Below are 115,343 nucleotides of genomic sequence, written 5' to 3' on the forward strand. Positions count from 1 at the left end.
CGGACCGGTTCAGCATCTGCGTGGAGGCGCAGGTGCAAAGCCATGTTCTGTCCTGCAAGCATGCCGGACTGCTCGGCCTTGTGATCCTTCTGGGGGCGGTATTCGGTGGCCTGGCCTGGTATGCGCTCAACCACAGAATCACCCAATCCAGGTCATTGCCGGTGCGCTTGAAAAAGGCGATTCGACATTCGCGCATCGATCTTGTCTATCAGCCGATTGTCCAGGCTGGCAGCGGCCGGATCTGTGGCATGGAGGTGCTGTCCAGGTGGCACGACCCGGAGCTTGGCTGGGTGGCGCCCGACAGCTTTTTCAGCGTGGCGGCGGAGTTGGGGCTGGCCTTTGATCTCAATAAAATCGTCCTGCGAAAATGCCTGGCCGAGCTGTCCACGGTGTTGCAGGCCAATCCACCGTTGTATGCCAGCATCAACCTGGCGGCCAGGGATCTGCTGGACCCCAGGACCCTGGTTTTCTTGAAGGCCGAGGCCGCGCGGGCGAACGTCCGACTGGCACAACTGGCGATCGAGGTGCTGGAGAGCTCCACGGCGAACATGGCGATGGTCGCGCAGAAAATCGATGAATTCCGCGCCCTGGGCGGCCAGGTGTTTGTCGACGACTTCGGGGCCGGCTACTCGAGTTTGTCCTACCTCGCCAATCTGCGGGTCGACAAGATAAAGATCGACCGATCCTTTACCAGTGCGGTGGGCGATTGCTCGCCGGCGGCGTTCGCCCTGCTCAAGGTCAACGAGATCGCCGAGGCCATGGATGCCCAGGTGATCTTCGAGGGCGTTGAGACCGAACAGCAGCGGCAAGCGGTCCTGAACCTCTGCCCCCAGGCCTTTGCCCAGGGCTGGCTGTTCAGCAAGGCGCTGCCGATCGACGAACTGCTGTCCAGGATCGATCTGGCCAGCCTGACACTCAAGCCCTGAACTCGAAGCGGGCTTCCCGTGACGGCGGCGAGTCGTCTGTCACCCTGGCTCGCAAACTCAGGGCGTCGATCAGACCGCAGGCAATGGCCATCCCCACGAGCGAGGGCAGGCTCTGCGCTTGCATTCGCTTCATCACCCGACTCCGATACAGGTCGATGGTCTTGATGCTCACGTCCAGGTGTTCGGCGATCTCTCGGTTGCTCAACCCCTGGACGAGGGGAATGAAGACATCCCGTTCCCGCGGCGTGAGGCTGTCGATTCGCTCCTGAACCTGGGCCAGTTCCGTCGTGCCGGCGAGCGAACTGCCTGCACGATGCAGTGCTGCCTGAACGCTGTCGAGCAACAGCTGATCGTTGTAGGGCTTTTCGATGAAGTCGCAGGCGCCGGCCTTGAAGGCGCGAACGACGATGGGCACATCGGCATGGGCGCTGACAAAAATCACCGGGATCTTGAGGCCGCGCTTGTGGAGCGTCTCCTGGACAGCCAGACCGCCCATGGCCGGCATGCGAACGTCGAGCAGCACGCAGGCCGGCCCGGCAGGATCGACGGCGTCAAGGAAGGCCTGGCCGCTGGTAAACGGAACGGCCTCCAGGCCCACCGACTCCAGCAGCCAGACGGTTGAGTCGAGCATGCCCTGGTCATCGTCGATCACATACACCGTTGCCTTCATCAGCGTTCCTCTTTCCATCCGTTATTGACCGGCAGCCTGCAGCACAGCACCAAACCACCCGTGTTGCCGGCCCGTGCCTGCAAGCTCCCACCGAAGCCTTCGACGATGCTGCGGCTCATCGACAGGCCAAGCCCCAGCCCCTCAGGCTTGCTGGTGGTGAAGGGGGTGAAAATCTCATCGAGACGCTCGGCGGGCACGCCGCCCCCCTGATCCGTCACCTCGATCTGCAACCAATCACCCTGGCGCTCGGCGCCGAGCAGAATACGCGACGGTTGGCCGCCATGCTGCTCCCGATTGGCATCAATCGCGTTACGCAGCAGATTGAGCAGGACCTGTTCGAGCAGCACAGGGTCGGCGTACACGCCTGGCAGGTCATCGGCCATGCGCAACTCTATGCTGACCTGATCCCGCAACGCTTCCCAGGCACACAGGCGTACCGCTTCGCTGGCCACCTGGGCCGGGACCAGTTCCTGCAGTCGGCGGGGCTCTTTGCGCAGGAAGGCGCGAAGCCGCCGAATCACCTGCGCGGCGTGAGTGGCCTGTTCACTGATGCGTTGCAGGCCTTGGCTGATCCGGTCGCGGGCCTTCGGGTCGTGGTCGAGACTTTGCAGGTAGCGCTGACTGGCACTGGCGTAATTGACCACCGCTGCCAGGGGCTGATTGATTTCGTGGGCGATGCCGGAGGCCAGCTCGCCGAGGGTCATCAGGCGTGCGGTGTGAGCCAGCTCATCCTGATGCCGTCGCGACTGCTGTTCCCGCAGTTCGCGTTCCGTCATGTCGCGGGCCACGAGAGAGTAGTAGCGTTCTGCGCCAATGGCGCGATGGGCCAGCAGCACCAGGGAGACCGGAAAGGGGCCGCCTTCGCGCCACGGCTGAAGCCGTGCCTCTGTCTGCCACACCCCCTGTCGCTCAGCGTTCTCCCACCCTTCGGTGTCCAGCCTCTGGCGCGTCTGATCATCCAGCAGCGCGGCGAGGGGGGCAGCGCCTGCAGGCCATCGAGTGCCAAGGCCCGACGTGCGGAGGCATTCAGGTAGCTGATGTGCCCCTGGCGATCGATGAACAGCACCAGGTCGGTATTGGCCTCAACGACCTCGGCCAGACGACGGCGGTTTTCCTGGGCCTCCACGCGAACGCTGACATCGCGCGAAATGCTGACGATCTCTGCCACCGCACCCGTGTAGGTCTCGCGGATGGCATGGCTGGCAATCTCGAACCAGCGGTAGCCCCCATCGGTGTGGCGTATCCGGCAGGTCATGGTGTGGTAGCCGTCCTGCACCAACGCCGCGGCGGCCACGGCTAGCACCTCCCGGCATTCACGCGGGTGCAGCAATGCTTGCACCGGCCTGTCACGCAGTTGCTCGGGCCACAGGCCGAGCAAGCGGTACGCGGCCGGCGAGGCATCGAGACACACCCCATCGGGACTATGGCGAGAGATCAGGTCGGTGGTGTTTTCCGTGATCAGGCGGTAGAGCCGACGCGCGCGGCTGGCCTCTCGAATGCTATGGCGCTCCTCACTGGCATCCCGGCAGCGCACCAGGACTTGCCCGTTCGTCTCATCGGGCACATAGGTCCAGAGGAAGGTTCGCTCATCCCGTACGACCTCCACGTCAATGATCGAACGGTTTTGTCGCAGACAGGCCTGGACCAGCGCGGGGTGATTGGCCGCCAGCACGTTCCCCAACTCGCCAGACTCGGCAATCAAGGCCTGCAGGGCAGGGTTCAGGCTCAGTGGCTGGGCGTCGGCACCTGCGAGCAGCGTGGGCTGTGGATCTTTTTCCAGCAGGGGGAATGATCTCATTTTTATCGGTTTCAGCTTGTTTTATAGTATTTGTACCATATTGCTATGGTAAATAATCCAACTAATATAGTGGTTCGCGTAAAAAGCGACGGTGGGAGTCTGAGGCCTTGCTCAGCTCCCGACCCCTGATCAGAGCTAACAATCAGCCACCGGGGATCATGCGCACTGGCTGCGCCTGGCTCCCACACAGGATGACCGCATGTCGATCTTCTCCCAGGGCTTGCAGCCCACCCCTGTCAATCACGTCGCCTTGACCCCCTTGAGTTTCATTGAGCGAACCGCCGCCATCTACGGTGAATATCCGGCCGTGATCCACGGTGCTATCCGGCGTAACTGGAGCCAGACCTATGAGCGCTGTCGGCGGCTGGCAAGCGCCCTGGCGGGGCGCGGTGTCGGCCCTGGCGATACCGTGGCGGTGATGCTGCCGAACATTCCCGAGATGCTGGAAGCGCACTTTGGTGTGCCCATGACCGGGGCGGTGCTCAACACCCTCAATGTGCGCCTGGATGCCGAAGCGATTGCCTTCATGCTCCGGCACGGTGAGGCCAAGGTGCTGATCGGCGATCGTGAGTTTCACCGTGTGATCAGCGATGCACTGGGTAGGCTGGAGCATCCGCCGTTGGTCATCGACGTGGACGATCCGGAGTTTGGCGAGGGCCAGGCTGTCAGCGAGCTGGGGTATGAGGCGTTTCTGGCCGAGGGCGATCCGGCATTTGCCTGGCAATGGCCGGATGATGAGTGGGCGGCGATTTCGCTGAACTACACCTCCGGCACCACCGGCAACCCCAAGGGCGTGGTCTACCATCATCGCGGTGCCTACCTCAATGCCATCGGCAACCAGATGACCTGGACCATGGGCCATCGCCCGGTTTACCTGTGGACCCTGCCGATGTTCCATTGCAACGGCTGGTGCTATCCCTGGACCATCACTGCCCTGGCGGGTACCCATGTGTTCCTGCGTCGGGTCGACCCGCAGAAGATCCTCATCCTGATCCGCGAGCACCGGGTGACCCACCTGTGTAGCGCACCGATCGTGTTGAACGCCCTGGTCAACATGCCCGATACCGCCAAGGCGGCGATCGAGCACAGGGTGCAGGCCATGGTCGCCGGTGCGGCGCCGCCGGCCAAGGTCATCGGTGCCATCGAGGAGATGGGCATTCAAGTCACCCATACCTACGGTTTGACCGAGGTGTATGGACCGGTGACGGTCTGCGCCTGGCACGACGAGTGGGACGCGCTGTCGTTGCAAGAACGTGCGCGGATCAAGTCACGCCAGGGGGTGCGCTACCCGACACTGGACGGCCTGATGGTCGCCGACGCGCAGACCCTTCAACCGGTGCCGCGTGACGGTAATACCCTGGGCGAGATCTTCATGCGGGGTAACACCGTCATGAAAGGCTACCTGAAAAACCCGGAGGCCACGGCCGAGGCCTTCCGGGGAGGCTGGTTTCACACCGGTGACCTGGCGGTCTGGCATCCCGATGGCTATGTTGAAATCAAGGACCGGCTCAAGGACATCATCATCTCCGGCGGCGAGAACATCTCGACCATCGAGGTCGAGGACACCCTGTACAGGCACCCGGCAGTCCTTGAGGCTGCCGTGGTGGCCCGTCCGGACGAGAAGTGGGGGGAGACACCGTGCGCCTTCGTCGCCCTCAAGCCCGGGTACGGTGCGACACAAGCGTCGGACATCATCACCTGGTGTCGCGAGCACCTGGCCGGCTTCAAGGTGCCCAAAACCGTGGTGTTTGGTGAACTGCCCAAGACCTCGACCGGCAAGATCCAGAAATTTCTCCTGCGCGACTGGGCCAAGGCCCTTTGAACGGTGAACTCACAGATGACTGATTACACTGCACCGCTGCGTGACATGCGTTTTGTCCTTCATGAAGTGTTTCAGGGCCCGGCGATGTGGGCCCGTTTACCGGCGCTGGCCGAGCGTGTCGACACGGACACCGCCGATGCCATCCTCGAGGAGGCGGCGAAGATCACCGGGCAACTGATTGCACCGTTGAGCCGCAACGGAGATGAACAGGGTGTTCGCTTCGACGCTGGCGAGGTGACCACCCCGGAAGGTTTCCAGGCGGCCTGGCAGACGTATCGCGAGGGCGGATGGGTGGGCCTGGGGGGCAACCCTGAATACGGCGGCATGGGCATGCCCAAGATGCTCTCGGTGCTGTTTGAGGAAATGATGTATGCCGCCGACAGCAGCTTCAGTCTGTACTCGGCGCTGAGTGCGGGGAGCTGCCTGGCCATCGATGCCCACGCCAGTGAGGTTCTCAAGCAAACCTTCCTTGCCCCGATCTACGAAGGCCGCTGGTCGGGCACCATGTGCCTGACCGAGCCGCATGCCGGGACCGATCTGGGGTTGATCAGGACGCGGGCTGAACCGCAGGCAAACGGCAGCTACCGGATCACGGGCAGCAAGATCTTCATCACCGGCGGCGAGCAGGACCTGACCGAGAACATCATTCACCTGGTGCTGGCCAAGTTGCCCGATGCACCGGCGGGCCCCAAAGGTATCTCTCTGTTCCTGGTGCCCAAGTACCTGATCGGTGCCGATGGTGGCCTGGGCGAGCGTAATGGCGTCCACTGCGGGTCGATCGAGCACAAGATGGGCATCAAGGCATCGGCCACCTGCGTCATGAACTTCGACGGTGCGGTGGGTTACCTGGTGGGCGAGCCGAACAAGGGGCTGGCGGCGATGTTCACCATGATGAACTACGAGCGTTTGTCCATTGGCATCCAGGGCATCGGCTGTGCCGAGGCCTCGTACCAGAACGCTGCCCGCTACGCCAATGAGCGCCTGCAAAGCCGCTCTGCAATGGGCCCGCAGGCCAAGGACAAGATGGCCGACCCCATCATCCACCATGGTGATGTCCGCCGCATGTTGCTGACCATGCGGGCCCTGACAGAAGGCGGGCGCGCGTTTGCCACCTATGTCGGCCAGCAACTCGATCTGGCCCGTTATGCCGAGGCTGCGGGGGAACGCGAGAACGCACAGCGCCTGGTCTCGCTGCTGACGCCCGTGGCCAAGGCCTTCTTCACCGACAATGGACTGGAGAGTTGTGTGCTGGGCCAGCAAGTGTATGGCGGCCACGGCTACATCCGCGAATGGGGCCAGGAGCAATTGGTACGGGACGTACGCATCGCGCAGATCTACGAGGGCACCAATGGCATTCAGGCTCTGGATTTGCTGGGGCGCAAGGTGCTGGCCGACGGCGGTCAGGCTCTGGCTGTGTTCACCGACGAGATCCGCCTGTTCTGCGCCGATGCTCCACTGCATCGCGATGCGGTGCTCCAGGCCATTGAGCGGCTGAGTGACACCTCCCACTGGCTGATGCGCCATGCGGTGGATGACGCGAACCTGATCAGCGCCTCCGCAGTGGAGTACCTGCAGTTGTTCGGCCTGACAGCCTACGCCTACATGTGGGCACGAATGGCGGCCGCGGCTCAACCAGCCATGGCAGACGATCCGGCGTTCTACGGAGCCAAGCTGGCCAGCGCCGAGTTCTTCTTCCAGCGCCTGTTGCCCCGTTCGTTGGCCTTGGAGGCCAGCATCAAGGCCGGCAGCCACAGCCTGTACCAGCTGCGGCCCGAGCAGTTCTGATCAGCACTCAGGATAGAGTGGCAGCAAAAATGCCCGCCTTGCTCGGGGTGTGAGGCGGGCATTTTTATTCCTGGCGAGGCCTGGCAGAGCAGGTTCGAGTCAGGCGCTAATCCTGAAAGCCGTGTTTTTAACATCGTCTGTTGCGATGCGGGTTGCGCGTGATAATACTGACCCGATGTACATCTTTTATGCCAAGGGAGTCTTGGTTCAGAGGCGCCTGAAGAGAACGTTCCAGCCGCCGATACCCTCAGGTCCATGCCCTCCGAGCTGCTGCCTTTCGCATGCGTTTGAGTATCGGTCCTCTGTAGTCTTATGAAGCAAGGAGTGCCGTCATAGCTCTTTCGAAGTGTCTAAGGCAGGAACTGAATGTCCATCAAGCAGTGCCTCCACGACAGCTCGTGACAGCGTGATCGAGCGCGCCATTCCCATCAGCAGATCCCGTTCGAAACCAACCAGGCGAGGGCAGATTTCATCGGCGCTCAGCTCGGCAGTTCTGAGCAATTCCGATACTTGGGTCAGTGCATCCTGAGCGGTGACGCCTGGTTGAACAGAGAACAGCGGCGGCGAGGTTGCTGTACCGGCCTCTACTGCTTTGAAGGCGGTCGTGGCGAGTGTGTCGAGAGGAATTGGCTCTTGGGTACAAGGCGGCGCCGATTTTATCTGTGCCAGTGATTCCTGCATGATCTTGCGCAGGTAGGCGGCTTTCTCCTCAGGGCTGGAGGTGCTGCAGGGTGGCGGGTCGGGAGTAATTTTTTTGACCATGGTGAATCCTCTGTGTATTGGAGAAGTTCACCACTTTCGTGTCCAAGCGAAGGGTGGCGAACTGTACGCAGGTTGGACAACCGGGACACAGATAACCCGGCACACTCGAAAGTGTCCCGCGCACAGCCCGCCATAATGCGAGCACAAAAAAACCGCTATCGCGGTGCTGTACGCACTGTGAGATCCCGGGTGTCCAAGCCCGATCGCTGAATTGGCAGCGACCTCTGGACTCTAGCCACCAGGGCAGGCGTCGACAATATTCTCCCATGCCTATAGTGCGTAGGAAACAGGCTCATTTTCGGAAAGCTGCTTCGTACGTTTCCAGGTGTTGCTGAGTGATCACTCTGGGTCCTTGGGATGAGAATGGAAGAGTGCTGTGGCAGGCTTCTCGCTAATGGGCGTGTGGTGCAATGGCCCTACAAGTTCTCGATGGGACCAAAACCATGATTCGCAAGCTGGGCCATCGACTGTGCGATCGATGTGGGCACGACTCCCATAAAGAGGAGGCTGTAGAAAAGCGCCTCGCAAAAGGTGGCGCTGCGCGCCTGATCAACTCTTAGTTCGCTCAGTGCCTTAATTCTGAGCGTGAGGTGCGCGGCTGACCGGGGCCCAACTTGATTGCTACTTCAATCAATGCGAGCCTCGTATGCTGCCTGTACGGCTCTCAATCCTTGACGGTACCCACCAGCGAGTCGATCAACATCGCCGAAGCGGTATCGCCATTCTCCAGCATCAGTTGGCGCAGCGATTTACCAAACACGGGCACCGGTGTGTCGAAGGAGAAGCTGGCCTTGCCCTGGTAGCTGGCAACCACGCGAATCCGATCCTCGGACCAGCGGATCGTGTGGCCGCTTGCTCTTTCGCGATAGTCCTTGAGAAAGGCCGCCGCCAGCGGGGTTGTGCCGTTGAGGTCCGCGGCATCGAGGTCGGCACCCGCAGCAGCAAGGGCCTGCGCGAAGCTGAGATCGCGCTCGGCCATGCAGGCATGCAATGGCGTCTCACCCCCGTAAGCCTTGGCGTTTATGTCACTGCCTTTGAGCAGGGCCTGAAACAGCTCCTGTATCTGATCGCCGGTGTTGCGGCGCCTCAGCAGCTTCTCGGTCCGCCTGCAGAACAGTGACAGGGCCGTGTCGCCGTAGGCGTTGTGCGCCTTCAGGTCTTCCTTGCCAGCCAGTGTGATCATGTGTCTCAGGCTGCAGTTGAGAAAGTGCAGGGGGCCCAGGCAGCTCATCAACCGGGTGTTGCCCTCGCCATCGCGGCCCATCGGATCGGCACCTTCGGCCACCAGGTAGTCGTAGGCGCTTTCTGCGGCCGAGGTGATCACTGGGCGGTCCTTATCGGTCAGCCGTTGATTGATATCGATGCCGGAGCTTTTCAGCAGATAGGCGAAGCCGTCCAGATCCTTGAGGACCATGCTCCCATCCGGGGCCAGGTGTTCGCCGCCGGCTGCTCTCCACACACGTTCAGCCATGGGCGTTCTGTTCGGCGGATTGTCGTAGTCGCGCACCGTGGCTTCGCCGAATTGGTAGCGGGTCCACACACCCACTGGCTGATCATCCTGGTAATGGCCTTTCTCGGCCACGGTGCCGGCGGGCCAGCCGCTGATGAAGTAGGTTTCGGACGGGCCGTTCTTTCTGCCTGCGCGGTAGCTGATTTTCGAGCCCGGCACCCTTGTACCTTCGGCGTCTACCCAGGTCTCCAGCACACCGTTGAGCACGCCATTCTGGTACGTGGCGCGGTCCTTGAGGTCGCCTTTGTAGTCGTAATGTTCCACCCGGCCATCGAGCTTGCCGGAACCGTCGCTGGCGAAGGTCTCCAGCAAGGTCAGCTTCTGTTCCCCCTCGATCACCCGCCATTTGCGCTGCGCACCGACGCGCACCTCACTGCCCGCCAGGGAGGTGCTGTCACCGACCTGCAGGCCGGTGGCGCAATCATAGGTTTGCACGGCGCTACGTCCGCCTTCCTCCCTCAACAACTCGTGCAGTTGCCGGGAGAAGGTGCCCGTGCACCAGGTCTTGCGTGTCCCGACGAACACGCCGGCTTTCAACTGGCCTTCGACCAACAGTGCGCCGCTCGGGTCGAACTGTTTCCATTCTCCCACGGCCCGGCCATTTTCCACCTTGAAGGACAGCAGCACCTGGTCACCGACCTTATGCGTCACGGTGCCATTGAGGGGCTGACCGGACTGGGGCTCGATGTACAGCGCATGGGGAGAGCCGAGCCTGCCGGCTTTGGCGGAGATTTCATCGAAGGTGTACTCGGCATTGCAGCCGGCCAGGGCCAAAGCCAGGGCACAGAGCGAGAAACGTTTTTTCATCACTGATCCTTGTAATAAAACCTGGGGGGGCGACAGTTACGGGGGCAGCGGCCTTGCTCAGGGACGTGGCGGCCGCCCCCCATTGCCCTTGACCTCCTTCTCCAGGGACTCCAGCCGATTGGCATCCGGATCCCCTCGAAGATCGTGCGTGAGTTGTCCTTGCGCTGCTGGTGCCGCGCGATAATTGCCGAAGGTGAATTGCTGGTCAGGGAACGGCGCATTTCCAGGTCGGTGAGCAGGTTGGCGATTTCCTGCTGCAGGGCCTCGCGCTCGACGTCGATGGTCTTGGCGGCGAGGCCGCTGGCGGACACATTGGGCTCCTTCTGGCCGGCGAGCAGGGCGCGTTGCAGCAGCAGGGCTTTCTCCAGAATGCTGGTGACGGCAATTTCCGAGACCAGGCGCTGGGCCAGCAGCTCCTGGTCGGGCTCATCACGCAGGGCGGTGATGACGCCCCGGGTGATCGGCATCGAGTTGCTGCCTGCGTCGGCGAGATTTTCCGGCGTGGTGGTCTGGCTGCCGTCGATCAACGCCTTGAGTGCCTTGAGCTTGGCTTCGTACTCTTCCTGAATCAGCGGTGTCAGGCCCACGCCAGCGGTGGCGGTGCTCTTGGTGCAGTCTTCACACGTTTGCTGTTCGTCTTCCCCCAGCACGCGGTTGGCAAACCCGGCCGCTTCATCCGGTGATTTCCAGGTCTTGCACAGCAGGCCGCTGTTGCAGGCCTTGGGATCGATGCTGCTGTTGTCCGTGGCACCGCGGCCATTGAGCAGGTTGTAGCCGGCCTTGGTCACATCCTTGACCACCTTGATCGGTGCCTGTTGTTTGCCTCCGGCTTTTTCCCCTCCGACCCAGGGCACACCGGTGTTGCCGTTGTCCTTCTCGGCCTGGGCGGTGACCGCAACGGCGTCAGTGTTCTGGACCATGGCCTCCTTGAGTGCCTGGCCCTCGGCGAGCGCACCCCAACGGTTCTGGTTGCCGGCGACCTTCATCATGCGCTCGGCCATCTCGCGGCAACTGGCCTTGGAGCGGTCGAAGTCCAGCCGTGCCTGCAGGATGCCGTTGGTGAGCAGGTTGTAAAGGCCCGGGTCCGCCCGCTGAATGATCAGCGCCGGCAGCGAGGCCACAGCCCCCGTGGCGCCCTGGATCAGGTCGCCCATGATGTTCTGGAAACCCTCGGTGAGGCCGTTGAGCTGGTTGTGCAGGGTGGTGTTCAAATCCATCTTCCCGCACATCAGGTCGGTGTTCCACCCCACGCCGACCTGGAGGCTTTGCATGTCGCCGGCCCGGCCCATGTTCACGGCGCTGCCACCGCCAATCCGGTACAGCACGTCGTCACTTATGGCACTGCCGCTGCTACCGAACTCCGCCGCCGTGGCTGTCGGCGGAACGCTCCCCAGGGCCATGAGCAGAAGCAGCCAGCGACTGGGGCTGGGGCTGGGGCGGCGAAACGATGACATCCGAATCATGAGAGGCTCCATTACGAGAGAGGCGATCGTTCGGCGTCGCGAGGTCACTGGCCGCCGGTGCTGCCCAGGAAAGTCTGTCCTTCCTGCTTGCAGCAGCTGTAGGGGCGCCAGAGCGACCAGGCATAGGCGCCATCCGGGGCCTGCTGGTGAATGCCCGTTTCAGGGAAGGTGGCACAGGAGGCGCTGGCCGTCGGCGTCAGTTGCTGCCACTTGCCCGTCAGCGCATCGGATTCACGCAACTCGCCGGCGGGCCAGTAACCGGGCTTGGCGAGTGCCAGCAGAGGGCGATAGACATGCACCTGCCCAGGGCGGGTCACGATGTCGCCGGCGCGCTGGGCCATCACCGCTGACGCCTTGTAGTCATCCGGCTGGTGCAGGAAACCACTGCGCGGATAGACGTTGCCCCACAGGTTCATCGACAGCCGACTGCCGACTTCGCGCATGCCAGGGACCAGCGACTGGGGGAACACACTCTCAGGAATGCCGTGGCGCCAGCCAATCGGGTCCAGAGTGCTGAGAAAATGGGGCATGTAAGGTGTTCCGGCACCCTCGCAGGTGTAGCCCGAACCGCTGGCGAAGGCGTTGAAGGCGGCGATGCCGGGATGACCGATCACGTCGACGTTCTTGAATACCGAGAGGCTGTTTTCGCGGGAGCTGTTGGTGGTGCCACTGCCGCCCCCTGGGCACCGGAGGTTGGGGCGCTCAAGGCCCTGACCTCTGTCCAGGGGTTGTCGCCCGTGCTGGAATAGCTGGAAACCACCGCATCCGGCACGTAGTGCCGCACCTTGGCGGAGGTTTTGACACTGCAGCCGAAGTTAGTGCAACGCAGCCAGTAGCACACCCCCACGACCTGGTACTCCAGGCAATCGGGCGAGGATACCGTCGGGATGATGCTGGCGGTGTTCAAGGCAAAACTCAGGGTGCAGTAGGGCAGGGTCAGGAGGGCGGGCAACAAGCACCTGGCACCTCGATGAGAAACGCGTTGCATGACGTAGATCCGACTGGAAGAAAGGTGGATCTTCTGAAAAGCGCTGCACGTCTACCGCCTGAAAACAGGTTTATGGCTGACTGTATTTGGAGGGGAGCCTGGTGCCCCATGCGGGCCTGGGACACGGCAGGTGTGCAAGACTGGGCATATCGGACCCCGGCAGACTCGAAGGTCTGCCGCTCCATGTCATCCATTGGGATGACACGGCCAAGACGATCGGCGGCGTATGGCTCAAACACGCGGTCGGTGCTCGTCCAGCACCTACCGTCAATCGAATCAACCACCGTCAGTTGCGAAATGACTGTGCCAGAAACTCGGTGATCAACGAGGCGATCTGTGACTGGATCAGTGCCCGTGGTCGAGCGTTATCGCCATCCCGGCAAATGATGCCATCGCCGGGTTCGTCTGCTTCGAGCAACGCCATTGCGCCAGGTTTGCACAACGACAGGAAGCTGAAGTGGCTGGCGTCCCGGATCTCGACATAACGACGGGTCGCCGATGGCAATCGCTTGGCCAGGTCGGCGGACTCCAACCGTGCAGGGAGATCTTCGGAGGGCGCACCCGCCGCGATCACCAGTGCCGGTACCGACAACGCCGCCAGGCTTTCATTGGTGATGCCCCGTGACAGGCCCAGGTCCAGGGTGACGATGGCGGTGACGCGTTTGTCCCTCAGATCACCTTCCAGTCGAGCTTTCGATACCGGATCGCTGTCAGGGTTGATCTGTTTGTAGACGCTGCAACTGGACAGTTGCGGATGGGTGACGCATTCCTGGATAAACCGCTTGGAGTCGAACCGGGCGCCGGCACTTTCCAGCGCGGTCCAGCCACCCAGTGAATGTCCCACCACCGCAATTTGACCTTTCGCCACCCCTCCATACTGACTCGGCTGAGCCATGACCGCATCGATGGCCCGTTGCAGGTCGATGGGCCGCTGCCACAGCTGTGCCGCAGCCTTCGGGTTTCGATCGCGGGTCGTGGTGCCGGGGTGGTTGACCGCGGCCACGATGTAACCCTGGTGAGCCAGGGTGCTGGCCAACCAGGACTGGTTCCCCCAGTTACCGCGAAAACCATGGGAAAGCACCACCAACGGGTGCGCGCCTGCGTCCGGAAGCGCATCGCGTACAGCCAGGTCACCGACGAATACCGCGGTATCAGCGATCAATTGCGGTGTGGCGGTGGTGGTGCTCGGGTACCAGACGACCAGTTCCAGCGGGCGATCATTGTCCTCGTCCGGCAGCGTCCTGGTCTGAAAACCGATGGTCTGGTAGCTTGCGAAGGCCGGTATGTTCAGGCAGATCAGCAGCACGAGGCCGAGTACTTTTTTCATTGTTTTTTCTTCCTTGATGGGATCTGCGTCGATGGGATGCGGCCCGAGGCGCGAGCAACATATCAGTCTTCGTGACGGCTTACTCAAGCATTTCCCGTTGCCAGTGACCACTTCTGGCTGGTGGCAGCCGGGCGTGAGTGGTCGCTTTGGACCCGGAACAGACTGTCGTTCCTGAAGAGCGGGCGACAAACCTCATGTGCTCCAACTTGAACAGCGGGCGGTATCCCGTTAGTGCCTTGGCACCGGCTGCCCATGAAAACATCGGTACGACGGACTATCCGACGGCTGATAACCTCATGGGAGAGAACGATGAGTTGCAGGGAACCAGGCAGCAACGCCTATGCGCGGGGTATCGATGTGTCGCGCTGGCAGGGTGAGATCGATTGGGCGAGGGTGGCGGCGGCCGGCGTCACCCATGGGATCGCGAAAATGAGCGAGGGCGCTACCTACGCCGACGCCAGGTTCGTCGAGAATTTTCGCGGCATGCGCGCCAACGGCTTGCAGGCGGGGGCCTATCACTACTTCAGGGCCTTGAACTGCACCCCAGGCGAGCAACTGGCCAATATCCGCGATCGGCTCGCCGCGGTGGATTTCGAGGTGGGGCGGGACCTCTTCGCCATTGATGTCGAGGCCCGGTACAACGAACAGGCGACCCCGGAGCAGATGGCCGACGGCCTGTTCCAGCTGGTCACGCTGGTCAGGGAACTGCACGGTGGCGCTCATCCGGTCATCTACACCGCTGCCGGCTTCTGGGACCGCCAGGTGGCGTGGCAGTCCTACGATTTCAGCGAGTGCCCGCTGTGGGTCGCCCATTGGCAGGTCGACGAGCCGGTCCTGCCGCAAAGCTGGCGCTGTCGAGGCCTGGGCTGGCGTTGGTGGCAGCACAGCAGCAAGGGCCTGGTGGACGGTATCCAGGGCGAAGTGGACCTTGACTGGGTCACGGTCTGACGGACCGGTCCGGATTTTGGAGGTTTTCTTGGGCAGGCCGATAGCTCGGGTGTAAGGTAACGCAAAAATACCCGTCGAGGCCTCCATGTCCGATCAACCCCTGTCTGGCAGCGTGACCGATGGCGACCGTTTCCGTTTGTTGGTCGATGCCTTGACCGATCACGCGATCTACATGCTTGATCCGCAGGGGCATGTCAGCAGTTGGAACCAGGGCGCACAGCGTATCAAGGGCTACACGGCGGCGGAGGTCGTGGGCAAGCATTTCGCCATGTTCTATACCGCCGAGGACCGGGCCAAAGGTGAACCGCAGCGGGCGCTGTCGGTTGCCGCGACCGAAGGGCGCTTCGAGAGGCAGGCCTGGCGGCTGCGCAAGGACGGCACGCGGTTCATGGCCCATGTGATACTGGACCCGATCCGCGCCGACAACGGCGAGATTCTCGGCTTCGCCAAGATCACCCGTGATATCACCGAGTCGGTCCAGGCGCAGAAGGAGCTGGATCTGGCCCGCGAAGCCCTGTTCCAGTCGCAGAAACTCCAGGCCATCGGCCAGCTCAGTGGCGGTATCGCCCATGACTTCAACAACCTGCTGACGGTGATCCGCGGCAACCTCGAACTGCTGAGCAAGCGGGTCGACGGTGATGTGCGGCTCTCCCGGCTGGTGGACAATGCCTTGCAGGGGACCGCGCGCGGCGTCTCGCTGACCCAGCGCATGCTGGCCTTCGCCCGGCGCCAGGAGTTGCGCACCGAGGCGGTCCGCCTGCCACTCCTGCTGGACAACCTCATCGAGCTGTTGCGCAGTTCGGCAGGCGGCCAGGTGACGGTCCTGACCCAGCTGGACGAGGCGCTGCCGCCGGTGCATGCCGATATCAACCAGTTGGAACTGGCCCTGCTCAACCTGGTGAGCAATGCCCGCGACGCCATGCCGACAGGTGGCAGCATCCGCATCGCCGCCGAAGTTCACGGCAAGGTCGACAGGCTGCCTCACGATGAGTACGTGTGCCTGTCGGTCAGCGACGACGGCGAGGGCATGGACGAGCGCACCCTGGCCTACGCCGCCGACCCGTTCTTCACCACCAAGGGGGTGGGCAAGGGCACCGGTCTGGGTTTGTCGATGGTCCACGGTCTGGCCGAGCAACTGGGGGGGCGCCTGGTCCTCAAGAGCACCAGGGGCCAGGGCACCACCGCCGAACTCTGGCTGCCGGTGGACAAGGAGGCCGACCCGGGAGCCCGCCCATTGGTCGAGGGCCGGCAACAGCCGTTGTTCAAGCCGCTGACGGTGCTGCTGGTCGATGATGACAGCCTGGTGCTCAACAGCACCGTGCTGCTGCTCGAGGACCTGGGGCATCGGGTGCTCTGCGCGACTTCCGGCGCCCAGGCGCTGCTGTGTCTGGAGCAGCATTCGGGCATCGACCTGATGATCACCGACATGATCATGCCGGAAATGGACGGGGCCCAACTGGCCAAGGTGGTGCGCCAGTTGCAGCCGGAACTGCCGATCGTACTGGCCACCGGTTACTCCGGGCACCTGGATGACATGGCCGTCCAGCTGCCGCGGATTCTCAAGCCCTACAGCCAGTCGCAACTGGCGGAGATCCTGGCGCAGGTGTTGTCCCGCGGCACTCGCCCGGCGGCGGACTGACCGCAGGGCGGGTGACCGGTTGCGCCCGTCAATGCCCGGCGCTTTGCCCGCCATCCACATGCAGGATCTCGCCGGTGACGAATCCGGCCGACTCCAGGTAGACGATCGCCTGGGCAATGTCGCCGACTTCGCCCATGCGCCCGACCGGGTGCAGCCGGCCCAGCGCGGCATGGGTCTGCTCGCCGTGCATCGGCGTCTTGATGATGCCGGGGCTGACCGCGTTCACCCGGATCCCGCGCTTGGCGTATTCGATCGCCAGTGACTTGGTCGCCGAGTTGAGCCCGCCCTTGGTCAGCGAGGCCAGTACCGAGGGCACGCCGTCGACGGCGTGATCCACCAGGCTGGTGGTGACGTTGACGATATGACCACCGCCCTGTTTCTCCATCTGTGCGATCGCCAGTTGGGTGATGTAGAAGAAACCGTTGAGGTTCACCGACAGCACATTGGCGTAGTCGGCCGGGGTATAGGCGGTGAAGGGCTTGGCGATGAAGATCCCGGCGTTGTTGATCAGGCTGTCGATGCGGCCGAAGCGCGCCAGGCCTTCGCTGATCACCCGTTCGGCGGTGGCCGGCTCGCCGATGTCACCGGCGATGGTGAGGATGTCCGGATCGTCGGACGGCTGGATCGAGCGGGAGGTGGCGACCACCCGGTAGTCGAGGGCGCGGAAGGCCTTGACCACCTCGGCGCCGATCCCCTGGGAAGCGCCGGTAATCACGACGACTTTGCTGGAATTGCTCATGATGAAACCTCTGTAGTCGGTAAAGGAGGGGGCAGTCGGTGGCGCGCGGTGGTCACGACGAGGTCCGGGCCAACTGCTCGCGGTAGGCGGTAGTGGTGATGCCGGCGTAGCCCCAGTTATCGGTGTCGACTTCCTCGATCACGATATGGGTCAGGTCCGGACGTTTGCCGAGCACCCGTTGCAGGGTTTCGGTGATTTCGGCGATGACCTGGGCCTTCTGCTCCCGGGTGACGCCGTCGCGGGTGATGCGCACGTTGACGAAAGGCATGACAACTCTCCAGTGACCGGCCGATCGGGATGACCGGCAGGCAGTGGGGTCAATCTATTGAGTTGCCTGGATGAGATAAATCGGCTTTCAAGAACATCATTAGTGATGTCATGTAATGAATGGCCAGGGCGCCCGCATCGACCGGGTGCTGGAATGAAAAACGCCCCGGACCGCAACGGCCGGGGCGTTTTTCGTTCACGCGGGCCTCGGCGAGGCCCGGCAGGGCAGCGATCAGGCGATAGCGTCCCAGGCGCGATCACCGCGCTCGTCCTTGATGCGGGTCGGCAGGCCCATCACGTCCAGCGCCTTGAGGAACGGCTCTGCTGGCAGTTCCTCGACGTTGGCCATGCGCTGCACGTCCCACTCGCCACGGGCGACCAGCAGGGCGGCGGCCACTGGCGGTACGCCGGCGGTGTAGGAAATGCCCTGGCTGTCGGTTTCGGCGTAGGCGTCCTCATGGTCGGCCACGTTGTAGATGAACAGCTCGCGTGGCTGGCCATCCCTGGTGCCCTTGACCAGGTCGCCGATGCAGGTCTTGCCGGTGTAGCCCGGTGCCAGCGAGGCAGGGTCGGGCAGCACGGCCTTGACCACTTTCAGCGGCACCACTTCCAGGCCTTCGGCGGTCTTGACCGGCTTCTCGGAGAGCAGGCCGAGGTTCTTCAGCACGGTGAACACGTTGATGTAGTGTTCGCCGAAGCTCATCCAGAAGCGCACGTTGGGCACGTCGAGGTTCTTCGACAGCGAGTGCACTTCATCGTGGCCGGTCAGGTACAGGTTCTGCGAGCCCACGACCGGCAGGTCGTCGGTGCGCTTGACTTCGAACATGGTGTTGCTGGTCCACTGGCTGTTCTGCCAGCTCCACACCTGTCCGGTGAATTCGCGGAAATTGATCTCGGGATCGAAATTGGTGGCGAAATATTTGCCATGGGAACCGGCGTTGACATCGAGAATGTCGATCGAGTCAATGCGGTCGAAATACTGTTGCTGCGCCAGGGCCGCATAGGCGTTGACCACACCCGGGTCGAAGCCTACGCCGAGAATGGCGGTGATGTTCTTCTGTTGGCATTCCTCGAGGTGCTTCCACTCGTAGTTGCCATACCATGGCGGGGTCTCGCAGACCTTGCCCGGTTCTTCGTGGATGGCGGTGTCGAGGTAGGCCACGCCGGTATCGATGCAGGCACGCAGTACCGACATGTTGAGGAACGCGGAGCCGACGTTGATGACGATCTGCGATTCGGTCTCGCGGATCAGCGCCTTGGTCGCTTCGACGTCCAGGGCGTTCAGTGCAAAAGCCTTGATGTCGGCGGGCTGCTTGAGGCTGCCCTTGGCTTTGACGCTGTCGATGATGGCCTGGCATTTGGAGATGTTGCGCGACGCGATAGCAATACGACCGAGTTCATCGTTGTGCTGCGCGCACTTGTGGGCCACCACCTTGGCGACACCTCCTGCACCAATGATAAGTACGTTCTTCTTCAATTTGCTCATTTCTCCTTGGGACGGCCAGCTTACGAGAGGCTGGACAGGTAATCGTCGTAGCTGAACTCACGAACCGTCTCGACGCTACCGTCGAGTTGTTTCACTACGATGGACGGCATTTTCAGGCCGTTGAACCAGTTTTTCTTGACCATTGTGTAGCCTGCCGCATCGATGAACGACAGTCGATCGCCGATGGCCAGCGGCCGATCGAAGGTGTATTCGCCGAAGATGTCACCCGCCAGGCAGGACTTGCCGCAGACCATGTAGGTGTGGCTGCCGTCGTTCGGCTCCATCTTGGCGTTGAGGCGGTAGATCAGCAGGTCGAGCATGTGCGCTTCGATCGAGCTGTCGACCACCGCCAGGTTCTTGCCGTTGTAGAGGGTGTCGAGCACGGTGACTTCCAGCGAGGCGCTCTGGGTGATCGCCGCTTCGCCCGGCTCCAGGTAGACCTGCACGCCGTACTTCTGCGAGAACGCCTTGAGCCGTGCGCAGAACGCATCCAGGGCGTAGCCTTCACCGGTGAAATGGATACCGCCGCCCAGGCTGACCCATTCGACCTTGTGCAGCAGGTGGCCGAAGCGTTCCTCGATGGTGCCCAGCATCTGGTCGAACAGGCCGAAGTCGCCGTTCTCGCAGTTGTTGTGGAACATGAAGCCGGAGATCTGCCCGATGACCTGCTCGATCTTCGCCGGGTCCCATTCGCCCAGGCGGCTGAACGGCCGGGCCGGGTCGGCCAGCAGGTAGTCGGAGCTGCTCACTTGCGGGTTGACCCGCAGACCGCGGGTCTTGCCCGCCGAGGCTTGGGCAAAGCGCTGCAACTGGCCGATGGAGTTGAAGATGATCTTGTCGCAGTTCTCCAGCATTTCGCCGATTTCGTCATCGGCCCAGGCCACGCTGTAGGCATGGGTTTCGCCGGCGAACTTCTGGCGGCCGAGCTTGAGCTCGTAGAGCGACGAGGACGTCGTGCCATCCATGTATTGCTGCATGAGGTCGAACACCGACCAGGTGGCGAAACACTTGAGCGCCAGGAGCGCCTTGGCCCCGGACTGTTCGCGCACGTAGGCGATCTTCTGCAGGTTGACCAGCAGTTTCTGCTTGTCGATGAGGTAGTACGGCGTCTTGATCATTTCGAGGCCTCCGGCAGGGCTAGCCAAAAAAAGGACGCGCATTGTGCCCTTAGTTGGTTCATATCGAAAGGTTATCGGGTGTATTTCGCCCATTGAGTGACTCGCACGGCTCTGCGGGCAGCCTGGACGCAGCGTGACGCGGGCCTGCCGCACCCTGGTTTTCGTTGGTGCGCACGGCCCTTGACGGACAGGACGCCGGGCTGCGGCCCGAGGCATCCGTGTTCCGGGTGCATGAAAAGCGAAAAGCCCGCCTGGTTCAGGAGCGGGCTTTCGGCAGATGGGTCAAATCCCTTTGACTGCGATCATTGTGTCTGGGGATTGTGACGATATCATGATTGACGGATGGCACCGTGGCAGCTCGCCAGGCGGCGGGTCGGGTGGTTCAGGACTCGGGGCGTTCCTGAGGGTCGCTCCTTCGCTGCGGCGCAGTGCCGACGTGCACCAGGTTGGCCTCGGCGAAGAAGCCCTGCACGGTACGGTGCTTGGCCTGGTACTCGCAGTGCACCAGGGTGCTGTCCGGCAACTGGCCGGCCTGGGCGGGTTGCTTGACCACCATCCGGATCCCTCCCGAACGCAGTCTTACGTGTTGGCCCGGCTCGAACTTGCTCATGGTTGTCGCTCCAGTAAGGACCCGCCTGCACGAGTGCGCAGAGCGGCGGCAGGGTAAACGCAAGGGTGACTGTCAGGCCTGCATGGGCACCGGGGTACCGACCATCCATTTGGCCAGCCCATGCCGGCCACTGACCCCCAGCTTGGCGGCAGCGCGCTTGAGATAGGTTTCGATGGAGCTGTTCTTGACGCACAGCTTTTCGGCCATCTCCGGCACGGTGCCGCCGTTGAGCAGGCCCAGGCAGACCTCCTGCTCGCGGACCGACAGGGTGATGTCGCACAGCGCCAGGCGTTCCTTGAAGTCACGCTGCAGAGACGTCAGTTCGTTTTCCGCGGCCGGGTTGGGCAGCCAGGTCCCGAGCTTCTGGAGCGACTGGCGGGTGATCTGGGCATGGCGCTCGATCAGCGGCAGGAGCGTTTCCGAGAGGCTCTTGAGGAACGACAGTTCCGTCAGGGAAAAGGTCTTCTGGTGCAGCGGGCGATACAACGAGATCAGGCTGCGGCGGTTGCTCTTGAGCGACACCAGGCAGCACTGGTGGTACTCGGCATGGCTGCGCGGTTTGCCGGCCACGGCAGGCCTGGCGTTCACCTGGATCAGCAAGGGGTGATCCATCTCGAGGATGTCCTTGCTCAGCGGGTGTTCGCTCGGGTGCCTGACGTTGCTCGGCGGCGGAATGTCTTCCGGCTCGCCGGCCCCGCCCATCAGGCGGATGTCGACGACACGGCCCTGGCGGTCGTCGACGGTCCATTCGCTCAACTCCACCGCATTGACCGGCACCAGTTGCGTGACCAGGCGATAGAGACCCTCGGCGAAGTGTTGCTGACCTACATTGAGGACCAGTTCGCCCAGTTCGTGATAGAAGCGGGCACTTTCCAAATTCAGGATACTGCTGGTTCGGTTCATTCCTGTTTACCTGTTCAGGTGCAGCACCCTGGCAACCTTCCAAAGACCGTTGCCATACGGTGCAAGCCCTACGTTCCTACGACTTCACGAAGCGATTCAGCAATTGGAATGAATTTGAATCCATATGGGAATCGAGTGTCTGTAGCGGAATTCTGGGACAGAAAAGACGCGGAATCGACGCCAAAAACCTGGCTCTTTATATGATGAATATATTCAAAAGGGTGGAAACGCTCCCTGGGAAGACCTTTTGGGAATATCAATGTATTGATTTGAAAGAATATTTCTGGGCGGAGGGGCTGGACTAAGAGATGACATTTTTGTTACAGGGTTATTGTTGTAAGTCATCGCTTACATGAAGAACTGTTATTTTTCCGTCTATATGTATGAATATGCCTACAACCTCTGCGCAAGGAAAATGGCCCGAAACCCCGCCATCCATGACGTTCGCGTACGAAGTTGAACGCTGTTGGATGTTGCCGCGCCGGGCGGCGGCGGCAAGGCGGGGATCCGGGCCGGATCGTAGGGGCTGGAGACCGGGGGTCAGGCGATCTCGCCGAGCACGTGCCGGCGTTTGTCGCAGGTCTTGCGTACCGCCTGTTCGAAGCGCTCGAGCACCTGGCCAATATCGGCCTCGGTGATGTTCAGCGGCGGCAGCAAGCGCAGCACCGCACCGTGGCGGCCACCGGTTTCGATCACCAGACCGTTCTCGAAGCAGTTGAGCTTGATCTCCCGTGCGCGCTGACCATCACCCGGGCCGGCACGCCCGCCGACGCCGGGGCGGGTGATTTCGACGCCGAGCATCAGGCCACGCCCGCGCACGTCGCCAATGAAGTCATGGCGCTGGGCAATCTGTTTCAGGCCATTCTCGAGTATCTGGCCCATCGCCGAGGCGTTGGCCTCCAGTCGGTTTTCGCGGATATGGCGCATGGTCGCGGCGCCGGCGACCATCGCCAATTGGTTGCCGCGGAAGGTTCCGGCGTGGGTGCCCGGGCCCCAGGTGTCGAGGTGCTCGGCATAGACGATAACCGACAGTGGGTAGCCGCCACCGATGGCCTTGGACAACACCAGGATATCCGGGACGATGCCCGCCTGTTCCAGGGCGAAGGTGGTGCCGGTTCGGCCGAGACCGGTCTGGACTTCATCGATGATCAGCAGGATTTCCTGTTCGAGGGTGATTGCCCGCAGTTCCCGCAGCCAGTTGGCCGACGCCGGGATGCAGCCACCTTCGCCCTGGACGACTTCCACGATCACCGCCGCCGGCTTGGTCACACCGCCCTCGGGGTCGCAGAGCACATTGCGGATGTAGTCGATGGACAACTGCTCGGTGTGTTCGCCGCTGGTGCCGAAAGGGCAACGGAAGCGGTAGGGGAAGGGCAGGAAGTGGGTGTCCTGGGCGACGATGCCATGGTTGCTCTTGGGGCGCAGATTGCCCATGGCCGACAAGGCACCGGCGGTCATGCCATGGTAGCCGCCCTGGAACGCCATCAGGGCCGAACGCCGGGTGTAGTGGCGGGCGAGCTTGATGGCGGCTTCGACGGCATCCGAGCCGGTGGGCCCGCAGAACAGTATCTTGCTGGTGTTGCGCATGGTGTCGGGCAGCAGTGAAAACAGTTCCTGGACAAACGCGTACTTGGCCGGTGTCGCCAGATCCAGGCCTTGCTGCAGGTGATCGCCGGCGAGGAACTCCATGACTGCGGCCTTGACCGGCGGCGGGTTGTGACCCAAGGCCAGGGTTCCGGCGTTGGACAGGCAATCGAGGTATTCCTTGCCATGGGCGTCCCTGATCCGCATGCCCTTGCCGCTGACGAACAGTTGCTGGAATGTCGCTGCATAAGTGCGCGCATTCGACTCGACTTTCCTGAGGTAGCTGAGTTCTTCCATTACTTGATCACCCTATGACGGTTGGTGAAACAACAGGTTGCCAACAGATAGCGCTGCTCGCGCATAACAAATCCCGAATGAAGGTTCAGTCGAGTGATGTAACGCTCATGTATTCCTGCAACTGTCGAGCGACAGCCGGGTCGCCGCCGGTATCGATAAGGCCGGTTTGATTCAAGCCGGGCGGGCTTCGATGAACAGATGGCGATTCATGATCTTGCGATGCTGTAGAGGGGCGTGCAAATGTTTCATCGGGAAGTTGTCCCGGTATTGGATGGCAGTCGCCCGGTTATTTCATGCCAGCTGACGGGAGGGATTTAGACTGGCTGTCCGGTGTGCCCGCCAGGGGGCTCTCGGGTATAGACGGGAAAGACTTGGGATGTCATCAGCGAAGTGGAACTTTCCAGGCCTGGAAAAGTCCCGCAAGGCTGATGGGGAGAAAAATCGTTCAGCAGAAATTCATTTGCAAAGTTGTAGCGAAAGGGTTCTTTCAGACTCTAGGCTCTGTCTGAAAAAAGCCGTCGCATACACCGCAAGACACAAGCCAGCGAGACCATCGCTGCATAACTTTTTGCGAGCTTGTCGAAGCGCGTGACGATTCGGCGGTTCTCTTTCAGCCAGCCAAACATGCGTTCGATGATGTTGCGCTGTCGGTATTTGGGCCGGTCGAACAGTCTGGGTAAGCCAGGCTTGGGCTTGCGCTTCATCGAACGCAGTGGGATGACGGGTTGCATTCGATATTGGTCGCAGTAGCGGCGTAGCGCTTCGGCGTCGTAGCCCTTATCGGCAAGCAGCCATTTACAGCGCTTGCGCGGGCGCCCACGTTGGCTCGATGGAATGCTGACTCCGTCCAACAGTGGTTGTGCGTAGCTGGTGTCACTGGCTTGACCGCCAGAGAGGAGAAAGCGCAACGGTATCCCGTTGGCGTCGCAGAGCATGTGGATTTTGGTTGTCAGGCCGCCACGACTGCGGCCTAGAGCGTGATCGGTAGGCTCGTCAGCCCCCCTTTTTTCCGCGCTCCAGATGAAGCACGGGTTGCTCTAACAGCGGTCGAATCGATCATCCAGGTGCGGGGGTCGATCAAGCCTTTGTCATTAAGTCTGAGGTGCAATCGTCTGAGCATCTGATCGAATGTTCCGCGGTTTCGCCAGACTCGGAAGCGGTGATAGACCGTCGCCCAAGACCCGAAACGCTCGGGCATATCTCGCCAGGCTGCTCCTGAACAAAGTACCCAGAGCACACCATCGAGCATCAAGCGATCACTGCTGCGGGGCCGGCCCCTGACGTGAGCTGCCGTAAAGAGATCGGCGACCACCGCCCACGCTTCATCCGAGAGCTCATAACGCTTTGCCATCACAGAATTCCTTTCCGTAGATGGTCGGCGACTGTACAGAGCCCAGGCTGTTCTGAGGCCACATTTCAGTTTCTTGGGATTTCAGACAGAGCCTAGGGGCAGCATCGATACAGCGACTTCGAGCGTTCTGCGGGTACTGCGCAAGGCGCCCGCGGGATGGCCCGCCGGGTGGCCTGCGTGAGTCACCCGGCGGTGCGTTCGCAGGCGTGCATCCAGCGGATCAGCGAATGGCGCCCGCTTATTCCCATCTTGATGGCGGCCCGTTTGAGGTAGCTTTCCACCGTATTGACCCCCAGGCCCAGGTGTTTTGCCAGCTCTGGCCCGGTCAGGCCGGCGAGCAGGCCGACGCAGATTTCGGTTTCCCGCGATGACAGTTTCAAGCCGGACTGGGACAGACGCAGGTCGAAGCGCTGGCGCAGGCTTTCGATACCACGGTGGTACTGGCCATCCAGATCAAAGACCGGTTCCTCGCGGCGACGGGCGGGTTGGCGAATGGTGCTGATATGTTTTTCCACCAGGGGCAGCAGCAAGTGGGAGAAGTTATGCAGGGAGGAGCGTTCCTGTGCTGAAAAGTGCTGCGAAGGATTGCAGCGATACAGCGAGATAACGTAGCGGTAGTCTTTCTTGTTGCTGCTCAAGTGCAGTTCAGCGGAATTGTCTGAAGAGAAATCATGCTCCTGGGGGATGCTCTGTCGGCAAGTAGCGAAGCTGGCCAGGCGTTGTGTCGAGTTGTATCCGGCGAGTAAGTCGTCAGTCAATGAGATCGGCGGGGAGGTGTCTGCAGAGGTCCAGTTTGTGTCACGATTTTTATTGTCGAAAGATACTTTCGAGAGGTTGTCTGAAAGATTGCCGATCGGTTCTGCAGGGAACTGGGTAATATGCGTGGCGTCCACTGGAAGGTGGGTCAGAATCAGATCGTGAAGCAGGCGTGGAAAGTGGCTGCTGCCGGTACTTGCAATAACTTTTCCAATGTGTGGGAACAACTTCTGTGCGTTCATCGACTTTACCCGTGTGTCGCCATTTTTCTGTTTAAGGCATAAAAACTCATTACCGATAGAGGGGTCATGAACAGCGAATGCCCCTTGCCACGGCACAATGAATTGTTCACGCCGCCAGTGATTTCAGGCTGTCGTCCGGCACCCCGTGGTCCGGGTCCGTCGTCTTCATGAAGGTGTTACCAGCGTCAGCCGTGGCTTGTGCTTGCGAGCTGGCGTGGTGTGCTCGGTGGACATGACGAAGGTTCTTTGAATCCAGCGATCGCGCCCATCGAGTTGCGCGGAGAAGGCGCTGCGGGCGTGTGCGGTTTTGCGGTTATCGATCACCAGCAGGTCGCCGGCTTGGAGGGCCACCGGCTGGGCCACTTCCCAGGCCACGCGGCGCAGGTGCTGCATCTTGTCTTGCGCCCGGCCGCTGGCGGCGACCATGAAGTGCGGGTCGAAACGGAAGGAGGGCCATTGCGGATTGCCGTACAGCACGGTCTGCTTCCTGTTTATATCGATTCGACAGTTCTTTTCTTTCACGCCGTAATCAGAAAGGAAGTTATATTTTTCGGTTTGAAAGAATTCGATATCCGCGGCACTCAGACGATCGAGAATGTTATCGACCGAACTGATATAGGTGATGGCTTGTGCCGCAGGATCCTGACGCAGGCAGAGGAGAATCAGATAGTCCGGCGACTGGTCGTGGAAGGCATTCTCGGTGTGCAGGTCGAGTTCGGTGTCATAGCTGTCGGAAGTTGCTTGTGCGGAGAACTTCTTTTGCGGGAAAAAATTGTTTACGAGAGCTCCGTCAGACTCTTGAATATAGCCTATTGGCTCCCCTAGTATGCTTGTTGCTGATAGAATTGTTTGTTCGCTGATGTTGCACTTCTTATCTAGCGCGGAACGATCCGTAGGAGTTGGGGGGATGTCGCCGATGGGCTGATTTTTCAGGACTATATAACCGCTTTTGTTACTGTTCAGGCGGAAATCCAGCAGCGTGGATTGGGTTTCCGGGCTCAGCTTTTCAGCCAGGGTAGTAGCGGGCAGTAGAAGGGTGGAATTGCGCATGTCGAGTGTTCTTCTGTGTGGAGTTCGTGGGTCGTTTCAGGCTGGTAAAAGGGATCGCGGCAGGCATCTCTTTGTGCGCAATTTGTATTTTTGGGATTGGTCTGTGCGCCGATTCTTATAGTTAGTTGGCTCTCTTATGAATGTTCGAAATTATCCAGCAGTTCTTTATCTTGAAAAAACAGAAAATAGGGATGGGTAAGGATGAGTATTTATCATGATCCGTACGGTGAAGTTCTCAACCGCTTGCCGCCGCTGTACGCCTTGCGCGCTTTTGAACTGGCGGCTCGTTTCAGTTCCTTTACCACTGCGGCGGATCATCTGTGTATTACCCAGAGTGCCGTGAGTCGGCACGTTCGAACTTTGGAAGAACACTTCGGTTGTTCTTTGTTCGAGCGCAAGGGACCGAAGATCTTTCTGACTGACGCGGGTCGACTATTGGCCCAGGAACTGAAAATAGGTTTCAGGATCATCGAACATGCCTGTCTCTCCACCGCGCGCAAGGAACAGGCACTGCGACTCAAGGCGCCTTCCACATTGACCATGCGCTGGCTGTTGAATGTGCTGGACGGATTCAATGAGTTGCATCCCGACGATCAGGTGCAATTGACCAGCGAATGGATGGATGTCGATTTCGTCGACTTCGACTCAGAGCCTTTCGACTGTGCGGTGTTATTGGGCTCGGGTGTGTTTCCGGGAGACTGGAACTACATCAAGCTGTTTGACGAGTGGCTGGTCCCCGTCTGTTCTCCGCAACTGATCGAGCGCCTGGAACTACAGGGCGGTCATATTTTCTCCGCCGGACTGATTCATCCTTCCCGGGACCGTCGCGACTGGCAGCGCTGGCTGGAAAGTACCGGGCTGATCGGGGCCGTGTCCTGGCAGAAGGGCAAGATCTTCGACACCCTGGAACTGGGCATTTCCGCCGCTATCCAGGGGCATGGCATTTCCATCGGTGACCTCGCGCTGGTCGGCGACGAATTGCTCAAGGGCGCCCTGATGCTGCCATCGAAAAAAGCCGTGCGTACCGGCGACAGCTACTATCTGGTCTGGCCCGACCGGGCTCGTGACAACAAGATGCTGGGGATGCTGAAAAACCATCTTTGCGAAAACGTCCCCAAGATCGATCGGGTGGACATGGAATTTCTGGACTGAAAGAGGGCGGCAGCGTGAGCGGGGCCGCCCCCCGGATTCAGAGCCGTGCATCGGACAGTGCCAGGTTGTTGGCCGGCTGTGCCCAGGGCCCACCCAGTGCAGTGTACAGGTTGACCTGGGCCACCAGTTGCGCCAACCGGTCGTTGATCAGTCCCTGCTGGGCGGTGAACAGCGAACGCTGGGCGTCGAGGAATACCAGGCTGCTGTCGACTCCGGTGCGATAGCGGCGTTGAGCCAGGTCGTAGTAGTTTTGCGTCGCCTCCACCAGGTCGCGTTGGGCACTGAGCTGTTCGTGGTAGGTCTGGCGAGCCGCCAGTCCATCGGCGACTTCCTGGAAGGCGGTCTGGATCGATTTCTCGTACTGCGCCACCAGCATGTCTTTCTGCAACTTGGCGTAATCCAGGCTGGCCCGCAGGGCGCCGGCGTTGAAGATCGGCAGGTTGATCTGCGGTTGGAAGGTCCAGCCGCCGGAGCCGGCCTCGAACAGCCCGGACAGTTCCTTGCTCGAAGTGCCGGTGCTGGCGGTCAGCGTCACGCTGGGGAAGAACGCCGCCCGGGCCGCGCCGATATTGGCGTTGGCCGCCTTGAGCTTGTATTCCGCCTGGAGGATATCCGGGCGCCGCTGCAACAGATCCGATGGCAGGCCCGCCGGGACCTGCGCGACCAGGTCATTGGCCAGCGGCAGGCCGGGCAGGGTATCGGGCACCGGTCCGCCGACCAGCAGGGTCAGGTTGTTCAGGTCCTGGGCCACCAGGCGCTGGTAGCGGGCCACGCTGGCGCGGGCGCTTTCGACGCTGGTCTGGGCCTGGAGCGTATCGAGGGTCGACATCTTGCCAGCGTCGCGGTTGTGTCGGGTCAGGCTCAGGCTTTCCTCGTCGGCCTGCAGGGTCTTGCGGCTCAGCGCCAGCAGTTCCTGGTCGGCGCGCCAGGTCAGGTAGGCGTTGGCAACGTTCGCCACCAGGCTGAGGTGGGTGCTGCGGCGGGCCTCCTCGGTGGCCAGGTAGTTGGCCATCGCCTGGTCGGTGAGGCTGCGTACCCGGCCGAACAGGTCCAGTTCATAGGCGCTGATGCCCAGGTTCGCCGAATAGGTCGAGGTGATCGCCGACTTGTTGGTGCCGGTCAGGCTGCCGGGTACGCGCTGGCGGGTACCGCTGCCATTGGCGGACACCGCCGGGAACAGGTCGGCCCGCTGGATCCGGTACTGTGCCTGGAAGGCTTCCACGTTCAGCGCGGCCACGCGCAGGTCGCGGTTGTTGTCCAGGGCCTGGGCGATCAGCTGGCGCATCGACGGGTCCTGGAACACCCGTTGCCAGTCGGCGCCCGCCGCGACCTGGGCGTCGGCCGCGGATGGCGCTGCGTAGGCCGGCCCCGACGGAAACTGTGCGGCACTGGGTGAGGCAGGTTGCCGATACTCCGGTATCAGCGAGCAGCCGCCGAGCAGCAGTGCCATGAGCAGCAGGGGGATCGGCGACTTGTTCATTTTCACGCTCGGGCCATCCATCGTGCGAGTCCGTGTCGGCCGCTGACACCCAGTTTGCTGGCGGCACGCTTGAGGTAGGTTTCGATCGAACTGTTCTTCACGCAAAGCTGTTCGGCCAGGCGCGGAATGGTGCCGCCGCTGAGCAGCCCGAGACAGACCTCCTTTTCCCTGGCCGAGAGCACGACCTGCTCCAGCGCCAGACGCTCGTCGAAGGCCTGCTCCAGTGGCTTGTGTTCCAGCTCGACGTCAGCCGCGGGCGGGGTATTCATCACGGCTCTCGCGGCCGTCTGCCGGCTGATCCAGGCGTGCCGTTCGGTCAGCGGCAGCAAGGTATCGGAGAGGTTCTTGAGGAACGACAGTTCGCTCAGGGAAAACACCGGCCGCACCTGCGGGCGGCAGAACGAGATGACCCAGCGCCGATTGGCGGTGCGCGAGACCAGGTTGCACTGGTGGTTGTTGTCCCGGGTGCCTCGGCTACCGGCATTCATCTGGATCAGCAGCGAGTCGTCCATCCCGGTCATCCTTTCCAGCAGCGGACTGTTATCGTGATGGTGCAGTACGGCGGCGGGCGCAGGGTCCTGTTCGAGGGCGGCGCAACCCAGAGGCTTGATATCGAGCACGCTGGCCTGGCGCTCGTCGAGTGTCCACTCGCTGAGTTCGACCAGGTCCACCGGCACCAGCTTGTCCACCAGCCGCAGCATGTTGGCGGCGAAGTGATCGTTGCCGGTACTGGAAATCAGCTCCCCCAGTTCACAGTAGAAGTGGGAGTTTTCAAGGTTCGTCATGCTACTGCCAAGACTCATATCGTCATCATCCTTGAGCCGGACCCGGGCGGGAGTGCTCTGGCATCCGTGTTTGCAAGCAAGCCTCTTCTCCCTGAAGAGGATTACGGACCGGATTTAATCTTATACATCAGTCTGGCGTCTGTAATGGAAAACCGGGACACAAAATGACATGGAAAAACCCTGGGCTGCGCGGGCATTGCTGGAGATGAAAGCCCCGGCGTCTAGGCCGCCACTGTTTGAGTCTGAAAAATAACTCTTTGATTTTTAAAGGCTATTTTGATCGGCTTGGTTGCTGCGCCGAATTGTCTTACCCAGGTTTGTAGCTGATTTCCTACAGCGACTTGGGCTGATGTACTCGGGGGATTCGAGCAAGCCGTGGCCGGCGAATCCGTCCACACTGGCCCGGATGAGTACGCCAGCGATCAGCGCCTGCTCATCGTGTCGTCTTCGCCGACAGCGCGTGGTGATCGAGGGATCACCGCCTGGATTTTCCCTGCCAATACAACGAGAAGGATCTATGGAAAGGTTTTTTTCACCGGCCGCCGCCGAGGCTGCCCGTCCGGCTTCCGTGCCTTACCCGCTCACCGCCGCTCAACAGGATATCTGGCTGGACCAGTCGAGTCGGGGTGATTCGCCGTTGTACAACATTGGCGGTTATGTCGAGTTGCGTGGCGCGGTGGATCCGTCGCTGCTGCGAAGCGCGATCGAGTCCCTGGTACAGCGTCACGATGCCCTGCGCACGGTGCTGCAGCCCGGCACCGACGGCCTGCCGCAGCAGCGGTTTGTCGAGCGGCTGGAGGTACGGGTCCCCCTGTATTGCTTCGCCGACCATGCCGAGCCGCTGGCCGCCGCGCTGGAGCGGGTCGAGCAAGAGATGGCCCAGGTCTATCCGCTGGATGGTTCACCGCTGTTCCGGTTTTTCCTGATGCGCCTGAGTGACGACCACTACCTGCTGGGCACCCAGGCGCACCACCTGATTCTCGACGGCTGGGGTTTTGGCCAGATGCTCGCGGACCTGGGGCGGATCTACAGCGCCCTGGTGCGGGGCGAGGAGGTCGCCGACGCGGCGGCCTCCTATGTCGACTTCATCGAGGAGGACCGGCTCTACCAGGCCTCGCCGCGTTACCTGCGCGATCGCGACTATTGGCTCGACAAGTACCGCACGCTCCCCGAGCCCATGCTGCTGCCCCGTCATCGCGAGCGTCCGCTCGCGGGTACGCCACCCGGCGACAGCGTGGTGCAGGCATTCCCCACGGCGTTGCACGAGCGCATGCAGAACCTGGCGAAGGTCTGCCAGGCCTCGACCTTTCATGTCTGGCTGGCTGCGCTGTATCTGTGCTTTACCCGCAGCCACCAGCGCGACGAGTGGGTGGTCGGGTTGCCGATCCTCAATCGCAGCCATGCCCGCTTCAAGGCGACCGTGGGGCTGTTCGCCCAGGTCAGCCCGACGCGGCTGGCATTCCCTGACGACACGCCGTTCGGCGAACTGGTGCGGGGTATCGGCCAGGTGCTGCGACAGGACCTGCGTCACCAGCGCTTTCCCTTGAGCGAACTCAATCGCGGCCTGGGCCTGCTGCGTGAGGACCGCGCGCAACTGTTCGAGGTGTCGGTGTCCTATGAACAGGATGACCATGACTACCGTTATGGGCAGGTGCCGGCACACACGGTCAAGGTTTCCAACCGTCATGAATCGATGCCGCTGGCGATTCACCTGCGCAGCAATCGCTTCAACGACCGGGTCTGGATGCATTGCGTCTACGACGCGGCGTACTTCGAGGCGGGGGAGGTCGAGGCGCTGGCCGCGCGGGTCATCCATGTGCTCGAACAGGGCCTGGCGAATGCCAGGCTGCCGTTGGCCGCCTTCTCCCTGCTCGCACCACAGGAAGCTGGGCGGCTGGCGCAGTGGAACGACAGCGTGGCCGACTACCGCCACGACGTGACCCTTCACCGGCGTATCGAGGAGCAGGCCGCCGCCCGCCCCGAGGCCGTGGCGGCGGTGCACCAGGGCCGTTCGCTGAGCTATGCCGAGCTGAACCGGCGCGCCAACGCCCTGGCCGCCCACCTGCAGGAGCTGGGTGTGCGCCCTGACGACCGGGTGGCGATCGTCGCCCGGCGCGGGCTGGAGACGCTGGTGGCGCTGCTGGCCATCCTCAAGTCCGGGGCGGCCTATGTCCCGGTCGACCCGAGCCATCCCGACGAGCGTCTGCGCTACCTGCTCGATGACAGCGCGCCGGTGGCGGTACTGGCCCAGCGCGAACTGCTGGCGCGCCTGTCGCCTTCACCGGTGCCCCTGATCGAACTGGACAGCCAGCGCTGGCACGCCGGCAGCGATGCCAATCCGCAGGTTGCCGGGCTCGGTGCGCAGCACCTGGCCTATGTGATCTATACCTCCGGCTCCACCGGCCTGCCCAAGGGAGTGATGGTCGAACACCGGACGCTGTCCAACCTGGTGGACTGGCACAACCGTGCCTTCGACCTCGGTCGGCACAGCCACGTCTCCAGCCTGGCCGGGTTCGGCTTCGACGCCATGGCCTGGGAGATCTGGCCGACGCTTTGCGCCGGGGCGACCCTGCACCTGGCGCCGGTGTCCGCGGGGGCCGAGGACCTCGACGCGCTACTGGCCTGGTGGTGCGCGCAGCCGCTGGATATCAGTTTCCTGCCCACGCCGGTGGCTGAATACGCCTTCAGCCGCGAGCTGGACCACCCGACCCTGCGCACCCTGCTGATCGGTGGCGATCGCCTGCGCCAGTTCAGCCAGGCCCGACGCTTCGCCGTGGTCAACAATTATGGCCCGACCGAGACCACGGTGGTCGCCACCTCCGGCACCCTGTCGCCCGGCCGGGTGCTGCCGATCGGCCGGCCGGTGGCCAACACGCGGATCTATCTGCTCGATGAGCAGCGGCGCCTGCTGCCGATCGGCGCTACCGGCGAGTTGTACATCGGCGGAGCCGGAGTGGCGCGGGGCTACCTGAACCGTGCCGAGCTGACCGCCGAGCGTTTTCTGGACGACCCCTACAGCGACGAGCCGGGAGCGCGCATGTACCGCACCGGCGACCTGGCGCGCTGGCGCCAGGACGGCAGCCTGGAATATCTGGGGCGCAACGATGACCAGGTGAAGATCCGCGGTGTGCGGGTCGAACTGGGCGAGATCGAGGCCGCGGTGGCCAGCCATCCGGCAGTGCGCGAAGCGGTGGTGCAACTGCGCGACGGGCGCCTGCTGGCCTGGTTCATCGCCGATCGGGCGCTGCCTGCGCAGACCCTGCACGGCCATTTGCAGGGCCAACTGCCGGGGCACCTGCTGCCGAGCGCCTACGTGCAACTGCACGCCTGGCCACTGACGGCCAACGGCAAGCTTGACCGCCGGGCCCTGCCGGCCCCGGACAGCGAGGCGCTGGTCAGCCGCGAGTACCAGGCGCCCGAGGGGCGGTCGAAGCCACCCTGGCGCGGATCTGGGCCGAGTTGCTGCAGGTCGAGCGGGTCGGGCGCCAGGATCATTTCTTCGAACTGGGAGGCAACTCGCTGCTGGCCGTGGCGCTGGTCGAGCGCATGCGCCAGGCCGGCCTGCAGGCCGATGTCCAGGTGCTGTTCGGCCAGCCGACCCTGGCGGCGCTGGCCGCCTCGGTGACGGCGCGCCAGGCCGTCGAGGTCCCCGCCAACCGCGTCGCAGCCGATTGCCAGTCCCTTACCCCGTCGATGCTGGCCCTGGTGGAACTGCAGCAGGAGGTCATCGACCGGATCGTCGCCGGCGTCCCCGGCCACGCCGCCAACGTGCAGGAAATCTATCCGCTGGCGCCGCTGCAGGAAGGGCTGCTCTATCACCACATGACCGCCACCGCGGGCGATCCCTACCAGCAATACGCGTTGTTCGCCTTCGATGATCGCCAGCGCCTGGAGGCCTTTGCCCAGGCGCTGCAGGCGGTGATCGCGCGGCACGACATCCTGCGCACCAGCCTGGCCTGGGAAGGCCTCGAACAACCGGTGCAGGTGGTCTGGCGCGAGGCCCGGCTGGCGGTTGAAATGCCGCAGCTGGCAGCCGATGCGGGGGACGTCGGTGCGCAGTTGCTGGCGCGTTTCGACCCGGTACAGCGTCCGCTGGACATCCGCCAGGCACCGCTGATGGCGCTGGCCTGCGCCGAAGATGCCGCGAATGGCCGCTGGGTGGGCCTGCTGCGTTTCCATCACCTGATCAACGATGCGACGTCCACCGCCGTGCTGTTGGCGGAAATCAATGCGCACATGCGCGGCCATGAGCACCAGCTCGCACCCTCGGTGCCGTACCGCAACTATGTCGCGCAAGTCCGTCAGGACGAGCGGCAAGCCGGGCACGAGGCGTTTTTCCGTGAATTGCTGGGTGATGTCGAGGAGCCGACGCTGGCGTTCGGGATGCAGCGGCGCCAGGGCGACAGCCAGGACCATGAACGCCTGGAGCAGGCGCTGGACGGTGAGCTGGCCCGGCGTCTGCGCGGTGTTGCCCGGCAACTGGGGGTGAGCGCCGCGAGCCTCTACCATCTGGCCTGGGCACAGGTGCTGGGCGGGTTGTCGGGCCGTGACGATGTGGTGTTCGGTACCGTGCTGCTGGGCCGTTTGCAGGCCGGGGCGGGGGCCGACCGGGCCCTGGGCATGTTCATCAATACCTTGCCCTTGCGGATAAACCTGGGCGGCAAGAGCGTGGTCGATGCCCTGCGGCATACCCACCAGCGGCTGACCGAGCTGCTGGCCCACGAGCATGCGCCGCTGGCCCTGGCCCAGCGTTGCAGCGCGGTTCCCGCCACCACGCCGCTGTTCAACAGCCTGCTCAACTACCGGCATAGTGCCGCGGCACCGGTGGGCGCGGTGCACACCGGCGTCGAGCTGCTGGACAGTGCGCAGATCGTCAGTCACCTGGTGATGCTGTCGATCGACGATCTCGGCGAGGACTACCGCCTGGCGGCCACAGCCCCGCGGTCGCTGGGTGCGCAACGGGTGCTGGACTACCTGGAGACGGCCCTGGATGGGCTGGTGGAAACCCTCGCCCGGGCACCGGGCACGGCCCTCGACCGCTTGCCGATCCTGCCGCCGGCGGAGCGTCGGTACCTGCTGGACGAGCTCAATGCGACACAGGCCGACCACCCGCTGGAGCAATGCATTCAGGCCCTGTTCGAGCAGCAGGTGCGCCGGACCCCGGACGCCGTGGCGCTGGTGGCCGGCGAGCGGCACCTGACCTATCGCGAGCTCAATGAGCGCGCCAACCAACTGGCCTGCCATCTGCGCGAGCAGGGCGTGCGACCGGATACGCGGGTGGCGATCTGCGTCGAGCGTGGACCTGAGCTGGTCATCGGCCTGTGGGCGATCGTCAAGGCCGGTGGTGTCTATCTGCCGCTGGATCCGGGCTATCCGCTGGAGCGCCTGGTCTACATGTTGCAGGACAGCTCGGCGGTGGCGGTGCTGGTGCACCAGGCGACGCGCGACCTGTTGGGGTCGGTGACCCTCCCGCTGGTCGATTTCGACCGCAACACCTGGCACGACCGCCCGGTGAGCGATCCGGTGATCGCCGACCTCGGCCCGTCGAACCTGGCCTATGTGATCTATACCTCCGGTTCCACCGGCACGCCCAAGGGCGTTGCGCTCGAACACCGTGGCCTGTGCAACCTGATGCACTGGAGTTCGAAGCTGTGCCCGGACATGGGCAACAGTGGCCTGCTGCAGAAGGCGCCGTTCAGTTTCGACGGTTCGGTCTGGGAGTTCTTCTGGCCGCTGACCGTCGGCATGCGCCTGGTGCTGGCGCGTCCCGACGGGCATCGCGATCCGGACTACCTGGTGCGCCTGGTACGCGAGCAGCGGATCCGTGTGATCAAGTTCGTACCGGCGATGCTGCAGCAGTTCCTCGAACAGGGCGAAGTCAGCCAGTGCACCAGCCTGACGGACGTCTTCTGTGGCGGTGGTGAACTGACGGCAGCGTTGGCCCAGGCGGTGCAGGCGAAGTTGCCGCAGGTGCGCCTGCACAACGTCTATGGCCCGACCGAGGCCACGGTCGACAGCACCGCCTGGACCCTGGAGCCGGGCGCGCCGGTACCGGCGCTGCAACTGCCGATCGGCCGGCCGATCTGCAACACCCGGGTGTACGTGCTCGATGCCCATGATCGACCGGTACCACTGGGGGTGAGCGGGCAACTGCATATCGGCGGTGTCGGTGTCGCCCGCGGCTACCTCGGCCTGGCGAAGCTGACGGCCGAACGCTTCATCGACAGTCCGTTCGTGGCGGGTGATCGCCTGTACCGGACGGGCGACCTGGTGCGTTACCGCGCCGATGGCAACCTCGAGTTCCTCGGTCGGGACGACTTCCAGGTGAAGCTGCATGGCTTGCGCCTGGAACTGGGCGAGATCGAGGCGGCACTGCTGTCGCATGAGGCGCTGCGCGAAGTGGCGGTGCTGATGCGTGACGAGCGGCTGGTGGCCTACTTCACGGCACGGGTGGCCGGCCAGGTGCCGACGATCGAGGCGCTGCGTGGCTACCTGCTGGGGCTGCTGCCGGACTACATGGTGCCTTCGGCCTACGTGCAGCTCGACGTGCTGCCGTTGAGTCCCAACGGCAAGCTCGATCGGCGGGCCTTGCCGGCGCCGGGCCAGGATGCGGTGATCAGTCGCGACTACGAGGCGCCTCGTGGTCCGGTGGAGATCGCCCTGGCCGAGATCTGGGCCGAGGTGCTGAAGATCGAGCGGGTAGGGCGCAACGACCACTTCTTCGAGCTGGGCGGGCACTCGCTGCTGGCGGTCAGTCTGGTGGCGCGGATGCGCCAGGCGGGACTGAATGCCGATGCGCGGGAGGTGTTCAGCCAGCCGACCCTGGCGGCACTGGCGGCCAAGTCCGTCGGCCGCGTGCAGCAGGTACAGGTGCCGGCGACCACCATTCCGACCCTGAACCGCAAGCGTCGCCTGTAGCGGTGACGCTGCGCTGACTTGCTGCGCGGTGGCAGCAAGACCGCTATCGCCAGCCAGCCGGCTCCCACGGGGTTCGTGTCATGTGCTCATTCCGGGCATGACGCGGTCCCTGTCGGAGCCGGCTTGCCGTGGGCGGCATTCCGACGATTCGCCTTGGGCGACCCTTCACTCCCTCCTCTCAAAAAGTTCCGCAAAGCCCCCTCCAGCCCGGGACAGATGTCGGGGGGTGTCCCCGCTTGCCGTGTCAGCCACTGCCATGCGGATGATTTAGTTTCTCAAATACCGAAACAGTGATGGCTAATTGACGCCATTTTTCCTTCAACCTCCTGTCCGAGCCGGCCAGAAATGCCGCTCCGCCAGTACAAGGGCGCGCCGTACCGCTGACACGTTGCCTTTGAAAATGGACTTTCTCGTCAACCGTTTCCGAATTTAAAGCAGGTCTCACTATGCAGTTCAGTGAATTGATGGCAGTTATTTCCACCCATGCGATCCGTCTTCAAAGGGAAGATGACGATCTGGTGATCCTGGGTAACGACGATGCGCTGGACGATGCGCTGTGGGACCAGTTGAGCCGGTACAAGGCCCAGTTGCTGGAGCTGGTGGCCCGACATGATGGCGACTGGCTGAGCCCGGCCTTTCGCATCACCCCGGACATGCTGCCGCTGGTGAGCCTGGAGCAGGAGGCCATCGACCGCATCGTCGCCACGGTTCCCGGCGGCGCGGCGAACCTGCAGGACATTTACCCGCTGGCGCCCCTGCAGAGCGGCATGCTCTACCACCATCTGTCCGCCCCCCAGGGCGACCCCTACGTGCTGCAGGCGCAGTTCGCCTTCGACAGCCGCGAGCGCCTGGAGCGTTTCGCCGAGGCCCTGCAATGGGTGATCGGCCGGCACGATATCCTGCGCACCTCGATCGCCTGGGAAAGCCTGGACGAGCCGCTGCAGGTGGTTTGGCGCGAGGCGCCGCTGGTCTGCGAGCAATACCGGCCGCAGACCCTGGGCGGCGATGTGCTGGCCCGTCTGCGCGAGGCCCACGATGCCCGCGACTACCGCCTCGACCTGCGCCAGGCGCCATTGCTGAGGCTGGTGTTCGCTGAGGATGAGGCCAACCGGCGGGTGGTCGCGCTGTTGCTGTTCCATCACATGGTCATGGACCACACCGGGCTGGATGCGGTGCGCCAGGAGATCGCCGCCTGCCTGCGCGGGGAGGCCGGGCAGGTGCCGCCGGCGGTCGCGTTCCGCGATTATCTGGCCCGCGCGCGGATGAGCCTCGACGAAGCCGCGCACGAAAGCTTTTTCCGCCACATGCTGGGTGACATCGACGAGCCGACCTTGCCCTTCGGGCTGCGCGAAGTCGCGGATGATGGCATCGGCACCGAGGAGGGCCGGTTGACCCTGGAGCCCGGCCTGAGCCTGCGCCTGCGCAACCAGGCGCGGCAGCTCGGGGTCAGCGCGGCGAGCCTGATGCACCTGGCCTGGGCGCGGGTGCTGGGCAGCCTGTCCGGTCGCGAGGCGGTGGTTTTCGGGACCGTGCTGCTCGGCCGGATGGATGCCGGCGAGGGCGCCGAACGGGCCCTGGGCATGTTCATCAACACCCTGCCGCTGCGGATCGACGTGGACGGGCAGGGCGTGCGAGCCGGGGTGCTCGCCACCCATGAGCGCCTGACCGCGCTGCTCGACCACGAGCAGGCGTCCCTGGCCCTGGCCCAGCGTTGCAGCGGCGTGAGCGCGCCGACGCCGCTGTTCAGCGCCATGCTCAACTATCGCCACAGCGCCGCGGGCGATGCCGCCGAGGTGATCGACGTCGCCGAGGGCGTGCAGGTGCTGGGCGCCCGGGAGCGCAGCAACTATCCGTTGAGCCTGAGTGTCGACGACCTCGGCGAAGACTTCCGCCTGACCGTTCATGTCGTGGCAGCGGCAGGCGCGCAGCGGCTCTGCGAAATGATGCGCAACGCGCTGCAGGCCCTGCAGCAGGCCCTGGAGCAGGCTCCGGATACGGCGCTGAACAGCCTGGCGATCCTGCCGGCGGCAGAGCGCGAGCAGGTGCTGGTGGCGTTCAACGGCAGCGCGGTCGACTTCCCGCGCGGGCACACCGTGCATGGCCTGTTCGAGGCCCAGGTCGAGCGCTTGCCCGAGGCGGTGGCCATGGTGCAGGGCGACACTTCACTGAGCTACGGCGAGCTCAATCGCCAGGCCAACCAACTGGCTCACCATCTGCGTACGCTGGGTGTGCAACCGGATGACCGCGTTGCCATCAGCCTGCAGCGCGGCCCGCAACTGCTGGTCGGGCTGCTGGCGATCCTCAAGGCCGGGGCCGGTTATGTGCCGGTCGACCCGGGCCTGCCGCTAGAGCGCCGTCGTTACCTGCTCGAAGACAGCGCACCGGTTGCCTTGCTGACCCGCAGTGAAGGGCGGGGGCAACTGCCGGCACTGTCGATTCCGGTCGTGGAGCTGGACCGGGTCACCTGGCAGGAACAGTCCGTCGACAACCCGGCGCCGGGCGCGTTGACCCCCGCGCACCTGGCCTATGTGATCTACACCTCCGGTTCCACCGGTCTGCCGAAAGGGGTGATGGTCGAGCACCGTACCGTGGAGAACCTGGTGCACTGGCACCGCACGGCCTTCGACCTGCAGCCCGGCGGCCATGCCTCCAGTGTCGCCGGTTTCGGTTTCGACGCCATGGCCTGGGAAGTCTGGTCGACGCTGTGCGTCGGCGCGACCCTGCACTTGCCGCCAGAGGATATCGGACACCAGGAGATCGACCGGTTGCTGGCCTGGTGGCAGGCCCAGCCACTGGACGTCTGCTTCCTTGCGACGCCGATTGCCGAGCATGTCTTCGCCCAACGACTCGAACACCCGACCCTGCGCACGCTGCTGATCGGTGGCGACCGCCTGCGTCAGTTCAGCCAGGCGCAGCGCTTCGCGGTGATCAACAACTACGGTCCGACCGAAGCCACGGTGGTGGCGACTTCCGGCCCGATGGAAGCCGGAGGGACATTGCATATCGGCAGGCCGATCGCCAATGCCCAGGTCTACCTGCTGGATGAGCGACAACAACCGGTACCGATTGGCGTGGCCGGTGAGTTGTACATCGGCGGTGTCGGGGTGGCGCGGGGTTATCTCAACCGTCCGGATCTGACCGCCGAACGTTTCATCCGCGATCCCTTCAGCGCCGATCCGCAGGCGCGCCTCTACCGTACCGGCGACCAGGCCCGCTGGCTGGCCGATGGCAATCTCGACTACCTCGGACGTAACGACGACCAGCTGAAGATCCGCGGGGTGCGCATCGAGCCGGGTGAAATCGAGGCGGCGCTGAACAGCCATGAGGTCATCGGCGAATCCGTGGTGCTGGTCCGCGATGGTCGTCTGGCGGCCTGGTTCACCGCCAGCGAAGCCCTGGCGATCGAAGCCCTGAACATCTACCTGCAGGGCCGCCTGCCGGACTACATGATCCCTTCGGCCTATGTGCAGCTCGACGCGCTGCCGCTGACCGCCAACGGCAAGCTCGATCGCCGGGCGTTGCCGGCACCGGACCAGCAGGCGCTGCTGAACCGGGCGTTCGAGGCCCCGCAAGGGGAGGTCGAAACCGCCCTGGCGCGGATCTGGGCCGAAGTGCTCAAGGTCGAGCGGGTCGGCCGCCACGACCATTTCTTCGAATTGGGCGGCCACTCGCTGTCGGCGGTGATCCTGATCGAACGCATGCGCCAGGTGGGCTTGAGCACCGACGTGCGGGTGCTGTTCAGCCAGCCGACCCTCGCGGCGCTGGCCGCGGCCATCGGCAGCGGCCGCGAAGTCGAGGTGCCGGAAAACCGCATTCCCGCCGATTGCCGGCACATAACCCCGGACCTGTTGCCACTGATCGAGCTGGACCAGGCGAGCATCGACCGTATCGTCGCGACGGTGCCCGGTGGTGCGGCCAATGTGCAGGATATCTACCCGCTGGCGCCGTTGCAGGAAGGCATCCTCTATCACCACATGAGCGCCGAACAGGGCGATCCGTACCTGTTGCAGGCGCAGTTGGCCTTTGACGGCCTGGAGCGTCTGCAGACCTTCGCCGCCGCCTTGCAGCAGGTGGTCCGGCGCCACGATATCCTGCGCACCAGCGTGCTCTGGGAGGGCCTGGAGCGGCCGGTGCAGGTGGTCTGGCGCGAGGTCGAACTGCCGGTCCGGGAGGAGCGTTTCGACGCGGCCGGTGGCGAGGTACTCGAGCAACTGCTGCAACGCTTCGACGCCCGTGCCTATCGCCTGGACATCCGCCAGGCGCCGCTGATGCAACTGGCCTATGCGCAGGACCCGGCGCGGCAGCGGATCGTCGCGGTGCTGATGTTCCACCACCTGGCCATGGACCATACCGCGCTGGCGGTGGTGGTGCAGGAAATCCGCAGCCTGCTGCTGGAGCAGGGCGAGCGCCTGGGCGCGGCGGTGCCGTATCGCAACTACGTGGCCCAGGCCCTGCTGGGGGCCAGCGAACAGGAGCACGAAGCGTTCTTCCGCGACATGCTCGGCGATATCGACGAGCCGACCCTGCCATTCGGCCTGCAGGACGTGCAGGGCGACGGGCGCGAGATCGAGTCGGCCCTGCTGCCGCTCGACGCCGAACTGAACCGCCGGCTGCGCGAGCAGGCACGCCTGCTCGGGGTCGGCGTGGCGAGCCTGATGCACCTGGCCTGGGCCCGGGTGCTGGCGGCCACTTCCGGCAAGGACAGCGTGGTGTTCGGCACCGTGCTGATGGGCCGCCTGCAGGGCGGCGAGGGCGCCGATCGCGCCCTGGGCATGTTCATCAACACCCTGCCGCTGCGGGTCGAGGTCGGCGACACGTCGGTGCGTGCCGGGGTCAAGGCGACCCATGCCCGGCTGACCGCCTTGCTCGCCCACGAACACGCCTCGCTGGCCCTGGCCCAGCGCTGCAGCGCGGTGGAGGCGTCGCTGCCGCTGTTCAGCGCCCTGCTCAACTACCGTCATAGTGCCGTCGATGAGCGCCCGGCAGCCGGCCAGGGGCTCTGGGACGGCATCCAGTCCCTGGGGGGCGAGGAGCGTAGCAACTACCCGTTGACCCTGAGTGTCGATGACATCGGCAGCGGCTTCGAGCTGCGCGTGCTGGCGGCGCTGTCCGTGGGGGCACAGCGCATGGCCGACTACATGTGCGCTGCGCTGGAACACCTGGTGCTGGCACTGGAACAGGCTCCGGAACAGGCCCTCGGCCAACTGTCGGTCCTGCCGGCGGCGGAGCGGCAGCAGGTCCTGTTCGACTTCAATGCCCGCCAACGCGACTACCCGAGCGAGCAGACCCTGCACCGGCTGTTCGAGATTCGTGCCGCGGCCCACCCGGATGCGCCGGCGGTGGTCCATGGCGAGCAGGTGCTCGGCTATGGCGAACTCAACCGCCGTGCCAACCGCCTGGCCCATCATCTGCTGGGGCTCGGCGTACGACCGGGCGAGCACCTGGCGATCCTGCTGGAGCGCTCGGCGGACCTGCTGGTCAGCCAACTGGCGATCAGCAAATGCGCCGCAGCCTACGTGCCGCTGGATATCAACGCACCGCTCGAGCGCCAGCGTTTCATGCTCGAGGACAGCCAGGCGTCGTGGCTGCTGACCACCCACGACCAGCCGGACGAGCACGGCGTACGACGTATCGAGCTGGACCGGCTGGCTGTCGAGGCGCTGGCGACCGATGACCCGGATCTGCCGCAGTCGGCCAAGGCACTGGCCTACATCATGTACACCTCCGGCTCCACCGGTACCCCCAAGGGCGTACTGGTGCCGCACCGGGCGGTCGCGCGATTGGTGCTGAACAACGGTTATGCCGAGTTCAACGAGCGGGACCGGGTGGCCTTCGCCGCCAACCCGGCGTTCGACGCCAGCACCCTGGAAGTCTGGGCGCCGCTGCTCAATGGCGGCTGCGTGGTGGTGGTCGAGCAGGATGTGCTGCTGTCCCGCGACGCCCTGGCGAACCTGCTGCGCGAGCAGGCGGTCAGCGTGCTGTGGATGACCGCCGGGCTGTTCCACCAGTATGCCGATGGCCTGATGGAAAGTTTCCGGGCCCTGCGCTACCTGATCGTCGGGGGCGACGTGCTCGACCCGGCGGTGATCGAACGGGTGCTGCGTGACGGCGCGCCACAACACCTGCTCAACGGCTACGGTCCGACCGAAGCGACCACGTTCTCCACCACCTACGAGATCACCACGGTCGAGGGTGGCAGCATTCCGATCGGCCGGCCCATCGGCAACAGCCGGGCCTATGTGCTCGATGCCCGGCAGCAGCCGGTGCCGGTGGGTGCGGTGGGTGAACTGTACGTGGCTGGCGCAGGGGTTGCCAGGGGCTATCTGAACCAGCCTGAGCTGAGCGCCGAAAAATTCATGGCCGATCCATTCGCCGGCGGTTCGATGTACCGGACCGGCGACCTGGTGCGCTGGCGTGCCGACGGCAATCTGGAGTATCTGGGGCGCAACGACAACCAGGTGAAGATCCGCGGCTTCCGTATCGAGCTGGGCGAGATCGAGACCCGCCTGGGACGCCATCCGCAGGTCCGCGACGTGGCCGTGCTGGTGCGTGAGGTCGCCCCCGGTGACAAGCGCCTGGTGGCCTGGTTCAGCGCCGAGGGGGCGGCTCAAACGCCCGATCCCGAAGCGCTGCGCGATTACCTGCAGGAGCAGTTGCCGGATTACATGGTGCCCTCGGCCTATGTGCAGCTCGAGGCGCTGCCGCTGACCGCCAATGGCAAGCTCGACCGCAAGGCGCTGCCGGCGCCGGACCAGAGCGCCTTGCTCAGCCGTGGCTACGAGGCGCCGCAGGGGGCGGTGGAAACCACCCTGGCACAGATCTGGGCCGAGCTGCTGCAGGTCCGGCAGGTGGGGCGTCACGATCACTTCTTCGAACTGGGCGGGCACTCGCTGCTGGCGGTGACGCTGATCGAACGCATGCGCCAGGCCGGCCTCAACGCCGACGTGCGTGCGCTGTTCAGTCAGCCGACCCTGGCCGGCCTCGCCGCGGCGATTGGCCATGGCCGCGAACTGCAGGTACCGGAAAATCGTATTGCCGCCGATTGCCAGCGCATCACGCCCGAGCTGCTGCCGCTGGTCGAACTGGACCAGGCGGCCATCGACCGGATCGTGGCCAGCGTGCCGGGCGGCGCGGCCAACGTGCAGGATATCTACCCGCTGACGCCGTTGCAGGAAGGCATCCTCTATCACCATCTCAGTGCCGGGCAGGGCGACCCCTACGTGTTGCAGTCGCGGCTGGCCTTCGATAGCCCGCAACGCCTGCACGCCTTCGCCGGCGCCTTGCAGCAGGTCATCGACCGCCACGACATCCTGCGTACCGGTTTCCTCTGGGAGGGCCTGGAGCAGCCGGTGCAGGTGGTCTGGCGCCGGGCCGAACTGGCGGTCCAGGCGTTGTCGCTGGAGCCGGCCGACGGCGATGTGCTGGAGCAGTTGCACAGCCGTTTCGATTCGCGCCACTACCGTCTGGACCTGAGCCGGGCACCGCTGATCCGCCTGGTGCATGCTTACGATGCACGGCGCCAGCGCACCGTCGCGGCGTTGCTGTTTCACCACCTGGTGCTGGACCACACCGCGCTCAAGGTGGTGCTCCAGGAAATGCGGGCCGGCCTGCTCGGCCAGGAGGCCGTGCTGAGCGAACCGGTGCCGTATCGCAACCATGTGGCCCAGGCGCGCCTGGGTGTCAGCGAGGCGGAGCACGAGGCATTCTTCCGCGAGATGCTGGGTAGCATTGACGAACCGACCTTGCCCTTCGGCCTGCAGGACGTGCAGAACGATGGCCGTGATATCGAGGAGGTCGCCCGGCCGTTGCCGGAGGGGCTGAGCCGTCGCCTGCGCGCTCGTGCCCGGGCGCTCGGGGTCACGGCGGCGAGCCTGTTCCACCTGGCCTGGGGCCAGGTGCTGGCGGCCACTTCCGGTCGCGAGCAGGTGGTGTTCGGCACGGTGCTGCTGGGCCGTATGCAGGGGGGGCAGGGCGCCGACCGGGCGCTGGGGATGTTCATCAATACCCTGCCATTGCGGGTGGACATCGACGCCACCCCGGCCAGGGCCGCGGTCATGGCCACCCACGCCCGGCTCACCGGGCTGATGGGACATGAACACGCCTCGCTGGCGCTGGCCCAGCGTTGCAGTGCCGTGGCGGCGCCGGCGCCGTTGTTCAGTGCCATGCTCAACTACCGCCAGAGCCGCGACGAGGAGCAGGCCGCCTGGCCGGGGATCGAGACCCTGGCCAGCGATGGCCGGACCAACTATGCGCTGAGCCTGAGTGTCAACGACCTGGGCGAAGGCTTCCGGCTGATCGCCCTGACCCTGGCCTCTGTGGGCGCGCAACGCATCTGCGAGCTGATGGAGACGGCCCTGGAGTCGCTGGTCGAGGCCCTGGAACAACAGCCCGGTACGGCGGTGAACCGCCTGGCGGTGCTGCCGGCCGGGGAGCGCGAGCAACTGGTGTCCGGGCTCAATGCCAGCGCGGTCGACCACGCTCTCGACCCGTCGATCCATGGCTTGTTCGAGGCCCGGGTCGAGCGCGCGCCAGAGGCGCTGGCCCTGGTGGCGGACGGTCAGTCACTGAGCTATCGGGAACTGAACCGACGCGCCAACCGTCTGGCCCATTACCTGCGCGAGCAGGGGGTGGGGCCGGATGAGCGGGTGGCGATCTGCGTCGAGCGCGGCGTGGAGATGCTGGTCGGGTTGCTGGCGATCCTCAAGGCCGGCGGTGCCTATGTGCCGCTGGACCCGGGCTATCCGCAGGAGCGGATCGCCTACATGCTCAAGGACAGCGCGCCGCGGGTGGTGCTGGCGCAGGACGTCACCCTCGCGCGCCTGGGCAGCGTTGCGGTACCGCTGATCAACCTCGACCGGAATGTCTGGGCTGATCGCGCCGAGGCCAACCTGGCGCCGGTGCAGGCCTCGGACCTGGCCTACGTGATCTACACCTCCGGTTCCACCGGTACCCCCAAAGGGGTGGCGGTGGAACATCGTGGTCTGTGCAACCTGGTGCAGTGGAGTTCCCGACTGCATGGCAAGGATGCGCAGGGCGCACTGTTGCACAAGACGCCCTTCAGCTTCGACGCCTCGGTATGGGAGCTGTTCTGGCCGCTCAGCGCCGGCCTGCGCCTGGTACTGGCACGCCCCGAGGGGCATCGCGACCCGGCCTACCTGGCGCAACTGGTGCGTGAGCAACAGGTCAGCGTGATCCAGTTCGTTCCGGCGATGCTGCAGCAGTTCCTTGACGTGGAAGCGGCCGGCCAGTGCCACAGCCTGACCGACGTGTTCTGTGGCGGCGGCGAGCTGACCTCGGCGCTGGCCCAGGCGGTGCGCGCACGCCTGCCCTGGGTGCGCTTGCACAACGTCTACGGACCGACCGAGGCCACGGTGGACAGTACCGTGTGGACCTTGGAGCCGGACGCAGCGGTCCCGGATTCACAACTGCCGATCGGCCGGCCGATCGACAACACCCGCCTTTATGTCCTGGACGCCCGGGATCAGCCGGTACCGCTGGGGGTCAGCGGCCAGTTGCACATCGGCGGCGTCGGGGTGGCCCGCGGCTACATCGGCCTGGCCGAACTCAGTGCCGAGCGCTTCATCGACAGCCCGTTCGTGGCCGGCGAGCGCCTGTATCGCACCGGCGACCTGGTGCGCTACCGCCTCGACGGCAACCTCGAATTCCTCGGCCGCAACGACGACCAGGTCAAGCTGCGCGGCCTGCGTATCGAACTGGGCGAGGTGCAGGCGCGGCTGGCCGAGCACCCGGCGTTGACAGCTGCGGTGGCGATGGTCCGCGAGGACCTGCCGGGCGACCCGCGTCTGGTCGCCTACTACACCGCGAGCGAGGCGCAGGCGGTCGACGACCTGCGGGCCCACCTGCTGGGCTACCTGCCGGAATACATGCTGCCGACGCTGTTCGTGCACCTGCCGGCGCTGCCCCTGAGCCCCAACGGCAAGCCGGATCGCAAGGCGTTGCCGGCACCGGACCAGGGCGCGCTGTCCAGCCGCGAATACGTGGCCCCGGTGGGCGAGGTCGAGACCCGCCTGGCCCGGATCTGGGCCGACCTGCTCAAGGTCGAGCGGGTGGGACGCCACGATCACTTCTTCGAACTGGGCGGCCATTCGCTGCTGGCGGTGACGCTGATCGAGCGCATGCGCCAGGCCGGCCTGAGTGCCGACATTCGCGTGCTGTTCAGCCAGCCGAGCCTGGCGGCGCTGGCCGCGGCGGTGGGCAGCGGGCGGGCGGTGGCGGTACCGGAAAACCGCATTCCAGCCGATTGCCGGCAGATCACGCCGGACCTGCTGCCGTTGATCGAACTGGACCAGGCGAGCATCGACCGCATCGTCGCCAGCGTGCCCGGTGGCGCGGCCAACGTGCAGGACATCTACCCGCTGGCACCGCTGCAGGAAGGCATTCTCTATCACCACCTGAGTGCGGAGCAGGGCGACCCGTACCTGCTGCAATCGCAGATGGCCTTCGACGATCCGCAGCGCCTGCAGGCCTTTGCCGCCGCCCTGCAACAGGTCATCGATCGCCACGATATCCTGCGTACCGGCATGCTCTGGGAGGGCCTGGACCAGCCGGTGCAGGTGGTCTGGCGCAAGGCCGGGCTGGTGGTCGAGGAGGTGGCCCTGGAGCCGGCGGCCGGCGATGCGCTGGAGCAGTTGCAGGCACGTTTCGACGCCCGCCACTATCGCCTGGACCTGAACCAGGCGCCGCTGATCCGCCTGGTGCACGGCTACGATGCGGTGCATCAACGCACGGTGGCGGTGCTGCTGTTCCATCACCTGGTGCTGGACCATACCGCCCTTGAGGTGGTCAGCGAGGAAATGCAGGCCGGCCTGCTGGGGCGGGTCGAGCCGCTGGGCGCGGCGGTGCCTTATCGCAACTACGTGGCCCAGGCGCGCCTGGGTGTCAGTGAGGAGGAGCACGAAGCCTTCTTCCGCGAGCAACTGGGCGATATCGACGAGCCGACCCTGCCATTCGGCCTACTGGATGTGCAGGGCGATGGCCGGGCCATCGAGGAGACCAGCCAGCGGCTGCCGGTCGACCTGAATCTGCGCCTGCGGGCCCAGGCCCGGCTGCTGGGGGTGAGCGCCGCGAGCCTGTTCCACCTGGCCTGGGCCCGGGTACTGGCGGCCACCAGTGGCCGCTCGTCGGTGGTGTTCGGTACCGTTCTGCTCGGTCGCATGCAGGGCGGTGCCGGCAGCGACCGCGCCCTGGGGATGTTCATCAATACCTTGCCGCTGCGGGTCGATATCGATGCCGCGTCGGTACGCGACGCAGTCAAGGCGACCCATGACCGGCTCACCGCGCTGCTCGGTCACGAGCACGCCTCGCTGGCCCTGGCCCAGCGTTGCAGTGGGGTGGCGGCGCCGCTGCCGCTGTTCAGTGCCATGCTCAACTATCGCCACGGCAGCGCGGGCGAGCCGGATGCCGAAACCCGCCAGGCCTGGCAGGGCATCGAGGTGCTGACCAGCGAGGAGCGCACCAACTTCCCGCTGAGCCTGAACGTCGACGATCTGGGCGATGCCTTCCGCCTGGTCGCCCAGGTGGCCGAAGTGGGCGCGCAGCGGATCTGCGACTACATGCAGGTGGCGCTGGAGGCGCTGGTGCAGGCCCTGGAGTTCGAGCCGCAGTTGGCCGTCGAGCGCCTGCCGGTGCTGGGCGCGGCCGAGCGTGCGCAACTGCTCGACGGGCTCAATGCCACCGCGGTCGACTACGATCTCGAACAGACCCTGCACGGGTTGTTCGAGGCCCGGGTCGTACAGGCAGCCCAGGCTCCGGCCGTGCAGGCCGGCGAGCAGTGGCTGAGCTACGACCAATTGAACCGCCGCGCCAACCAGCTGGCCCATCACCTGCGCGAGCAGGGCGTGGGGCCGGATGCGCGGGTGGCGATCTGCGTCGAACGCGGCCTGGACATGGTCATCGGCCTGCTGGCGATCCTCAAGGCCGGTGGCGCCTATGTGCCGCTGGATCCGGCCTATCCGCAGGAACGGATCGCCTACATGCTGGCCGACAGCACGCCGCTCGTCGTGCTGGTAGAGGGCCGTACCCGCGGCTTGCTGGGCGAGCTGGCCGTGCCGGTGATCGACCTGGAAAACAACGTCTGGGCCCATCAGCCGGACAGCAATCCGCAGGTTCCACGACTCAGCCCACGGCACAGTGCCTACGTGATCTACACCTCCGGTTCCACCGGCCAGCCCAAGGGCGTGATCAACGAACACGCGGCGGTGGTCAACCGTCTGCTGTGGATGCAGGACAAGTATGGCCTGACCCCTGACGACGCGGTGCTGCAGAAGACCCCGTTCAGCTTCGACGTGTCGGTGTGGGAGTTCTTCTGGCCGCTGTTCAGCGGCGCACGGCTGGTGATGGCCCGTCCGCAAGGGCACAAGGACCCGGTCTACCTCAGTGAGGTGATCGCGGCCGAGCGCATCACCACCCTGCATTTCGTACCGTCGATGCTCGACGTCTTCCTCGCCCATGGCGACAGCGCCCTGTGCGGTGGCGTCAAGCGGGTGATCTGCAGCGGCGAGGCGCTGCCGGGCAGTGTGGTGCGCCGGTTCAAGGCGCAGTTGCCGCACGCCGGGTTGCACAATCTCTACGGCCCGACCGAGGCCGCGGTGGACGTGACGGCCTGGGAGTGCAGCGAACCGCTCGCACAGACCCCGGACAACACGCCGATCGGCAAGCCGATCGCCAACACCCGGATGTACCTGCTGGATGCGCAACTGCAGCCGGTGCCCATGGGCGTGGTGGGCGAGTTGTACATCGGTGGTGTACAGGTGGCGCGCGGTTACCTGAACCGTCCCGAGCTGACCGCCGAGCGCTTCCTGAAGGATCCGTTCAGCCCGGCCGCCGAAGCCCGCATGTACCGCACCGGTGACATCGGCCGCTACCTGGCGGACGGCAATATCGAATACCTGGGGCGTAACGACGACCAGGTGAAGATCCGCGGCCTGCGTATCGAGCTGGGCGAGATTCAGGCGCGCCTGAGCGCCTTCCCGGCGATTCAGGAAGCGGTGGTGGTGGCCCGTGAGGACGTCGCGGGCGACAAGCGCCTGGTGGCCTACTACACGGCGGCCGAGGTCCAGGACATCGATGCGCTGCGGGCCCATCTGCTGGAGCAACTGCCGGACTACATGGTTCCGGCGCTGTTCGTGCACCTGGCGGCGCTGCCGCTGAGCCCCAACGGCAAGCTCGATCGCAAGGCGCTGCCGGCACCGGACCAGGCGGCCCTGGTCGTGCGCGAATACCAGGCGCCGCAAGGCGAGGTGGAAGTCGCCCTGGCGCGCATCTGGGCCGAAGTGCTCCGGGTCGGGCAGGTCGGGCGCCACGACAATTTCTTCGAACTGGGAGGGCATTCGCTGCTGGCGGTCAAGCTGATCGAGCGCATGCGCCAGCAGGGCCTGGCGGCCGATGTGCGGGTGCTGTTCGGCCAGCCGACCCTGGCGGCCCTGGCGGCGGCCGTGGGCGGGCAGGTCGAGGTGCAGGTGCCGGCCAACCGCATCGCCGTCGATTGCCCGCGCATCACACCGGACCTGCTGCCCCTGGCCGATCTCGACCAGGCGTCCATCGACCGTCTGGTGGAAAGCATCCCCGGCGGCGTCGCCAATGTGCAGGATATCTACGGCCTGGCGCCGTTGCAGGCGGGCATTCTCTATCACCACCTGGCGACGAGTGTCGGCGACCCTTATGTCATGCAGGCCCAGTTCGAGTTTGCCGGGCTGAAGCAGTTGCACGCCTTCGTCCACGCGCTCGACGCGGTGATCGAGCGCAACGACATCCTGCGTACCAGCGTGCATTGGCAAGGCCTGGGCGAACCGGTGCAGGTGGTCTGGCGCCGGGCGCCTCTGGCGCTCGAACGGATCGACAGCGATCCGCACGGCGGCGATGCCCTGGAGCAACTGCAGCAGCGCTTCGATCCACGCCACTACCGACTGGACCTCAACCAGGCGCCGCTGCTGCGCCTGGCCTATGCCCATGACGAGCAGGGCGATCGCTGGTTCGGCATCCTGCTGTTCCACCACATTCTGCTGGATCACACCGCTCTGGACGTGCTGGTGCACGAGATGAGCGCCAGCCTGCAAGGGCGGATGGCGCAACTGGCAGCCCCGGTGCCGTACCGCAACCAGGTGGCGCAGACCCGCCTGGGCACCAGCGAGGCCCAGCACGAGGCGTTCTTCCGTGGGATGCTCGGCGATATCGACGAGCCGACCCTGGCCTTCGGCCTGCAGGAAGTCGCTGGCGATGGCCGCGATATCGAGGAACTGCCAGTGCCCCTGGACACGGCCCTGAGCCGACGCCTGCGCGGGCAGGCCCGCCAGCTCGGCGTGAGTGCCGCCAGCCTGCTGCACCTGGCCTGGGCCCGGGTGCTGGGGCAGGTGTCGGGGCGCGAGGAGGTGGTGTTCGGCACCGTACTGCTGGGGCGGATGCAGGGCGGCGAAGGGGCCGACCGTGCGCTGGGGATGTTCATCAACACCTTGCCGTTGCGGGTCAGTGTGGGCTCCGTCGGCGTCCGCGAAGCCCTGCGCGCCACTCACGGGCGGCTGTCGCAACTGCTCGGCCACGAGCACGCCTCGCTGGCCCTGGCCCAGCGTTGCAGCGGCGTGCCGGCTTCGCTGCCGCTGTTCAGCAGCCTGTTCAACTACCGTCATAGCGCCGCGGGCGAGACTTCGGCGCAGCAGGCGGCGACCTGGGACGGCATCCGCCTGCTGCAGGCGCGCGAGCGCAGCAACTATCCGCTGGTGCTCAACGTCGATGACCTGGGCGAGGACTTCTCGTTCAAGATCCAGGCTCCGGCCGAACTCGGTCTGGAACGGATCGGCGGCTACCTGCGCACGACCTTGCAGCATCTGGTCGATGCCCTGGAGCACGCGCCGACGACGCCGCTGCAGACGCTGCCGATGCTGCCGCCGCAGGAGCGCGAGCACCTGCTGCACGGCTTCAACGCCACCGAACGCCGCTATCCCGTCGAGCAGACCCTGCACAGCCTGTTCGAGGCACGGGCCGAGGCCCGTCCGCACGCGACGGCGCTCATCCATGGCGAGCAGGTGCTCGACTATGGCGAACTCAACCGTCGTGCCAACCGCCTGGCCCATCATCTGATCGGCCTGGGCGTGAGGCCCGGCCATCATCTGGCGATCCTGCTGGAGCGCTCGGCGGACCTGCTGGTCAGCCAACTGGCGATCAGCAAGTGTGCGGCGGTCTATGTGCCGCTGGACATCAACGCACCGGCCGAGCGCCAGGCCTTCATGATCGAGGACAGCCAGGCGCTGCTGTTGCTGACCCGCAGCAGCGAGACGCTCGGCTATCCGGTCCGGCGTGTCGATCTCGACCAGCTCGATCTCGACGGCCAGCCGGACCATGACCCACGCTTGCGGCAGTCGAGCGAGTCGGCGGCCTACATCATGTACACCTCCGGCTCCACCGGTACGCCCAAGGGGGTCCTGGTGCCCCATCGGGCGGTCAGCCGGCTGGTGCTCAACAACGGCTATGCCGAGTTCAATGAGCAGGACCGGGTGGCTTTCGCCTCCAACCCGGCGTTCGACGCCAGCACCCTGGAAGTCTGGGCGCCACTGCTCAACGGCGGCTGTGTGGTGGTGGTGGAACAGGACGTGCTGCTGTCCCGCGAGGCCCTGGCGAACCTGCTGCGCGAGCAGCGGATCAGTGTGCTGTGGATGACCGCCGGCCTGTTCCACCAGCATGCCGATGGCCTGCTGGCGGCCTTGCGCGGCCTGCGCTACCTGATCGTCGGTGGCGATGTGCTCGACCCCGCGGTGGTCGAGCGGGTGCTGCGCGACGGTGCGCCACAGCATCTGCTCAACGGTTACGGACCGACCGAAGCCACCACCTTCTCGACCACCTTCGAAATCACCGCAGTCGAGGGCGGCAGCATTCCGATCGGCCGGCCCATCGGCAACACACGCGCCTATGTGCTCGACGCCCGCCAGCAGCCGGTGCCGGTCGGCGTGGTCGGTGAGTTGTACATCGGTGGCCTCGGGGTTGCCCTGGGCTACCTGAACCAGCCGCAACTGAGCGCCGAGAAGTTCCTCGTCGATCCGTTCAGCCCCAGTTCCCAGGGCCTGATGTACCGTAGCGGCGACCTGGTGCGCTGGCGTGCCGACGGCAACCTGGAGTATCTGGGCCGTAACGACAACCAGGTCAAGCTGCGTGGTTTCCGCATCGAGCTGGGCGAGATCGAGACCCGCCTGGGCCGCCATCCGCAGGTGCGCGATGTGGCGGTGCTGGTGCGTGAACTCGCGCCGGGCGACAAGCGCCTGGTGGCCTGGTTCACCGCTGCCGTGGCCGGCGCGGCGCCGGATGTCGAAGCGCTGCGCAATCACCTGCAGGCCCAATTGCCGGACTACATGGTGCCTTCGGCCTATGTGCAGCTCGACGCCTTGCCGCTGACCGCCAACGGCAAGCTCGACCGCCGGGCGTTGCCGGCACCGGACCAGGCCGCGCTGTCGAGTCGGGCGTTCGAAGCCCCGCAAGGGGCGGTGGAAACCGCCCTGGCGCGGATCTGGGCCGAGGTGCTCAAGGTCGAACAGGTGGGTCGCCACGATCACTTCTTCGAACTGGGCGGCCACTCGCTGCTGGCGGTGACGCTGATCGAGCGCATGCGCCAGGCCGGCCTCAATGCCGATGTGCGGGTGCTGTTCAGCCAGCCGACCCTGGCGGCCCTGGCCGCCGCCATCGGCAGCGGTCGCGAGATCGAGGTACCGCGCAACCTGATCGAGGTCGGTTGCCAGCACATCACTCCGCAACTGCTGCCCCTGGTGGAACTGGACCAGGCGAGCATCGATCGTCTCGTCGCCACGGTACCCGGCGGGGCGGCCAACGTGCAGGACATCTACCCGCTGGCGCCGTTGCAGGAAGGCATTCTCTATCACCACATGAGCGCCGGACAGGGCGATCCGTACCTGCTGCAATCGCAGATGGCCTTCGACAGCCGGGTGCATCTGCAGGCGGTGATCGAGGCCTTGCAGCAGGTGGTCGACCGCCACGACATTCTGCGTACCAGCGTGCACTGGGACGGCCTGGAGCGGCCGTTGCAACTGGTGCGCCGGCAGGCCGAACTGCCGGTGCAGGAGCTGCTGCTCGACCCGGCGGCCGGGGACGTGCTGGAGCAGTTGCAGCAGCGCTTCGAGACCCGCCGCTACCGCCTGGATATCCGTCAGGCGCCGCTGCTGCAACTGGTGTATGCCAACGATCCGCTGAACCGGCGCATCGTCGCGATCCTGATGTTCCACCACCTGGCACTGGACCATACCGCCATGGCGGTGGTGGTCGAGGAAATGCATGCGCTGTTGCAGCGCGGCGGCGCGGGCCTGGCCGCGCCGGTGCCGTATCGCAACTATGTGGCCCAGGCGCGCCTGGGGGTCAGCGAGCAGGAGCACGAGGCGTTCTTCCGCGACATGCTGGGCGATATCGACGAGCCGACCCTGCCGTTCGGCCTGCAGGACGTGCAGGGCGATGGCCGGGATATCGAGGAAGCACCGCTGATGCTGGCCGAGGCCCTGAGCCGCCGGCTGCGTGAGCAGGCCCGCCTGCTCGGGGTCAGTGCGGCGAGCCTGATGCACCTGGCCTGGGCGCGGGTGCTGGGCGTCACCGCCGGCAAGGACCGGGTGGTGTTCGGCACGGTGCTGATGGGGCGCATGCAGGGCGGCGAGGGGGCCGACCGGGCCCTGGGGATGTTCATCAATACCCTGCCGCTGCGGGTCGAGGTGGACGGTACGGCGGTACGTGAAGGGGTCAAGGCCACCCACGAGCGCCTGACCGCACTGCTGGGCCATGAGCATGCCTCGCTGGCCCTGGCCCAGCGCTGCAGCGCGGTGGAGCCTGCGCTGCCGCTGTTCAGTGCTCTGCTCAACTACCGCCATAGCGCCCACGACGCGTTGCCGGCGGAGGCCGGGGATGTCTGGCAGGGTATTCACCTGCTGGGCGGCGAGGAGCGCACCAACTATCCGCTGACCCTGAGTGTCGATGACCTCGGTCTCGACTTCCGGCTGCGGGTGCTGGCGGCGACTTCGGTCGGCGCGCGGCGCGTGGCCGGGTACATGCAGCGGGCCCTGGAGCAGTTGGCCGAGGCACTGGAACAGGGGGGCGCGCTTGCCCTGAACCGTCTGGCGATCCTGCCGGCGGCAGAGCGCCGGCAACTGCTGGTGGGCTTCAATGCCAGTGCCGCCGGTTTCCCGCAGGGCCAGACCGTCCATGGTCTGTTCGAGGCCGAGGCCGAGCGTCGGCCAGAGGCGCTGGCGGTGGTGCAGGGCGACGCGACGCTCAGCTACCGCGAGCTCAATCGCCAGGCCAACCGGTTGGCCCACCACCTACGCACGCTGGGCGTGCAGCCGGATGATCGGGTGGCGATCTCGGTCCGTCGTGGCCCGCAGATGCTGGTGGGCCTGTTGGCGATCCTCAAGGCCGGGGCCGGTTATGTGCCGGTCGATCCGGCCCTGCCGGATGAGCGCCAGCGTTACCTGCTCGAAGACAGCGCACCGGTTGCCTTGCTGACCCGCAGTGAAGGGCGGGGGCAACTGCCGGCACTGTCGATTCCGGTCGTGGAGCTGGACCGGGTCACCTGGCAGGAACAGTCCGTCGACAACCCGGCGCCGGGCGCGTTGACCCCCGCGCACCTGGCCTATGTGATCTACACCTCCGGTTCCACCGGTCTGCCGAAAGGGGTGATGGTCGAGCACCGTACCGTGGAGAACCTGGTGCACTGGCATCGCACGGCCTTCGACCTGCAGCCCGGCGGCCATGCCTCCAGCGTCGCCGGTTTCGGTTTCGACGCCATGGCCTGGGAAGTCTGGTCGACGCTGTGCGTCGGCGCGACCCTGCACCTGCCACCGGCGCAGATCGATCACCAGGACATCGATCGCCTGCTCGGCTGGTGGTTGCAGCAACCGTTGCAGGTGAGTTTCCTGTCCACCCCGGTGGCCGAACATGCCTTCAGCCGGCAACTCGAACATCCGACCCTGCGCACGCTGCTGATCGGTGGCGACCGCCTGCGCCAGTTCAGCCAGGCGCAGCGCTTCGCGGTGATCAACAACTACGGCCCGACCGAAGCCACGGTGGTGGCGACCTCCGGCCTGATGGAAGCCGGGCAGGTGCTGCATATCGGCAAGCCGATCGCCAATACCCGGGTCTACCTGCTGGACGAACAGCTGCAACCGGTGCCGGTCGGCGTAGCGGGCGAGTTGTATATCGGCGGGGCCGGCGTGGCGCGGGGTTATCTCAATCGTCCTGATCTGACCGCCGAACGTTTCATCCGCGATCCGTTCAGTGCCGATCCGCAGGCGCGCCTCTACCGTACCGGCGACCAGGCGCGGTGGCTGGCCGATGGCAATCTCGATTACCTCGGCCGTAACGACGACCAGCTGAAAATCCGCGGGGTGCGCATCGAACCGGGCGAGATCGAGGCGGCCTTGAGCGGTCATGCGTCGGTCAGGGACGCCGTGGTGCTGGTCCGTGACGGACGTCTGGTGGCCTGGTTCAGCGCCGACGAAAGCCTGTCGATCGAAACGCTGAGCGACTACCTGCACGATCACCTGCCGGACTATATGGTGCCGTCGGCCTATGTGCAGCTCGATGCGCTGCCGCTGACCGCCAACGGCAAGCTCGATCGCCGGGCACTGCCGGCGCCGGACCAGGCGGCCCTGTTGAGCCGCGCGTTCGAGGCCCCGCAAGGGGCCGTCGAGATCGCCCTGGCGCAGATCTGGGCCGAGGTGCTCAAGGTCGAGCGGGTGGGTCGCCACGACCACTTCTTCGAGCTGGGCGGCCATTCGCTGCTGGCGGTGACGCTGATCGAGCGCATGCGCCAGGTCGGTCTCGACAGCGATGTGCGGGTGCTGTTCAACCAGCCGACCCTGGCGGCGCTGGCCGCAGCCATCGGCAGCGGTCGCGAAGTCGAGGTACCGGAAAACCGCATTCCCGCCGCTTGCCGACAGATCACCCCGGACCTGCTGTCGCTGATCGAGCTGGACCAGTCGAGCATCGACCGTCTCGTCGCCGCCATCCCCGGTGGCGCGGCCAACGTGCAGGACATCTACCCGCTGGCACCGCTGCAGGAAGGCATCCTCTATCACCACATGAGTGCCGGCCAGGGCGACCCGTACCTGCTGCAGTCGCAGATGGCCTTTGACAGCCTGGCGGACCTGCAGGCCTTTACCGGCGCCCTGCAGCAGGTGATCGACCGCCACGACATCCTGCGCACCAGCGTGCACTGGGAAGGGCTGGAACGGCCGCTGCAGGTGGTGCGCCGGCAGGCGCCGCTGCGGATCCGGGAGGTCGCGCTGCAGGCCGCTGATGGCGATGTCCTGGCGCAGTTGCACCAGCGCTTCGATGCCCGGCACTACCGCCTGGATATCCGCCAGGCACCCCTGGTGGAGCTGGTGCATGCCAACGACCCGGTCGGCCAGCGGATCGTCGCGATCCTGCTGTTCCATCACCTGGCCGTCGACCACACCGCGATGGAAGTGGTGGGCCACGAAATGCGTGCCTTCATCGAAGGCCGCGCCGATGCACTCGGCGCGCCGGTGCCGTACCGCAACTACGTGGCCCAGGCGCGCCTGGGCGTCAGCGAACAGGAGCACGAAGCGTTCTTCCGCGAGATGCTTGGCGATATCGACGAACCGACCTTGCCATTCGGCCTGCAGGACGTGCAGGGCGACGGGCACGACATCGAGGAAGCCTGGCAGCGCCTGCCACTGGAGCTTGCCATTCGGCTGCGCCAGCAGGCACGGCTGCTCGGGGTCAGCGCCGCTAGCCTGTTCCACCTGGCCTGGGCCCGGGTGCTGGCGGCCGCTTCCGGCCGGCAGACGGTGGTGTTCGGCACGGTGCTGCTGGGGCGCATGCAGGGCGGCGACGGTGCCGACCGGGCGTTGGGCATGTTCATCAACAGCCTGCCGTTGCGGGTCGATATCGACGACACGCCGGCGCGCGCCGGGGTCAAGGCGATCCACGGCCGCCTGACCGCGCTGCTCGGCCACGAGCACGCCTCGCTGGCCCTGGCCCAGCGCTGCAGTGGCGTGGCCGCATCGCTGCCGCTGTTCAGCGCGATGCTCAATTATCGCCACAGTGATGCCGGTCTCTTCGACAAGGCCACCCCAGGTGCCTGGAGGGGCATCGAGACCCTGGCCAGCGAGGAGCGCACCAACTATCCGCTGAGCCTGAACGTCGACGACCTGGGTGAAGGCTTCAGCATGACCGCGATGACGCCGGCCCGCATCGGTGCGCAGCGCGTCTGTGACTTCATGCTGGCGGCCCTGGAAGGGCTGGTCGAGGCGCTGGAGCAGGCGCCGCGGCGGGCGCTCAATCGCCTGCCGGTGCTGACTGACCGCGAGCGTCGGCAGGTGCTGGAGTCGTTCAATGCCACCGAGGTCGCCTACGACCTCGAGCGGACCCTCCATGGCCTGTTCGAGGCCCAGGCCGAACGTGCGCCGCAGGCGCAGGCGGTGGCCGCCGGCGAGCAGCGCCTGGGCTACGGCGAACTGAATCGCCGCGCCAATCAGTTGGCCCACTACCTGCGCGAGCGGGGTGTGGGGCCGGACAGCCGGGTGGCGATCTGCGTCGAACGCGGTCTGGACATGGTCGTTGGCCTGCTGGCGATCCTCAAGGCCGGTGGCGCCTACGTGCCGCTGGACCCGGCCTATCCGGCCGAGCGGATCGCCTACATGCTCGCTGACAGCGCGCCGCTGGCGGTGCTGGTGCAGGGCCGCACCCGCGACCTGCTGGGCGAGGCGACGGCACCGGTGATCGATCTGGACTGCAACACCTGGCAGGACCGCTCGGCGGACAATCCACAGGTACCCGGCCTGACCCCGCGGCACAGCGCCTACGTGATCTACACCTCCGGTTCCACCGGCCAGCCCAAGGGCGTGATCAACGAACATGCGGCGGTGGTCAACCGCCTGCTGTGGATGCAGGACGAGTACGGCCTGACTGCGGATGATGCGGTGCTGCAGAAAACCCCGTTCAGCTTCGACGTGTCGGTCTGGGAGTTCTTCTGGCCGCTGTTCACCGGTGCACGGCTGGTGATGGCGCGTCCGCAAGGGCACAAGGACCCGATCTACCTGGGCGAGGTGATCAAGGCCGAACAGATCACCACCTTGCACTTCGTACCGTCGATGCTCGACCTCTTCCTGGCCCATGGCGATGTCAGCCGTTGTGCCAGCGTCCAGCGGGTGATGTGCAGCGGTGAGGCCTTGCCGGGCAGCGTAGTGCGGCGGTTCAAGGCGCAGTTGCCGCATGTCGGGTTGCACAATCTCTATGGCCCGACCGAGGCCGCGGTGGACGTGACGGCCTGGAACTGTGCCGGCCCGATCGAGCAGACCCCGGACAACACGCCGATCGGCAAACCGATCGCCAACACCCGGATGTACCTGCTCGACGCTCAGATGCAGCCGGTACCGCTGGGTGTGGTCGGTGAGCTGTACATCGGCGGGGTGCAGGTGGCACGCGGTTACCTCAATCGTCCCGAGCTGACCGCGGAACGTTTCCTCGACGATCCGTTCGGCACGACGCCGGAGGCCCGGATGTACCGCACGGGCGATGTCGGCCGCTACCTGGCGGACGGCAACATCGAGTACCTGGGGCGTAACGACGACCAGGTGAAGATCCGCGGCCTGCGTATCGAACTGGGCGAGATCCAGGCGCGCCTGACCGCCTTCCCGGCGGTGCAGGAGGCGGTGGTGGTGGCCCGTGAGGACGTCGCGGGCGACAAGCGCCTGGTGGCCTACTACACGGCGGCCGAGGTCCAGGACATCGATGCGCTGCGGGCCCATCTGCTGGAGCAACTGCCGGACTACATGGTTCCGGCGCTGTTCGTGCACCTGGCAGCGTTGCCGCTGAGCCCCAACGGCAAGCTCGATCGCAAGGCGCTGCCGGCGCCGGACCAGGCGGCCCTGGTCGTGCGCGAGTACGAGGCACCGCTGGGTGAAACCGAAATACTGATGGCCCGGCTCTGGGCGGAACTGCTGAATGTCGAGCGTGTAGGGCGCCACGACAACTTCTTCGAGCTGGGTGGGCACTCACTGCTGGCCGTCAGCCTGATCGGCCGTCTGCACCAGGAAGGCATGGAAGCCGACATGAGGGCGCTGTTCGAACAACCGACGTTGGCCGGATACGCCGCAATTACCGAACAAATGGAGATCGCCTTGTGAACGTGACGGAACTGCTGGCCATATTGAAGGCAAAAGGCATCCAACTGGCTGTCAGGAACGATCAACTGATCGTACAGGGTAACAAGCAGGCACTGACCGAGCCTGAACTGCTGGCGCGCCTGCGCGAGTACAAACCGGTGCTGATCGGCATGATCCGCGACGGTTCCTATTCGCCGGCGGCGAGCGGCCAGGTGACGGTGCCGGCCAACGCCATCGAGGCCGGGACCACCCGCATCACCCCGGCGATGCTGCCCCTGGCCAATCTGGACCAGGAGCAGATCGACCGGATCGTCGCCCAGGTACCGGGCGGGGTCGCCAACGTGCAGGATATCTACCCGCTGGCACCGTTGCAGGAGGGCATCCTGTTCCACCACGCCAGTGCGACGCAGGGGGATCCCTATGTCATGCAGTCACAGTTCGCCTTCGCCGACCTGGAGCGGCTGACGGCTTTCGCCCAGGCCTTGCAGAAGGTCATCGACCGCCACGACATCCTGCGCACCGCAGTGCTCTGGGAGGGCCTGGAAAGTCCGGTACAGGTGGTCTGGCGCAAGGCCGAACTGGTGGTGGAAGAGGTGCTGCTCGAACCGCACGAGGGTGAGGCGCTGCAACGGTTGCACGAGCGTTTCGACGCTCGCCACTATCGCCTCGATGTGAGCCGGGCACCGCTGATCCGCCTGGTGTACGCCCGCGATGAAGCCGCGCAGCGGCTGGTGGCGATGTTGCTGTTCCACCACATGGCCCTGGACCATAGCGCACTGGACGTGGTGCGCCATGAGATGGGCGCGTTCCTGCGCGGGCAGGGTGGGCAACTGGGCCAGCCGGTGCCGTTTCGCAACTATGTGGCCCAGGCCCGCCTGGGAATCAGCCAGGCGGAGCATGAAAGCTTCTTCCGCGAGATGCTGGCGGAGATCGACGAGCCGACCTTGCCCTACGGCCTGCAGGACGTGCAGGGCGACGGCACGGCCATCGACGAATTCAATCTGGCGCTGGAGCCGCAACTGAACCTTCGGCTGCGGGCCCTGGCCCGGCAGCAGGGGGCGAGTGTCGCCAGCCTGTTCCACCTGGCCTGGGGCCAGGTGCTGGCGGCGTTGTCGGGCAGGCGCAGCGTGGTCTTTGGCACGGTGCTGATGGGCCGCATGCAGGGCGGTGGCGATGGCGACCGGGCGCTGGGGATCTTCATCAACACGCTGCCGGTGCGGGTCGATATCGGCGGCCTGACGGTCCAGGCCGGGGTCCGTGCGACCCAGGCCCGGCTCACCGCGCTGATGCGCCACGAACACGCACCGCTGGCGCTGGCCCAGCGCTGCAGTGGGGTCGAGGTGCCGACGCCGCTGTTCAGCAGCCTGCTCAACTACCGGCACAACGGTCTGGCGGTGGCTGCCAGCGCCAGCGACGCGGCCTCGGCCTGGCATGGCATCACCCCGCTGAGTTCCGAGGAGCGCACCAACTACCCCCTGACCCTGAGCGTCGACGATCAGGGCGAGGACTTCCGCCTGGCCCTGCTGGCCAGTTCGCAGATCGACGGGCAGCGGGTGTGTGACTACATGCGCACGGCCCTGGAGCAACTGGCGCAGGCCCTCGAACAGAGTCCGCAGGCGTTGCTGGAGCAACTGTCGATCCTGCCGATGGATGAGCGCGAGCTGTTGCTGGAGGGCTTCAACGCCAGCCAGGCCGACTACCGGCAAGGGTTGACCCTGCACCAGCGCATCGTCGCCCGGGCTGCCGAACAGCCGCAGGCGGTGGCTGCGGTGTGCCAGGGACAATCATTGAGTTATGCCGAGTTGAACCGGCAGGCCGAGGTCCTGGCCCACCACCTGGGTGAACTCGGCGTCCGCCCCGACCAGCGGGTGGCGATCGTTGCCCGGCGCGGGCTCGATACCCTGGTCGGGTTGCTGGCGATCCTCAAGGCCGGGGCCGGCTATGTGCCGATCGATCCGGCCCATCCGGCCGAGCGCCTGCGTTACCTGCTCGACGACAGCGCACCGGTGGCGGTGCTGACCCAGGACGACCTGCTGGCCCGTCTGCCGGAACTGGCGGTGCCGGTGATCAACCTCGACAAACCGTTCTGGCAGGAGCACACCGTCGCCAGCGGGCAACTGCCGACCCCTGATCCCCGGCACCTGGCCTATGTGATCTACACCTCCGGTTCCACCGGGCTGCCCAAGGGGGTGATGGTCGAGCACCACACCGTGTCCAACCTGGTGGACTGGCATTGCGCGGCCTTCGATCTGTGCCCGGGACGGCACACCTCCAGCGTCGCCGGTTTCGGCTTCGACGCCATGGCCTGGGAAGTCTGGCCGGCCCTGTGCGCCGGGGCGACCCTGCACCTGCCGCCGCCGGCCGAGGGCGGCGAGGATGTCGACGGCCTGCTCGACTGGTGGTGCGCGCAGCCGCTGGACGTCAGCTTCCTGCCGACGCCGATCGCCGAACACGCCTTTGCCCGCAACCTCGAACACCCGACCCTGCGTACACTGCTGATTGGCGGTGACCGCCTGCGCCAGTTCAGCCGCAACCAGACCTTCGAGGTGATCAACAACTATGGTCCGACCGAGGCCACGGTGGTCGCCACCTCGGGGCGGGTCGAGGCCGGGCAGCTCCTGCATATCGGCAAGCCGATGAGCAATGCGCGAGTCTACCTGCTCGACGAACGCCAACGCCCGGTGCCGCTGGGGGTGGCCGGTGAGCTGTATGTCGGCGGTGCCGGCGTCGCCCGCGGTTACCTCAACCGCCCGGAACTGACCGCCGAACGTTTTCTCCACGACCCGTTCAGCGATGATCCCCGGGCGCGCATGTACCGCACCGGCGACCTGGCCCGCTGGCAGCTCGATGGCACCCTCGAGTACCTGGGACGCAACGACGACCAGGTGAAGATCCGCGGCATGCGCATCGAGCTGGGCGAGATCGAGAGCCGGCTCAACCAGCTTCCCGGTATCCAGGAAGCGGTGGTGCTGGCCCGCGAGGACCAGCCGGGGCAAGCGCGGCTGGTGGCCTATTTCACCGAGCAGGCGCAGGTCGATGCGTTGGAAACCGCCGAACTGCGGGCCTGGCTGCAGGCCCACCTGCCGGACTACATGGTGCCGGCCGCCTATGTGAAGCTGGCCGCGCTGCCGCTCACGGCCAACGGCAAGCTCGATCGTCGGGCGCTGCCCAGGCCCGAGCTGGATGACCTGTTCACCCGCGAGTACGAAGCGCCCGAGGGCGAGCTGGAAATCACCCTGGCGCAGATCTGGAGCGAGGTGTTGCAGGTCGAGCGGGTCGGTCGCCGCGATCATTTCTTCGAACTGGGCGGGCACTCGCTGCTGGCGATGCGCATGGTGGCGCAGGTCCGCCAGCGCCTCGGCGTGGAATTGGCGCTGGCGCAACTGTTCGCCAATGCCGAGCTGGCGGCGGTGGCCGAAACCCTCGGCCAGGCGGCCCGCAGTACCCTGCCGGACATTCTCGCGGTGGCGCGGGACCAGGCGCTGCCACTGTCGTTCGCCCAGCAGCGGCTGTGGTTCCTGGCGCAGATGGGCGCCGCGAGCAGCGCCTACAACATTCCGGTCGGCCTGGGCCTGCACGGCCCGCTGGACAGCCAGGCGCTGCAACGGGCGCTGGCGCGTATCGTCGAGCGTCACGAGACCCTGCGCAGTCGTTTCGTCCTGCACGGTGACGAGCCACGGGTGGAGATCGCTCCGGTCGGCCAGGGGCTGCGGTTCGCCATCGAGGACCTGCGCGCGACCCCCGATGCCCAAGCTTGCGTCCAGGCGCGCCTGCGCGAGGAAGCCGGCGAACCGTTCGACCTGCAACAGGGGCCGCTGATCCGTGGCCGTCTGCTGTGCCTGGCCGACCGGCACCATGTGCTGCTGCTGACCCTGCACCATATCGTCTCCGATGGCTGGTCGATGGGCGTGCTGACCCGCGAGCTGATGGCGCTCTACGAGGCCTTCCGCCACGCCCGGCCTGACCCGCTGCCGCCGTTGGCGGTGCAGTACGGCGACTTCGCCGTGTGGCAACGGCGTTGGCTCGATGGCGAGCTGTTGCAGCAGCAGGGCAGCTACTGGCAACAGGCCCTGGCCGGCGCGCCAGCCCTGCTGATGGTGCCCACCGACCGGCCGCGTCCGGCCCGCCAGGACTACGCCGGCGCCACGATCGGTTTCACCCTGGATGAACGCCTGAGCGCCGCAGTCAGGGCCCTCGGCCAGCGGCATGGCACCACCCCCTACATGACCCTGCTGGCCGCCTGGGCCCTGCTGCTGGGGCGCCTCAGCGGGCAGCATGATCTGGTGATCGGCTCGCCGGTGGCCAACCGCCAGCGGGCCGAGGTGGAAGGCCTGGTGGGGCTGTTCGTCAACACCCTGGCGATCCGCCTCGATGTCTCCCCGCAGCAGACCGTCGAGGCGCTGCTGGCCCAGGTGCGCGAACGGACCCTGCAGGCCCAGGCTCACCAGGACCTGCCGTTCGAGCAGGTGGTGGAGCTGACCCGGCCGGAGCGCAGCCTGGCTCACAGCCCGCTGTTCCAGAGCATGTTCTCCTGGCAGAACCACGATGAGGCGGCGCTGCAACTGGGCGACCTGCAACTGGAGGCGCTGGCCGGCAGCGGGCAGTTCGCCAAGTTCGACCTGGCCCTCGACCTCGGTGACGGCGGCGCGCAACTGGTGGGCTCGCTGACCTATGCCACGGCCCTGTTCGACGCGGCCACCATCGAGCGTTATCTCGGTTATCTGCGTGGTGTGCTGCAGGCGATGGTCGACAACGACCAGGCCAGCCTCGGCCAGGCCAATCTGCTGGACGAAGCGCAGCGCGTGCAGTTGCTGCAGGACTTCAATGCCAGCCAGGTCGAGTACCCCCGTGGGCATACCCTGCACGGGTTGTTTGAACGCCAGGTCGAGCGCACGCCGGATGCCGTGGCGGTGCGGATGGACGGGCAGGCACTGAGCTACCGTGAGCTCAACCGTCAGGCCAACCAGCTGGCCCATCATCTGCGGGCACTGGGTGTGCAGGCGGATGAGCGGGTGGCGATCTGCGTGACCCGCAGGCCACGGATGCTGGTGGGCCTATTGGCGATTCTCAAGGCCGGCGGCGCCTATGTGCCGGTCGATCCGGCCCATCCGGCCGAGCGGATCCGCTATCTGCTGGAGGACAGCGCACCCCTGGCCGTGCTGGTCCAGGGCAACACCCGCGAGCTGGCGGGCCGGTTGCAGGTGCCGCTGGTCGATCTCGACCAGCCGACCTGGCACGACCTGCCCGTCAGCGATCCGCACGTGGCGGGGCTCGCTGCCCGGCACCTGGCCTATGTGATCTACACCTCCGGCTCCACCGGCCTGCCCAAGGGCGTGATGGTCGAGCACGGCACCGTGGAGAACCTGGTGCACTGGCACTGTGCGGCCTTCGATCTGCGTGCCGGCAGCCATACCGCCAGCGTTGCCGGCGTCGGTTTCGATGCCATGGTCTGGGAAGTCTGGCCGGCGCTGTGCGTGGGCGCGACCCTGCACCTGCCGCCGGCGAGCCTGGGCAGCGGCGAGCTGGATAGCCTGCTCGACTGGTGGCGGGCGCAGCCGTTACAGGTGGCGTTCCTGCCGACGCCGGTGGCCGAGTATGCCTTTGGCCAGGGCCGTGGCCATCCGACCCTGCGCACCCTGCTGATCGGCGGCGACCGCCTGCGGCAGTTCGCCGAGGACCCTGGCTTCGCGGTGATCAACAACTACGGCCCGACCGAGGCCACGGTGGTGGCGACCTCCGGGCAGGTCGAGCCGAACGGGCTGCTGCATATCGGTCGGCCGATCGACAACGCGCGCCTCTATCTGCTGGACGAACAACTGCGTCCGGTGCCGGTGGGGGTGGCCGGCGAGCTGTATGTCGGGGGGGCCGGGGTGGCGCGCGGTTATCTGCACCGCCCGGAACTGACCGCCGAGCGTTTTCTCGACGACCCGTTCAGCACGCTGCCGCAGGCCCGCATGTATCGCACCGGCGACCTGGCGCGCTGGCGGGCCGACGGTACCGTCGAGTACCTGGGCCGCAACGACGACCAGGTGAAGATCCGTGGTGTACGGATCGAGCTGGGCGAGATCGAGGCCAGCCTCAACCGCCTGCCGGGCGTCCGTGAGGCGGTGGTGCTGGCCCGTGAGGATGAGCCCGGCCAGGTGCGCCTGGTGGCCTATCTGACCGAGGCGGCATCGGGCGGCTTGCCCGAGCCTGGTGAATTGCGCGCGCAGTTGGCGACGCAACTGCCGGAGTACATGGTGCCGGTGGCCTATGTCCGGCTCGACGCGTTGCCGCTGACGGCCAATGGCAAGCTCGACCGCCGGGCGCTGCCGGCGCCGGCGCTGACGGCCCTGTCGCAGCGTGAATACCTGGCGCCCGAAGGCGAGCTGGAAAATACCCTGGCGCGGATCTGGGGCGAATTGCTGCAGGTCGAGCGGGTCGGTCGCCGGGACCATTTCTTCGAGCTGGGCGGCCATTCGTTGCTGGCGATGCGCATGGTTTCCCAGGTGCGCCTGCAATTGCAGCGCGAGCTGCCGTTGGGCGAGCTGTTCGCCAATCCCGAACTGGCGGCCGTGGCACGGTTTCTCCAGAGCGATGCACCGGTCAGCCTGCCGGCCATCGTCGCGGTTCCCCGTGACGGCGCGCTACCGCTGTCGTTCGCCCAGCAGCGGCTGTGGTTCCTGGCCCAGATGGACGGTGCCAACAGCGCCTATAACATTCCCGTCGCCCTGCGCCTGCGTGGGCAGTTGCAGGCCCAGGCCCTGCAACAGGCGCTGGCGACCCTCGTCGCGCGCCACGAAACCCTGCGCAGTCGTTTCGTCGAATGCGATGAAACACCCCAGGTGCTGATCGCTCCGGTTGAGGCCGGCCTGCTCCTGCAGGTCGAGGACCTGCGCCAGCATCCGCAGGCCGCCACCGCCCTGGAAGACCTGCTGAGCGATGAAGCCCGTGCTCCGTTCGACCTTGCGCGCGGGCCGTTGATTCGTGGCCGGCTGGCGATCCTCGGCGAGGAGCATCATGTACTGCTGCTGACCCTGCACCACATCATCGCCGATGGCTGGTCGATGGACGTGCTGACCCGCGAGCTGGTCGCGCTGTACGCCGCCTTCAGCCGCGGCGAGGATGACCCGCTGCCGCCCCTGGCCTTGCAGTATGGCGACTTCGCCGTCTGGCAGCGGCAGTGGTTGAGCGGCGAAGTGCTGGCGCGGCAGAACGCCTACTGGCAGCAGGCCCTGAGTGGTGCGCCAGCCCTGTTGATGCTGCCCACGGACCGACCGCGTCCGGCGCGTCAGGACTATGCCGGGGGCCAGGTCGAGATCCATCTCGACGCGTCGTTGAGCGCGGGGCTCAGGGCGCTCGGCCAGCGCCATGGGCTGACGCTGTACATGACCCTGATGGCCGGCTGGGGCGCGCTGCTCGCTCGCCTGGCCGGACAGGACGAGGTGGTGATCGGTTCGCCGGTCGCCAACCGCCAGGGCGCGGAGATCGAGGGCCTGATCGGGCTATTCGTCAATACCCTGGCGATTCGTCTCGATGTGGCCGGCGCCGGGAATGTCGCCGCGCTGCTGGCACAGGTTCGCCAGCGCATTCTCGAGGCCCAGGCGCACCAGGACCTGCCGTTCGAGCAGGTGGTGGAACTGATCCGGCCGGCGCGCAGCCTGGCCCACAGCCCGCTGTTCCAGACCCTGCTGACCTGGCAGGCGGGCGAGCGTGCCGAAGCGGTGCCCGGTGGCCTGCAGTTGGAAGGGATCGCTGCCCCGGGGCATTTCGCCAAGTTCGATCTGTCCCTGAACCTGGGCGAGACCCAGGGCTGCATCAGCGGTGGCCTGGTGTACGCCACGGCGTTGTTCGACGAGTCGACGATGCAGCGTTATGCCGGCTACTTCGAGCGCCTGCTGCGGGCCATGGTCGCCGACGACCAGACCCGGTTGGCGCGGATCGACCTGCTGGACATGACCGAGCGCGAGCACTTGCTGGGGGATTTCAATGCCACCGACACCGGCTACAACCTGGCGCAGACCCTTCATGGCCTGTTCCAGGACCAGGTCGAGTGGGCGCCGGAAGCCGTGGCGCTGCAGGCGGGCGAGGAGCGCCTGACCTACCGGGCGCTGAACCAGCGCGCCAACCAGTTGGCCCACCACCTGCGCGAGCAGGGTGTGGCGCCGGATGCACGCGTGGCGATCTGCGTCGAACGCGGCCTGGAGATGGTCGTCGGCCTGTTGGCGATCCTCAAGGCCGGCGGCGCCTATGTACCGCTGGACCCGGCCTATCCGGCCGAGCGGATCGCCTACATGCTCGCTGACAGCGCACCGGCGGTGGTGCTGGTGCAGGGCCGCACCCGCGACCTGCTGGGTGAGGTGGCGGTACCGGTGATCGACCTGGACTGCAACACCTGGCACAACCGCTCGGTGAACAACCCGTGGGTGGGTGAACTGACCCCAAGGCATAGCGCCTACGTGATCTACACCTCCGGCTCCACCGGCCAGCCCAAGGGCGTGATCAACGAACACGCGGCGGTGGTCAACCGCCTGCTGTGGATGCAGGACGAATACGGCCTGACCCCGGATGACGCGGTGCTGCAGAAAACTCCGTTCAGCTTCGACGTGTCGGTGTGGGAGTTCTTCTGGCCGCTGTTCACCGGCGCGCGGCTGGTGATGGCGCGTCCGCAAGGGCACAAGGACCCGCTGTACCTGAGCGAGGTGATCCAGGCCGAGCAGATCACCACCTTGCATTTCGTGCCGTCGATGCTCGATATGTTCCTGGCCCACGGTGATGCCGAACGCTGCGCCAGCGTGAAACGGGTCATGTGCAGCGGTGAAGCCTTGCCGGGCAGTGTGGTGCGCCGGTTCAAGGCGCAGTTGCCGGGTGCCGAACTGCACAACCTCTACGGTCCGACCGAGGCCGCGGTGGACGTGACGGCCTGGAGCTGTGCCGGCCCGATCGAGCAGACCCCGGACAACACGCCGATCGGCAAACCGATCGCCAACACCCGGATGTACCTGCTCGACCCACAGATGCAGCCGGTACCGCTGGGTGTGGTCGGTGAGCTGTACATCGGCGGGGTGCAGGTGGCACGCGGTTACCTCAATCGCCCCGAACTGACTGCGGAACGTTTCCTCGACGATCCGTTCGGCACGACGCCGGAGGCCCGGATGTACCGCACGGGCGATGTCGGCCGCTACCTGGCGGACGGCAACATCGAGTACCTGGGGCGTAACGACGACCAGGTGAAGATCCGCGGCCTGCGTATCGAACTGGGCGAGATCCAGGCGCGCCTGACCGCCTTCCCGGCGGTGCAGGAGGCGGTGGTGGTGGCCCGTGAGGACGTCGCGGGCGACAAGCGCCTGGTGGCCTACTACACGGCGGCCGAGGTCCAGGACATCGATGCGTTGCGGGCCCATCTGCTGGAGCAACTGCCGGACTACATGGTCCCGGCGCTGTTCGTGCACTTGGCAGCGTTGCCGCTGAGCCCCAACGGCAAGCTCGATCGCAAGGCGCTGCCTGCGCCGGACCAGGCGGCCCTGGTCGTGCGCGAGTACGAGGCACCGCTGGGTGAAACTGAAATACTGATGGCCCGGCTCTGGGCGCAGCTGCTGAATGTCGAGCGTGTAGGGCGCCACGACAACTTCTTCGAGCTGGGCGGTCACTCGCTGCTGGCGGTCAGCCTGATCGGACGCATGCGCCGGCTTGGCCTGACGGCCGATGTGCGGGTGCTGTTCGGCCAGCCGACCCTGGCCGCCTTTGCCGCCAGCCTCGGCGCGGGGCGCGAGATCGAGATCCCGGCCAACCGCATTCGGGCCGGTGCCCGGCGGATCACGCCGGCTGACCTGGCGCTGGTGACACTGGAGCAGGAGGCCATCGACCGGATCGTCGCCAGCGTGCCGGGTGGCAGCGCCAACGTGCAGGACATCTACCCGCTGGCGCCGTTGCAGGCGGGGATTCTCTACCACCACCTGGCCGCCAGCGAAGGCGACCCGTACCTGCTGCAGGCGCAATTCGCCTTTGCCAGCCGGGAGCGCCTGGACGCCTTCAGCCAGGCTCTGGGGCAGGTGATCGAACGCAATGACATCCTGCGCAGCGCGGTCCTCTGGGACGGCCTGCCGGAACCGTTGCAGGTGGTGCTGCGCGAGGCGCCGCTGGTGTGCGAGGCGGTGTCGCTGGATCCGGCCGACGGGGAGGTGTCCAGCCAGTTGCTGGCGCGCTTCGATACCCGCCACTATCGCCTGGACATCACCCGAGCGCCGTTGCTGCGCCTGGTGCACTGCGCCGATCCGGCCAATGGCCGGATCATCGGTCTGCTGTTGTTCCATCACCTGGTCATGGATCACGTCGCGCTGGAAGTGTTGCAGCAGGAACTGCAAGCCTGCCTGCTCGGCCATGGCGAACGGCTGGGCGCCGCGGTGCCTTACCGCAACTACGTGGCCCAGGCCCGTCTGGGCATGAGCGAGCAGGAGCACGAGACGTTCTTCCGCGAGCAACTGGGGGACATCGATGAGCCGACCCTGCCGTTCGGCCTGCGGGACGTTCAGAGCAATGGCGGTGGCGTCGAGGAGCGCCAGCGGCCGGTCGATCCGGCATTGAGCCGACGCCTGCGCCAGCAGGCTCGGCAACTGGGCGTCAGCGCCGCGAGCCTGGTGCACCTGGCCTGGGCGCGGTTGCTCGGGGTGGCGGCGGCCCGTGAGCAGGTGGTGTTCGGCACCGTGCTGCTCGGGCGCCTGCAGGGCGGCGAGGGCGCCGAGCGGGCCCTGGGGGTCTTCATCAATACCTTGCCGTTGCGCGTCGACATCGACGCCCGGCCGGTACGCGAGGCCCTGCAGGCCACCCATGGGCGCCTGGCCCGGCTGCTGGCCCATGAACATGCGCCGCTGGCGCTGATGCAGCGTTGCAGCGGCGTGGCCGCTGGCACGCCGCTGTTCAGTGCCTTGCTCAATTACCGGCACGGAGCCTCGGCAACGGCGGCAGACGATGAGGTTCGGGGCGCCTGGCAGGGCATCGAGTTGCTCAAGGCCGAGGAACGTACCAACTACCTGTTGACCCTCAGCGTCGACGACCTGGGCGAGGACTTCGCCCTGACCGCGCTGGCACCGGCACAGATCGGTGCGCAGCGGGTCTGCGACCTGATGCACGCGGTGCTGGAGAACCTGGCGCAGGCCCTGGAGCAGCAACCGACCTTGCCGATCGAGCAACTGTCGGTGCTGCCGGGCGATCAGCGTCGGCAGTTGCTGGACGGATTCAACGCGACCACGCGCGAGTATCCGCACCTGCAGACCGTGCACCGGCTGTTCGAGGCGCAGGCCCTGGCCCGTCCCGAGGCCCAGGCGCTGGTGCACGGGACACAGAGCCTCAGCTACCGCGCCTTGAACGCCCGGGCCAACCGCTTGGCCCATCACCTGCTGGCCCTCGGCGTGGCGCCGGGTGACACGGTGGCGATCCTGCTGGAGCGCTCGGCGGACCTGCTGGCCAGCCAGTTGGCGATCAGCAAGTGCGCAGCGGTGTACGTGCCGCTGGACATCAATGCCCCGGTCGAACGCCAGCGCTTCATGCTTGAAGACAGCCGGGCGGTGCTGCTGTTGACGCGTGGTGATGAGCTGGCCGACCTGGCATTGCCCCGGGTCGAGCTGGACAGCCTGGCCCTCGACTGGCGGCCGGAGCACAACCCGGATCTGCCGCAGTCGTCCGAGACGGTGGCCTACCTCATGTACACCTCCGGCTCCACCGGTACCCCCAAGGGTGTGCTGGTGCCGCACCGGGCGATCACGCGGTTGGTGATCAACAACGGCTACGCCGATTTCAACGAGCACGACCGGGTGGCCTTCGCTTCCAACCCGGCGTTCGACGCCAGTACCCTGGAGGTCTGGGCACCGTTGCTCAACGGCGGTTGCGTCGTGGTGGTCGACCAGGGCGACCTGCTGTCGCGTGATGTGCTGGGGGCGTTGTTGCAGGAGCAGGCCGTCAGTGTGTTGTGGATGACCGCCGGCCTGTTCCAGCAGTACGCCGACGGCTTGATGGAGGCTTTGCGTGGCCTGCGCTACCTGATCGTCGGTGGCGATGTGCTCGACCCGGCCGTGATCGAGCGGGTGCTCAGGCACGGGGCCCCCCGGCATCTGCTCAATGGCTACGGCCCGACCGAGGCCACGACCTTCTCCACCACCTTCGAGATCACCACGGTGGCCGAGGGCAGCATCCCTATCGGTCGGCCGATCGGCAACGCCCGCGCCTATGTGCTGGATGCCCGGCGGCAGCCGGTGCCGGTGGGCGTGGTCGGTGAGTTGTATGTCGGTGGCGCGGGCGTGGCGAAGGGCTACCTGAACCAGCCGGAACTGACGGCGGAGAAATTCCTCGCCGACCCGTTCAACCCGCTGCCGGGCAGCCTGATGTATCGCACCGGCGACCTGGTGCGCTGGCGCGCCGATGGCAACCTGGAGTACCTCGGGCGCAACGACGGCCAGGTGAAGATCCGTGGCTTCCGCATCGAACTGGGCGAGATCGAGACCCGCCTGGGCCGGCACCCGCAGGTTCGCGAGGTCGCCGTGCAGGTACATGAGCTGGCGCCGGGCGACAAGCGCCTGGTGGCCTACTTCACGGCGATCGGCGAAGGCGTGGCGCCGGAGGTCGAGGAACTGCGCAACCATCTGCTCGGGCAATTGCCGGACTACATGGTGCCGTCGGCCTATGTGCGGTTGCCTCTGCTGCCTCTGACCGCCAACGGCAAGCTCGATCGCAAGGCGCTGCCGGTGCCGCTCATCGAGGACTTCGCCAGCCGTGCCCATGTCGCTCCGGCGAACCCGCTCGAGCAGACCCTGGCGCAGCTCTGGGCCGACGTGCTCAAGGTCGAGCGGATCGGTCGCCACGACAACTTCTTCGAGCTGGGAGGCCATTCGCTGTTGGCGATCCGCCTGGTCAACCTGCTGGAACAGGCGGGCCTGCCAGTGTCGCTGGCGGAGTTGTTCCAGCATGCCAGCGTCGAATCGCTCGCCACCTTGCTCAGCCAGCGCGGCGCCGCGCCGCAAGGGCGCGACGAGGTGATCACCGTGCGGGCCGGCGGCAGTCAGCCGGGGCTGTTCCTGGTGCATGAGTTCAGTGGTGCGGATGCCTATTTCCCGGTGCTGGGCCAGCACCTGCCCGGCGATTTCCCGATCTACGGCCTGCCGGGCATCGCCCTGGGCCAGCCGCAGTTGCGGACCATGGAGTGCCTGGCGGCACGGCTGGTGGAACTGATCCGCGAGGTGCAGCCGCAGGGGCCGTATCGCCTGGCCGGCTGGTCGTTCGGGGGAGTACTGGCCTACGAGATCGCTGTCCAGTTGCTGGGCCAGGACCAGCCGGTGCAGTTCCTCGGCCTGCTTGACAGCTACGTGCCGCGGCTGACCGACCAGGGCAAGGCGCGCTGGGCCGGTGAGGCGGCGCACAAGCGCCACCTGCTGCTGCAATGCTCGGCCTGGCTCACCGTCGAAGGGCCGGCGGGCAGCGATGGCTTGGCGCAGGTGCGGCAGTTGGAGCAGGACCTGGACCGCTTCGATTTCGACGGCCTGCTGGAGCACTGCCGCGAACGGCAGTTGCTGCCGGCCAGTCTCGGTTCGGTATCGTCGCAGGCGTTGTGGCCGTTCATCGATCGCGAGGTGGCCCACGGGCATGCCTTGGCCCATTACCGCCTGCACCCGATCGGCATGCCGGTGCACCTGTTCCGGGCCGGCGAGCGTACCAGCGAGCTGGCGCGGCGCAGCGAGTCGCTGGGCTGGGCAGAGGCCCTGGGGCGTGGCGAACTGCGCTGCATCGAGGTACCGGGCGATCACTTGAGCATGATGCAGGCGCCGCATGTCCAGGTCCTCGGCCAGGCGCTCGGCGACGCCCTGGAGCGTGCGCAGGTGGCGCCGGGCAGCGTGCACCAGCCGCTGTTGACGATCCAGCAGGGCCGCGCCGGTCGCACGCCGATCTTCTGTGTGCCCGGTGCCGGGGACAGTGTCACCGGGTTTATCGGGCTCACCGATGCCCTCGGGCCGGACTGGCCGGTGATCGGCCTGCAGCCCCGCGGGCTGGATGGCGAGTCGGTGCCGCACAGTTGTGTCGAGAGTGCCGCGCAGTTGTATCTGCAGGCGCTGGAGCAGGCCTGCCCGGAGGGGCCGTTGCATCTGGTCGGGCATTCCTTCGGTGGCTGGGTGGCCTTCGAAATGGCCACCCGGTTGCAGGCGGCCGGGCGCGAGGTGGCCTCGCTGACGTTGATCGACAGCGAGTCGCCCGGCGGCAACAGCGTGATCGGCAAGCCCTATACCACCACTGCGGCCCTGCAGCGGCTGGTCGAGGCGATGCAGTTGGCCTCGGGCAAGTCCCTGGGCATCGATGCGCAGGCCTTCGCCGAACAGGACGACAACACCCAACTGGCGCAACTGCATGCCGGCATGGTCCGGGTCGGTCTGCTTTCGGCACGGGCGGCGCCGCAGGCCATGCATGGCCCGGCGCGGACCTTCGCCAGCGCACTGCGTACCGTCTATCGGCCGCAGCGGCGTTTTGTCGGTCGGGCCAGCCTGGTGCTGGCGGACGATCCGACCCTGGACGCGGCCGGCAACCAGCGCGAGCAACAGGCGATGGTCGCCGGCTGGAGCGCCCAGGTCGACGAACTGACGGTCTGGTATGGGCCGGGCAACCATTTCAGCCTGCTCAAGGCGCCCGCCGTGAGCCAGCTGGCGGCCTGGTGGCTGGGCCGATTGTCTGCTGCCGTGGAGGAGGGGGTGTCGTGAGACGCCCCGTCCCCGGGTTCGATTTCAGGTATTTCTCAAGGTATTGATGGTCACTTATGAAAAAAACGAAGTTTCGCAAGACGGGTATCGGGCTGGCGCTGGTGCTGGTCGCAGGCCTGGTGTTCTATGCGGTGCAGGCGCCGGCCGAGCCGCCGCAGTACCTGATCGCCACGGTCGAGCGCAGCGATATCGAGAACACGGTGCTGGCGACCGGAGTGCTCGAAGGCATCCGCCAGGTCGATGTCGGCGCCCAGGTTTCCGGGCAGTTGAAATCCCTCAAGGTCAAGGTCGGCGACAAGGTTAGGCGCGGCCAGTGGTTGGCCGAGATCGACCCGCAGGTGCTGCAGAACACCCTGCGCCAGGCCCAGGTCGATGAGGAAAACCTGCAGGCGCAACGGCGCGCGACCCAGGCCCAGCTCAAGCAGACCAAGGCGGTCTATGAGCGTTACCTGGGGCTGCAGAGCGATGCGGCGATCTCCCGGCAGGATTTCGAGACCGCCGAATCCAACTATGAGGTGCAGCGGGCCAACCTCGGCGCCCTCGAGGCGCAGATCAAGAGTGCGCAGGTGCAGATCGACACGGCCAAGATCAACCTGGCCTATACCCGCATCGTCGCGCCGATCGATGGCGACGTGGTGGGCATCGTCACCCAGGAAGGCCAGACCGTGATCGCCAACCAGTTGGCACCGGTACTGCTCAAGCTGGCTGACCTGGACACCATGACCGTCAAGGCCCAGGTCTCGGAAGCCGACGTGATCCATATCAGCCCCGGCCAGGAGGTGTACTTCACCATCCTCGGCGAGGCGGACAAGCGCTACTACGCCAAGCTGCGTGGCACCGAGCCGGCACCGCAGAACTTCGTGGAGACCCAGACCGCCGGCACGCCCAAGCAGAACACCGCGGTGTTCTACAACGCGCTGTTCGACGTGCCCAACCCCGACCATCGCCTGCGGATTTCCATGACCGCCCAGGTGCGTATCGTCCTCGACACCGCCAAGTCGGTGCTCACGGTGCCGGTCGCGGCCCTCGGCCCGCGCGACGCCGATGGCCGTTTCCCGGTGCGGGTGGTCGACGCCAAGGGCGTGGCCCATGAGCGCAAGGTGCGCACCGGGATCAACAACAACGTCAAGGTGCAGATCAGCGAAGGTCTGGCCGAAGGCGACAAGGTGGTGATCGGCGAACCGACGCCAGCGGTGGCGGGAGCCGGCCAATGACGCAGCCACTGCTGGAACTGCGCGGCATCAGCCGCAGCTTCATGGCCGGGGAACGTGAGTTCACCGCGCTGAAGAACATCGACCTGAGCATTCATGCCGGGGAAATGGTGGCGATCACCGGCGCCTCGGGTTCGGGCAAGTCGACCCTGATGAACATCCTCGGTTGCCTCGACTACGCCACCGCCGGCAGCTACAGGATCAACGGTCGCGAGACCCGCGACCTGGGCAGCGAGGAACTGGCCGAACTGCGCCGCGACTATTTCGGTTTCATCTTCCAGCGCTACCACCTGCTGCCGCACCTGAGCGCCATGCACAACGTCGAGATGCCGGCGATCTATGCCGGTACCGGCGAGTCCCGGCGCCATGGCCGGGCCCGCGAACTGCTCGGCCGCCTCGGCCTGGCCGCACACCTGGAGAATCGGCCGAGCCAGCTCTCCGGTGGCCAGCAGCAGCGGGTGAGTATCGCCCGGGCACTGATGAACGGCGGCGAGGTGATTCTTGCCGACGAACCCACCGGTGCGCTGGACACCCACAGCGGCAAGGAGGTGATGCAGATTCTTCAGGAACTGCATGCTGCCGGGCATACGGTGATCATCGTCACCCATGACCCCAAGGTGGCCGCCAATGCCGAGCGGATCATCGAGGTGCGCGATGGCGAGATCATCAGCGACCGGGCCAACGAGCGCCCCACCGACGAGACGGCGGGCACCCACAAGGCCACCCTGGCGTCCAAGAGCACAGGGCGCCTGGTGGCTGGCTTCGGGCTGTTCAAGGAGGCCTTCAACATGGCCTGGGTGGCGCTGATCTCGCACCGCATGCGCACGCTGCTGACCATGCTCGGCATCGTCATCGGCATCACATCGGTGGTGTCGATCTCGGCCATCGGCGAGGGGGCCAAGCGTTATGTGCTCAAGGACATCCAGGCGATCGGCAGCAACACCATCGACATCTACCCGGGGACCAGTTTCGGCGACAGCCGGGCCAGCCGGATCGAGACCCTGGTGCCGGCCGATGTGCTCGCGCTGAGCCAGCTGTACTACGTCGACAGCGCCACGCCCATGGTCGGACGCAATATGCTCCTGCGCTACCAGAACGTCGATCTCGATGCCCAGGTCAACGGAGTCAGTGATCGCTACTTCCAGGTTCGCGGGTTGAAGCTGGCGCAGGGCATTGCCTTCAGCGAAAGCGACGCCCGGCGCCAGGCCCAGGTGGTGGTGATCGACCACAACACGCGCAATCGCCTGTTCGGTCCGAATGTCGATCCGCTGGGCCAGGTGATCCTGCTGGACAACCTGCCCTGCACGGTGATCGGGGTCACGGCCGACAACAAGAACATCTTCACCTCCAGCAAGCAGTTGAACGTCTGGGTACCCTACGAGACCGCGGCGGGCCGCCTGCTCGGGCAACGCTACCTGGACAGCATCATGGTGCGGATCAAGGACGGGCAGCCGAGCAAGGTGGTCGAGGACAACGTGATCAAGCTGATGCAGCAGCGCCACGGCACCAAGGATTTCTTCACCAACAACCTCGACAACATCATGCAGACGGTGGACAAGACCAGCCGCTCGCTGGCGCTGCTGCTGTCGCTGATCGCGGTGATTTCCCTGGCGGTGGGCGGCATCGGCGTGATGAACATCATGCTGGTGTCGGTCACCGAGCGTACCCGCGAGATCGGCATCCGCATGGCGGTCGGTGCGCGCCAGTCGGACATTCGCCAGCAGTTCCTGGTGGAAGCGGTGATGGTCTGCCTGATTGGCGGGATGATCGGCATCTCGCTGTCATTCGGGATCGGCTACCTGTTCTCGCTGTTCATCAAGGAATGGCAGATGGTGTTTTCCCTGGGGGCGATCGCCACGGCGGTGATCTGTTCGACGCTGATCGGCATCGTGTTCGGCTTCGTACCGGCGCGCAACGCCTCGCGGCTCGACCCGATCGAGGCGCTGGCGCGCGATTGAGAGAGGCGGGGGATCGCATGCTGCAATCCCCTCGCCGGTCCACTGGCAGGAGACGGTTACACGGGCGCTGCCGGCACCACCGGCGCCGGCGCTTCCTCCGCCGCGTACATCCAGCGCATCAGCGAGTGGCGTCCGCTGATGCCCAGCTTGATGGACGCGCGCTTGAGGTAGCTCTCCACGGTATTGACCTTCAGCTGGAGCATTTCGGCCAGCACCGGTGCCGTGCGCCCGGACAGCAGGCCGACGCAGACGTCCGTTTCACGGTTGGACAGTGTCAGCCCCGACTGCGCCAGGCGATCGACAAAACGCAGGCGCAACGCCTGCAGCCCCTGGCTCTCCATGTCGTCGAGTTGGCCGGGCTGGCTGTCCAGCGGGGGCGACAGGGGTTGCAGGGCGCTGATGTGCTTTTCAACCATCGGCAGCAGCAGCGGGGAGAAGTCCTGCAGGATGCTCCTTTCCTGTGCGGAGAACTGCTGCGAATGGTTCGAACGGTACACCGAGAGGGTATAGCTGCAGTCATCCTTGCGCCGGGTCAGGTGCAGGGCCGATTCCTTGGCGTTGGACGCCGGGGAGATCGGTTCGCCATGGGTGATGACCTGGCTGCCGGCATGGGCCGATAGGGGGTGGTTTGCGGGTGTATCGGCAGCTTGCGGATGTGGGTGGCGTCGACTGACAACTGGGTGAGAATGAGGTCGTGCAACATCCGCGGAAAACGGCGACTGCCAGTGCTGGCGATGACCTTGCCAATTTGCGGGAAAAGCTGTTGTGAGTTCATCGATTCATCCATGAGTTTCAAAATCCGGAACATTCGCTTACCAGGAAACGAGCCTGGAGCAGCGGCCTTTACCATAGCCCAATTCCCAGTATTCCGCTCGGGAATACGCCCATGAAAATCGTTGATTTCATTTGTCCGGGCAGATCCCGTAGCGTGTCGCTCTCATTCCAAGGAGAGTCTGCCGTGAACGATGCCCGTCTGCGTTTATATGTCGATGCCCAGTACACCAGTCCCTATGCCCTGTCGGTATTTGTCGCGCTGCGGGAAAAGGCCCTCGAATTCGATCTTCACCCCCTCGACCTGGACGCCCATGAGCAGCAGTCGCAGGCGTACGCCGGCTTGTCCCTGACCCAGCGGGTGCCGACCCTGGAGCAGGGTGGCTTCGCGCTCTCCGAGTCCTCGGCGATCACCGAGTACCTGGACGAACTGTTCCCGCAGGCACCGCTCTATCCACGCGATGCCCAGCAGCGGGCCCGGGCGCGGCAGGTGCAGGCCTGGTTGCGCAGCGACCTGCAGGCGCTGCGCCAGGAGCGTTCGACCCTGGTGATCTTCTATGGGCGCAAGGCTGGCCCGTTGTCGGCCGCCGGCGAGGCGGCGGCGCGCAAGCTGATCGAGGCGGCGCAGGTTCTGCTGGGGGATGGCAGAGAGTACCTGTGCGGCCAGTGGTCGATTGCCGATGTCGACCTGGCGCTGATGCTCAACCGGCTGATCTTCAATGGCGACCCGGTGCCCGCCGTGCTGGTCGACTATGCCCGCCGCCAGTGGCAGCACCCGGCGGTGCAGGCGTGGGTGGCGCTGGAACGTCCGGCCCTGGGGTGATACAGGGGCCGTCCGGCTCAACGGCTGGATGGCGCCAGCAGGGTTCTGACGACCTCGATCTCGGGCGCCACATGGCGGGCGCCTGGAAGCGCCAGCAAGGGGGGCTCCGGTCGGCTGGCAGCGGCACGGCCGACGATCAGCGTTTCGCCCCGCCATTGTCGGAACAGTTCGAACAGCGGTATCCGCCGGTGACCGCGCGCCGGGTCGGCGAGAAAGGCATGGCCCTGGCGGACGCCCTTGAGGACCACGAAGTGATTGAGCCGGTCATGGTGCAGCAGGATGAGCACCGGGCCGTCCAGCGCGTGTACGGCCTGCGCTGGCAACAGCACGCCCTCGGCGCTGTAGCCCAGGTGCAGGGCGGTGGATTTGAGGTCGAGCAGCGAAAACCCGGCCCGGACCCGTTCGCGTACCTCGAATTCGGACAGACGCAGCACGATATCCGCCAGAACCTGCTCTTCGCCGACCGGCTCGCCCAGGTAACGCTCGAGCAGGATCGCCAGGGCCGCCGCGCCGCACGAGTAATCGAGGGTCTGGCGCTGGATGCCGTGCAGGCGCAACTGGTTCATCGACTGCAGGCGCGGCCCGGCAGCTTCAGCGGTCGGGCTGGCGAGCAACAGGCCAAGCAGGAACAGCCCGCCCGGCAGCCTCTGGCCGATCAATTGAAACGCCTTTTGAAATGCGCCGACAGTGCGGCGGGGCCGGCATCGTCGTTCAGCCCCAGGGTGATCTCCGGCGAGATCACCCAGTCGTCGCCGAGCCGATAGGCCGCACTGAAGGACAGTTCGAGCGGGTCCGCATCCGAGCCATGAATGGTCTGGTGATCGGCCCGCAGGTTGGCGCTGTAGGCATAGGCCAGCCGACTGCCGAGCGAGAGTCGTTCGTTCAGGGCGAAGCCGACCCCGGCATAGCCCTTCAGGACCCAGCCGGGCTTGAGGTGATAACCGTCGAGGGTCCTGGCAAAGGCATACTGATAGCCGATCCCGCCGAAGAGAATGGCCGGATCGGCGCTGCGCACGAAGGCCACGCCGGGCGTCAGGCTCCAATGTCCGGAGCCATTGTTCAGCGGGTCCTTCCAACGGTTGAAAACATCGTTGTAGCGTTTCTGTCCGGTGGGGATGTTGATATCCAGGCTCAGCGCGATCGCTGGGATGTGGGCATCCTCCTCGACGATCTGGTATTGGGCACCGAGGGCGATATCGGCCAGGCGCCAGGCATCGGCTTTGCGCACGAACGCGTTGCCGGAGACGTCCTGGACATGGCTATAGGTAAGCGGCGTACCGAGATAGGCCTCCAGATTGCGAGAGAGCCCGGCCCGCAAGGTCGGGCGCAGTTCCAGCTGGCGTGCCGAATAGGACGAGCGCTGGAAGTGGCCGGCCTGGGGCAGACCGTACTGGAGCCGGCTCTGCTTGTAGGCGAGGCCAAGGTCCAGTTCGTATTCACCAGGCGACAGCAGCACGGTGGAACCGGTGAGGAAGTCGAGCGGCGGTTGGGCAGGCTGATCCTCGCCGTAGCGACTCGGCGAAGTCTCGACATTGGCTCGTTCCTGCGTGACGGGCCTGTCAGGCTGAAAACGGGCCAGGCTGACGAGTTGGGAGAGATCGATGGGTGTCGTGCCAAATGTCGTCGATTCCAGCAGTGTCCGATCATCCGTCGTGATCTTGAGTTGCCCTGTGGCCTTTTCACCGCTGGCAAACAGCAGGGTATAGGGCATGTCGCTGCGGATCGCGAGGATATCCGTGGCGGGCACCCTGATTGCCGAACCGTAGTGGCTATCGAAGATGCACAGGCCTTCGCTGAACGAAATGATGCTGCCGGATAACCGGTCGCCGTTTTTCAGCAGCAGCGTGTCGGCCAGTGCCGGCAGGGTTTCGTAGAGATAGAAAAAGATCACACCGATGCCGCAGAGCAACTTCAGCGGGCTGATCATGCTGGTGTCCTTGCCCCAGGCCGAGGCGGTAGCCAGCCACGCTCAGGGAGCGTGGCCTGGTGAGTGGCCGCGAGGCGATCAGGACAGCGCGATGCCGAGCCGGCTGACATACTCGGCCATCTTCGGATCGTTTCTTATGCCTTCGAGGAACTCCTGATGGAGCTTTTCGTTCATCGAGCGGGAGTTGAGGGCGGCGTAGGTGGACTCCTCGTCGACGAGACCGTTTCGTTCGTACAGGGCATCCATGTGGGATTGCAGCAGGTTGAAGTATTCATCTCTTTCCCCAGACGAAAGATTCGAAAACTTTCCATCCATGAACATTGATGTTCCATCTGGCCGGGTTATGACTTGGATCGCGAATTCACCCGACCATCCTGGCATCGCACCCACAGGAACAGGCGGATCCATCGCATCGGACATCTCGGCGCCAGCGGCGCTGATGCTGACCGGGTCAGAAGTGTTTTTCGTATTGCCGGGAGTTTCCAGTGAGAAGCCTTTCTGGTCTTGTTCTTGATGTGTCACTGATTTGGCCGTGGATGGGTTGTATGTAGAGAGTGATAAACGGCTGTTGATGTTCATGAGGGTACCTTGCGTAAGAGGTTTTATGTTCTTTCGGTTGAGGTTGTGCGGTTATAAGGGTTTGCTCACCAGGAAAAAGTTGAAATCGGCCGATTCCAACTGGTCTCCCTCCAGCCAAAATTCAACGGTGTGCCATTTTCATTTAATGCTTGATAGTGATGGTCTACCTCTACCGCGTTGCTTGCGTTCCAGTGTCCGCCCGGGGAATCCGATTTATCTGCAAGCCAGAGATCACCGGCGAACTTGTACGTGATGCCATTTTCAATTTGCTCATATTTTCCATGTGGGTCCCAGTCTCTGCCGATTGAGTAGTAGGACCTGTAATCGTGCTCGTTACCAAAGCGTTTCAGGCGCATTTTGTATGTTTTCAAACCCTGCGTAACGCTGGGGTAGGGGTGCCCGGTAATTCTGGCTGCGCCTCTGATCTGGCTGAGACTTTGGTCGTCGAGGACTGTGACTGGAATGCCTTTGGCTTTCAGTGAAGACAGAATGGCTGGTTGTGCAACGCTGATGGCCGGTAACAGGGTTATGGCTAACAACAGGTGGCCGGTTTTCATTTTTAACTCCAGATGCGGTTTGGCGTCAGGATAAAGAACGCCCTATCTGCGTGCCGTATTGGGCTGGCGATGGTGTCGCTCTCTCGGTTGCAAGAAAGTTGGTGCTGCTCTTTTGTAAGCGGATATTTAATATCTTTTGCTGGGACTTAATAACTGGCCGAATGGATAGGTTTTTTATTATTTTGAAGTAATAAAGGTTGTTCTGAGGTTGTGCGGGAATATGTGTGGGAAGTGGCTGTAGTCTTGATACTACAAAAGAAGGTTGCACACTGGACGCAGTGGAGGTTTGGCCTGTTTTCCAGGATTGAGGACCTATTCGCGGGCAAGCCCGGCTCCTACGGGAAGGTGTCGTAGGCAAGCTCCGTGAACGACGCCACCTTGGCGCCGGGCATGCTTGCCTTTGATCTACCGGCCCCGTTTCTGATAGTGCCGCGGCGAGAGCCTATGGAGGGTGCCGCCAGACCCGGAAGCAGCGGCCTTCTTGAAAGTCGCTCAAGCCCTGCGCGTGGAGCAGTATTCCACAATCAGCCGAGTGACCGCCGCCACGATCGCCTGATCCGCTTCAGGTGAGGTGAACAGCCGAAATTGCACATCCGGCAAATCCGGCAGCCCCTGCTCGGCTCCAAGCACCGCCAGCCCTTGCCCTACCTGGCTGAGTGTCATGGGGGCGATTGCGAAGCCTGCGAGCGCCGCCGCCCGCAATCCGGCAGCGCTGCTGCATAACAGCGCCGTGCGTTGGGCGATGCCCGCCTGGGCCAGCCGCGTCAGTGCGGCCTCTCGATAAGGGCACGGCTCCGGGAACAGCGCCAGCGGCAACGGTGTCGGTAAGGCGGTGGCGGCCTGCGCTGGCCAAGCCCACACCAGTGGTTCCTGCCACAGCAGCAGCCCCGCTTCGCCGGTTTCGCACAGAGAACCGATGACCAGCTCCAGATGGCCTTGTTTCATCAGGCTCAGCAACGTGCCCGGAATGCCCACCTGCACACCGATCTCCAGGCCCGGGTACTGCGCCGCGAAATCCTGAAAGGTGCGCAATAACCGCGATTCGACAAAATCCTCGGACACCCCGATCCGCAGCCGTCCGTGAAACGGCGTACGCGTCAGTTCTGCCCAGGCATCACGGTTCAACACCAGGATCGTACGCGCATAGGAAACCAGGCGTTCGCCATCGGGAGTCAATTGCTGGGAGCGGGTGGTACGCGTCAACAGCGGTTTGCCAATCTGTTCTTCCAGCCGCCGCACGTGGCCACTGACCGCCGACTGCGTGAGGTGCAGCTTCTGGGCGGCACGGCTGAAACCTTCTTCATCGACGACCGTGACAAATGTCTTGAGCAGCAGCGTATCGAACATAGTTGTATTCGTGATGAATATCGTGTTGATTTACGATTTATATTTCAAATCAAGCTATGTTGCAATGCGCGTATCGGTTCTGTTCACCCCCAACCCCCGAGGCGCGCCATGACGACTCTTCTGCATATTGAATGTTCTCCCCGCAAGCAACGTTCGGCTTCCCTTGAAGTGGCCCGCAGCTTCATTGCGCGTTATCAGGAACATGCCCCGGATACCGAACTCATCACGCTCGACCTTTGGCAGATGGCGTTACCGGAGTTCGACGACCTGGCCATGCAGGCCAAATACGCCGGGCTCAGTGGCACGCCCTTGACCCCCGCGCAACAGGACGCCTGGGACACCTTGAAAGCGTTGGCCAGTCACCTGCACCGCGCGGATGTGCTGGTGATGTCCGTGCCGCTGTGGAATTTCAGTATTCCGTACAAACTCAAGCACTTCATCGACCTGGTGTCGCAGAAAGACATCCTGTTCAGTTTTGACGCGGAGCGCGGCCTGCAAGGCATGCTGTTCAACAAGACCGCTGTGGTGATGTACGCCCGAGGCCTGGATTTTTCGGCGCAGTCGATCACGCCGGCCACACGCTTCGATTTTCAGAAGCCTTATGTGGAAGCCTGGCTGAAGTTTGTCGGCGTGACGGATGTGCATTCGGTGATTGTGGAGAAAACCATCCTGGGCGAAGAGGTTGATCGCAGCGCACGCGAAGCCGCGGTCCAGCAGGCCAGGGGTTTGGCAGACAGTCTGTGTCGCTGACGTTTCAGGAGCTTGATGGGCTTCAATTGAAAAAATCCCACTAGACTCTTTCGTGCGCCTTAACCCGTGCATCCATCTTGTGTCGGACGATTCGTCTGTTGTGACCGGTACGGCTGCGCCGGTCGGTGGTGGCGCCTCGATTGCGCGTATGTGAACCCGTTGGCGGCATCCCGTTGTTCAAGACTCGGTGCCGTCCTGTCTACTTCACCCACGAAAAAGGAGTCACCGATGGACCTGAATCTGAAAGGCAAACTCGCGCTGGTCAGCGGGAGCACGGCCGGCATTGGCCTGGCGATCGCCAGCACGTTGGCGCAGGAGGGCGCCCGTGTCATCGTCAACGGCCGCTCCCAGTCGTCTGTGGACGACGTGGTTGCGCAACTGAAAGCGCAGACCGGTGGCGATGTGCAGGGTTTCGCGGGCGATCTGAGCACGGCCGCCGCAGCCGAAGAGGTCGCACGACGCTATCCGCAAGTGGACATTCTGGTCAACAACCTGGGCATCTTCGAGCCCAAGCTGTTTGAAGAGATCCCTGACGCGGACTGGCAACGTTTCTTCGACGTCAACGTGCTGAGTGGTGTACGCCTGGCTCGCCTGTTTCTGCCGGCGATGAGGCGGGCCGACTGGGGGCGTATTATTTTCATCTCGAGCGAAAGCGGGGTGCAGATTCCGGCCGAAATGATCCACTACGGGGTGACGAAAACGGCGCAGCTTGCCGTCTCGCGTGGCTTGGCCGAGGCCGTTGCCGGCACGGGCATTACCGTCAACAGCGTCCTGCCGGGGCCGACGAAATCGCGCGGAGTGGGCGAATTCGTCGAGACCCTTGCCAAAGCCGAGGGGCAATCGTTCGAAGCGTTCGAAAAGGCCTTTTTCGAGAAGGTTCGCCCTACATCGCTCATCAAGCGATTTGGCTCACCGCAGGAGATTGCCTCCCTCGTGGCCTATCTGGCCAGTCCGCTTTCGTCGGCCACGACGGGCGCTGCGTTGCGAGCCGATGGGGGCGTGATAAAGAGCGCTTTCTAGACCCACGCCGGCGTTGAGCCGGCGTCTTGCTCCTTGGCTTCGAGACGAGGCGGGCCACGGACTGTTACCCAACTGCCAACCTGCACACTTGCGGTGCACTCCGTGAGCCATTCGGTAGCACTCCCCTCTGTTCCCCCTCAACCGTCCATCTCCCATTTGCGAAGCTCTTTCCCTTCCCTATCAGTCCCTTAAACCTCCGCCCTGCAACCTGGCACACAGTTTGCTTTTTTGCATCCATGGATAATTGGATACAAAAATACAAAAGGTGCCGTCATGCAATTCGCTCCCGCCTATGTAGACCGTCAGCCCCAGACCGCCGAGGAGGAGGCCTATAACTTCCTGCTGCAGGCCATCTGTAGCGGCCGCTACCGCCAGGGTGACCGCCTGATTGCCGAGGACATCGCCACGGAAATCGGCATGAGCCGCATGCCGGTGCGCGAGGCCTTTCGCCGTCTCGATGCCCAGGGCCTGGTGACCCTGCGCCCCAACCGCGGCGCGGTGGTCAGTGGCCTGGATATCGATGAGCTGCATGAGGTATTCGAGATGCGCAGCGCCCTTGAGGGCCTGGCGGTGCGGATCGCTGTCGGCCGTATCGGCGAGCGTCAACTGGCGGCGCTGGAGCGCATGCTCGACGAGATGGACGACTATCGCGATGACGGTGCGCAGTGGGTCAGTCGCCATCGCGCTTTCCACGAACATTTGTGCAGCTTCAGTGGTCGCCCGCGGCTGATGAAGCAGATTTTCGCGCTGTACTCGCTGATCGAGGCGCCCATGCGCCTGTGGCTGCAGCACGGCGAGAAACCCCTCAGCGCCCGCGATGAACACGCGGTGATTCTCGATGCGATCCGCTCCGGTGATGCGGCGAAGGTCGAAGCAGTGGTTCGCGAGCACATCGAGGGCACCGTGCCGGCGCTGATCCAGTTCCTGCAATCGGAAAAATAGAGGCGGGTCCGAACCCGCCCGTGTGTTGACTTTGAATCCTGCCGTTTTCCAACGAAGTGGAGTGTCTGGTCATGCATTTACGCCGTGCCTTGCTGCTGGCTGTTTCCCTCGGGCTGTCCGCGCAATGGGCCGCCGCCGCCGCGCCCCAGGTGCCGGAGCGCCTGAAGTCGGTCGAAAAACTCACTTATTGCTCGGGGATGGATTCGCCACCCCTGGTGTCCTTCGACGAAGCGCAGAAGCCCCGCGGGCTGACCGTCGACCTCGGCCTGGAGATCGCCAGGCGCCTGGGCAATAAACCGGTGCAGTGGCGGGTGATTCCGTTCTCCGGCCTGGTGCCGGCGCTGCTCGCCGGGCAGTGCGACATGATCGTCGACCAACTGTTCGACAAGCCCGAACGGCGCCAGGTGATCGATATCGTCAACTACATGTACTCCAGCCAGGCGGTGGTGGTACCCAAGGGCAATCCAAAGGGGCTCAAGACCCTGGACAGCCTGTCCGGGCACAAGGTTGCGGTGCTCAACGGTTCCACCATCAAGACCCTGCTCGACGCCGAGAACGACAGCCTGACCAAGGCCGGCAAGGCGCCCATGAAGGTGGTGGTCTACAACACCGACACCGACGCCTTCCAGGCCCTGCGCATCAACCAGGTGGATGCCTACGGCACCACGGTCGAGACCGCCGGCTACTACGCCGCGATGGCGCCGGACCTGTTCGAGGAGGGCGTGCCGGCCTTCAGCCGCATCCTTACCGGCCTGGGCATCCGCAAGGACGACGCGCAACTGAGCGCCGCGGTGCAGCAGATCGTCAACGACATGCGCAGCGATGGCAGCTACGCCAAATTGCTGGGCACCTGGCATGTCAGCAGCGACACCCTCGACTGAGGAACAGCCTCGATGAACTTCAACTGGGATGTGTTCTGGCAGTACCTGTTGCAGCCCAGCGGGGTGTACCTCACGGGGCTGTGGCTGACCTGCCTGATCGCCGTGCTGGCCATGCTGCTGGGCTGCGTGCTGGGTCTGGCGGCGGCGCTGATGCGCCTGTCCGGCAACCCGCTGCTGCAATGGCCGGTACGCTTTTACGTGTGGCTGATGCGCGGCACGCCGTTGCTGGTGCAGATCGTCTTTCTCTACACGGCACTGGCTGCGGGGGGCGTCTTTCGTTTCGAGGATATCTCGCTGTTCGGCCTGGTGGTGCCCGGCAATATCCAGGCGGCGATCATCGCCCTGGGCCTGAATGAAGGCGCCTACATGGCCGAGATCATCCGCGCTGGCATCGGCGCGGTGGACAAGGGCCAGTACGAGGCCGGGCGGTCCCTGGGCATGACCTTCGGCAAGCTGATGCGCCGCATCGTGTTGCCCCAGGCCTTTCGGGTGATCGTGCCGCCGATCGGCAACGAGTTCAACGTGATGCTGAAGAACACCACCCTGGTCAGCGTGATCGGCGTGCAGGAGCTGTTGCTGAGCACTCAGATGGTCACTTCGGCGACCTTCCGTGTGTTCGAGCTGTACCTGGTGGTGGCCATCTACTTCCTGCTGCTGACGACCTTGTGGGGCTTCTTCCAGCGCTGGCTGGAAAGCCGTTCCGGTCGCTCCGACCGGCCGGATTCGTCGCCGCCGGCCGCCAGCCGGATGTTCGGCCGCGGCTCCCTGAAACTGCTGAGAGGACGCTGAGCATGGCGCACAAAAGCGAAGAGCTGGTGATCGAGGCGCTGGACATTCACAAGTCCTTTGGCAATCTGCCGATTCTCAAGGGCGTGTCGCTGCAGGTCCGGCGCGGTGAAGTGGTGGTGCTGATCGGCGCCTCGGGCTCGGGCAAGACCACCTTCATCCGCTGCATCAACCTGCTCGAAGACATCCAGGGCGGACGCATCCGCGTCAACGGCCATGCCATGGGCTATCGCGAGCGTCCCGACGGCAGCCGGGTGCGCGACTCCGAGCGCAATATCGCTCGCCAGCGCCGGGACATCGGCATGGTCTTCCAGCGCTTCAACCTGTTCCCGCACATGACCGCGCTGGAAAACATCATCGAGGCGCCGATCCAGGTGCTCGGCGTGCCCAAGGCCGAGGCCCTGGAGCAGGCCTGGCAACTGCTGGCCCGGGTCGGCCTGGCGGACAAGGGCGGGCATTACCCGTCGATGCTTTCCGGGGGCCAGCAACAGCGGGTGGCGATTGCACGGGCCCTGGCGATGAAACCCCAGGCGATGCTCTTCGACGAGCCCACCAGCGCCCTCGATCCGGAAATCGTCGGCGAGGTGCTGCAGGTGATGAAGGAGCTGGCCGAGGAGGGCATGACCATGGTCGTGGTCACCCATGAAATGGGTTTTGCCCGGGAAGTCGCCGACCGCGTGGTGGTGCTCGACCAGGGCGAACTGATCGAGCAGGGCCCGCCGGAACAGATCTTCAACCATCCGACCCATGCCCGTACCCGAGCCTTTCTCAGCCGCGTGCTCTGAGTCTATTCGTCGAATTTGTCCGCGGTGCGTTGCTGCGGCCCATGAATGCCCCTATTTCAAGAGCCTTTGTCATGTTGAATCTCTCTGCCCATGAATATCCCTATCCGTCGCAGCGCCAGAGCGTCTTCGCCCGCCGCGGCATGGTCGCCGCCTCCCAGCCTTTGGCAGCCCAGGCTGGCATTGAAATGCTGCACAAGGGCGGCAATGCGATTGATGCCGCAATCGCCACGGCTGCTGCACTGACCGTGGTCGAACCGACGGGCTGCGGGATTGGCGGCGATGCCTTCGCCCTGGTCTGGACCCGGGGTCAACTGCATGGTCTCAACGCGAACGGCCAGGCGCCTGCCGCGCTCGACAGGGCGTCGGTCAAGGCGGCCGGCCACGCCGAGATGCCGCTCTACGGCTGGACCCCGGTCACCGTCCCCGGCTGCCCCTCGGCCTGGGCGCAGTTGTCGCAGCGCTTCGGCAAGCTGCCGTTTGCCGAGCTGCTGCAACCGGCCATCAGCCTGGCCCGCGACGGCTTTCCGGTGTCGCCGGTGGTCGCCCATCAATGGCAGATCGCGCTGAACGAATTCACCCCGCACCGCGACGGCGTGCTGCAGGCCTGGTTCGACACCTTCCTGATCGACGGCCGCGCCCCCAGGGCCGGTGAGCTGTTCAGCAATCCGGCCCAGGCCGATACCCTGGCGGAACTGGCCGCCACCCGCTGTGAAAGCTTCTACCGCGGGCCGCTGGCCCAGCGCCTCGACGCCCACTCACGCGCTACCGGCGGCTACCTGCGCGCCAGTGACCTGGACGGTTACCGCGCTCAGTGGGTCGACCCGATCCATATCAACTACCGGGGCGTCGACGTCTGGGAAATCCCTCCCAGTGGTCAGGGCCTGGTGGCGCTGATGGCGCTGAAGATCCTCGAAGGCTTCGACTTCGACCATCGCGACAGTCAGCAGACCTGGCACCGGCAGTTGGAGGCGATGAAGCTTGCCTACAGCGACGGCCTGCACTACATCACCGACCCGCAGCACATGCGCGTGGCGGTGCAGCAATTGCTCAGCGACGACTATGCCCGGCGCCGGCGCGGGCAGATCACCGAACGGGCCCAGTCGCCCAAGCCGGGCGACCCTCATGCCAGCGGCACGGTGTACCTGGCGACAGCGGATGCCGAGGGCAACATGGTCTCGTTCATCCAGAGCAACTATCACGGCTTCGGCTCGGGGGTGGTGCTGCCGGACAGCGGGATCGCCCTGCAGAACCGCGGGCAGGAATTCAGCCTCGACCCCGCGCACGCGAACTGCCTGGTACCGGGCAAGAAAACCTTTCACACCATCATTCCCGGATTCCTCACCAGGAACGGGCAGGCGCTGGGACCGTTTGGCGTGATGGGCGGCTACATGCAGCCGCAGGGGCATGTGCAGATGGTGATGAACCTGGTGGACTTCGGGCTCAATCCGCAGGCGGCCCTGGATGCACCACGCTGGCAGTGGCTGGGCGGTAACAAGGTCGGGATCGAGCAGGGCGCGTCGCGGGATCTGATCAATGCCCTGGCGCGCCGGGGGCATGAGGTGTTGGTGGCCAGTGACCTGACCGACTATGGACGCGGGCAGATCATCTTGCGCGACCCGGTGAGCGGGGTGCTGTGGGGCGGGACGGAGCCGCGGGCGGATTCGGTGGTGGGGGTTTGGTAGGAGAGCCGGGTTTCTGATTGGGTGGTGGTGTCCCGAGAGGGGGCGTGATCGCAGACGAATTTCTCTGGTAAATCCATTGTTTTGTGGCTTATATGGAGATATCTGCTTTAAAACCCATATCCTGTGGTTTATCGCCTTGAAGGTGCTGCCACTTAATTCTAATATCTTGTGTATTAAGTAGCCTGACTTGGCGGTAAAGCACATTATGTTGGATTTAAGCTTCAGTAAGCCCAATGAGATTGTCAGACGCCTCTGCGAGCGCCTGCGCACCGAGCGGCTCGCTCAACAGATGACCCAGGCTGATGTGGCCGGTCGCGCGGGAGTTGGGGTCAACACGGTCTCCAATCTGGAGGCGGGGCGTAATGTGGGGTTCGAAAACGTGATTCGAGTAGCGATGGTCCTGGGTCGAATCAAGGAGCTTGAAGCGCTCTTCTTGCCGAGGCTGGACAGCCTTGAAGACATTCGCCGCTACGAAAATGGTGCCAAGCGCCAGCGGATCAAGAGAAAACCCGAAAATGCTTGAGCAGGTCGAGGTCTACTACGAGGGCTGGGGCGAGCGCTGGCTGTGGGGCACGCTGGTGTCTACAACCGCCATCACCCGTCGACCGCAAATTGTGTTCGAGTACAGCGATGAGGCGAAACGCAGGGGGCTGGAGTTGTCCTCTTACGCACTCTCTTTGAAAGGACCTCAACTGCGCCAGGATTTCCCTGTCCACCAGTTGGGCCTGCCTGGCCCCGTCTATGATGCATTGCCGGACGGTTGGGGCATGTTGTTGATGGACCGCATGTTCAGGCGCCGCAACCTCAACACGGCGCGCATAGGGCCTCTGGAGCGATTGGCCTACATTGGCAGCAATGCCATGGGCGCCATGTCTTTCGAGCCCGTGGTGCCTGAGGGACAGACGCCGCAGGTGCATATCTCCCTGGACCTGCTCGCTGCCGAGGTGCAGGAAGTACTCAGGGGCGAAGGAGGGGAGTTCCTGCAGAGGCTACTGCTGGTAGGGGGCTCGCCTCAGGGGGCCAGGCCAAAGGTGCTGGTCTATCGCGATCCCCAGAGCGACGCCTTTACCACCGCGGTCACACCGGGTTTCGAAGCCTGGCTGGTCAAGTTTCCGGCCAAAGGGGAGCACCCTGAAGTGTGTGCTATCGAAATGGTCTATGCCGAGTGCCTGCGCCAATGTGGCATCCAGACGCCGGACACACGCCATTTCACTCTGCCCGACGGGCAGGCGGCCTTTGCCAGCAAACGCTTTGATCGTCAGCACGGCCAGCGTGTGCCCATGCAAAGCCTCGCCGCCTTTACCGGCGCCGATTATCAGTCACCGGGGAGTCTGGATTATGTCAATTTCCTGCGGGCGACGCAGATGTGCACCAACGATGTACGGGAGAAAGCGCTTGCGTTTGAGCGTGCCGTCTTCAATGTTGTGTTCAACAATCGGGATGATCATCCAAAAAACTTTGCGTATCTCATGTCGCCAACCGGACAGTGGAAGCTCGCACCGGCCTACGACGTAACGTTCTGTGAGGGGCCGGGTGGCTATCACCAGATGGACGTGATGGGTGAAGCCCTGGCGATCGACCGGGAGGCCGTGCTCAAGCTGGCAGAGGAGGCTGAGGTATCAAGGGAGAAGGCGGGCCTGATGATTGGCCGCATTTCTCAGGTGGCCCGTCAGTTTGCATCCATCGCCGAGCGCCAGTACCCGCAAGCGATCACGCAGCAAACCCTGCGACTCATTCAAGGGCGTATCGACGACAATATTGGCCTGTTGCGGGCATAGGGGAACCTGAGCGGGCGTCTATTCTCCGCCTGTGAATCGCAAAGTCATGTATTCATGCCTAGGCTGACCAGGGCACAAAAACAATAGCCATGAGCCTGGTGACCATGAATATTCTCCACGATGAGAGCGTCGATGGCGTTCTGCCGCGGGTCGATAAACAACGGCTGTTGTCCGCACTCGCAGCCGACATCCCGGACCTGACCGTGCTCAGCCGCAGCGAAGACCTCAGGCCCTATGAGTGCGATGGGTTGTCCGCCTATCGCACGATGCCGTTGCTGGTGCTGCTGCCCGAGCGGATCGAGCAGGTCGAGTCGATACTCGTGATCTGCCACCGCTTGCAGGTTCCCGTTGTAGCACGCGGCAGTGGCACCGGCCTGTCCGGGGGCGCGTTGCCGTTGGAGCAGGGCGTGCTGCTGGTGATGTCGCGCTTCAACCGGATCCTGGAGATCAATGCGCAGGGGCGTTATGCCAGGGTCCAGCCCGGCGTGCGCAACCTGGCCATCTCGCAGGCCGCGGCGCCGTTCAACCTTTACTACGCGCCCGACCCCTCGTCCCAGATCGCCTGCTCGATCGGCGGCAATGTCGCCGAGAATGCCGGCGGCGTGCACTGCCTCAAGTACGGGCTGACCGTGCATAACCTGTTGCAGGTGCAGATCCTCACCGTCGAGGGCGAACGGTTGACCCTGGGTGCCGAGAGCCTGGATTGTCCGGGTTTCGATCTGCTGGCGCTGTTCACCGGCTCCGAGGGCATGCTCGGGGTGGTGACGGAGGTGACGGTCAAGCTGCTGCCCAAGCCCCAGGTGGCCAAGGTGCTGCTGGCGGCGTTCGACTCGGTGGAGCAGGCCGGTGCCGCGGTCGGCCGCATCATCGCCGCGGGCATCATTCCCGGCGGGCTGGAGATGATGGACAACCTGGCGATCCGCGCCGCCGAGGACTTCATTCATGCCGGCTACCCGGTGGACGCGGCGGCCATCCTGCTCTGCGAGCTGGATGGGGTGGAGTCCGATGTGCATGACGACTGCACACGGGTTCGCCGGATCCTGGTGGAGGCGGGGGCCACCGAGGTGCGCCAGGCCGAGGATGAGGCCGAGCGGGTGCGCTTCTGGGCCGGGCGCAAGAATGCCTTTCCCGCGGTTGGGCGTATCTCGCCGGACTACTACTGCATGGACGGCACCATCCCCCGGCGGGCGCTGCCGGGGGTGTTGAAAGCGATCGCCGAGCTTTCCCGCGAGCACGGTCTGCGTGTGGCCAACGTCTTTCATGCCGGTGACGGCAACATGCACCCGCTGATTCTCTTCGATGCCAACACGCCGGGTGAACTGGAGCGGGCCGAGCAGCTTGGCGGGCGGATCCTCGAACTGTGCGTGTCGGTCGGCGGCAGCATCACCGGTGAGCACGGCGTCGGCCGCGAGAAGATCAACCAGATGTGTGTCCAGTTCAACGCCGACGAGCTCACCGCGTTCCATGCCATCAAGGCGGCCTTCGATCCGGCGGGGCTGCTCAACCCGGGCAAGAACATTCCCACCCTGCACCGATGCGCCGAATTCGGCGCCCTGCATGTGCACAACGGTCAATTGCCTTTTCCTGAACTGGAGCGCTTTTGATGCACGAGAGAGCTTTCGACGCCAGTGCCCAACTGCTCGATCAGGTCAAGGCCGCGCTGGCCTCGGGTACCCGTCTCGACATCCGGGGCGGCCAGTCCAAGGCCTGGCTGGGCCGGGCGGTCCAGGGACAGGTTATCGATACCCGTGCCCACCAGGGCATCGTCAACTACGATCCCACCGAATTGATTGTCACGGCACGGGCCGGGACGCCGCTGCGGGTGCTTGAGGCGACCCTGGCCGAGCACGGGCAATGCCTGCCGTGCGAGCCACCGCATTTTGGCCCCGACGCCACCGTCGGCGGCATGGTCGCCGTCGGGCTGTCGGGGCCGCGCCGTCCCTGGGCGGGCTCGGTCCGTGACTTCGTGCTCGGCACGCGGGTGATCAGCGGCGAGGCGAAGCACCTGCGTTTTGGTGCCGAGGTCATGAAGAACGTCGCCGGCTACGATGTCTCCAGGTTGATGGCCGGCAGTTTTGGCTGCCTGGGCCTGATCACCGAGGTGTCGCTGAAGGTCCTCCCCAGGCCACGTGCGGTGGCCAACCTGCGGCTGGACATGGAACTGCCGCAGGCCATGCGCCGTCTGGCCGAGTGGGGCCGGCAGCCGCTGCCGATCAGCGCGGCCTGTCATGATGGCCGCGTCCTGCACCTTCGCCTGGAAGGGGGAGAGGGATCGGTCCACGCGGCCCGTGAGCGCCTGGGCTGCGAGACCGTCGAGCCAGGCTTCTGGGAGGACCTGAAGGAGCATCGCCTGGCGTTCTTCGCCGACTCGCGGCCCCTCTGGCGCTTGTCCGTGCCGGCGATGGCCGCGCCACTGGATCTGCCTGGCGATCAATGGGTCGACTGGGGCGGCGCCCAGCGCTGGCTCAAGAGCGAGGCCGAGCCTGAGCGGATTCGGCATGTCGTCAGCCAGGTCGGAGGGCATGCCACCTGTTTTTCCGGTGGCGATTCGCCCTTCCACCCGCTGCCGCAAGGGCTGCTGCGCTATCACCGCCAGCTCAAGCGCCGGCTCGACCCGCAGGGCATCTTCAACCCGGGCCGCCTGTACAAGGAGCTGTGAGACCATGCAGACCCATCTGAGTGAACAGGCCCGGGCCCTGCCTCGGGCGCAAGAGGCCGAAGCGATCCTGAGGAGCTGCGTGCACTGCGGGTTCTGCAACGCGACCTGCCCGACCTACCAGTTGCTGGGTGACGAACTGGATGGGCCCAGGGGGCGCATCTACCTGATCAAGCAGATGCTGGAAGGGCAGGCCCCAACGGCCAGTACCCGCCAGCATCTGGACCGCTGCCTGAGCTGCCGCAATTGCGAGTCCACCTGCCCTTCGGGGGTGAAGTACCACAACCTGCTGGATATCGGCCGGGCCGTGGTCGAAGAGGCGGTTCCGCGCTCGCTGTCAGAGAAGTCCCTGCGTACCGGTCTGCGCCTGGTGCTGGCCGAGCCTGGGGTATTCAGCCTGTTACTGCGCACGGGGCGTGCATTACGCCCGGTACTGCCGCAGGCACTGAGGGACAAGATTCCGAGCGAGGTACGGCCCGCCGGCAATCGGCCGCCGGTACGGCATGCGCGCCAGGTGCTGATGCTCGAGGGCTGCGTCCAGCCGAGCCTGTCGCCCAACACCAATGCGGCGGCGGCAAGGGTTCTGGATCGGCTGGGCATGAGCGTGCTGCCCATCCGCGAGGCCGGCTGTTGCGGTGCGCTGGACTACCACCTCAATGCCCAGGAAAATGGCCTGGAGCGTGCTCGCCGCAACATCGATGCCTGGTGGCCGGCCGTGGAGGCCGGGGCCGAGGCGATCATCACCACGGCCAGCGGTTGTGGGGCCTTCGTCAAGGAGTACGGCCAACTGCTCCAGCGTGATCCCCGGTATGCCGACAAGGCTGAGCGAATCAGCTCCCTGGCCGTCGACCTGGTCGAAGTGCTGCGTGCAGAGCCATTGCAGGAGCTGGCGTCGGGGATTGACCTCAAGGTCGCGTTCCATTGCCCCTGCACGCTGCAGCATGCCCTGCGCCTGGGCGGAGCGGTCGAGCAGGTGCTGGCGCGACTGGGTTTCAATCTCACCGCAGTACCCGACGGCCACCTTTGTTGTGGTTCGGCGGGCACCTACTCCCTGACCCAGCCCGAACTCGCCCGGCAATTGCGGGACAACAGGCTCAATGCGCTCGAAAGCGCGAACCCGCAGGTCATCGCGACGGCCAATATCGGCTGTCAGATCCATTTGAATGGGGCCGGCCGCACCCCTGTACGCCATTGGATAGAGCTGGTGGATGAGGCGTTGGCCCCGGCAACCAGCCCCGGATGAGTACAGGGGATGCAGGTACGGGAAGCCACCGGAAGGGGACCAGGGCGCAAATAAACCCATTCATGCCCCTTAAGGCTGCCCAGGCACGGTCGATAGGATGACTATACTCGCGCGACCGTGCGGTCACAGCTCATCCCCTCTCTAGTACAGGTTTGCCCATGAACTGGTTCTACAACGCCAAGATATCCACCAAGCTTTATCTCGCTTTCGCCTTTTGCGCCACCATCACGTTGGTGGTGGGCATTCTTGGCAGCCTGGGAATCGGTTCGTTGTCTTCGAGCCTGCAACTGGTGTTTTCCAACAACCTCGTGTCGGTCGCCAAGACCGCCGAGGCCCGCTCCTTTGCAATTACCCAGAGCCGTGAACTGTATCGCTTGCTCTCAATCGCCGCTGCGGGCGGTACGGCGTCAGAGCGTAGCCCCATTGTTGCGGCCATGAAGGACAGTCGCGAGAAGAGCGAGCGTGCCTTCGCCATCTACCGCGCCACGCCGCTGGCCGATGACGAGCGCGCCGCCGGCGATCGCATGGTGAAGGATTGGCCCGCCTATCAGGCACTGGTCGACCGCGCGGTGGCGACGATCGACGGGGGTGATCTGTCGGCGGCCAGGCGGCTCATATCCGGTGAGGTGCACGATGCTTTTCGCACCATCAACGATGAGTTGACCATCATGGTCGAATCCAACAACCGCCAGATCGGTGAGGGCAGCGAGGATGCGCGGGCCACGGAAGCCTCCGCCAAACTCAACTTGTACATCGGTATCGGCCTGGCCTTTGTGGCGGCCGTCGTGTTGGGCATGTTCATCAGTCGTGTGATCAGTGCCCCGCTCGTATCCGCTGTTCGCAATGCCCAGCGTATCGCCGGCGGCGATCTCACCCAACCGATCGAAAGCGGTCACCGGGATGAGGCTGGTCAACTGTTGACGGCGCTCGGGGAGATGCAGGGCGGTCTGAAGGGTACCATTCAGCAGATTGCCAGCGCCGCGGATCAACTGGCGTCGGCCGCTGAAGAACTCAATGCCGTGACCGAGGAGAGCAGCCGTGGCCTGACCCGGCAGAACGACGAGATCCAGCTGGCCGCCACCGCCGTCACCGAGATGAGCGCGGCGGTCGAAGAGGTGGCGCGCAATGCCACTTCGGCCTCGGAAGCGTCCGGGCAGACCAGCAAGGAGGCTGCCAGCGGTCGCGATCAGGCCCGCGAAGCGGTCAAGGCCATCACCAGTGTGAACAACGAGATTGGCCAGTCGACGGTGATCGTCGATGAGTTGGCCGGCAGTGTGCGCGATATCGCCAAGGTGCTCGATGTGATCCGCGGTATCGCCGAGCAGACCAACCTGCTGGCGCTCAACGCGGCCATCGAGGCGGCCCGGGCCGGTGAACAGGGGCGCGGCTTTGCGGTGGTGGCTGACGAAGTGCGGGCCCTGGCGGCCCGTACCCAGGCCTCGACCGGTGAGATCGAGGCGATGATCGCCAGCGTGCAGTCGCGCGCCGACGACGCGGTCAAGGCCATGGGCAACAGCCGGACCCTGGCCAGCAGCACCCAGGAGCTGGCCCAGGCGACGGGCGAATCCCTCGAACGCATCGCCCAGAACATCGCTGCGATCAACGACCGCAACCTGCTGATCGCCACGGCCTCGGAAGAGCAGGCCAACGTCGCGCGCGAAGTGGACCGCAACCTGGTCAACATCCAGGACCTGTCCACCCAGACGGCGGCCGGCGCCAACCAGACCAGCGCCTCCAGCCAGGAACTGTCGCGTCTGGCTATCTCGTTCAACCAACTGGTGGGCACCTTCAAGCTGTAAGGACCCGGTGTCGGGCTGCCGAGGCGGCTATCCCGCAGCTCGCCGGGCGGCGTCGCTTTCGGTGGCCTGGAACCAGGCCTCGCGCTGGCTGTCCAGCAACTGGCGCTGCCAGGCCTGCATCTGGCTGTTGGGCTGCTGCTGACGGATGAACGCCAGCAGCGGGTCCACCACCGCGGTACGCACGCCCGACAGGGCCTCCAGCGTCGCCAGGCCACAGAACGGCACGTACGCTTCGGCATAGCCGCCTTCATGCACCAGCACCAGACGACCACCGCACAGGTGATCAGCCACCTTGCGTACCTTGGCGGTCATCAGGCGGAACGACTCGCTGTGCAGCAGCATCCGCGCCAGCGGATCGACCGCGTTGGCGTCGTAGCCGCAGGCGACGAGGATGAGTTCCGGTTCGAAGCGCTCCAGCGCGGGAATGACCAGCGTGTCCATGGCGTACTGATAGGCGTCGTCGCCGCTGCCCGGCAGCAGGGGGATATTCAGGTTGGTGCCGACGGCAGGCCCCTCGCCGCGGTCTTCGGCACCGCTGTAGCCCGGTGGGAAGCAGCCTTCCTGATGCAGCGAAATGGTCAGGACGTCACTGCGCTCGGCATAGATCGCCTGCGTGCCGTTGCCGTGATGCACATCCCAGTCGAGCACCGCGACCTTGCCCAGACCGTGGCGGGCCTTGGCCGTTTCGATGGCCACGGCTATGTTGTTGAGGAAGCAGAAGCCCATGGCCTGGTCGGCCGAGCAGTGATGCCCCGGCGGGCGCGACAGCGAGTAGGCGTTGCTGGCCTCGCCGAGCAGTACCGCCTCGACGGCGGCAATGGCCAGGCCGGCCGACAGCCTGGCGATCTCGAAGCTGCCCGGCCCGATGGGCGCGTCGTTGCCCAGGCTGCCGCCGCCAGCGTCGCTTAACGCCTGGAAGCGCTGCAGATAGTGGGCCGGATGCACCCTGAGCAGGTCGGTGTCGGAGGCTGGCTCGGCGCTGCGCACTGCCAACTGGCGGGTCAGGCCGCTGACATCCATGAGGTTCTTCAGGCGTCGTTTGGTTTCCGGCGACTCGGCGTGTCCGGCCGCCGACGGCGGTTGCACCCAGCCGCCCACCGGCAAGGTCAGGGCGTGCAGCCCGGCGCTGTGCCACAGGCTGAGTTCGTCGAAGAAAAAGGCGGTCTTGTGCATGTTATCGGTCTCTTTCAAGGGTGTACGGTAGCAGCGGCACCTGGGCGCCGGCCCGCGAGGATCAACAGCAGCGACAGCAGCGTCAGGGCCGCCGCGCCCAGGAGTGTGGTGCGGTAGTCGCCGCTGGCCTGGATCAGGTGCCCGGCGATCCCGGGGCCGATGGCCAGGCCGGCGCCGATCACCAGGTTGCTGAGGTTCATCAGCCGGCCGCTGGGGTCGAGTTCGGCCAGGCAGGCCAGGATCAGCGGCAGGACGAAGGTCCAGGTGAACTTGAAGATCAGCGCCGCGCAGGCGAAGCGCAGGGCGGCCGGTTCGTTCTGCAGGAGCAGCACGGCGCCGAGCATCAGTGCGTAACCCAGGATCAGCAGCGGGGTACGCGGCAGGCGGCCACCGATCAGGGCGGTGCACGCCGCGCCGACGATGCCCATCAGGGTGGCGATGGCCAGGATCTGGCCGCTGTCCTGGGGGCTGATCGAGGCATGGCTGGCGATGCCGCCGATGAAGGTCCAGACGCCGCTCAGGCTCACGTAGAAGCACAGGATGGCCAGGATCCCCAGGAGCGCGCGGCCCTTGGCGATCGATGCCCGGGGCTGATCCGCGGCGCTGCTGAGGGCAATCGGGAAGGTGCGCACCAGGGGCAAGGCCACGGCCATCAGGGCGGCGAGGCTCAGGTAGCAGGCCGCCAGGCCATGGCGGGCAAACAGCAGGGGCAGTACCTGCAGACCGATGGCGCCGAGGACCAGTTGTCCCAGCACCCAGAAGCCATACACGCGGCTGCCATTGCCCATCAGGGCGGCACTGACCATGCACAGGATCATCAGCGACCCGCCGCCCAGGCCCGCGGTGATGCGCATCAGCATCAGCAGGGAGTAGTCGCTGACCAGCGCCGAGAGCAGGTTGCCGACGACGAACAGGGCACCGGCGAGCAACCCGGCCTTGCGCAGGTCGACCCGCTTGAGCCACCAGAAGGCGGGCACTGTCGCCAGGCTCATGGCGCCCAGCTCGGCCATGAACAGGTTGCCGATCCGGGCCGGTGCCAGCCCCCACTGACTGGCGAGCTGCGCCGCCACGGCCGGGGCCGTCATCAGCAGGGAAGGGGTGATGGCCGCCAGCACCACCAGGGCGATCATCAGGGGCCGTTGGCGGGTGATTGCCGGGGCGGATACCTGAGTGTTATCGATGGAAAGGCTCATGAAGGAACGCTCCGGTGCGGGTTAAAACACATGGACCAGACGCAGCAGCGCCTGACTGCCGTGGTAGCCGTTGTCGGTGTCGACATTGCGGGTCAGGGCCAGCAGCCCCTGGTTCCGCTTGTCGAACCAGTGGCCCAGCTCGAAGCCGACCTGGGTGTAGCGCTGGTGGGTGTCGGCCAGGCGGTTGTCATTGAGGCGCAGTTCCCCGCCGTCGGCGTGGATCAGGCGCAGTGCGCCGTAGGTGGCGGGGGTGAAGTCGTAGGAGGCGAAGGCCTGCAGGCGATAGAGCGGGTCCTGCTTGAGCGTCGAGCCGTAGTAGTCATCATTCTTGCCGTAGACCTGGGCCTCGAGGTTGGCCTCGAGCAGCCACTTTTCGCCGATGCCCTGGGTGAAGTTGTAGACGAAGTGTCCGGCCCAGCGGTTGGCGCCGGGCGAGACGTCCGGGTTCTGGCTGTGGTATTCGCCCACCGGCAGGCTGATCAGGCTCAGGAAGCCGCTGTAGGTGCGGCTGGCCGGGTTGTTGATCAGGTACAGGGTGCCGCCGACCTGCGGATCGCCGAACCCGCTCTCGTGGCTGCGCGAGGTGGCGCCGGGCAGGCGGGCGTCGATGTCGGCGAACGGTACGATGAACTGCGGCGTGCACAAGGTGCCGCAGATGTCGGTGAAGATCAGCTGGCGCCAGGCCAGGGCGTTGACGTTCAGGTCCGCCCGGCCGGTGCTGTTGGCGCGGCCGTGGTAGTCATTGTCGCGGGTCATGGGCAGGTAGAAGACGCCCAGGGTCGTGCCCACGGGAGCGCTGACGAAGTCGCGGGCGTTGAGGTCGGCGGCCTGGGTGCCCGTCGAGCCAAGGGCGGTGGTCAGTGCCAGTGCTGCGGTAAAGCCGGGTGCGTGGGGCGATTTCATCGATCAGGCTCACTTCTGTCGGGAGAGGAGGAAGGGCAGATTTCAGGCATGAGGGCGCCCAGGCCGCCGGTGGGGCGGCAGGATTGCTCAGCATGGAAGACGTGGCCGGGTGGTCAGTCGGGTGTGGCGCGCAGCAGTTGGGCGATGCGCGCCTTGTCCTTGACCCCGAGCTTCGTATAGATCGTGCGGATGTGATGGCGCACGGTGTTCGGCGCCAGGCCCAGCTCGCGGGCCACTTCCTTGTAGGTCTTGCCTTCGCCGAAGCCCTGGGCGACGTCGTACTCCCGTGGGCTCAAGCGTTGCAGTGGCGTGCGCGGACGGGCCGCGAGCACGAACAGGTCTCCGGTGCGGGAAATGCTCAGTTGCAGCGTGCCCAGTGTCTGTTCGCCCTCGGTGATCGCAATGGGCAGGTTCGGCCCGCTCCAGTCGGCAAAGCAGCCCAGCCAGCGCTCGATGAAGCCGCGTTCGGCGCACTGCAGGGTGCCTTTGCGATCACACACGGCCAGGGCCAGGTTGTGCGGGGAGTCGAGGCTCTCGCGCTGGGCGATCAGGGTGCGGATCTGGTTGGCTGAAATGGCCGCCGCCAGGTGCGGCATCACGTGGTCCAGCAGCAGCCGGTCGGTGTCGCTGAAGCGCGGCTGGCCAGGGCTGCGGTACAGCGCCAGGTGTTCACTCAGTTGTGTCAGCGGGTCGATGACCATCACGCACAGCAGCTCCTGGATGCTGTGCCGCGCTCCCAGCCAGCGCAACCCTTCAGTGCTGTGCATGTCGATGATCACGGCCTGGCCCGGGTGCGAGTGGGTCATGGCAAGGGTGATGTCATCCTCGTGGATGCAACGCCAGTCCTGCAGGTAGTCCGCGGGCAGGTGAAACAGGTGATTGCGGTGCTCTTCAAGCATGCCGTCAATCAGGGCGGCGCGCCCCCACCAGGCCTTGTCGAAGGAGACCAGCCCCTGCAACCGGGCCAGCATCGCGTCATGAAAGTGCTCGACGCTCCGGTCATTGGCCAGGCGCTGGATATCCAGAAGGGCGCTGCTGAATAGGCTCAGCAGCATGTTGCCGGTAGGGCTGCTCATGGGCGGTACCTCGGTGCGACCTGTTATTTTTATTGGCACGCGATCGGTTGGACCAGACGCCGGGGACGGCGTGGGCAGGGCCAGTGGGGGCAGTATCCGCCGGGGGATGGGGGATGGCTATCCTACAGATGCAGGATGCGGAACCCCCAGGGTGCCGTGCGCCGGCCCTGAAGATCGACGACAGGCCCGACTGGCCGCTCTAAAAAAGGGTGGAGGGTGGTTTTGAGGGGAGTCGTTACCCAAAAGGCTCTCTTTGTGGTTCGCCCATGGAGGAGGCTGTACCCGCGGACGCCATGTACTGCTCGGCCTCTGCCAGCAGCCACGCTGCAAAGGCATCTCGCCGTGCTGCCGAGCGCGACTGCAGAGGTTGTACCAGCCAGTAGGGGTAGGGATAAGGCACGACATGCTCGGACAACTGCACCAGTTCTCCCCGCTGGATGGCGTCATGCACCAGGCTGCGACGCTCCAGGGCGATCCCCTGGCCCAGGGTCACGGCGCGCAGGACGAGGTTGGAGTCATTGCTGCGCAGGCCTCTTCGAGGCGCCTCGATATCCAGGCCCGCGGCCTGGCACCACGGCTGCCAGGACTCCATGCTGAAGATGATCGGGCTGTCGACGATTTCTGCGGGTGTTCCTGGAAGGCGCCCGCCATTGAAATGCGGGGCGGCCACCACGACCGACTCATCCTGGAACAGCAGGCGGCTCTCCACGCCCTCCCAGTCGCCACGGCCCATGCGAATGCCGATGTCCATGTTTTCCTTGGGCGAGCGGGACACCGCCAGGCTCGCCTGCAGACGGACATTCACGTCCGGGTGCATGGCCTGGAACCCGGGCAATCGGGGTACCAGCCAGTGGGCGCCGAACGAGGGTACGACGGCCACGACCAGTTCGCTGGCGGCGGGCTGGGTTTTGACCGAGCGCGTGGCTTCAACGATGTGGCCGAGGGCTTCGCGAATCTGCAGGGCGTACAGCCGTCCATCCTCGGTGACCCGCACCCCGCGGCCCTCACGAGCCAGCAAGGTCACGCCCAGGGTCTCTTCCAGCAGTTTGATCTGCTGGCTGACCGCTGAATGGGTGACGTGCAGTTCCCTGGCGGCCGCGGTCACGCTGCCCAGGCGGGCCACGGCCTCGAAGCTGCGCAGGCAACTCGTGGGAGGGATATCGAACATGTAAGTCAGGCTTACCAAAAGTGACAGTATTTACCGATATTACGCCGATTTTCAGTCAGGTAGTGTAAGCGGGAGTGAAATAACCCCTGATGCAAGGAGCTGGAATCGTGAAACTACTGGGTATGCTGGATTCACCTTACGTGCGCCGCGTTGCCATCTCGCTCGATCTGCTCGGTGTCGAGTTCGAGCATGCGCCGCTGTCGGTCTTCAGCCAATTCGATGCCTTCGCCGCGATCAATCCGGTGGTCAAGGCGCCGACGCTGGTGCTCGACGACGGCACGGTGCTGATGGACTCCTCCCTGATTATCGATTACCTCGAAGCGACCCAGGCTCACGGCCAGGGTTTGTGGCCCCGGCAGCCTCAGGCGCTCGCCAGTGCATTGCGCACCACCGGCCTGGCATTGGCCGCCTGCGAGAAGGCGGTTCAACTGGTCTACGAGCGCAAGTTGCGCCCGGCCGAAAAGCAGCACCAGCCGTGGATCGATCGTGTCATCGGTCAACTGGTTGCCGCCTGCCGGGCGCTGGATCAGCAAATCGCATCGATGGCACGGGATTCAAGCGGGCGTCCGGATCAGGCCGCGCTCTCTGCGGCGGTGGCGGGGTCGTTCATCGAGCTGATGCTACCCGACCTCATCAGACTGGAGGACTTTCCGGCCTTTCATGCACACACGCAGCGCCTGGAGCAGACCGAGCTGTTCAAGCGCTACCCAGTGCAGTAGTTCTGGCTGGCGGAGATATCCTCCCAGAGATCCACAGACTCGATCTGCCGGTGCGTGGTGTCCGTGTCGATCTTATAAGTCGACAAAACGATCAGCCTGGGTCAGTAGCAGGGCAAAGAGACGCGGCATTTTCTGGCAGGGCAGGCGCATTGGCTCGATCAGTCGCCTGCATAGCGTTGGCTTGGGTAGTCAGTGGGGAAGGGCGGGTCTGGCGGCGTTGAGGAGGGCAAGTTGTTCAGGCCTGGTGCGAGCAGCCAAGGGAGCGGCAGTTCAGCTCACTTGGGCATAACGCTCGATGGGGGGTTGCCCGCGTCGTTACTCGAACAGCTCCGTCATCCCTCCGCCCCCGGCGCATACCCAAAATACGCCTTGTACGCATGATTGAAATTCGCCGGATTGGCGTACCCCAACCGATACGCAATCTGCGCTACCTGCCATTTCTTCTGCTGCAACAACGTCCGCGCCAACTCCATCCGCTGTTGCCGCACATACTCCAGCATCGACTGCCCGAACACCTGCCCGAACGCTCGTCGCAAGGTGGTTTCGCCGACTCCCAACTGCTGCGCCAAAGCCAGGCTGCCAGGCGGATCGAGCAGGTTGGCATCCAACTGCCGCCTTGCCTCATGTGCCAGATCCCGCTGCCCACGCATCGCCGGTGTTGGCTTTTCATCCTTCGTCTTGAGATGCGCCGCCAGTTCCACCAGCACCGCCAAACTGAGGCTCTCCTGATGCAGGCGTTCGAGCGCACCTTCGTACGGCGAATGATAAAGCCGCTCCAGCAGACTCCCCAGCGCCCGGCAACGCTTGAGCGCCGAGAACTGCATGCCCTTGTCGAGCAGCCCGAGCAAGGATTGCAAGGTTGAATCCTCTTCGGCCAGTTCCCGCAGGTAGTCACCGGCGATCCGTAGCCCGGCCATGCGCGCATGGCTGCCGGCCGGCAACTGGTCCACCGCCTCCATGCTCTCGCTCAGGCCCAAAATATGCGGGGCACCGATGGTGTACTGATTGAGCCGACCGTCGACCCGATGCTGCCACTGCCCGTGCAGCACCTGGACGATGCACAGGCTGCCGGGCAGTACCTTGTCGATGCGCAGGGGCTCGGGGAACTGCAGGTCGCAGTCGAAGTACTGCAGGTGCGGGCGCACGGTCCGTGCACGATAGTGACCGCTGGCGCTGCCCAGCACCTGGCCGATCGCGGGATCGAGCACGCCGGTGTGTGCCAGCGAGGCGGGGCGGTCGAAGCAGAATTGTGTATCCAGATAGGCGTTCCAGCGTTCCATCGACACGGCGTTTCCATGAAAACTTGGCTACATGGTCACAAATGTTAACGCGATCACGGGCACGGCGTCAGCGCTTGTGATCGACGGCGTGATTGTTGTGGGTGGCGGCCATGGCGGTTGGCAGTACGCCGGGGGCGGACTTCAATAGTCGCCCCTCCCACCTTCAAGGAACCTGAACGATGCTCGATTTTCGCAAGTGGGCGCTGCTGTTCGTCACCACGCTGGCCCTGCTGGCCGGCTTCGCCCAGGCCGAGGAACGCCCGCCGGTGGCGGACAAGGTCCTGGCCTATTCCGGCCAGCAAGGCGTCAAGGTCTGGACCCTGCGTATCGGTGAGCGCAGCGATAACCAGGCGCTGGTGCAAGTGGAAGACGTGGACCATGACTGGAACCTGCGCATCCAGAAAATGAATGTGGAGAAAACCGCGAAGGACACCCGCTATTCCACCACCGTCGATGGCCAGAAGTTCGTCGTGCTGATCCTCCAGGAAGGCTGGGGCGAGCTGTATCTGCCGGGCGAGTCCAAGGCCCTGACCGTCGGCTATGACGAGAACCTGTCCAGCCGCGGCGATGCTCAGGCGTTTCTCACCGAATACCTCAAGAAGCAGTAAGTGATGAGCCAAGAGAGCGAGACTCCGATGACCAATCCTCAACAACCCGACCTGTCGGCCAGTCTCGGCGGTGAGTACGACCGCTTCAGCGCCGCCCAGCGCGAGCAGACGATCGCCGAACTCAAGCAGGTGATCGAGCGTGTACCCGAGCAGTCCGAGTTCACCAACACCGGCCGCTACAAGTTGCTCGGCCCGCTGTTCACGGTGATTGCGCTGGGCATGCTGGCCCTGGGCGTGCATCATGGCAAGACCGGTCTGATGGTCTGTGGCGGGTTCCTGGCCCTGCTTTTCCTGCTGGTCACCTGGCAACACCGCAACGCCGGTCAACACGCATTCATGCGCCTGACCCGTCGCCAGTTGTTCGTCGACACCCTCAGTGCGCCGGTCAACCTGGCGGACGTCGTTGACATCTTCGTCAAGGACGAGGGCCTGGTGACGCTGCAGAAGCTGACCCTGCGTCCCGGCAGCCCACTGCCGACCCACCGTGCCGTTCGGCAGTTGTTCGGCAACCAGGCCATGGCGTTGAAGAAGCCGGAGCCGCACATCCGCATTCATTCGGCAGGGCTGATGAGCAATGGCCGCAAGCTGGACTGCGACGAGATCGACGCGCTGCTCAATGCCTATTGGCAGGCCGCACATGCTCAGCAGGAACTGGATGCGTTGCAGCGCAACGGTTGAGAAAGCGGGCACGGCTTCGGCTCGTGCCCACCGCGTGAATGCTTGCTGAATCAAGTCCAGCTCCAGGCCACCCGGCCCGGAGCCGGGCCATGGTTACTCAAGCAGTCTTTCCAGGCTTGGGTCGCGAATCACACGCTGCAATGGCAACTGAGGCGCGCTGTCGGACTTCAGCATTTTCAGCTTCGGACTGGCCACTTTCGTGCAGGCGTTGCCGCCGTTCGCATAGATCCCGCCCATGGCACACTTCCATTCATAGAAGTTCGCCAACCCATTCGACATCTGCAGGCTGAAGTCCGTGCTCTGGGTACCCGGCGTGAACGGATGACCGGCCTGGATGTTCTGGAACCACTTCATCCACTCAGGCGAACCCACCGGTGGGATATCCTGTTTCTTCTGGAAGGTGGGGTTCATGAGCGCTTTTTGCGGCGACTCGGCCGTCATGTGACAGCTCTGGCAGGAACTGACAGGGTTGTCCACCGGACCGTTGAGGCGGCCGTTCCAGCCCAGGTGGGCCGGTGGCAGCTCGTTGGTATTGGCGTTGATGGCGGTCTGTTTCAGCGCCTTGTTGATCCGGGTCTCCGTCGGCTGGGGATTGGTGAAATCATTGCCGGTTTGCTGCGGATCGTTGCCCCACATGATCCCCACCGGTACCAGGTTGTCCCAGCCAGCCTTGCCGGTCTTGGCGCCGTTGTACTGGAAGGTGCCAAAGAGCCAGCCAGTGTCGCTCATGCGCGTGTCACGTACGGCGACGTCCATCTGAATCAGGGCCACCTCCTTGACCGAGCGCGTCGTGGAGTCGAAGGTATCGGTGATGTAGGCCTGCCACAGGACCGGGTTGACCAGGAACGGCACGCTGCTGCGGTCGATGTCGGCGAACAGTGCCTTGCACACCACCGTGCCGTTGGGGAAGCTGTTGGGCTTGGAGGTGTAGCTCGGGTCCGGGTTTTGCGGATCTTTCCAGACCTGGCCGATGGTGTAGGCGCCGATGTCGTTGTAGATCCCCACGGCGTAGGTCTGGCCGCTGGCTTTTTGTGTTTTCGCCAGTTGCAGGGCCTTGATCTCCGCTTCCTTGGTCAACCCGTGAATCCCCTCGCGCCCCAGCGGACCATAGTGCTGCCAGGGCATGTGGAACCACTGGCGGACCTTGTTTTTCTGCACGTCCCAGTCGGCCTCGACATTGCCTTCCAGGCAGTAGCGCTTGGCCTCGTCCATATAGGTCCGCCAGGTTTCGAAGTTGTTGTCCGGCTTGGCGGGCAGTTTCTTGAAGAATGCCGGTGGCGAGCCGGTCGGCGGCTGGGTGGGGTAGTTCTGGCTGAGGACGAATTTGGGGCCGGGGTAATCCTTCGGTGGCGCATAGCCGTAGTCGGGATAGGTGCCGGCCTGGGCGGCGATGCTGAACAAGGCGGCCGCCACCGCCAGTCCTGTGAGGGTTGTCTGGTGCTGGTTCATCGATTATCTCCTTGATGGAAAATACGCCGGGCATGGTTCGAACAGGCGTTCGTTGAATGCCGGGCTTTCCTTTCTTTCTTGGTATGAGTCTCGGTTGGCCATCGAGACGGGCTTCACGGGTCAGCAGGGTCTGGGACAGTTCACCTCCTCGGCGGTGCCGGACAAACGAGTGCCATCCCCGGCAACTGCCGGAAATGCGGAAAAAGAGGGGAGACGGAGTGTGCGCAACGGATGCGAGAGGAAATTGCCTATCGACTCCTTGTCGATCGCGTGCCGTTCTTCCTTGCTACAGGTGTAGGCGACTTCCGTAAAAACGCCATGCTCTGGGTGAAAAATAGCGGCCTTTCGGTTGCCCGGGGTTCTGCGAACTGCATCGGACCTGTGGCCGTCCACCACACTGGCGCGTTCGATAGAGCTGATCTTTACTCTCCGGCGACTCGTGGGCGAGTGTCGGGAGGGGATCCCTGTGTGGGGCCGCTGCCGGGAGCGATCGTCTGCGAGTTTCCGTGATGACCGACTGTACCCTCGACCAGGGACAGGGAACGTTCGATTATTAACCTTAGGAAGTTGCAAATGAAGAAAGTACTGTTGGCCGTGTTCCTGCTCTGTGGCGTCTCTCTGACTGCCCAAGCCGCCTGCCCGGTGTTCGGCCCGTCCAAGGATCCGTGCAGCGGACCGGTGTTCGGTCCGTCGACTTGCGAATGCCCTTGAGGTAGGTCGCATGGCGGATCCGGTGTGCCGGGGCCGTCAAGGATTCTCTGATCAAGTCACCACAGGCCATCCGAACGCTTGGGCAGCAGGATCGTTTTGTATTGGAACCGGACTTGAATGCGTTATTTAGCCAGGAGGGCTAAGGATATGTCTGCGCAACCGCTTACACATGTGCTCGTGGATACCGATGTCGATTTCGACGACTACATGGCCATCTCGTATTTGCTCAAGCACCATGCGATCAAGGTTGACGGCATCACCGTGACCGGAGTGGGGGCTGTTCACCTGAGTCACGGCGTGGAAAACATCAACAACTTCCTCACGCTGTTCAATGACAAGACCATCGAGCAGACGCCGGTCGTGGCGGGCTTCCAGCGTCCGCTGCTGTATAGCAACACCTTCGCCTTCGATACACGCCAGGCGGCGGATAAACATTACGACGCCGCATTTCCCCGCAAGAATGCCAACCCGACGCGCACCGGCGCGGTCGAGTTCATCAGGGAAACCCTGGAAAGCGCTGACCACAAGTTCACCGTGCTGCTGATCGGCGGCGGCACGACCTGGGGCCACCTGTTCCGGCAGGCCAGGACGGACGCGGTCTTGCAGAAACTCTTGCGCAGCAAGGTCGAGCGCATCGTGGTGATGGGGGGCAACCTGCTGCCGCAGTACGTCAAGCCCGGTGCGGGCGGCAACATCAAGGACGCGCTGGGGTCTACGCCGTACTACACCAACGAGGTGGCCGAATGGAACATCTTCCTGGACCCACTGGGCGCCCAACTGGTCTTCGACAGCGGGATTCCCGTGCAACTGGTGGCGCTCAATGCCTCCAATGATATTCCCATCACCCAGGATTTCGTGCGCCAGCTCTCGCAGATCAAAGATCCGGTCGCACAGTTCCTCACCCAGGTGCTGGGCAGCTCGACCATCGTCCACGGCATCGGCAACTACCTGTATTTCTGGGACCCGCTGGCGGCCGTCGCCATCACCGATCCGCAACTGATCACATTCAAGCCCTACAAGCTGCGGGTGGAGCAGGAACTGAACGAGGAGCAGGACACCAGCGGGCAACTGATCCCGGACGAGGCCAAGTCTGCGGTCGACGTTGCTCTGGACGCCGCCAGCGGGTTTGTCCTGTCGCTGTATCTGGCCACTCTCGCAGGTCGATCGACCGAGGCCACGGTAGAAAACACGCGATGATCGTCAGGGGCTGCGTGGCCCCACAAACGGCAACGCCAGGGAGCACCGGTCTCGTCGAGTCTGACCCTGCGTTGCCCATTCCCCTCTTGCAGACAATGGAAATGCTGTTGCTTCAGGACACTCCACGGCCTGGGGCAGCGGTCACTTCAACGGAGTGAAAACATGAACCTCAGAACGGTGCTTGGCCGCTCGATCGTGTGCCTGTGTGGTTTATTGGCGACCTTTTCGATCCATGCGGAAAATTTCATTGTGGCGACACCGCAACAGGGTGTCGGCATTGCAGTCGATGTTTTCGATAAACCCGACGCCGCCAGTGGCACGCCTGCCTTTTCGAGTACCGTCAGATTTACGCTGCCGGCCTATTTCGTGCCTTCAGTCAATTCGTTCAAGGGCAAGGTATATATGTTCTGGTCGAACAACTATGACCAGAAAAATGTGTACTTCTCCAGCTCGCCTGATGGGCACAACTGGTCCAGGGCGCAAACCATCGAGGTGGGCAGTGTACTGGGCAATGTCTCCGTCAGTGCCTTCAACCAGAAGCTGGTACTGACCTTCACCGACGCCCAGCGGCGGCTCAGGACCATCAGTTCCACGGATGGGGCCGCCTGGTCCACGGCCCAGCCGATCGACACGACCCACACCGCCGTCACCAACAAGCCGGTGGTGTACAACGGCAAGCTGTTCGTACTGTACAGCGAGAACTCGGGCAAGGCCGTGTACTCGGTCAGTTCCCGTGACGGGATCGCCTGGAGCCGCGAAAGCCTGGCCTTCCAGGAGACCGCCGATTCGATTCTGACGATGGTCCCGGTGGTCTACAACGGCCAGTTGTGGGCCTACTACGCCTTTGAAAATGGCGCCACGTTCGCGCGTACCTACGACCGGGCTGGCCAGTGGGGCTCCCGGCGTGACCTGCAGGGGATTGCCGGCCAGGGTGGGCTCAAGGGGTTTCTGAATAGCGCCGCGATGATTGACGATCGGGTGTTCATCAGCAGCAGTTCCACCACGTTCTATTCGACCGATGGGTTGAACTGGCATCCGTACTTCTCCAAGCGCTTCTCCGGCAATTCGGCCTACCCCTCGGGGTTGGGCGTGTCCTACGCGATCAGCGCAAACGACCTGACCCGCAGCAACCCGCAACTGCCATCGGACCTGGCGACCGGTATCAGCCATACCGACTATGCCACCTTTGCCTGGCGCAGCTTCATCGCCCTGAACAACACCGCCAACACCCCGTTGCCGGCCAATCGCGGGGTGGGCAACCCGAACGGCAGCTTCGCCGATTCGGGCAAGGCCTCCCAAACGGCCAACCCCCTGCTGTGGCAGACCTTCGCCCACCGCACCGAGCTGTTTCCGGCGGTAGGCAAGAGCGCTGTCGGCGGCCCAACCCGTCCGTTCGGCTCCAGCCCGCAGTACAGCTACGTCCAGTTCCCCAATGGGGCGCCGTTGGCGCCGGGGGCCAGCTATGCCCATTACAACAACCTCGATGAGGCGACCCAGATCGGGCAGAACGCGATATTTTTCCCGGTCAATCCGCCGAAGGCGGCGATGAAGGGGAACGATTACGCGCCTTCGAACGACAGCCAGATCCTGTTCGAGGCCAAGGCCAACCCGGTGGTCTACGAGTATGCGAAGAGCCTCAGGAGCTACCCGGATCACATCGTCCTGCCCAACGGTGCCGTGGAAGTCAAGGCCGCCTGGCGCAAGCTGGCGGACATCCCGGTGGCGCAGCGTTCGCGCTACCACACGGCAACCGTGGTGACCTACCACGGCGATGACAGCAAACCGGTGGCCTATAACGAGGAGTACGCACTGGTCGCCTTGCACATCATCCACAAGACGCCCAACTACCCGACTTTCATCTTCGCCACCTTCGAGCATGAAGATGCGCTGAACCTGCCCGACAATTCGCCGACCGGGCTCTACTACATCGCCAACTACGACAGGATCGCCTACGCCTCGCCACCGGATGACACGCCGCCGCCGGTGGCGACCTTCTCGGACGGCAAGGGCATTCACCGGGTGACCTTGCCCAAGGGTTACCTGGCCGATGCGAAGCATACGCCGCCGATCTACTCCGGCAGCAACGGGATTCCCAAGGGACAGGCCGGTCCGATCACGGTGGTGCAGCCGCAGACCACCCATGCTGAAGTCGCCGCAGTGAACGAGCAGGTCAGGCAGCTGATGGACGCCAGTGGCCAGTTCGGCAATTCAGTCTGGAAGCACTATCGGCTCAAGGGCGTGCAGGCCATCCCGTCGAGCAACGAGACCGACCCGGACTATTACCTGGCCAACATCATGGTCGAGAGCAGCCAGCCGGGGATTCAGCTGTTTCGGGGGACCAACATTTTCCCGGTCCCGCAGAACAACACCCTGACCAACATGCGCAACGTGGCCAACATCAAGGTGCCGGACTATGACCACAGCAGCCAGAGCCTGACCATGGGCGGTTGCATGGGCTGTCACGGTGTGGCCCAGTCTGCACTGAAGCAGGGTTTCAGCTTCCTGTTCGATGCCATCAATATTCCGGCTGGCTCCGGTACCCCCACCGGTTTCGCCAACCCGGAAACCATTGGCCTGCCGGATGTACGTGTCCAGCAGCAGCGGGCCCTGAAGTACTCGCTGAGCGTCAAGGACCGGGGCGCGGCCCAGTAAGCCAAGGCCGGGCCATCCCTTGTGGGTGAGGGGATGGCCACGGCCAGGGCATCATGGACACGGGCCTTAAACCCTCCGGGCGTCCTGTACAGTGCCACCGGCCGGTGGCCTGGGTGATGCCGACTTATCTGTCCGCAGATCCGCCAGGCGTACGCAGCGAGTCGCCGAGAAAGCTGCACAGGGCTTGCAGTTTGCCAGAACGCTGCTTGCGCGTTGGCACCAGCAACAGGATCGGTGCGGACTCGAACTGCCAGTCGGCCAGCACCCGCAGCAATGACCCGTTGGCCAGGGATTCGGCGACATCCCACTGCGATCTCAGCACCAGTCCCAGATCCTGTTCCGCCCAGCGGCGGGCCACACCGCCATCGTTGGTGACCATGGCCGGGGTGATCGGCAGGGCCGCGTGAAGCTGACCTTTGCGCAGTTGCCAGACCGTCGCCAGTTCATGGTTTTCCCGAATCGAAATGCAGCGGTGCCGGTTCAGTTCGTCGGGATGTCGAGGCACACCGTGCTGCTTCAGGTAGCCGGGGGAAGCGCAGAGCCAGCGTTCGTTGCTGGCCAGGGTCTGCGCCGTCCACGAGCTGTCGCTGATGGGGCCGATATGGATCACGGCATCGCAGTTGTGTCGATCCGCCCAGGGTGCTTCGCGCAGATCGAGTTCGAGCCTGAGCCGCGGGTGCAATTTGGCAAAGCGCGCGATGATGGGGGCGATGCGCAAGCGACCGAACCCGAAAGGGGCTGCCAGTTTGAGGTGGCCCCTCAGTCCCCCGTCGGGTGACACCATCGAATCGGACAACTCCTCCAGTTGCCGCAGCAACTGCAGGCCTTCCTGCGCCAGCCGCTCACCTTCCTCGGTCAGCCTCAGGCAGCGGGCATCCCGGTTCGCCAGACGTACTCCCAGGTCCGCCTCGAGCTTGCGCAGGCGCATCGAGAGTGCTGGCGCAGTCACCTGCAGATGGCGAGCCGCCTCGCTCAGCGATCTGGAGCGGGCGAGGGTGGTCATCAACTGCAGGTCGGGGATGCTGATCATGTAGCTGAGCTTAACGTATGGATAATGGGACGTTAACCAGGGAATGGGGTGTCTGTATTAGTTTTCAGCGCTCACCATCCCCCTGGAGATCAGCCATGAGTGCGTCGCTCGAAACCCTGAACACCCCCGCCGCGATCATCGATGTCGCCCGCATGCACCGCAACATTGCGCGCATGCAGGCCCGGGCGGACAGGCTGGGTGTGCGTTTGCGGCCTCACGTCAAAACCTCCAAGTGTCTGCAGGTGGCTCGGGCACAGATCGCTGCCGGAGCCAGCGGGATTACCGTGTCGACGCTCAGGGAGGCCGCGGCCTTTTTCGCGGACGGCATCACGGACATTCTCTACGCCGTGGCCATGGCCCCGAGCAAGCTCGACCAGGCCTGGGCACTTCGCCGTCGGGGCTGCTCGCTGAAAATCATCACCGACAGCGTGCTGGGCGCCCAGGCCATGGTGGACTTTGCCCGTAGCCACCGCGCCAGCTTCGAGGTCTACATCGAAATCGACAGCGATCATCATCGCTCGGGAGTGCGCAGCGACGATCCGTTGCTGATAGAGATCGCCAAGGTCCTGCACGACGGCGGCGTGACCCTGCTGGGCGTTCTGACCCATGCCGGCGAAAGCTACAAGCTCGACACCCCGCAGGCCTTGCAGGCCCTGGCCGAAGTCGAGCGTCGCGAGTGCGTGGCGGCGGCACAAGCCATTCGCGCGGCAGGGTTGCCATGCCCCGAGGTGAGTGTGGGGTCCACGCCGACGGCATTGAGTGCCGCGGATCTGGCGGGTGTCACCGAACTGCGTGCGGGTGTCTATGTGTTCTTCGATCTGGTGATGCTCAACATCGGGGTCTGCGCGATGCCTGAGCTGGCGTTGAGTGTGTTGACTACCGTCATCGGTCACCAGCCGCAGAAGGGTTGGATCATCACCGACTCGGGGTGGATGGCCATGAGTCGCGACCGTGGTACCCAGTCCCAGGCCCGGGACTTTGGCTA

The 115,343-nt window shown here is 64.7% G+C and carries 60 protein-coding genes and 7 pseudogenes (2 of these 67 running past the window's edge); 34 read left to right on the forward strand and 33 right to left on the reverse strand.

Annotated elements, in window-relative coordinates; translation table 11 throughout:
• Window positions 1-926: the 3' portion of an EAL domain-containing protein gene (locus ACM62G_RS23910; protein ID WP_419735748.1), read on the forward strand. The gene continues 550 nt to the left of window position 1, outside the view; 926 of the gene's 1,476 nt are visible here — the last part of the coding sequence; its start codon lies beyond the left edge, outside the window; the stop codon is at window positions 924-926.
• On the opposite strand, the gene ACM62G_RS23915 is transcribed toward ACM62G_RS23910, so the two are convergent.
• Together ACM62G_RS23915 and ACM62G_RS23920 are read right to left on the reverse strand one after the other, a co-directional pair.
• On the reverse strand, window positions 916-1,596 hold the full coding sequence (locus ACM62G_RS23915) for a response regulator transcription factor (protein WP_054058126.1): 681 nt from the start codon (window positions 1,594-1,596) through the stop codon (window positions 916-918). The two genes, ACM62G_RS23910 and ACM62G_RS23915, sit on opposite strands and share 11 nt — an antisense overlap.
• Window positions 1,596-3,394, reverse strand: a pseudogene (locus ACM62G_RS23920) (PAS domain S-box protein). The gene ACM62G_RS23915 and the pseudogene ACM62G_RS23920 overlap by 1 nt, the downstream one beginning before the upstream one ends.
• A gap of 199 nt (window positions 3,395-3,593) precedes the next feature.
• On the opposite strand from ACM62G_RS23920, the gene ACM62G_RS23925 reads away from it, so the two are divergent.
• Both ACM62G_RS23925 and ACM62G_RS23930 read left to right on the forward strand, forming a co-directional pair.
• The gene (locus ACM62G_RS23925; protein WP_054058124.1) at window positions 3,594-5,216 is read left to right on the forward strand and encodes an acyl-CoA synthetase; all 1,623 of its coding nucleotides are present in this window, start codon (window positions 3,594-3,596) and stop codon (window positions 5,214-5,216) included.
• Window positions 5,217-5,231: 15 nt separating this feature from the next.
• Window positions 5,232-7,001, forward strand: a complete 1,770-nt coding sequence (locus ACM62G_RS23930; RefSeq protein ID WP_419735749.1) for an acyl-CoA dehydrogenase C-terminal domain-containing protein — start codon at window positions 5,232-5,234, stop codon at window positions 6,999-7,001.
• A 330-nt stretch (window positions 7,002-7,331) separates the two neighbouring features.
• On the opposite strand, the gene ACM62G_RS23935 is transcribed toward ACM62G_RS23930, so the two are convergent.
• The 5 genes and pseudogenes from ACM62G_RS23935 to ACM62G_RS23955 form a co-directional block, all read right to left on the reverse strand.
• Window positions 7,332-7,763 (reverse strand): DUF6124 family protein, encoded by a 432-nt coding sequence (locus ACM62G_RS23935; protein ID WP_273822326.1) that lies wholly within the window; start codon window positions 7,761-7,763, stop codon window positions 7,332-7,334.
• Window positions 7,764-8,427: 664 nt separating this feature from the next.
• Window positions 8,428-10,080 carry a hypothetical protein gene (locus ACM62G_RS23940; protein WP_419735750.1) on the reverse strand — a complete coding sequence of 551 codons (1,653 nt, stop codon included), beginning with the start codon at window positions 10,078-10,080 and terminating at the stop codon, window positions 8,428-8,430.
• Window positions 10,081-10,137: 57 nt separating this feature from the next.
• Window positions 10,138-11,543: pseudogene (locus ACM62G_RS23945) on the reverse strand (integrating conjugative element protein).
• A gap of 44 nt (window positions 11,544-11,587) precedes the next feature.
• Window positions 11,588-12,531, reverse strand: a pseudogene (locus tag ACM62G_RS23950) (TIGR03756 family integrating conjugative element protein).
• Window positions 12,532-12,817: 286 nt separating this feature from the next.
• On the reverse strand, window positions 12,818-13,858 hold the full coding sequence (locus ACM62G_RS23955) for an alpha/beta hydrolase family protein (protein ID WP_419735751.1): 1,041 nt from the start codon (window positions 13,856-13,858) through the stop codon (window positions 12,818-12,820).
• A 309-nt stretch (window positions 13,859-14,167) separates the two neighbouring features.
• Between ACM62G_RS23955 and ACM62G_RS23960 the strand changes: the two genes are divergently transcribed.
• Both ACM62G_RS23960 and ACM62G_RS23965 read left to right on the forward strand, forming a co-directional pair.
• A complete protein-coding gene (locus tag ACM62G_RS23960; protein WP_419735752.1) occupies window positions 14,168-14,806 on the forward strand; it encodes a glycoside hydrolase family 25 protein in 639 nt (212 codons plus the stop codon).
• 85 nt (window positions 14,807-14,891) lie between these two features.
• Window positions 14,892-16,445 (forward strand): ATP-binding protein, encoded by a 1,554-nt coding sequence (locus tag ACM62G_RS23965; RefSeq protein WP_419735753.1) that lies wholly within the window; start codon window positions 14,892-14,894, stop codon window positions 16,443-16,445.
• Between the two features lie 28 nt (window positions 16,446-16,473).
• Here ACM62G_RS23965 and ACM62G_RS23970 read toward each other — a convergent pair whose 3' ends face one another.
• From ACM62G_RS23970 to ACM62G_RS24015, 10 genes are all read right to left on the reverse strand, one after another.
• On the reverse strand, window positions 16,474-17,184 hold the full coding sequence (locus ACM62G_RS23970) for an SDR family NAD(P)-dependent oxidoreductase (RefSeq protein WP_273822310.1): 711 nt from the start codon (window positions 17,182-17,184) through the stop codon (window positions 16,474-16,476).
• Between the two features lie 52 nt (window positions 17,185-17,236).
• Window positions 17,237-17,452 (reverse strand): tautomerase family protein, encoded by a 216-nt coding sequence (locus tag ACM62G_RS23975; protein WP_054058112.1) that lies wholly within the window; start codon window positions 17,450-17,452, stop codon window positions 17,237-17,239.
• 231 nt (window positions 17,453-17,683) lie between these two features.
• Complete coding sequence (locus ACM62G_RS23980; protein WP_054058132.1) at window positions 17,684-18,928, reverse strand: saccharopine dehydrogenase family protein; 1,245 nt, start codon at window positions 18,926-18,928, stop codon at window positions 17,684-17,686.
• Window positions 18,929-18,957: 29 nt separating this feature from the next.
• Window positions 18,958-20,055, reverse strand: a complete 1,098-nt coding sequence (locus tag ACM62G_RS23985) for a carboxynorspermidine decarboxylase (RefSeq protein WP_054058111.1) — start codon at window positions 20,053-20,055, stop codon at window positions 18,958-18,960.
• Window positions 20,056-20,437: 382 nt separating this feature from the next.
• Window positions 20,438-20,665, reverse strand: a complete 228-nt coding sequence (locus ACM62G_RS23990; RefSeq protein ID WP_054058110.1) for a hypothetical protein — start codon at window positions 20,663-20,665, stop codon at window positions 20,438-20,440.
• 72 nt (window positions 20,666-20,737) lie between these two features.
• Window positions 20,738-21,568 (reverse strand): helix-turn-helix domain-containing protein, encoded by an 831-nt coding sequence (locus ACM62G_RS23995; RefSeq protein ID WP_273822307.1) that lies wholly within the window; start codon window positions 21,566-21,568, stop codon window positions 20,738-20,740.
• A gap of 540 nt (window positions 21,569-22,108) precedes the next feature.
• Window positions 22,109-23,449 (reverse strand): diaminobutyrate--2-oxoglutarate transaminase family protein, encoded by a 1,341-nt coding sequence (locus ACM62G_RS24000; protein WP_419735754.1) that lies wholly within the window; start codon window positions 23,447-23,449, stop codon window positions 22,109-22,111.
• 494 nt (window positions 23,450-23,943) lie between these two features.
• A protein-coding gene (locus ACM62G_RS24005; RefSeq protein WP_419735755.1) for an IS5 family transposase occupies window positions 23,944-24,800 on the reverse strand; the annotation gives its coding sequence in 2 pieces (ribosomal slippage) (window positions 23,944-24,446 and window positions 24,446-24,800; 858 coding nt in all).
• Window positions 24,801-24,982: 182 nt separating this feature from the next.
• Window positions 24,983-25,798: a helix-turn-helix transcriptional regulator gene (locus ACM62G_RS24010; RefSeq protein ID WP_419735756.1), complete on the reverse strand. Its 816-nt coding sequence runs from the start codon at window positions 25,796-25,798 to the stop codon at window positions 24,983-24,985.
• A gap of 165 nt (window positions 25,799-25,963) precedes the next feature.
• A complete protein-coding gene (locus ACM62G_RS24015) occupies window positions 25,964-26,848 on the reverse strand; it encodes a TauD/TfdA family dioxygenase (protein WP_273822302.1) in 885 nt (294 codons plus the stop codon).
• A 201-nt stretch (window positions 26,849-27,049) separates the two neighbouring features.
• Between ACM62G_RS24015 and ACM62G_RS24020 the strand changes: the two genes are divergently transcribed.
• Window positions 27,050-28,000 carry a LysR family transcriptional regulator gene (locus ACM62G_RS24020; RefSeq protein ID WP_054058105.1) on the forward strand — a complete coding sequence of 317 codons (951 nt, stop codon included), beginning with the start codon at window positions 27,050-27,052 and terminating at the stop codon, window positions 27,998-28,000.
• Between the two features lie 37 nt (window positions 28,001-28,037).
• Here ACM62G_RS24020 and ACM62G_RS24025 read toward each other — a convergent pair whose 3' ends face one another.
• Together ACM62G_RS24025 and ACM62G_RS24030 are read right to left on the reverse strand one after the other, a co-directional pair.
• Window positions 28,038-29,480 (reverse strand): efflux transporter outer membrane subunit, encoded by a 1,443-nt coding sequence (locus ACM62G_RS24025; protein ID WP_419737553.1) that lies wholly within the window; start codon window positions 29,478-29,480, stop codon window positions 28,038-28,040.
• 2 nt (window positions 29,481-29,482) lie between these two features.
• Window positions 29,483-30,283 carry a helix-turn-helix transcriptional regulator gene (locus ACM62G_RS24030; RefSeq protein WP_054058103.1) on the reverse strand — a complete coding sequence of 267 codons (801 nt, stop codon included), beginning with the start codon at window positions 30,281-30,283 and terminating at the stop codon, window positions 29,483-29,485.
• A 499-nt stretch (window positions 30,284-30,782) separates the two neighbouring features.
• On the opposite strand from ACM62G_RS24030, the pseudogene ACM62G_RS24035 reads away from it, so the two are divergent.
• The 6 genes and pseudogenes from ACM62G_RS24035 to ACM62G_RS24060 form a co-directional block, all read left to right on the forward strand.
• Window positions 30,783-33,401 (forward strand): annotated as a pseudogene (locus ACM62G_RS24035) (non-ribosomal peptide synthetase); the annotation flags it as partial.
• Between the two features lie 323 nt (window positions 33,402-33,724).
• Window positions 33,725-37,183: an amino acid adenylation domain-containing protein gene (locus tag ACM62G_RS24040; protein WP_419735757.1), complete on the forward strand. Its 3,459-nt coding sequence runs from the start codon at window positions 33,725-33,727 to the stop codon at window positions 37,181-37,183.
• 446 nt (window positions 37,184-37,629) lie between these two features.
• On the forward strand, window positions 37,630-60,333 hold the full coding sequence (locus ACM62G_RS24045) for a non-ribosomal peptide synthase/polyketide synthase (protein WP_419735758.1): 22,704 nt from the start codon (window positions 37,630-37,632) through the stop codon (window positions 60,331-60,333).
• The gene (locus tag ACM62G_RS24050; RefSeq protein ID WP_419735759.1) at window positions 60,330-75,026 is read left to right on the forward strand and encodes an amino acid adenylation domain-containing protein; all 14,697 of its coding nucleotides are present in this window, start codon (window positions 60,330-60,332) and stop codon (window positions 75,024-75,026) included. Before ACM62G_RS24045 ends, ACM62G_RS24050 begins: the two co-directional genes overlap by 4 nt.
• Before the next feature lie 56 nt (window positions 75,027-75,082).
• Window positions 75,083-76,240 (forward strand): macrolide transporter subunit MacA, encoded by a 1,158-nt coding sequence (gene macA / locus ACM62G_RS24055; RefSeq protein ID WP_054064278.1) that lies wholly within the window; start codon window positions 75,083-75,085, stop codon window positions 76,238-76,240.
• Window positions 76,237-78,195, forward strand: a complete 1,959-nt coding sequence (locus ACM62G_RS24060) for a MacB family efflux pump subunit (RefSeq protein ID WP_054064277.1) — start codon at window positions 76,237-76,239, stop codon at window positions 78,193-78,195. The genes macA and ACM62G_RS24060 overlap by 4 nt, the downstream gene beginning before the upstream one ends.
• Window positions 78,196-78,251: 56 nt before the next feature.
• Here the strand turns inward: ACM62G_RS24060 and ACM62G_RS24065 are convergent.
• Window positions 78,252-78,974, reverse strand: a pseudogene (locus ACM62G_RS24065) (helix-turn-helix transcriptional regulator); the annotation flags it as partial.
• Window positions 78,975-79,153: 179 nt separating this feature from the next.
• Between ACM62G_RS24065 and yfcF the strand changes: the two are divergent.
• On the forward strand, window positions 79,154-79,789 hold the full coding sequence (gene yfcF / locus ACM62G_RS24070) for a glutathione transferase (protein WP_419735760.1): 636 nt from the start codon (window positions 79,154-79,156) through the stop codon (window positions 79,787-79,789).
• Between the two features lie 17 nt (window positions 79,790-79,806).
• Here yfcF and ACM62G_RS24075 read toward each other — a convergent pair whose 3' ends face one another.
• The 5 genes from ACM62G_RS24075 to ACM62G_RS24095 all read right to left on the reverse strand — a co-directional run bounded on the left by ACM62G_RS24075 (window position 79,807) and on the right by ACM62G_RS24095 (window position 84,199).
• Window positions 79,807-80,448, reverse strand: a complete 642-nt coding sequence (locus tag ACM62G_RS24075; RefSeq protein ID WP_273820910.1) for a C39 family peptidase — start codon at window positions 80,446-80,448, stop codon at window positions 79,807-79,809.
• Entirely contained in the window at window positions 80,445-81,716 is a 1,272-nt protein-coding gene (locus ACM62G_RS24080) for a transporter (protein WP_419735761.1), read from the reverse strand. Before ACM62G_RS24080 ends, ACM62G_RS24075 begins: the two co-directional genes overlap by 4 nt.
• A 78-nt stretch (window positions 81,717-81,794) precedes the next feature.
• Window positions 81,795-82,295: a hypothetical protein gene (locus tag ACM62G_RS24085; protein ID WP_419735762.1), complete on the reverse strand. Its 501-nt coding sequence runs from the start codon at window positions 82,293-82,295 to the stop codon at window positions 81,795-81,797.
• Between the two features lie 65 nt (window positions 82,296-82,360).
• Window positions 82,361-82,852, reverse strand: coding sequence for a hypothetical protein (locus ACM62G_RS24090; RefSeq protein ID WP_273820913.1), 492 nt, complete (start codon window positions 82,850-82,852; stop codon window positions 82,361-82,363).
• Between the two features lie 492 nt (window positions 82,853-83,344).
• On the reverse strand, window positions 83,345-84,199 hold the full coding sequence (locus tag ACM62G_RS24095) for a LysR family transcriptional regulator (RefSeq protein WP_273820914.1): 855 nt from the start codon (window positions 84,197-84,199) through the stop codon (window positions 83,345-83,347).
• 108 nt (window positions 84,200-84,307) lie between these two features.
• Here ACM62G_RS24095 and ACM62G_RS24100 point away from each other — a divergent pair, with 108 nt between their 5' ends.
• The 14 genes and pseudogenes from ACM62G_RS24100 to ACM62G_RS24165 form a co-directional block, all read left to right on the forward strand.
• Window positions 84,308-84,949 carry an FMN-dependent NADH-azoreductase gene (locus tag ACM62G_RS24100; protein WP_273820915.1) on the forward strand — a complete coding sequence of 214 codons (642 nt, stop codon included), beginning with the start codon at window positions 84,308-84,310 and terminating at the stop codon, window positions 84,947-84,949.
• Window positions 84,950-85,177: 228 nt separating this feature from the next.
• Window positions 85,178-85,969: an SDR family NAD(P)-dependent oxidoreductase gene (locus ACM62G_RS24105; protein ID WP_273820916.1), complete on the forward strand. Its 792-nt coding sequence runs from the start codon at window positions 85,178-85,180 to the stop codon at window positions 85,967-85,969.
• Between the two features lie 273 nt (window positions 85,970-86,242).
• Window positions 86,243-86,911, forward strand: coding sequence for a GntR family transcriptional regulator (locus ACM62G_RS24110; protein WP_273820917.1), 669 nt, complete (start codon window positions 86,243-86,245; stop codon window positions 86,909-86,911).
• Window positions 86,912-86,982: 71 nt separating this feature from the next.
• Window positions 86,983-87,792 (forward strand): ABC transporter substrate-binding protein, encoded by an 810-nt coding sequence (locus ACM62G_RS24115; RefSeq protein ID WP_273820918.1) that lies wholly within the window; start codon window positions 86,983-86,985, stop codon window positions 87,790-87,792.
• 12 nt (window positions 87,793-87,804) lie between these two features.
• Window positions 87,805-88,581 carry an amino acid ABC transporter permease gene (locus ACM62G_RS24120; RefSeq protein ID WP_054064273.1) on the forward strand — a complete coding sequence of 259 codons (777 nt, stop codon included), beginning with the start codon at window positions 87,805-87,807 and terminating at the stop codon, window positions 88,579-88,581.
• Between the two features lie 2 nt (window positions 88,582-88,583).
• Entirely contained in the window at window positions 88,584-89,363 is a 780-nt protein-coding gene (locus tag ACM62G_RS24125) for an amino acid ABC transporter ATP-binding protein (RefSeq protein WP_419735763.1), read from the forward strand.
• 71 nt (window positions 89,364-89,434) lie between these two features.
• Entirely contained in the window at window positions 89,435-91,045 is a 1,611-nt protein-coding gene (locus ACM62G_RS24130) for a gamma-glutamyltransferase family protein (RefSeq protein ID WP_419735764.1), read from the forward strand.
• Between the two features lie 205 nt (window positions 91,046-91,250).
• Window positions 91,251-91,568: a helix-turn-helix domain-containing protein gene (locus tag ACM62G_RS24135; protein WP_419737554.1), complete on the forward strand. Its 318-nt coding sequence runs from the start codon at window positions 91,251-91,253 to the stop codon at window positions 91,566-91,568.
• Window positions 91,561-92,823 carry a type II toxin-antitoxin system HipA family toxin gene (locus tag ACM62G_RS24140; RefSeq protein WP_419735765.1) on the forward strand — a complete coding sequence of 421 codons (1,263 nt, stop codon included), beginning with the start codon at window positions 91,561-91,563 and terminating at the stop codon, window positions 92,821-92,823. The genes ACM62G_RS24135 and ACM62G_RS24140 overlap by 8 nt, the downstream gene beginning before the upstream one ends.
• A gap of 104 nt (window positions 92,824-92,927) precedes the next feature.
• Window positions 92,928-94,427 carry a glycolate oxidase subunit GlcD gene (gene glcD / locus ACM62G_RS24145; protein WP_419735766.1) on the forward strand — a complete coding sequence of 500 codons (1,500 nt, stop codon included), beginning with the start codon at window positions 92,928-92,930 and terminating at the stop codon, window positions 94,425-94,427.
• Window positions 94,427-95,482: a glycolate oxidase subunit GlcE gene (gene glcE, locus ACM62G_RS24150; RefSeq protein ID WP_419735767.1), complete on the forward strand. Its 1,056-nt coding sequence runs from the start codon at window positions 94,427-94,429 to the stop codon at window positions 95,480-95,482. The genes glcD and glcE overlap by 1 nt, the downstream gene beginning before the upstream one ends.
• A gap of 4 nt (window positions 95,483-95,486) precedes the next feature.
• Window positions 95,487-96,722, forward strand: a complete 1,236-nt coding sequence (gene glcF / locus ACM62G_RS24155) for a glycolate oxidase subunit GlcF (protein ID WP_419735768.1) — start codon at window positions 95,487-95,489, stop codon at window positions 96,720-96,722.
• A gap of 158 nt (window positions 96,723-96,880) precedes the next feature.
• Window positions 96,881-97,663, forward strand: a pseudogene (locus tag ACM62G_RS24160) (MCP four helix bundle domain-containing protein); the annotation flags it as partial.
• A 261-nt stretch (window positions 97,664-97,924) separates the two neighbouring features.
• Window positions 97,925-98,521: pseudogene (locus ACM62G_RS24165) on the forward strand (methyl-accepting chemotaxis protein); the annotation flags it as partial.
• A gap of 27 nt (window positions 98,522-98,548) precedes the next feature.
• On the opposite strand, the gene ACM62G_RS24170 reads toward ACM62G_RS24165, so the two are convergent.
• From ACM62G_RS24170 to ACM62G_RS24190, 5 genes are all read right to left on the reverse strand, one after another.
• The gene (locus ACM62G_RS24170) at window positions 98,549-99,694 is read right to left on the reverse strand and encodes a class II histone deacetylase (RefSeq protein WP_419735769.1); all 1,146 of its coding nucleotides are present in this window, start codon (window positions 99,692-99,694) and stop codon (window positions 98,549-98,551) included.
• Between the two features lie 14 nt (window positions 99,695-99,708).
• Entirely contained in the window at window positions 99,709-100,887 is a 1,179-nt protein-coding gene (locus ACM62G_RS24175) for an MFS transporter (protein ID WP_273820932.1), read from the reverse strand.
• 21 nt (window positions 100,888-100,908) lie between these two features.
• Window positions 100,909-101,790, reverse strand: coding sequence for a transporter (locus ACM62G_RS24180; protein WP_054057349.1), 882 nt, complete (start codon window positions 101,788-101,790; stop codon window positions 100,909-100,911).
• Window positions 101,791-101,903: 113 nt separating this feature from the next.
• Entirely contained in the window at window positions 101,904-102,866 is a 963-nt protein-coding gene (locus ACM62G_RS24185) for a helix-turn-helix transcriptional regulator (protein ID WP_054057348.1), read from the reverse strand.
• Window positions 102,867-103,101: 235 nt separating this feature from the next.
• A complete protein-coding gene (locus ACM62G_RS24190) occupies window positions 103,102-104,034 on the reverse strand; it encodes a LysR substrate-binding domain-containing protein (protein ID WP_419735770.1) in 933 nt (310 codons plus the stop codon).
• A gap of 107 nt (window positions 104,035-104,141) precedes the next feature.
• Here ACM62G_RS24190 and ACM62G_RS24195 point away from each other — a divergent pair, with 107 nt between their 5' ends.
• Window positions 104,142-104,753 (forward strand): glutathione S-transferase family protein, encoded by a 612-nt coding sequence (locus ACM62G_RS24195; RefSeq protein WP_419735771.1) that lies wholly within the window; start codon window positions 104,142-104,144, stop codon window positions 104,751-104,753.
• A 332-nt stretch (window positions 104,754-105,085) separates the two neighbouring features.
• Here ACM62G_RS24195 and ACM62G_RS24200 read toward each other — a convergent pair whose 3' ends face one another.
• Window positions 105,086-106,033 carry a helix-turn-helix transcriptional regulator gene (locus ACM62G_RS24200; RefSeq protein ID WP_419737555.1) on the reverse strand — a complete coding sequence of 316 codons (948 nt, stop codon included), beginning with the start codon at window positions 106,031-106,033 and terminating at the stop codon, window positions 105,086-105,088.
• Window positions 106,034-106,212: 179 nt separating this feature from the next.
• On the opposite strand from ACM62G_RS24200, the gene ACM62G_RS24205 reads away from it, so the two are divergent.
• Entirely contained in the window at window positions 106,213-106,641 is a 429-nt protein-coding gene (locus tag ACM62G_RS24205; RefSeq protein WP_054064259.1) for a hypothetical protein, read from the forward strand.
• 27 nt (window positions 106,642-106,668) lie between these two features.
• Window positions 106,669-107,319, forward strand: coding sequence for a hypothetical protein (locus ACM62G_RS24210; protein ID WP_054057354.1), 651 nt, complete (start codon window positions 106,669-106,671; stop codon window positions 107,317-107,319).
• Between the two features lie 93 nt (window positions 107,320-107,412).
• Here the strand turns inward: ACM62G_RS24210 and ACM62G_RS24215 are convergent, their stop codons facing one another.
• Window positions 107,413-108,768 carry a hypothetical protein gene (locus ACM62G_RS24215; protein WP_419735772.1) on the reverse strand — a complete coding sequence of 452 codons (1,356 nt, stop codon included), beginning with the start codon at window positions 108,766-108,768 and terminating at the stop codon, window positions 107,413-107,415.
• A 573-nt stretch (window positions 108,769-109,341) separates the two neighbouring features.
• Between ACM62G_RS24215 and ACM62G_RS24220 the strand changes: the two genes are divergently transcribed.
• The 3 genes from ACM62G_RS24220 (at window position 109,342) to ACM62G_RS24230 (ending at window position 113,328) form a co-directional block, all read left to right on the forward strand.
• Window positions 109,342-109,479, forward strand: coding sequence for a PA0050 family protein (locus ACM62G_RS24220; protein WP_017904532.1), 138 nt, complete (start codon window positions 109,342-109,344; stop codon window positions 109,477-109,479).
• A gap of 147 nt (window positions 109,480-109,626) precedes the next feature.
• Window positions 109,627-110,676, forward strand: a complete 1,050-nt coding sequence (locus ACM62G_RS24225; protein WP_054057342.1) for a nucleoside hydrolase — start codon at window positions 109,627-109,629, stop codon at window positions 110,674-110,676.
• Window positions 110,677-111,078: 402 nt separating this feature from the next.
• A complete protein-coding gene (locus tag ACM62G_RS24230) occupies window positions 111,079-113,328 on the forward strand; it encodes an exo-alpha-sialidase (protein ID WP_273820939.1) in 2,250 nt (749 codons plus the stop codon).
• A 124-nt stretch (window positions 113,329-113,452) separates the two neighbouring features.
• On the opposite strand, the gene ACM62G_RS24235 is transcribed toward ACM62G_RS24230, so the two are convergent.
• Window positions 113,453-114,358, reverse strand: a complete 906-nt coding sequence (locus ACM62G_RS24235; protein ID WP_273820940.1) for a LysR family transcriptional regulator — start codon at window positions 114,356-114,358, stop codon at window positions 113,453-113,455.
• Between the two features lie 95 nt (window positions 114,359-114,453).
• Here ACM62G_RS24235 and ACM62G_RS24240 point away from each other — a divergent pair, with 95 nt between their 5' ends.
• On the forward strand, window positions 114,454-115,343 hold the 5' portion of the coding sequence (locus tag ACM62G_RS24240) for an alanine racemase (RefSeq protein ID WP_419735773.1). 244 nt of this gene lie beyond the right edge of the window; 890 of the gene's 1,134 nt are visible here — the first part of the coding sequence; the start codon lies at window positions 114,454-114,456; its stop codon lies beyond the right edge, outside the window.

It is taken from the genome of Pseudomonas sp. COR18 (assembly GCF_048568395.1).
GTDB lineage: Bacteria > Pseudomonadota > Gammaproteobacteria > Pseudomonadales > Pseudomonadaceae > Aquipseudomonas > Aquipseudomonas fuscovaginae_B.

Excerpts from the sequence above, each read along its gene's own strand:
- ACM62G_RS23915 (WP_054058126.1), bottom strand. The coding sequence starts at position 1,596 with ATGAAGGCAACGGTGTATGTGATCGACGATGACCAGGGCATGCTCGAC.
- ACM62G_RS23925 (WP_054058124.1), top strand. The coding sequence starts at position 3,594 with ATGTCGATCTTCTCCCAGGGCTTGCAGCCCACCCCTGTCAATCACGTC.
- ACM62G_RS23930 (WP_419735749.1), top strand. The coding sequence starts at position 5,232 with ATGACTGATTACACTGCACCGCTGCGTGACATGCGTTTTGTCCTTCAT.
- ACM62G_RS23935 (WP_273822326.1), bottom strand. The coding sequence starts at position 7,763 with ATGGTCAAAAAAATTACTCCCGACCCGCCACCCTGCAGCACCTCCAGC.
- ACM62G_RS23940 (WP_419735750.1), bottom strand. The coding sequence starts at position 10,080 with ATGAAAAAACGTTTCTCGCTCTGTGCCCTGGCTTTGGCCCTGGCCGGC.
- ACM62G_RS23955 (WP_419735751.1), bottom strand. The coding sequence starts at position 13,858 with ATGAAAAAAGTACTCGGCCTCGTGCTGCTGATCTGCCTGAACATACCG.
- ACM62G_RS23960 (WP_419735752.1), top strand. The coding sequence starts at position 14,168 with ATGAGTTGCAGGGAACCAGGCAGCAACGCCTATGCGCGGGGTATCGAT.
- ACM62G_RS23965 (WP_419735753.1), top strand. The coding sequence starts at position 14,892 with ATGTCCGATCAACCCCTGTCTGGCAGCGTGACCGATGGCGACCGTTTC.
- ACM62G_RS23970 (WP_273822310.1), bottom strand. The coding sequence starts at position 17,184 with ATGAGCAATTCCAGCAAAGTCGTCGTGATTACCGGCGCTTCCCAGGGG.
- ACM62G_RS23975 (WP_054058112.1), bottom strand. The coding sequence starts at position 17,452 with ATGCCTTTCGTCAACGTGCGCATCACCCGCGACGGCGTCACCCGGGAG.
- ACM62G_RS23985 (WP_054058111.1), bottom strand. The coding sequence starts at position 20,055 with ATGATCAAGACGCCGTACTACCTCATCGACAAGCAGAAACTGCTGGTC.
- ACM62G_RS23990 (WP_054058110.1), bottom strand. The coding sequence starts at position 20,665 with ATGAGCAAGTTCGAGCCGGGCCAACACGTAAGACTGCGTTCGGGAGGG.
- ACM62G_RS23995 (WP_273822307.1), bottom strand. The coding sequence starts at position 21,568 with ATGAACCGAACCAGCAGTATCCTGAATTTGGAAAGTGCCCGCTTCTAT.
- ACM62G_RS24000 (WP_419735754.1), bottom strand. The coding sequence starts at position 23,449 with ATGGAAGAACTCAGCTACCTCAGGAAAGTCGAGTCGAATGCGCGCACT.
- ACM62G_RS24010 (WP_419735756.1), bottom strand. The coding sequence starts at position 25,798 with ATGAACGCACAGAAGTTGTTCCCACACATTGGAAAAGTTATTGCAAGT.
- ACM62G_RS24015 (WP_273822302.1), bottom strand. The coding sequence starts at position 26,848 with ATGCGCAATTCCACCCTTCTACTGCCCGCTACTACCCTGGCTGAAAAG.
- ACM62G_RS24020 (WP_054058105.1), top strand. The coding sequence starts at position 27,050 with ATGAGTATTTATCATGATCCGTACGGTGAAGTTCTCAACCGCTTGCCG.
- ACM62G_RS24025 (WP_419737553.1), bottom strand. The coding sequence starts at position 29,480 with ATGAACAAGTCGCCGATCCCCCTGCTGCTCATGGCACTGCTGCTCGGC.
- ACM62G_RS24030 (WP_054058103.1), bottom strand. The coding sequence starts at position 30,283 with ATGAGTCTTGGCAGTAGCATGACGAACCTTGAAAACTCCCACTTCTAC.
- ACM62G_RS24045 (WP_419735758.1), top strand. The coding sequence starts at position 37,630 with ATGCAGTTCAGTGAATTGATGGCAGTTATTTCCACCCATGCGATCCGT.
- macA (WP_054064278.1), top strand. The coding sequence starts at position 75,083 with ATGAAAAAAACGAAGTTTCGCAAGACGGGTATCGGGCTGGCGCTGGTG.
- ACM62G_RS24060 (WP_054064277.1), top strand. The coding sequence starts at position 76,237 with ATGACGCAGCCACTGCTGGAACTGCGCGGCATCAGCCGCAGCTTCATG.
- ACM62G_RS24080 (WP_419735761.1), bottom strand. The coding sequence starts at position 81,716 with ATGATCAGCCCGCTGAAGTTGCTCTGCGGCATCGGTGTGATCTTTTTC.
- ACM62G_RS24085 (WP_419735762.1), bottom strand. The coding sequence starts at position 82,295 with ATGAACATCAACAGCCGTTTATCACTCTCTACATACAACCCATCCACG.
- ACM62G_RS24090 (WP_273820913.1), bottom strand. The coding sequence starts at position 82,852 with ATGAAAACCGGCCACCTGTTGTTAGCCATAACCCTGTTACCGGCCATC.
- ACM62G_RS24095 (WP_273820914.1), bottom strand. The coding sequence starts at position 84,199 with ATGTTCGATACGCTGCTGCTCAAGACATTTGTCACGGTCGTCGATGAA.
- ACM62G_RS24100 (WP_273820915.1), top strand. The coding sequence starts at position 84,308 with ATGACGACTCTTCTGCATATTGAATGTTCTCCCCGCAAGCAACGTTCG.
- ACM62G_RS24105 (WP_273820916.1), top strand. The coding sequence starts at position 85,178 with ATGGACCTGAATCTGAAAGGCAAACTCGCGCTGGTCAGCGGGAGCACG.
- ACM62G_RS24110 (WP_273820917.1), top strand. The coding sequence starts at position 86,243 with ATGCAATTCGCTCCCGCCTATGTAGACCGTCAGCCCCAGACCGCCGAG.
- ACM62G_RS24115 (WP_273820918.1), top strand. The coding sequence starts at position 86,983 with ATGCATTTACGCCGTGCCTTGCTGCTGGCTGTTTCCCTCGGGCTGTCC.
- ACM62G_RS24120 (WP_054064273.1), top strand. The coding sequence starts at position 87,805 with ATGAACTTCAACTGGGATGTGTTCTGGCAGTACCTGTTGCAGCCCAGC.
- ACM62G_RS24125 (WP_419735763.1), top strand. The coding sequence starts at position 88,584 with ATGGCGCACAAAAGCGAAGAGCTGGTGATCGAGGCGCTGGACATTCAC.
- ACM62G_RS24130 (WP_419735764.1), top strand. The coding sequence starts at position 89,435 with ATGTTGAATCTCTCTGCCCATGAATATCCCTATCCGTCGCAGCGCCAG.
- ACM62G_RS24135 (WP_419737554.1), top strand. The coding sequence starts at position 91,251 with ATGTTGGATTTAAGCTTCAGTAAGCCCAATGAGATTGTCAGACGCCTC.
- ACM62G_RS24140 (WP_419735765.1), top strand. The coding sequence starts at position 91,561 with ATGCTTGAGCAGGTCGAGGTCTACTACGAGGGCTGGGGCGAGCGCTGG.
- glcD (WP_419735766.1), top strand. The coding sequence starts at position 92,928 with ATGAATATTCTCCACGATGAGAGCGTCGATGGCGTTCTGCCGCGGGTC.
- glcE (WP_419735767.1), top strand. The coding sequence starts at position 94,427 with ATGCACGAGAGAGCTTTCGACGCCAGTGCCCAACTGCTCGATCAGGTC.
- glcF (WP_419735768.1), top strand. The coding sequence starts at position 95,487 with ATGCAGACCCATCTGAGTGAACAGGCCCGGGCCCTGCCTCGGGCGCAA.
- ACM62G_RS24170 (WP_419735769.1), bottom strand. The coding sequence starts at position 99,694 with ATGCACAAGACCGCCTTTTTCTTCGACGAACTCAGCCTGTGGCACAGC.
- ACM62G_RS24175 (WP_273820932.1), bottom strand. The coding sequence starts at position 100,887 with ATGAGCCTTTCCATCGATAACACTCAGGTATCCGCCCCGGCAATCACC.
- ACM62G_RS24180 (WP_054057349.1), bottom strand. The coding sequence starts at position 101,790 with ATGAAATCGCCCCACGCACCCGGCTTTACCGCAGCACTGGCACTGACC.
- ACM62G_RS24185 (WP_054057348.1), bottom strand. The coding sequence starts at position 102,866 with ATGAGCAGCCCTACCGGCAACATGCTGCTGAGCCTATTCAGCAGCGCC.
- ACM62G_RS24190 (WP_419735770.1), bottom strand. The coding sequence starts at position 104,034 with ATGTTCGATATCCCTCCCACGAGTTGCCTGCGCAGCTTCGAGGCCGTG.
- ACM62G_RS24200 (WP_419737555.1), bottom strand. The coding sequence starts at position 106,033 with ATGGAACGCTGGAACGCCTATCTGGATACACAATTCTGCTTCGACCGC.
- ACM62G_RS24205 (WP_054064259.1), top strand. The coding sequence starts at position 106,213 with ATGCTCGATTTTCGCAAGTGGGCGCTGCTGTTCGTCACCACGCTGGCC.
- ACM62G_RS24210 (WP_054057354.1), top strand. The coding sequence starts at position 106,669 with ATGACCAATCCTCAACAACCCGACCTGTCGGCCAGTCTCGGCGGTGAG.
- ACM62G_RS24215 (WP_419735772.1), bottom strand. The coding sequence starts at position 108,768 with ATGAACCAGCACCAGACAACCCTCACAGGACTGGCGGTGGCGGCCGCC.
- ACM62G_RS24220 (WP_017904532.1), top strand. The coding sequence starts at position 109,342 with ATGAAGAAAGTACTGTTGGCCGTGTTCCTGCTCTGTGGCGTCTCTCTG.
- ACM62G_RS24225 (WP_054057342.1), top strand. The coding sequence starts at position 109,627 with ATGTCTGCGCAACCGCTTACACATGTGCTCGTGGATACCGATGTCGAT.
- ACM62G_RS24230 (WP_273820939.1), top strand. The coding sequence starts at position 111,079 with ATGTTCTGGTCGAACAACTATGACCAGAAAAATGTGTACTTCTCCAGC.
- ACM62G_RS24235 (WP_273820940.1), bottom strand. The coding sequence starts at position 114,358 with ATGATCAGCATCCCCGACCTGCAGTTGATGACCACCCTCGCCCGCTCC.